The following is a 111,626-nucleotide window of genomic DNA, read 5'->3' as shown; positions in this document are numbered from 1 at the left end:
GACGCGCCTCCGGGGTTGCAGCTGGGGCTGGAGTACTGGCGTCTGCGTGGCGCGCAGGCGGATGGCCGCGCGCTGGCGATCCGGGAGCTGACCGCATTGGACCAGGCGTATCCAGGCAACACCGGGCTGCTGCAGACGCTGTCGCAGCTGCTGTTCGCGGCCGGTCGCGACGATGAAGCGCTCGACGCGCTGCGGCGCATGGGCGGCAACCCCGACGCCCGCGGGCTGGCTGCCGATGCCGAGTGGGCGTACCTGCAGGACCAGCCCGCCGACGAGCGCGGCGTGCGTCGCCTGCAGGCGTTCATCACCCGCAATCCCACCTTCAATGACATCGCCCTGGTGCGCGAGCGCTATGCCGAGCAGCACAGGCAGGTCAGTGATCCGGCCTGGCGGGCGGGTCTGCGTGGCCAGCAACTGCTTGAACGCGGGCGCGATGCCGAGGCCGAACGTGCCTTCCAGCAGGCGTTGCGGGCCTATCCGCGCGAAGCCGCCTTCCTGGGCGGATTGGGCATGGCGCAGATGCGGCAGGGCCGTCGCGCGTCGGCGATCAGCCTGTTCGAACGCGCGATCCAGGCCACGCCCGTCGGTGAGAGCAGCGACAAATGGCGCGACCTCATTGCCAGTACGCGCTACTGGCTGCTGCTGGACCAGGCCGATGCCGCACTCGGTGCCGGTCGGCTGGACGAGGCGGATGCGTTGTACGCGCAGGCGCAGCGGCAGCAGCCACGCGAGGTCAACGCACGGCTGGGACAGGTGGATGTTGCCGTGGCCCGTGGCGACGACGCCTCAGCCGAACGCCAGCTGCAGGCCGCGAGGCGGATGGCGCCGAACGATGCCAACGTGATCCGCAGGTTGGTGCAGCTGTATGGGAGGACCGATCCGCAGCGTCTGGAGACCTTCATCGATGCGTTGCCGGCCGCGCAGCGCCGGTTGTACGCCGAGGATCTGCGTCAGCTGCGGATCAGTCGCCTGCGCGAACGACGTGAGCAGGCCCTGGCGGCCGGCGATGCGGAGGCCGCCCTTGCGCTCGGGCATGAGCTGCGCATGGAGCTGCCCGCCGATGCGTGGCTCGCCCGTGCCCTGGCCGTTGAGCTGCAGGCCGCGGGTCAGCCTGCCGAGGCCGATGCGGTGGTCGCGGACATGGTGGCGCGCAATGACAGCGCTGAAGCACGCTACGCGCAGGCGCTGTATCTGTCCGGCACCGATCGGCTGCCGCAGGCACTGGCAGTGCTGGACGGGGTGCCGCGGTCGGAATGGGATGACGATATCCGCGCACTGTCCGTACGGCTGCGCCGGCAGCAGCTCATCGATCATCTCTGGTCGCTGCGCGCGCAGGGACGCGAGCCGGAAGCCATCGCCCTGCTGCAACAGCAACCGGCCAGTGCCGAGAACAACCTGCTGCTGGCCGACTGGGCGCGCCTGCGCGGCGACCACCCGCAGGCCCTGCAGTATTACCAGCGGGTACTTGCGGAGCAGCCGGACAACGTCGATGCACAGCTTGGCCAGGTGCAGGCCTGGATCGGTGCCGGCGATCTGGACAACGCGCGGCGGCAGATGCGGCAGTCGCCCCCGGTGGTCGCCGAAGATGCGCTCGGCCAGCAGCGCCAGCTGGCCGGCATCTGGACCGACCTGCACGAGGACGCCAAGGCATTGGCGATCCTGCGCGCGCTGCTGGCCCGCAGGGACGGTCCGGATCCACAGTCCTGGCGCGACGCGGCGCGTCTGGTGCGCCGCGAGGATCCGCAGCAGGCCCTGGACATGTACGCGCAGGCGATGGCCGACAACGGCCTGCTGGCCGCAACGCAGGCACAGCCGCGCGACAACCGCGCGCTGACCCTGGCCAGCCGCGAGACCGCGGGGGACGACTGGCTGCGGCGCAGCCTGCGCAGCGACGTGGAAACGCTGTACCAGCAGGAAAATCCCACGCTGACGGTGATGCAGGATACCGGTCGTCGCAGCGACGGAACGCCCGGCATTTCCCGCCTCGGGCGCGACACCCGCATCGCGCATCTGGATGCGCCGTTTGCAGGCGGGCTCGGCTGGGCGCGCATCGAACAGGTGCACTTCGACGCAGGGCGGTTCCGCACCGGCGCCGACGGCACGTACGACGAGGATTTCGGCAGCTGCGACCTGTCGCTGCTGCGTGCCGACGGCTCCCGGCTGCAGGCCCCGGGATGTACCCGCTTCGTGCATCAGCGGCGCAGTTCCGGCGCAGGTTTCGCGGCCGGCTGGCGCACGCTGGACGATCGCTGGAATGTCGACCTTGGCCATACGCCGTCCCACTATGTGATCGGCAACTGGCTGGGAGGCATCACCGCCAATGGCGATCTGGGCCGTCTCGGCTGGGGGGCGACGCTGTCGCGGCGGCCGATGACCAACTCCCTGCTGTCACAGGCCGGCGCCCATGACCCTCGCAGCGGCATTGCCTGGGGTGGGGTGACCGCCAATGGCATCACCTTCAGCCTCGGCTTCGATGAGGGCGGACGCAATGGTGTCTGGTCGAACTGGAGCTGGCACCGGTTGACCGGTCACAACGTCGCGGACAACACGCGTGCGCGTGCGATGGTCGGCTGGTACCACAAGCTGATCCAGCGTACGGACATGCGCCTGGACGTCGGTACCACGGCCATGTACTGGCGTTACCAGAAGGATCTGGGCGGCTACTCGCTGGGCCAGGGCGGCTACTACAGCCCGCAGCGCTATGCCTCGTTGAGCCTGCCGGCCAGCTTTGCCTGGCGCAATGATCTGTGGTCGCTGCGGGTGGACGGGTCGGTCAGTGTGTCCAGCGCGCGTACGGCGTCGATCAGCCGCTTCCCGGACCAGGCGCTGATCGAGCGTGTGGTGGCACAGCTGGAGCCGCAGTACGGTGCCCTCGCGCTGGACGAGGCCGGCCTGTACACCGGCGACAGCCGCAGCACCGGCACCGGCTATCGGCTCTACGCGGCCGTGGAGCGGCGGCTGGGCGATCACATCGTCCTGGGCGCGGCGGGAACCCTGCAGCGCAGCCGTGACTTCTCGCCGAACACATTCCAGCTCTATCTGCGCTATACCTTCAAGCCCTGGCAGGGCAACCTGCCGCTGCCCGTGTCGCCGCTGGTGCCCTATGGCGAGTTCCGCTGACCCGCAACGCCGCCGACTGCTGCAGGCGACGGCCGCCTTGCCGTTGCTGGCCATGGGCGCAGGGCGTGCGCTCGCAGCGCCGCGCTGGCCGGCCTGGCAGGTGCTGCTGGACAGCAGCCTCAGCAACGACGGACGCATGATCGACCGCAGCCAGGATGACCAGCGCAGTACGTCGGAAGGGCAGTCGTATGCGTTGTTCTTCGCGCTGGTCGACAACGATCAGGCGCTGTTTGATCGCGTTCTGGGCTGGACCCAGGACAACCTGGCCGGGGGCGATATGCGGCAGCGGTTGCCGGCCTGGCTGTGGGGCCGCGATGACAAGGGCGGCTGGCGCGTACTGGACGACAATCCGGCGTCCGACTCCGATCTGTGGCTGGCCTACGCCCTGCTCGAAGCGGGGCGGCTCTGGCACCGTCCTGCGTTGCAGGCCATCGCCGGGGGCATGCTGGGGCAGGTACGGGAAAAAGAAATCGTGCAGCTGCCCGGTCTCGGGCCGATGCTGCTGCCGGGACCGCAGGGATTCGTCGAAGGCGATGCGACCCGGGTCAATCCCAGCTATCTGCCGCTGCCGCTGCTGCGGCGCTTTGCCGCGGCCGATCGCAGCGGGCCCTGGGCGGAACTGGCGGACAACGCGACCACGCTGCTGGAGCAGACCAGCCCGCATGGCTATGCACCGGACTGGGCGGCGTGGCAGCAGGGACGCTTCGTGGTCGATCCGGTGAACGGAGCGGTGGGCGGCTACGACGCGATCCGCTGCTATACGTGGGCAGGCATGACGGCCCCGCGCGATCCGTTGTTCCGGCGGCAGCTGGCGGCGTTGTCCGGTCCGCTGCAGCGCCTGCGCAGCGGTGCGGCACTCTGGGAAAAGGTCGATACCCGCAGCGGGCAGGGGCAGGGCGAAGGCAACTATGGTTTCCGCGCCGCTGTACTGCCCTGTGTGCTGGCACAGCGCGAGCAGGGGCTGGCGAAGTCGCTGCTGGCCAGCCTGCCCAGCCCGGAACAGCAGCGTGCCGAGGCACCGGCCTACTATTCGCAGATGCTGGCCCTGTTCGGCCGGGGCTGGGCCGAGGGCCGCTGGCGTTTCGGCGTGGATGGCCAGCTGCGACCGGCATGGCGATGAGTGCAGCACCCGCCCGCCGTGACAGCGGGGCCCTGCCCTGATTACTCCAGCGCGAAGCGCAGCACGAACAGCACGGCCACCAGCCACACCGCCGGATGCACCTCGCGCCAGCGGCCAGTGCCGGCCTTCAGCGCGGCGTAGGCGATGAAGCCGAAAGCCAGTCCATTGGCGATGGAGTAGGTGAACGGCATCGCCAGCGCGCACAGGGCCGCCGGCACCGATTCGGTGAGGTCGCTCCAGTCCACTTCCACCAGCTCGCGCAGCATCAACCCGGCAACGAACAGCAGGGCCGGTGCGGTGGCGTAGCTTGGCACCATCGAGGCCAGCGGCGAGAACAGCAGGGCGGCCAGGAACAGCGCGGCGACCACCAGGGCGGTGAGGCCGGTACGGCCGCCCACCTGCACGCCCGAGGCACTTTCGGCGAATGCCGTGGTGCTGCTCGTGCCCAGCATGGAGCCGGCGACGATTGCCGTGCTGTCGGCCAGCAGTGCACGGCCGAAACGCTTCTGCGCACCCGGCAGCTTCAGCAGGCCGGCGCGGCCGACCACGCCGTACAGCGTGCCGGTGGCATCGAACACCTCCACCAGCACGAACACCAGCACCACCTGCAGCAGTACCGCGATGGGGGCACCGCCGTCGTGGTGCAGCAGGCCCGGCAGGTCCAGCTGCAGGAAGGTCGGCGCCAGGCTCGGCGGCAGGGACACCAGTCCCTGGTACTGCACGTCGCCCAGCGCCCAGCCGGCCCCAGTGACCGCCAGGATGCCGATCAGGATCGCACCACGGATGCGGCGCGCCTCCAGCACGGCGATCAGCAGGAAGCCGGCCAGTGCCAGCAGCGGTGGGGCGGTGTTGAGCGGACCCAGCGCCACCAGCGTGTCCTCGTTGCCGATGATCACCCCGGACTTCTGCAGGGCGATGATGGCCAGGAACAGGCCGATGCCGGCGACGATGGCCGAGCGCAGTGACGAAGGAATGCCGGATACCAGCCAGGCACGCACGCCGGTCAGCGACAGCACCAGGAACACCAGGCCGGAGATGAACACTGCCGCCAGCGCCTGCTGCCAGGGCAGGCCGGCGGCACCGACCACGGTGAAGGCGAAGAACGCGTTCAGGCCCATGCCCGGAGCCATGCCGACCGGGAAATTGGCTGCCAGCGCCATCACCGTGGAGCCCAGCGCGGCCGCCAGGCAGGTGGCGACGAATACCGCGCCCGCATCCATGCCGGTGGTGCCGAGGATTTCGGGGTTGACGAAGACGATGTAGGACATCGTCAGGAAGGTGGTGACACCGGCCAGCAGCTCGGTGCGCACGGTGGTGCCATGCTGCTGCAGCTGGAACAGGCGTTCGAACAGGGACATGGGGCTTCTCGTGAAGGTGTCGCCATGAAGCGGGCGACCCACAGAAGGAGAAAGGCCGCGCGAGCGCGGCCTTTCCTGTTGCGTTACTTCAGCGCCTTGAAGCGCAGGCGCTTCGGCGCAGCGTCATCGCCCATGCGGCGCTTCTTGTCTTCTTCGTACTCGCGGTAGTTGCCCTGGAAGAACTCCACGTGCGAGTCGCCTTCGAAAGCGATGATGTGCGTGGCGATGCGGTCCAGGAACCAGCGGTCGTGCGAGATCACGAAGGTGTTGCCCGGGAACTCCAGCAGCGCGTCTTCCAGTGCACGCAGCGTTTCGATGTCCAGGTCGTTGGACGGTTCGTCGAGCAGCAGCACGTTGCCACCCTGCAGCAGGGTCTTGGCCATGTGCAGGCGGCCACGCTCACCACCGGACAGCGAGCCGACCATCTTCTGCTGGTCCTGGCCCTTGAAGTTGAAGCGTCCGATGTAGGCGCGCGACTGGATCTCGATGCCGTTGATGTTGAGGATGTCCAGGCCACCGGCGATTTCCTGGAAGACGTTGTGGTTGCCTTCCAGCTTGTCGCGGCTCTGGTCCACGTAGGACAGCTGCACGGTCGGGCCGATCACGATCTCGCCCGAATCCGGCTTCTCCTGGCCGGTGATCATCTTGAACAGCGTCGACTTGCCGGCGCCGTTCGGGCCGATGATGCCGACGATCGCGCCCGGCGGAATCAGCATCGACAGGTTGTCGATCAGCAGGCGGTCGCCGAACTTCTTGGACACGTTCTTGAACTCCATCACCATGTTGCCCAGGCGCTCGCCCGGCGGGATGAAGATTTCGTTGGTCTCGTTGCGCTTCTGGTAATCCTGCGACTGCAGCTCTTCCAGGCGGGCCAGACGGGCCTTGCCCTTGGAACGGCCGCCCTTGGCGTTCTGGCGCGACCACTCCAGTTCCTTCTGGATTGCCTTCTGGCGGGCCTTTTCCTGGTTTTCTTCCTGCTTCAGGCGCTCATCCTTCTGCACCAGCCATTCGGTGTAGTTGCCCTTCCACGGAATGCCGCGGCCGCGGTCCAGTTCCAGGATCCACTCGGCGGCATTGTCCAGGAAGTAGCGATCGTGGGTAACGGCCACCACGGTGCCGGTGTAGCGCGCCAGGAACTGTTCCAGCCATTCCACCGACTCGGCGTCGAGGTGGTTGGTCGGTTCGTCCAGCAGCAGCATGTCCGGCTTCTGCAGCAGCAGGCGGCACAGCGCGACGCGGCGCTTTTCACCGCCGGACAGGTTGGCGATCTTGGCATCCCACGGCGGCAGGCGCAGCGCATCGGCAGCCACGTCCAGCTGGTTTTCCAGGGTGTGCGCGTCGCCGGCGGCCAGGATCGCCTCCAGGCGCTCCTGTTCCTTGGCCAGCGCGTCGAAGTCGGCGCCTTCCTCGGCGTAGGCGGCGTACACCGCCTCCAGCGCAGCCTGGGCCTGCAGCACTTCGCCCACGCCTTCCTCGACCGACTCGCGCACGGTCTTGTTCGGGTCCAGTTCCGGTTCCTGCGCCAGGTAGCCGACCTTGATGCCCGGCTGCGGGCGTGCCTCGCCCTCGAAATCGGTGTCCACGCCGGCCATGATCTTCAGCACGGTCGACTTGCCGGCGCCGTTCAGGCCCAGCAGGCCGATCTTCGCGCCGGGGAAGAAGGACAGCGAGATGTCCTTGATGATCTGCCGCTTGGGCGGGACCACCTTGGACACGCGGTTCATGGTGTAGATGTATTGCGAGGACATGAGGTCTCCGTAGGCGCGACCCTGCGCCCGACCGTCACGGGAGGTTTCCCGGTGCGGCAGCGGGCACAGACTTGAATGGAATACCGCCAATTATAGCCGGAACCGGTTACCCGCCGCGCCACGGGGAGCCGGCCGGGCTGGCCGCGGCCTGAATCGCCGTCACAGTCCTGAAGCGGGAAGCGTTTCCAGCCGGAAACGGTTCAGATCCGGTGCGCAATATGGGGTCACCACCCACCCAAGCAGAGGTCTGACATGCGCATCAATCGAGTAATGGCCGGAGCCGTGGCCTCTGTGCTGGCGCTCGGCGCGGTTGCCCCGGCATTTGCCGACGACGACCATCGCGGCCGCGGCCACGACCGCCGCGAGTGGCGGGAGGATCGCCGCGAGTGGCGACAGGACCGCCGTGACTGGGAGCGCGACCGCCGCGAGGCCCGGCGCGATTACCGGCAGGACCGCCGCGAGTGGCACCGTGACCATGACCGCTACTACCGCCCGGCACCGCCGCCGCGTGTGGTCTACCGCCCTGCCTACGGCCCCGGCTATGGCTGGAAGGTGGGCCACCGCTACCGCGACTACTATCGCGGCCCGATCTACGTGGTGAACGACTATCCGCGCTACCACCTGCGCCGCCCGCCGCATGGCCACCAGTGGATCCGCGATGACCGCGGCAACATGCTGCTGGTGGCCATCGCCACCGGCGTGATCGCCCTGTACGTGCTCTGCTGCCGCTGAGGATCGCGGTGGGGTACATATCCCTACCCAACGTAATGGTATCTGACCCCGCAACTTCACTCGGAACCATACGGGGCCGGATTCCTTCGAGGGATCCGGCCCCGTCCGTTTCGGCCCCAGCCGGCCGGTGCGGGGCTACAATCAGGGGCTGAGCCGTACACCCCCTTTCCCTGCCTGCTGGAGTACCCGATGTTCCCGCGTGACGTCCGCATCGAATCCTACGATCCCGAACTGGCCAAGGCCATCGCCGCTGAGACCCAGCGCCAGGAAGACCATGTCGAGCTGATCGCCAGCGAGAACTACACCAGCCCGGCAGTGATGGAAGCGCAGGGCAGCCAGCTGACCAACAAGTACGCCGAAGGCTATCCGGGCAAGCGCTACTACGGTGGTTGCGAATACGTGGACATCGCCGAGCAGCTGGCGATCGACCGCCTCAAGCAGCTGTTCGGCGCCGACTATGCCAACGTGCAGCCACACAGCGGCTCGCAGGCCAACCAGGCCGTGTACTTCGCGCTGCTGCAGCCGGGCGACACCATCCTCGGCATGAGCCTGGCCCACGGCGGCCACCTCACCCATGGCGCCAAGGTGAACGCTTCGGGCAAGCTGTTCAACGCCGTGCAGTACGGCGTGAACGACCAGGGCCTGATCGACTACGACGAAGTCGAGCGCCTGGCCCTGGAGCACAAGCCGAAGATGGTCGTGGCCGGCTTCTCGGCCTACTCGCAGGTGATCGACTGGGCACGCTTCCGCGCCATCGCCGACAAGGTCGGCGCCTACCTGTTCGTCGACATGGCCCACGTCGCCGGTCTGGTCGCTGCCGGCGTCTATCCGAGCCCGCTGGACCACGCCCACGTCGTCACCTCCACCACCCACAAGACCCTGCGCGGCCCGCGCGGCGGCATCATCGTCGCCAAGGGTGCCGATGAGGATCTGGTCAAGAAGCTGCAGTCGATCGTGTTCCCGGGTATCCAGGGCGGTCCGCTGATGCACGTCATCGCCGGCAAGGCGGTGGCCTTCAAGGAAGCGCTGGAACCGGCTTTCAAGACCTACCAGCAGCAGGTGGTGAAGAACGCCCAGGCGATGGCCAGCACGCTCATCGCGCGCGGCTACAAGATCGTCTCCGGCGGCACCCAGAACCACCTGATGCTGGTGGACATGATCGGCAAGGATGTGTCCGGCAAGGACGCGGAAGCGGCACTGGGCAAGGCGCACATCACCGTCAACAAGAACTCGGTGCCGAACGACCCGCGTTCGCCGTTCGTGACCTCCGGCCTGCGCCTGGGTACGCCGGCGGTGACCACCCGTGGCTACACCGAGCAGGACTGCGTGGATCTGGCCAACTGGATCGCCGATGTCCTCGATGCGCCGAACGATGACGCCGTGATCGCCCGCGTGCGCGATGCCGTCAGCGCGCAGTGCCGCAAGTACCCGGTCTACGGTTGATCGGCTGATGGGGTCGGATCCCGTCCCGCAGGGAAGGGCTCTGACCCCGGCGCAGGGAGAGCAACGCACATGGATGAGCGTATGGATGAACGTCTGCACAAGCGCCTGCACCTCGTGCAGGCCCTGCTGTTCGGGCTGCCAGGCGTGCTGCTGGGAGGCACCGTGGCCCTGGTGGGCGTGTACTCCGGCCTGACGCAGGAAACCCGCCTGCCGAGCCGGCTGCTGCTGGTGTGCTGGGGCACCGCCGGGACGCTGGGCATTGTTGCCTGGTTGTACATCGGCGCCGGTTTCCTGCTGCAGGGCCGGTCTGGCCTGCAGGCAGTGGGCCGGGTGTGGTGGGCGTTGCTGGCGCTGGGCGCGTTGGCTGCGGTGCCCGCCGTCGTGCTGGGGCTGGTGGTCGGCATGACCGAGCGCATGGACGGCTTCAGCCTGTTGCTGTTCGGCCCGCCGCTGCTGCTGCCGGCGGCGCATCTGGCCTGGTTGCGCTGGCGGCCTGCTCACCCTCCGGGCGCCTGACTTTTCAGGCAGGTCGCATGGTGGTGCAGGGATCGCCTGTCCAGCCTCACGCATCAGGGTGTTTCCGAGTATTGGGATGCATCTGGGACGGCTGCAGGGTTGCCCTTGACGAGGGGGCCGTACAGCACATGAAATTTGCCGGAAAGCCCCTTCTCAGGTACCTTTGCGACGCTGCCATGACCGTGGCATTTAGGTTGTCCCCTGAGCCAGGCGTTCCATGTATTGCCCCTTCTGCCAACATGCCGATACCCGGGTCATCGACTCGCGCGTCTCTGAAGACGGCGCGACGATCCGCCGTCGGCGTGAGTGCGAGGCCTGCAACGAGCGCTTCAGCACCCTGGAAACCGTCGAACTGAAGCTGCCGGCCATCGTCAAGAGCGATGGCACCCGCGAGGCCTTCGACCAGCGCAAGGTACGCGCCGGCTTTGATCGCGCGCTGCAGAAGCGTGCCGTGCCGGAAGACAAGATCGAAGCGGCGGTGCGTGCGGTGGTCCACCAGCTGCGCCTCAGTGGTGAGCGTGAAGTGCCTTCGATCAAGGTGGGCGAGTTCGTGATGAACGAGCTGCGCAAGCTCGATCACGTGGGGTACGTGCGATTCGCTTCGGTCTACCGCAGCTTCGAGGATGTGGCCGATTTCCGCGAGGAAATCGAAAAACTCGAACGCGAGCTGCCGGCCAGCACCGAACAGCTGCAGCTGTTGGGCGATGTGATCGCCCTGGCCAAGAAGAAGAAAGGCTGACCGCCTCTGCCTGGTTCGGTGCCGACCCTGGTTGGCACCGATGGCCGCATCCACTGGTGGGTGCCAACCTTGGTTGGCACCGACGGCATGGATCAGCACCGGCAGCGTTACCATGGCCAGATGACCACCCCATTCTCCGTCCTCGACCATCTGCACATGGCCAGCGCGCTGCGCCTGGCCGAGCGCGCCGCCTACACCACCCGCCCCAATCCGATGGTCGGCTGCGTGATCGCCCATGGTGAACGTGTGGTCGGGCAGGGCTGGCACCAGCGTGCCGGTGGCCCGCATGCCGAAGTGTTCGCGTTGCGCGAGGCCGGTGGCGAGGCGCGTGGTGCCACTGCCTACGTCACCCTTGAGCCCTGCGCGCATTACGGGCGCACACCCCCGTGCGCACTGGCACTGATCGAGGCAGGTGTATCGCGTGTGGTCGCTGCGCTGCGTGATCCCTTCCCGCAGGTCGATGGCGGCGGATTCGACCTGCTGCGCGGCGCCGGCATCGAGGTCGCCGAAGGGCTGATGGCGGCGCAGGCACGCGAGCTCAACAAGGGCTTTCTGTCACGCGTGGAGCGCAATCGCCCGTGGCTGCGGGTGAAGCTGGCCGCCAGCCTGGACGGGCGTACGGCGATGGCCGACGGCACGTCCAAATGGATCACCGGAGCAGCGGCGCGCGAAGACGTGCAGCACTGGCGTGCACGCGCCGGCGCGATCCTGACCGGTGCCGATACCGTCCTGGCTGATGATCCGATGCTGACCGTGCGCCTGCGGGACGTCGACGTGATGCCGCCGCTGCGCGTCGTGCTCGATTCGCGCCTGCGTTCGCTGGAATGCAGCCGCGTGCGCGAGGGTGGGGCACCCACGTTGTACCTGCACGATGCGGCGGTCAGCGCACCGGATGCCGCCGATGCCGAGTTCGCCTGCGTGCCCGGTGCCGACGGCCGTCTCGATCTTGGCGCGATGCTGACCCTGCTGGCCGGGCGCGGCATCAACGAAGTGCATACCGAAGCCGGCGCTACGCTGGCCGGTGCGCTGCTGCGCGGCGGCTGGGTGGATGAGCTGCTGCTGTACCAGGCGCCCACCCTGCTGGGTGACCGGGCCCGCCCGCTGCTGGCCGGGCTGGGCATCGAAGCGATGCAGCAGCAACGCCGGCTGCGCGTGGTCGAGCAATGCCAGGTGGGTGAGGACCTGCGCCTGCTGCTGCGGCCGTAGCATGGGCAGGTGGCGGACGAGACGGACGCGCGGTAGCGGGGGTGCTCAGTCGTGGAGCAGGCTTGGGGGAACATCCCCCGTGATACGCCGGTCCCATGCCTCGAACGGCAGCAACCTCAGCAGAATGGCTTGGTACAGCTGGTCTGAACGGGCCTCATGCACGTCGCCATGGCGATAGGAGGACCACCCCACCACATGGGTGCGATGCAATGCCGCCGGTGCGCTGCGAAGGTGGGCGGCGTAGGCGCTGAAGAACACATCGCTGTGCTGCGCCTGCCCGCCAGGCCCGGCCTGGCGCAGTGCCCGGTACAGCGCGAACGTGGGCGCCGGATCGGGCAACGCGCAGGCGAGCGTGAATTGACCGATCTCGGGACTGCCCAGCGGCAGGAACGCCTCGGCGTGGCAGGTGGCCGCCGACAGTCGCGCCAGCAGTGCATCGGTGACATCCTGCATCACCGCCGCCGAGGGCGGCACGATCTGCTGCTGCCGCAGCCAGGTGGGCAGATCATCGAGGCTGCGCTGCCAATCGATTCCGTTGCGAGGAACAGCGGCAGCGTCCCACAGGGCCAGTTGGTCGCGCGCAGCCGGATCGTGCTGAAGAACAACACGCGCCTGCAGCGTGTACTCCTGTTCCGGCGTGTGTGGCGCGGCAATGCACACGCCGGTGAACAGAAAGGACAGAGCGGCGAGCAGGCGCATGTATGGGGCCGGGAAGGGTGCTGCAGGATCGGCCCCGGCACCCTGTGAAGCAATGCAAGAAGTTGCAAACGGGGTCATGCAGCGCATGCCCCCGCTGCGATGCCATCATCACGCGATCAGGTGCATTCGAGTGACGCCGGGCATGGCCCGGCGCGACCGCTTAGCGGCTCAGGTGCATTCGTCGGTCCACATCATCTCGGCCAGCGGGCGCAGTGCCTTGCACTCCTGCGTCATCTCCTCGGCCGACTGCACCTGCGCTTTGGCCTTCAGCTCTTCGGCCATCGCGTCCACGCCGCTGATCTGGTCCGGTGCGATCTTCGCCACGCAGCTGCGGTGCTGCTGCAGCAGCAGGTCACAGCCGGGTATGCCGGTCACTTTCGGCGCGTGGGCTGCCTGCGCGTCCTGCATCCAGTCCTCGAACGGTGCCAGCGCACCGGCCACGGTGCCCACCAGATCATCGAAGTTGCCGCTGTACCAGTAGCCGTTGTCCTTGGCCGGGTACAGGGTGAAGGCGCCGCTGACCGGCACGCGTGCACCACTCTGCAGCGCCTGGGTGTAGGCATCGGTGAACTGCTTGCGCGAAGCCGGGCTGGCATGGTCGGCCAGGCTGGCGGCGAACAGCGGACGGACCTTGCCCAGGTCGGGCACCTGGCAGGTGTAGGTGATCCGCGCCAGCTTCTGGTCTTCAACGTATTCGTTGTCTTCGATCACGCTCTGGGTTGCGCGGCACTTCGAATCACGCAGCGCCTTGGCGTACAGCGCTTCGGTGGCCGCAGCGTCGACCTTGGCGCCGGTGCTGGCCAGTACCGTCTGCCAGGGTTCGGCCAATGCCTTGGCCAGCGCCCCCGGGTTCGGGGTCACGGCGTCCTGGCCCTCGAACGCCGGCTTCAGCGCGTCGTTGAGTGTGCGCGTGGCGGCCGCGTCGTCTTCCAGCAGCGTTCGGGCATAGAGATCGAACGTCAGTTCGGGGCTCAGCTGCGTCGAGGCGGCGCTGGCGAACAGCGGAGCGCACAACAGTGCAGTGGCCAGCAGGGAACGCAGGGGGGTCTTCATGACAGTGATTCCGGGTCCAGAGGCGCGCAAGCCTAGCGCATTTTCCGCCGTTGCCGCAGGCTAGGAAGCGGGCCCCTTGCGGCGGCCGTTCGATCGCACCACGAGGATCGGGCAATGCGCTTCAGGCGGGTGACCACGTCGTCATCGTCGCGGCTGCGTGTTGTCGAGGGTGCCTGACCACAGATCACGGTAGGTGTCATGGATGGCCCTGCAGTATTTCATTGAGTATTCCCGGCCGAGCATCTTCAGATGCTCGGCCATGTTTTTATGAAGCGCTGCGCCCTGCTGGTCTAAGTCGTCCGGATAGTGGCGTGCTGCGAATTTCATCTGTGCGTCCAGCATCAGATCACACGCTGGAATGCCGGTGAACACGGCGACGGAGTCAGCATCGATCCGTTCGTCCCACTCCTCGAAGGGGAGCAATCGCTCAAACAGCGCAGAGCCAAGATTGTTCAGGGTGCCGCCGATCCATGGGCCAGTGCTGCCGAGACGGTAGAACGAGGCTTCCGCCTGGTGGATGCGGTCGGGGGCATCACTGACAATCGCAGCGTATTGATCGAGGAAGGCCGCGAATCGCTCTTCATCCTTGTCCGGATGGAAATATCTGCGGTTCTCGCGGTAAAGGTCAAAGGCCGCCGATACGTCCGGGAGCAGGCATTGATAGCGCACCTTGTGATGTTCTGGCGTGTCGCGCTTCACGGCCTCGATTCCCGTGATCTCGCAACGGATGCGCTGGGTGCGTGCATGTATTGCCTCGGCTGCCGACGCGTTGAACACTTCGTCCAGACCTCCAAAGGCATGCAGCCCGTACGTGCTGGATGCGATGTGAGGGCAGTCAGCGTCCGCGGTCTCCAGGCTGCTCTTGAGGAGGTCCCTGGCGCGCTCATCATCGTGGGCAATGACCCGTATGTACGCATCAAACGTTGTTTCCAGTGACAGCGCGGCGGGTTCCGCTGCGCGCGTGGCAAACGGTACGGAAAGTAACAGGGCAAGGACGGCTTTCAGCATGGCATGGACGGGAACGCTTGAGGGCCCCCAGAGCATCGGGCGTGCCGGCCCGGCAATCCATGCAACCTGTCCGAAAAAAAACGGGCCCCTTGCGGGGCCCGTTCGATCGCACGACGAGGATCGGGCAATCAGAAGCTGGCGCGGACGCCGGCCGAGAACTGGGTGACATCGCGCTGGCCGGAGACTTCTCCCACCAGGCCCCAGGTCGGGGTGAAATTGATCTGGCCACCGACGGTGCCGACCCAGGTGCCCTTGAAGTCGTTGCCGCCATCCATGTAGCCGGCCTTGGCCCACGCTTCGGTCTTCGGCGAAGGCTTGCCACGCACGCCCATGGTGGCGCGGGCCAGGTTGGTGTGATCCTTCAGGTGTTCGCGGCCGAACAGATCCGATTTCAGGGTCAGCTCGGCGTTCTGGCGCACCCAGGCGATGTCGGCGGTGTAGTCCAGACGGTCCGTCCACGGCATGTGGTAGCCGATGCCCAGCTCAGGCTGGTCCAGTTCGAACTTGGCCGACGCACCGGTGAAGTGGTAGCTCTTGCTGGTACGCGACCAACTGCCGAACACGTGCACCTGCTCGGCCAGCGCGAACGAACCGCGCACGTAGCCGCCGTCAAGCTTCGGGTCGTTGAAATCGCTGTCGTCGGTCTTGACCTGGGTCCAGCCACCTTCGACGTAAGTGTAGCTCAGCCCTTCGGCGGCCGAGGCCAGCGGAGCGACGGCCAGCAGGCTGGCGATGATCAGGAGCTTGCGCATGGGAATTCCTGTGAATTGCAGTCCATTGGCGGGCGCGCCGGAGGCGCAGCCCGTGGCGACCTCATGTCGTCCGCGGCGAATTTTAATGAAAGTTTTACAAAATGCGAGAGACAGCCGTCACAGGCTGGGCAGGCTTGGGGTCAGATCCGTTTTCCGCCGGGAAACGGATCCGGCCCCGGGCATCCCCACCCCGTTCAGCCCGGGCTGGTACACTGTCCACGCCGGTTCGCCGGTATACAAACGTCTTCAGGGCGGGGTGCAACTCCCCACCGGCGGTAGGTGCGCAAGCACGAGCCCGCGAGCGCCCCGGCCCACGGCCGGGGGTCAGCAGATCCGGTTCAAGGCCGGAGCCGACGGTCATAGTCCGGATGAAAGAAGACGGTGCCACAGGGCTCATGCCCTGCGTGCGCCTGTTTGCCTTGCGGCGTTTTTCGCTCACATCCTGCGGAGAACGTTACTTGTTTACTGGAATCATCGAAGGCGTCGGCCGTCTGGCCGCACGCGAGTCCATCGGCGGCGATGTCCGCTTCACCTTCAATGTCGGCAACCTGCCGTTCGATCACGTGCAGATGGGCGAAAGCATCGCCATCAACGGTGTCTGCCTGACGGTCATCGCATTCGACGCCAACAGCTTCCAGGCCGATGCCTCCACCGAGACGCTGGGCCTGACCACGCTGGGCCAACTCGAGCAGGGCGCGGTCATCAACCTCGAGCGTGCCATGCGCCCGACCGATCGTCTGGGTGGGCATCTGGTCAGCGGCCACGTTGATGGCCTGGGCCAGGTGCTGTCCATCCACGATGACGCGCGCGCCCAGCGCTGGCGCTTCGCCGCGCCGGCCTCGCTGCTGCGCTACATCGCCAAGAAGGGCTCGATCTGCGTGGACGGCGTCAGCCTCACCGTCAACGAAGTGGACGAGGAAGGCTTCGAGGTCGCGCTGATCCCGCATACCGTGGCCAACACCGCCTTCTCCGCCTCCGGCGTGGGCAGTGCGGTGAACCTGGAAATCGACCTGGTCGCCCGTTATGTCGAACGTCTTGTTGGCGGGCACCTGCAGGGAGGCGCAGCATGAACTTCGCGCCGATCCCCGAGATCCTGGAAGACATCCGCCAGGGCCGCATGGTCGTCATCGTCGATGACGAGGACCGCGAGAACGAAGGCGACCTGATCATGGCTGCCGAGCTGGTCAAGGCCAGCGACATCAACTTCATGGTCACCCACGGCCGTGGCCTGGTGTGCCTGCCGTTGACCCGCACCCGCGCCGCCGACCTGGGCCTGGCGCCGATGGTGCAGGCCAACACCGCGCAGTTCCAGACCAATTTCACCGTCAGCATCGAAGCGGCCGAGGGCGTGACCACCGGCATCTCCGCCCATGACCGCGCGCATACCATCCGTACCGCGGTGAAACCCAACGCGCGGCCGTCGGACCTGCACCAGCCCGGCCACATCTTCCCGCTGATCGCCCAGCCGGGCGGCGTGCTGACCCGCGCCGGCCACACCGAAGCGGGCGTGGACCTGGCCATGCTGGCCGGGCTGGAACCGGCCGGCGTACTGGTGGAGATCCTCAACCCGGACGGCAGCATGGCGCGTCGCCCGGAACTGGAAGTGTTCGCCCGCGAGCACGGCCTGAAGATGGGCTCCATCGCCGACCTGATCGCCTACCGCCTGGCCACCGAGAAGACGGTCGAACGCGTCGATGAGCGCGACATCGATACCGAGTTCGGCCCGTTCAGGCTGGTGACCTACCGCGACCGCATCGCCCACGACCTGCACTTCGCCCTGGTCCGCGGCACTCCGGACGCTGGCACGCCTACCCTGGTGCGCGTGCAGGTGGAGAATCCGCTGGCCGACCTGCTGCACTGGCGTCGTGACGATTTCGGCGTGGCCGCCACCGACGCGCTGCGTGCGATCGCCGCCGAAGGTGCCGGCGTGATGGTGGTTCTGTCGGCGCCGCGCGATGGCGAGGCGCTGCTCGCCCGCCTGCGCCAGCAGCCCGCACCGGTGGTGCCGGGCAAGGACAAGGATGTGGGCCAGTGGCGCCGCAATGGCGCCGGTGCGCAGATCCTGTCCGATCTTGGGCTGGGCAAGCTGCGCGTGCTGGGCACGCCGCGCCGGCAGATCGGCTTGGCCGGCTATGGCCTGGAAGTGGTGGAGACGGTGGCCCTGTAACGGTCGCCCCGTGGGGTCGGAGGCCGCGGTGCGGGATCCGACCCCGGTAGCGCCGGGCCATGCCGGGCGGATGCCAGGCCCCCGCCAACCACGGCCGGGGCCCATCCACGCTAGAATTACCCCTTATCGAGTCCCCCAAGCCGCATATGAGCCACTACGAAGGCGATCTTCGCACTCCCGAGTCGGCGCGCTTTGCCATCCTGGCCAGCCGCTGGAACGCCCGCATCACCGATACGCTGGTGGCCGGCGCACGCCAGAGCCTGGCCGGCAACGGCATCACCGAAGCCAACATCGACGTGATCCGGGTGCCGGGCGCCTGGGAACTGCCGCTGGTCGCCGCACGCCTGGCCGCCGCCCATGAACACGCCGCCATCCTCACCCTGGGCTGTGTGATCCGCGGCGACACCCGTCATTACGAACACGTGGCCGACCGCTGCGCCGAAGGCCTGATGCGCGTGCAGCTGGATTTCGGCGTGCCGGTACTGAACGGCGTGCTGGCGGTGGAACGCGTAGAAGATGCCGAGGCCCGCGCCGGCGGCAGCCACGGCAACAAGGGCGAGGAAGTCGCACTCGCCGCATTGGAAATGGTCAATCTTCTGGAGCAGCTGCCATGAACAAGAACACCCAGGGCAAGCCCTCCGGTAAACCCGTCCGCCGCGATGGCATTGATCCGGTGCTGCGCTCGCGCGCGCGCCGTCGTGCCGTGCAGGCCGTCTACGCGTGGCAGATCTCCGGCGGCAACGCACAGTCGCTGATCGCCCAGTTCGCGCATGAGCAGGCCCGCGAGATCGCCGATCTGGCGTACTTCGAGGCGCTGATGCACGGCGTGCTCGACAACCGCACCGACATCGACGAAGCGCTGGGTCCGTATCTGGACCGTGGCATCGAGGAAGTCGATGCCATCGAACGTGCGGTGCTGCGCCTGGCCGCGTACGAGCTGCGCTACCGCCTGGACGTGCCGTACCGCGTGGTGATCAACGAGGCCATCGAATCGGCCAAGCGCTTCGGCTCCGAACACGGCCACACCTACGTCAACGGTGTGCTGGACCGCGCCGCCGTGGAATGGCGCAAGGTCGAATCGGGCCACTGACCCGATCGCTGTAGAGCCGTGCCCTGCCTGGCTCACCGCGCAGGGCAAGGCTGCGTCCGGTAGTGTGGCGCGTGATCGAACTGCAGCCGCGCATGGCCCGGCTGCTACATAAGAGCAGAACGCCCCATGTCCCTGGCCGAATTCGCCCTCATCGACCGTATCCGCGCCCGCACCGCCGAGCGCGATGACGTGCCGCTCGGCATCGGTGACGATGCCGCGCTGCTGCAGCCGCGCGCGAATGAACAACTGGTGGTGACCGCCGATACACTCAACAGTGGCGTGCACTTCCCGGTGGTGACGCCGGCCTTCGATATCGGCTGGAAGACGCTGGCGGTCAATCTGTCCGATCTTGCGTCGATGGGCGCGCGACCGGCCTGGTGCACCCTGGCGCTGTCATTGCCGGAAACGTCCGAAGACTGGATCGAGGCATTCGCCGATGGCTTCTTCGCATTGGCCGACCAGCATGACGTCGCGCTGATCGGGGGTGACACCACGCGCGGACCGCTGTCGTTGTCTGTCACCGCGATGGGCCAGGTGGGCCGTGGCCAGGCCCTGCGCCGCGACCGTGCACAGGCCGGCGATGACATCTGGGTCAGTGGCACGCTGGGGGATGCGGCAGGTGCGCTGCGCCTGTGGCAACAGGGTGCGTTGAACGTGGCCACGGCCACGTTGCTGGCCGACTATGAAAGCCTGCGCCAGCGCCTGCTGCGGCCGACGCCGCGTGTCACCCTCGGCCTGCGCCTGCGTGCCTTCGCGCATGCGGCAGTGGATGTGTCCGACGGACTGCTGGCCGATCTCGGCCACATCGCCCGCCGCAGTGACGTGGCAGCGCATGTCGATACCGATGCGTTGCCGATCTCGCACGCGCTGCGTGAGCTGCTCGGCCGCGATGGCGCGCGCGACTGCGCGTTGCGGGGCGGAGACGACTACGAGTTGTGCTTCACCGCGGCCGCCGACCAGCGCGACGCGCTGCATTACCTCGCCGAATCGCTGGACCTGCCGCTCACCCGCATCGGTCGCATCGCCGAAGGGCAGGGCGTGCACGTGGATGGCGAAGCGGCCGACGGTGGTTATCAGCACTTCGCCTGACGAATGAGAACGCCGGGCATGGCCCGGCGCTACCGTCCTGACACGGACGGCGTTCATGCACAGGGCGGCGCCTCATGCAGGCGGCAGCACCTTGCCCGGGTTGAGGATGCCATCCGGGTCCAGCGTGGCCTTGATCGCGCGCATGGTCGCCAGGGTGGCGGGAGTGAACGCCTGCGCCATGAAATCGCGCTTGGCCAGGCCAATGCCATGTTCACCGGACAGTGTGCCGCCCAGCGCCAGCGTCAGCGCGAAGATCTTCGGCAGCGCCGCATGCGCTCGCGCGCTCTCATCGGCATCGTCCGGGTGGTACAGGATGTTGACGTGCAGGTTGCCGTTGCCGGCATGGCCGAAGGTGACGATGGTCAGGCTGTACTCGCCTGCCAGCGCCTGTACCCCAGCAACCAGGTCGGGAATGCGCGATACCGGCACCACCACGTCTTCGTTGATCTTGCCGGGCGCAACGCTGCGCAGCGCGGGCGACAGCGCCTTGCGCGCCGCCCACAGCTGGTCGCGTGCGCGGCCCTCCATCGCGACGTCCAGTTCGATCATGCCGTCGCCTTCGGCAGCGCTGGCCAGCGCCTGCAGCAGGTAGGGCAGGGTGTCGTGGTCGCCATCGGCCTCGACCAGCAGCATCGCGCCGGCCTCCGGTACGTCGGCGCCATTGAGGCGCAGCAGTTCCAGGCTGCGCGCGTCCATGAACTCCAGGCGGGTCGGTACCACTGGCTGCGACATCAGCCGCGATACCGCGGCGGCGGCGGCATCGGCATCGCGGTACAGCACGCGCAGTCCGGCCTGCGCGACCGGCAGCGGCGTCAGCTTCAAGGTGGCTTCCACGATCAGCGCCAGGGTGCCCTCGCTGCCCACCAGCAGGTGGGTCAGGTCGTAGCCGGTGGCATCCTTGGTATAGGCGCCACCGCAACGGATCACCTCGCCGGTGCCGGTGACCGCGACCAGCCCCAGCACGTTGTCGCGGCTGGTGCCGTACTTCACCGCGCGTGGGCCACCGGCATTGCAGGCGAGGTTGCCGCCGACGCTGCAGATCTCCGCGCTGGACGGGTCCGGCGCCCAGAACAGCCCATGCGGTGTCAGCGCCTGCTGCAGGGCGCCGTTGAGCACGCCAGGTTGCACCACCGCGCAGCGATCACCGGCACGGATCTCGACGATGCGATCCATGCGGGTGAACGACAGCACGATGCTGCCCGGCAGGGGTACCGCCGCGCCGGTGGTCCCGGTGCCCGCGCCACGCGCGACCAGGGCCACGCCGTGCACACGGCAGGCGCGGACCAGCGCCTGCACCTGTTCGGTGTCGGCCGGCAGCGCGACGGCGGCGGGGCGTTGCCGGCGCCATGAGTTGTCCTGCGCATTCGCCTCCAGCGCGGTGTCATCCATGCGCCAGCCCTCCGTGCCCAGCAGGGCGGACAGTTCGGCAACCAGGGCAGCGGGCAGGGCAGGATTCATGTTGGATCTCGTGGAACAACCGGTACGGAGTGGATGGCCTTGCAGGCGGCCTCTGCGCCGGGCATCGGCACGGCAGCGTGGGTGATGATCGAGCGCATCAGCAGTCGTCCAGCCGGAACGCGTCGCGCAGCCAGTGCAGCTGTGGCGGTTCGCCGCTGGCCTCGACCACGTCGAAGCGGCAGGGTGCACCGGCCAGTGCAGGATGCGCCTGCAGGTACAACTGTGCGGCCTGTACCAGGCGCCGGCATTTGCGGGGGTCGACCGAGGCGGCAGCGCCGCCGAAGTCGCTGCGCGCGCGGTACCGCACCTCCACGAAAACCACGGTACCGGCGTCGTCCATCACCAGGTCCAGTTCACCGCTTCGATAACGGACATTGCGCGCGCGTGGCTGCAGCCCGGCCTGTTGCAGGTGCAGCTCGGCGGCGGTTTCCACCGCCGAGCCCCGCTGCGTGCGCTCAGCGACCACCGACGATCGGCATCGGCCGGCCGCCGCTGAAGGTCGACCACGCCGGCTGGCGCAGGATGTTGCCATTGCCATCGAGGAACAGCGTGCCGGTGGCGCCTTCCAGGCCGCCTTCGTTGGCCAGCTTGTCCAGATAGCTGCTGATCTTCCACGCGTCGGCGCCGAAGGCGAACAGGCGGCCGGCGGCACCGCGCGCGCTGGGCAGCGTGCTGGCGACCTGGCTGGCCGACGGCAGGCCGGAGACACTGCGCACGTTCCAGGCTTCATTCGGGTAGACGATGCCGTCCAGTGCCACGTCCTCCTCCACCTTGCCGCTGCCGATGGTCAGCTGGGACGTGCCGACGCGGGTGGCGCCGCCGACACCGGCCAGCGCCAGCTGCGGCGCGAGCAGCCGCGCCTGCGGGGCGCGCACGGCGAGAAACACAGCGTCGACCTGGCCGGCATTGCGCACCTGGGCGCCGACATCGCCCACCGCTTCAGCGACCGATACCGTGGCGGCCACCTGGCCACCGCGCTGGGTGAAACGCTGGGAGAAGGCCGCGGCGGCGCGGCGGCCGGTATCGTCGCTGCTGCTGATGACCAGGGCGCGATTGCGCTCACGGCCACGCAGGTATTCGGCGGCGACGATGCCGTCGTCTTCCGGGGCGAGCGAGAAGCCGGCGCTGCCGGCCGGCGGTGAATCCTTGCCACGGTTCAGCGCCAGCACCGGCACCTGCAGCGGCTGGCGGCCGTATACCGCGTCCACTTCATCGCGGCCCAGCGGGCCGACGACGAAGTCGGCACCGGAGGCCACTGCCTTGTCGTAAGCAGCCAATGCACCGGCCGGCGTGCCGGCGGTATCGAAGAAATTGATGTCCGGGCGGCGGCGCGATTCGCCGTAATAGGCGGCGAGCAGGCCATCGCGCACCGGCTGTGCCGCGGTGGCAAGGCGTCCACTGAGTGGCAGCAGCACGGCCAGCTTCGCCGGCGGGCGGTAGCCATCGCTCATTGCCGGCGGGCGCTTGCTGGTATCGAACTGGGCGGCACCGTCGCGGTCGAACGGACGCGGAAGCGGCAGGCCGCGGGCGATCAACGCACGGCCGGCGAAGTTGTACAGCGGATCGTTGGCCGGCAGCGCGGCGGCACGGCTGCGCAGGGTGGCATCGTCGAGGGTGCCAAGCAGGCCTGAAATGGCCGCCTGGTTCTCGTTGCGCGCGCTGCCGGTGAGGCCGGCCTGCGCGCGTGCGCGGTCGCTGGCGGCGCCGAAGGCATCGCCAGTGGCCTGCAGGGCCTGGGCACGGGCGAGCAGCCAGCGCGTGCGCAGGCCGGGTGCGACGTTGTCGCCATTGTCCTTGAGCAGGGCCAGCGCCTGTGCGGGTTGCTTGTCAGCCAGTGCCAGCTCGGCGCCGGTCAGCTGGTAACGCTGCAGGCTGGCACCGGACAGCTGGCGGGCGCTGAGCTGCCCCAACAGGCTGCGCGCGCGGGTGCTGTCGCCGGCCAGGTGCCACGCCCAGGCTGCATCGGCCAGGGCATTGCTGCGCGCGCTGCCGCGCAGGGTGGCCGCCAGGCCCTCCAGCTGCATCGCGGCGTCGCGCGGCTTGCCCTGTTCGATCAGCGCCAGCGCCTGGCTCTGGGCCGGCGATTCGGGCGCGCTGGTGAAGCTGGTGGTGGCACAGCCGGCCAGGAGCATCAGCGACAACGAAAGGGCGGAGATGCGTGCGGCGGGCTTGTTCATGATCGGGTCCATGCGATGAGGGCAGCGGCCTTGGCCAGGTACACGCTAGGATTCTACCCTTGCCCCGTGAGTACCGCTGAAATGAGTGTCCCCACCCTGTATGTCGTCGCCACGCCGATCGGCAACCTGGCCGATCTGAGTCCGCGCGCACAGGAGGTGCTGCGTTCGGTAGCGGCGATCTGTGCCGAAGACACGCGGCGCAGCGGCCAGCTGTTGTCCCATTTCGGCATCCAGCAGCCGCTGGTGGCGCTGCACGAGCACAACGAAGACGCCCTGGCGCAGCGACTGGTCTCGCGCCTGCAGGCGGGCGAATCGCTGGCGCTGGTCAGCGATGCCGGCACGCCGCTGGTCAGCGATCCCGGCTTCCGCCTGGTGCGGGCCGCGCGCGCGGCGGGCATCCGGGTCAGCCCGGTTCCGGGTGCCTGTGCCGCCATTGCCGCGCTCAGCGTGGCCGGCCTGCCCAGCGATCGCTTCAGTTTCGAGGGATTCCTGCCGGCCAAGGCCAGCGGGCGCCGCGACCGGCTGCAGGCGCTTGCCGGCGAAGTGCGCACGATGGTGTTCTACGAATCCTCGCACCGGATCGCCGAGTCCCTGGCGGACATGGCTGCGATCTTCGGTGGTGAGCGGCCTGCGGTGCTGGCGCGGGAGCTGACCAAGCTGTTCGAGACCGTGCTGGATGGCGATCTGGCGGCCTTGCGGGCAACGGTCGAAGCCGACGAGAACCAGCGCAAGGGTGAGTTCGTGGTGATGGTGCAGGGGGCCGGCGACGACGAGGAAGCGCAGCTGGCCCATGGCCGTCGCGTCTACGCCACATTGAGCGAGCACCTGCCGCCGTCGACCGCCGCCAAGCTGGCCGCCGAGCTGACCGGCGCACCGCGCAAGGCGTTGTACGGCCGGTAGCGCCGGGCCATGCCCGGCGTGCGCGTCGCGCGGCATCGAACAGCCACCGGGCAGGAACCACCCGCGTACGCTAGAATGCGCGCTGGCGGAGCCGGCCAGACAGTCGCGTCATCCCTTGCGGGGTGCCGAGGAAAGTCCGGGCTCCACAGGGCAAGGTGCCAGGTAACGCCTGGGCGGCGCAAGCCGACGGAAAGTGCAACAGAAAGATACCGCCTACGTCTTCTTCGGAAGGCCGGTAAGGGTGAAATGGTGCGGTAAGAGCGCACCGCGAGTCTGGCAACAGACCGGCACGGCAAACCCCACCTGGAGCAAGACCAAATAGGGATCCTTTGGCGCGGCCCGCGTTGGATCCGGGTAGGTTGCTTGAGCGTTGCGGTGACGTAACGCCTAGAGGAATGACTGTCCACGACAGAACCCGGCTTATCGGCCGGCTCCGCCTCCATTCACTTCTGCAGCGCCAGGCCATGCCCGGCGGCATCCTGGCCGCCGTTCAGAAGTCGATGCGGCTTCCGGCGACGAATACGCCCTGCGGCCCGAAGCGGCGTTCATGGATCTGCCCGTGGCCATCACCATCGATCAGCAGCACGGTGCTGGCACGGGTGCCGTAGTCGTCGCCGCGGATGAAGGCCGGGCTCAACCAGCGCTCGCGTTCCAGTCCGATGCCGGTGTCCGGCAGGTCACTGTCGGCAGGACGATGTTCGTCGGCGAGGGCATTCCACAACGGGGCCAGATCCCTTTCGCTTTGCGAAGCAGATCTGACCCCGTCTTCTTCCAGCCAGGCCGTCAGCGCGGCCATCAGCCGCTGTGTCTTCGGCCAGGGGGCATCCAGTGCACCGTTGGACATGCCATGCACGCCCGGCCCCAGGCGCTGCCGTTCGGCAGGGTGGTTGCCCAGATACTCCAGGCTGTCGCTATCGGCCAGCAGCAGGTTGAACGGGGCGTAGGCGCCGGCCACGGCCGCCAAGCGGTCGATATGCACTGCGGCCGGGTCGCGGCCACGGAGGAAGTCGGCCACCAGCGCGCCACGCGAGGGACCGGTCTGGGCGGCCAGCGGATCGCGCACATTGGTGACCACCGCCATCCGGCCGCCGGCACCGACGCCGGCCCAGCCTCCTCCGGAGCGGAGGTCGCGCCCGCCGATGACGGAGGTCTCATCCTGCCACCGGGTCAGCGCCGCAGTGGGGCGGGCGTGGAACTCATCACGGTTGCCGGTCATCACCAGCCGCCAGCGCGGGTGGTGCATCCAGCCAAGAGCAAGCAGGCACATGGCGTCATTGTGCCCGGTTTGCGCAGTCTGGCGCCGCTTTCAGCCCCTTCCCGATGAATGCGGGGGCGATGTTTCACGCCCCCTGCACAGGCCTGAACTTCCGTTCAATCTCAAAAATTGAGACGGATCAGCAACTTGTGGATAAGCCTTGAACAATTCTCTAAAGGTTGTTGCAAGCCATTGATGTGGCTGGCGATTTCCCTGCGGAAAAGTTGTTGACAACCCTTCGCTCGCTGCTAAGGTGGGCATCAGAGGGAAATCCGGGTGTTTTGTGGGTTTTCGTGGTTCAATGTTTCACCGGGCGAAGGACAAGGTGCAGGCGTCGTGTTTCAGGGCGAGACGGCCATCACAGTTGACGACAAGGGGCGCATGGCGGTTCCCACCGCTTACCGCGACCTCGTCGCGCGCGCCAGCAACAACCGTCTCGTGTTGACCTACAACCCGTTCGAAGCCGGCTGCCTGTGGCTGTATGCCGAGTCCGAATGGGAGCGGGTCCGCGACGATGTCATGTCCAAGCCCAATACCCAGCGCGTCGTGCGCCTGTTGCAGCAGAAGCTGGTCGGCTCGGCCGCCCACCTGGAGCTGGACGGCAACGGTCGTATCAGCATTCCCGCCAGCCACCGCGGTGCGGTGGGCATAGAAAAGAAGGCGGTATTGCTCGGTATGGGCGACAAGTTCGAATTGTGGAGCGAGCAGGCGCATCGTGCCCTGATCCAGCAGACGTTGTCTGACGAGGATCTGGGCGATGGGTTGCTCGACCTGAAGTTGTGAGCCGGGGTGCCCGGATGCGCCCAGAAGCGCAGGCCGGTCACCTTCCGGTGTCGCAGTCGCCGGCGGTGCACCTGCCGGTCCTGTACACCCAGGTCCTGGACGGCCTGAGGGTGATCGAAAACGGACGTTATCTGGATGGCACGTTCGGTCGTGGCGGTCACGCACGTGGCGTGCTCACCCAGTTGGGGCCGGAGGGACGCCTGCTGGTCATGGACAAGGATCCGGAAGCCATCGCTGTGGCCAAGCGCGACTTCGCGCCGGACCCGCGCGTGTCGATTTTCCGTGGCAGCTTCGCCCAGCTGCTGCAGTGGAACGAGACCGCTGAAGGCCTGGATGGCGTGCTGTTCGATCTCGGCGTGTCCTCGCCGCAGCTGGACGTGGCCGAACGTGGTTTCAGCTTCGGCAAGGACGGCCCGCTGGACATGCGCATGGATCCGGACAGCGGCGAAAGCGCCGCGCAGTGGATCAACCGCGTCGAAGAGCGCGAGATCGCCGACGTGCTGTGGACCTACGGCGAAGAGCGGCAGAGCCGGCGCATCGCCCGCGCCATCGTTGCCCGCCGCGAGAAGCAGCCGTTTTCCCGCACCGCCGAACTGGCCGAACTGATCGCGTCGGTGATGCCCCGTGGCAAGGACAAGATCCATCCGGCCACCCGCAGTTTCCAGGCCATCCGCATCCACATCAACCGCGAGCTGGCCGATCTGGAAGCCGGGCTCGACGCGGCGGTGGAACGGCTCAAGCCCGGCGGCCGGCTGGCGGTCATCAGCTTCCATTCGCTGGAAGACCGTATCGTCAAGCAGTACATGAACCGTCTGGCCAAGGCGCCGCCTGCCAACCGCCGCCTGCCTGAAGCGGTCGCGTTCGTGCCGACCCTGGACCTGATCGGCGGGGCCATCAAGGCCACGGACGACGAACTGGCCGCCAACCCGCGCGCGCGCAGCGCCGTGCTGCGCGTGGCCCAGAAGCGGGAGGCCGACGCATGAGCCGCCTGCTGCTGATCATTCTGCTGGCCTCCACCGTGGCCTCGGCGATCGGCGTGGTGTTCGTGCGCCACCGCCACCGGCAGACGTTCATCGAGCTGTCGCGCGCCGAGCGTGCGCGCGATGACCTGAACATCGAATTCGGCCGCCTGCAGCTGGAACAGGCCACCCTGGCCGAAGCCAACCGCGTCGACCGCATCGCCCGTGAAAAGCTGGGCATGAAGTTCCCCGAAGCCGCCGACGTAGTGGTGGTGCGCCCATGAGCAAGACCGGCCGCAACCGTCCACGCAACGCCTTCAACCTGCGCCAGCGCCTGCGCTGGGTGGCGCTGGCGCTCGGCCTGTGTTCGGTGTCGCTGGTCGGCCGCGCGGCCTACGTGCAGATCATCAACAGCGATTTCTACCAGCGCCAGGGCGAGGCCCGCTACCTGCGCGAGCTGCCGATCAAAACCTCGCGCGGCATGATCACCGACCGCAACGGCGAACCGCTGGCGGTCTCCACCCCGGTGGCCTCGATCTGGGTGAACCCGCAGGACCTGCTGCGCGCCCCTGACCGCATTCCCGAACTGGCGCAGGCCGTGGGCATGTCGGTGGACGAGCTGAGCAGCCGCCTGTCGCAGAAGTCGGACAAGGAATTCATGTACCTGCGTCGCCGGATCAATCCGGACGAGGCAGAAAAGGTGGTCGCGCTGAAGATTCCAGGCGTGGCCGCGCAGCGCGAGTTCCGCCGCTTCTACCCGCAGGGTGAGGCGATGGCGCACGTGCTGGGCTTCACCAACATCGACGACCGCGGCCAGGAAGGCCTGGAACTGGCGTTCGACGAATGGCTGCGCGGCAAGCCGGGCGCGAAGCGGGTGATCCGCAACCGCAAGGGCGAGACCGTCGAGAGCGACCTGCTGCGCGCCGCCGAACCGGGCAAGGACCTGACCCTCAGCATCGATCGCCGCATCCAGTACCTGGCCTTCAAGGAACTGCGCAATGCGCTGGTGGCCAACAAGGCGGCCGGCGGTTCGATGGTCATCATGGACGTGACCACCGGCGAGATCCTGGCCATGGTCAACCTGCCGACCTACAACCCGAACTCGCTGACCGGTGCGTTGCCCGATTCGCGCCGCAATCGCGCGGTGACCGATCTGGTCGAACCGGGCTCGACGATGAAGCCGTTGACCATCGCCACCGCGCTGCAGGCAGGCGTGGTGACCAAGGACACCATCGTCGACACCAATCCGGGTTACATGACCCTGGGCCGCTTCACCATCCGCGACGTGCCGCGCAACAACGGGGTACTGAACGTGACCGGCGTGATCACCCGCAGCTCCAACGTGGGTGCCGCCAAGGTCGCGGCGAAGATGCCCGACCAGACCTTCTATGACGGTGTGCGGCGCTTCGGCTACGGCTCGGTACCGCACAGCGGTTTCCCGGGTGAGTCGGGAGGTGTGGTGATGCGTCCGGGCCGTTGGTCGGGAACCACCAAGACCACCATGTCCTATGGCTATGGCCTGTCGGTCACGCCGTTGCAGATCGCCACCGCGTACTCGGCGCTGGCCAACGGTGGTCGCCTGATCGCACCGACCTTCGTCAAGGGCCAGCGCAACGAAGGCCAGCAGATCATCGACGAGAACGTCGCCAAGCAGGTGGTGGCGATGATGGAAACGGTGGTCACCCAGGGCGGCGCCAAGCAGGCGGCGGTCCTGGGCTACCACGTCGCCGGCAAGACCGGTACTGCGCGCAAGGCCGGCCCCGGCGGCTACGAGCGCGGTCACTACAACGCGCTGTTCGCCGGCGTGGTGCCCGCCACCAACCCGCGCTTCGCCACTGTCATCGTCATCAATGATCCGCAGGCCGGCAAGTTCTACGGCGGCCTGGTGTCGGCGCCGGTCTATCACAACGTGATGGAAGGCACTCTGCGCCTGATGGATGTGCCGCTGGACGACCTGCAGTCGTGGCTGGCCGCGCAGCAGTCCGGAAAGATGGGGCACTCGGCCTCGATCCTGCCGGCCCCGCCGGCCGAGACCGCGTTGCCGGTCGATGCCGCCGCCGAATTCGATGCCGCGCTGCCCAGCGCGCAGGTCCAGACGCCGCCCGTCACGGGAGGCACGCAATGAGCCCTTCGATGTTGCTTTCGCAGTTGCTTCCGGACGTGGCCCTCGCGGGCCATGATCCCGTTCTGACCGGCCTGGTGCTGGACAGCCGTGCCGTACGCCCCGGCAATGCCTTCGTGGCCATCGCCGGCTTCGGCGCACATGGCCTGGGCTTCGTCGATCAGGCGCGCGCGGCGGGCGCCGGCGCGATCCTGTTCGAGCCGCCGGCACCGGACGATCTGCCCGCACCGGCCGATGCCATTGCGGTACCGGGCCTGCGCGCACGCATGGGCGCAATGGCTGACCAGTTCCACGGTGCACCGTCGCGGGCAATGGCGATGGTGGGGGTCACCGGTACCAACGGCAAAACGTCCACCGTGCAGCTGCTGGCCCAGGCCTGGCATCTGCTGGGAACGCCCAGTGGCAGTATCGGCACGCTGGGTGCTGGACTTTACGGCGCGGTCGAGCCGACCGGCTTCACCACGCCGCTGGTGCTGCAGATGCATGCCCTGCTGGCGCAGCTGCGCGACCAGGGCGCGCGCGCGGTGGCGATGGAAGTCAGTTCACATGCGCTGGACCAGGGCCGCGTCGATGCCGTGCATTACGACGTGGCCGTGTTCACCAACCTCACCCGCGACCATCTCGATTACCACGGCGACATGGCCAGCTACGGCGCGGCCAAGGCCCGCCTGTTCCATCGTCCCGGCCTGAAGGCCGCGGTGATCAACCTCGACGACGCGTTCGGGCGCCAGCTGTTCGCCGACCTGCCGGCCGGCGTGCTGCCGATCGGCCTGAGTTCGCGCGGTACCGACGGCGCCGTCGTGCTCGCCGACGCACTGCAGCTTGATGGCCGTGGCATCGCCTTCGACCTGGTGATCGAAGGCCAGCGCGCGGCCGTCCGTTCGCCGCTGCTGGGCCGCTTCAACGTCGACAACCTGCTGGCCGTGGCCGGCACCCTGCACGCGCAGGGCCAGTCACTGCCGCGTATCGCCGAGGTGCTGTCGGCGCTGCAGCCGATCCGCGGCCGCATGAACCGCCTTGGCGGCGAGCAGGGCCTGCCGACCGTGGTCATCGACTACGCGCACACGCCGGATGCACTGGAACAGGCACTGGACAGCCTGCACGGGCATCTGCAGGGCACGCTGTTCTGTGTGTTCGGCTGTGGCGGCGAACGTGACACCGGCAAGCGCCCGCAGATGGCGGCCATCGCCGAGCGGCTGGCCAACCAGGTCATCGTCACCGATGACAACCCGCGCGGCGAGGACGGTGACCGCATCGTCGCCGACATCCTTGCGGGATTCACCGATGCCGGTGCGGTGACGGTGCAGCGCAACCGTGCGCGCGCGATCGGCCTGGCCGTGAAGCGCGCCGGTGCCGGCGACATCATCCTGATCGCCGGCAAGGGCCATGAGCCCTACCAGGAGATCAAGGGCGTACGCCACGACTTCGACGACACCGAAGTGGCGGCCGCTGCACTGGCTGCCAAGGCCGGTGTGCTGGCGGCGGAGGGTGCACGATGAAGCGCACCCTGCTGTCGCTGATCGCGCACTGGGCTGGCGGCGAGATCCACGGCGACGATGTCGCCATCGATGCCATCAGCAACGATACCCGCAGTCTCGGCCCGGGCAGCCTGTACGTGGCCCTGCGTGGCGAGCGTTTCGATGGCCATGACTTCGCCGCCGACGCGCAGGCCCGTGGCGCCAGCGCGCTGCTGGTCGAGCGCCTGCTGCCGGTCGAACTGCCGCAGGTGCTGGTCGCCGACAGCGAACTGGCGCTGGCGAAGATCGCCACGGGCATGCAGCGCGACCGCAGCACCGAGGTCTTCGCGATCACCGGCAGCAACGGCAAGACCAGCGTGAAGAGCCTGCTGCTGGCCATCCTGCAACAGGTGGCACAGCACACGCACAAGGTGGTCTACGCCAACCCGGGCAACCGCAACAACGAGATCGGCCTGCCACTGGCGGTGATCGATGCGCCGGAAGATGCCGACTACGCCGTCTACGAGATGGGCGCCGGCAAGCCGGGCGACATCGCCTACCTGACCGATATCGCCCGCCCGCGCTATGCGCTGGTCAACAACATCGCGCCTGCGCATCTCGAGCGGATGGGCAGTCTGCTCGGCGTGGCCACCACCAAGGGCGCCATCTACGCCGCACTGCCGGCCGACGGCGTGGCGGTGATCAATGTCGATGATGCCTACGGACGCTGGTTCGAGCAGCACTTCGTCGGCGTCCCGCCGCGCTGCCGCGTGCTGCGTTACGGCCTGGAACACACGGCCGACATCACCGCGCGTGACATCCGCGCCGGTGCGCAGGGCAGCCAGTTCACGCTGGTCTCGCCGATGGGCGAAGCACGCGTGGTGCTGGGCCTGCCGGGCCGCCACAACGTCAGCAATGCGCTTGCTGCCGCCAGCCTGGCGCTGGCCGCCGGCATCGACCTGGCATGGGTCGCCGCCGGCCTGGCCGGCGCACAGCCGGTGCCCGGACGCCAGATCGCCCACCAGCTGCGCAATGGTGCGGTGCTGGTGGACGACAGCTACAACGCCAATCCCGGTTCGCTGGCCGCCGCCATCGATGCGTTGGCGGCCGCCCCGGAAGAGGGCTGGCTGGTGCTGGGTGACATGCGTGAGCTTGGCCCGGATGCGCAGTCGCTGCACGCGCAGGCCGGCGTCCGCGCGCGCGCCGCAGGGCTGAAGCGCCTGTATGCGCTCGGTCCGCTCAGTGCCGCCGCCGCCGCCGCGTTCGGCGAAGGCGGCCGCCAATTCGCCACCCATGACGCGCTGTCGCAGGCGTTGAAGGACGAGCTGCACGCCGGCGTGCGCTGCCTGGTCAAGGGTTCCCGTGGCAGCGCCATGGACACGATCGTCAAAGCGCTGCTGGCGCAAGGAGAGGAATCCCCGCATGTTGTATGAACTGGCTCGATGGTTGCAGCAGTTGGAGAGCCTGTTCGGGCTGTTCAACTACCAGACGTTCCGCGCCATCCTTGCCGCGTTGACGGCCCTGTTCCTGTCGCTGTGGCTCGGCCCGGCGATGATCCGCAAGCTTGCCCAGTTCAAGGGCGGCCAGCCGATCCGCAAGGACGGCCCGCAGACCCATTTCTCCAAGGCCGGCACGCCGACCATGGGCGGTTCGCTGATCCTGCTCACCGTCACCCTGTCGGTGCTGATGTGGGCCGACCTGCGCAACCGCTACGTGTGGCTGGTGCTGGCGGTGATGCTGTGCTTCGGCGCGATCGGCTGGTATGACGACTGGATCAAGATCGTCCGCCGCGACCCGAACGGCCTGAAGTCGCGCTGGAAGTACCTGCTGCAGTCGATCTTCGGACTGGCCGCCGGCCTGTTCCTGTTCTATACCGCCGATGTGCCTGCCGCACTGACCTTCTACATTCCGATGTTCAAGTCGGTGGCGCTGCCGCTGGCCGGCATCGGCTTCGTGACCATCGCCTACTTCTGGATCGTCGGCTTCTCCAACGCGGTCAACCTGACCGATGGCCTGGACGGCCTGGCGATCATGCCGACCGTGCTGGTCGCCTGTGCGCTGGGCGTGTTCGCCTACGCCTCCGGCAACGTGGTGTTCGCCAACTACCTGCAGATCCCGCAGATTCCCGGTGCCGGTGAGCTGGTCATCATCTGCGCCGCCATCGCGGGCGCCGGTCTGGGCTTCCTGTGGTTCAACACCTATCCGGCGATGGTCTTCATGGGCGACATCGGCGCGCTGGCGCTGGGCGCGGTGCTGGGCACGATCGCGGTGATCACCCGCCAGGAACTGGTGCTGGTGATCATGGGCGGCGTATTCGTCATCGAGACCCTGTCGGTGATGATCCAGGTCGCCTCGTTCAAGCTGACCGGCAAGCGCGTGTTCCGCATGGCGCCGATCCACCACCATTTCGAACTGAAGGGCTGGCCGGAGCCGCGCGTGATCGTGCGCTTCTGGATCATCTCCGTCGTGCTCGTACTGATCGGCCTGGCCACGTTGAAGGTGCGCTGACGATGAACGACCTGTCCCGCCAGGCAACACGCCTCGAAGCCATCGAAGGCAGCTACGACAAGTGGCTGCTGGGTGCGATGCTCGCGCTCACCGGGCTGGGCGTGGTGATGGTGGCGTCGAGCTCGATCGCGTTGATGAGCAGCCCGTTCTACTACCTCAACCGCCACCTGGTGTTCCTGGCGATCGGCATCGTGCTGGCGGCCATTGCCGCGCGTACCGAGCTGAAGTCCATCGAGCAGTACAACCAGGTGCTGCTGCTGGGCTGCTTCGCACTGCTGCTGGTGGTGTTCATCCCCGGTCTGGGCAGCAGCGTCAATGGTGCCCGCCGCTGGATCAACCTGGGGGTCTCCAAGTTCCAGACCGTGGAAGCGGTGAAGGTGCTGTACATCGTCTGGCTGTCCAGCTACCTGGTGCGCTTCCGCGACGAGGTCAACGCGACCTGGCCGGCGATGCTCAAGCCGCTGGGCGTGGCCGGTGCGCTGGTGGTGCTGCTGCTGCTGCAGCCCGACTTCGGTTCGTCGACCCTGCTGCTGGCGATCACGGCCGGCATGCTGGTGCTGGGCGGAGTCAACATGCCGCGCATGTCGATGCCGGTGATCATCGGCCTGGTCGGCATGAGCGCGCTGGCGATCATCGAGCCGTACCGCATGCGCCGCATCACCTCGTTCCTGGACCCGTGGGCCGACCAGCAGGGCGACGGCTACCAGCTGTCCAACGCGCTGATGGCGGTGGGGCGCGGCGAGTGGACCGGCGTCGGCCTCGGCAATTCGGTACAGAAGCTGTACTACCTGCCCGAAGCACATACCGACTTCATCTTCTCGGTGACCGCCGAGGAATTCGGCTTCATGGGCACCTGCGTCATCATCGCCCTGTTCGCGCTGCTGGTCGGCCGCACCTTCTGGCTGGGCATGCGCTGCGTGGAAATGAAGCGCCACTTCTCCGGCTACATCGCCTTCGGCATCGGCCTGTGGATCAGCATGCAGACCTTCGTTTCGATCGGCGTGAACCTGGGCATCCTGCCGACCAAGGGCCTGACCCTGCCGCTGATCTCCTCGGGCGGTTCGTCGGTCCTGATGACGTGCGTGGCGATGGGCCTGCTGCTGCGCGTGTCCTACGAGCTGAAGCGTGCCGAGCGCCGCCAGGCCGTGCGCATCGGCGGCGGCGACGATGCTGCCACCGCACCGGCCGAAGAGCCGTCCGCCCCGTCCGCGGGGTCGCTGCCGATGGGCGCGGACGCGCCTGCCGGCGCGGGCCCTGCCGTGCGTGGCACCAGCCGCCTGCAGTCCCGCGTCGAACCGACGTTCGGGAGGCTCGGATGAGCGCTGCCGACCACAACGTTCGCCCGGTGATGATCCTGGCCGGTGGTACCGGCGGTCATATCTTCCCGGGGCTGGCCGTGGCCCGCGTGCTGCGCGAGCGTGGCGTGCCGGTCACCTGGATGGGCGCCGAAGGCGCGATGGAAACCCGGTTGGTGCCGCAGCACGACATTCCGATCGACACGCTGTCCATCACCGGCCTGCGTGGCAAGGGCAAGCTGGCACTGCTGGGCGCACCGTGGCGGCTGATGCGCGCGTTGCGTGCGGCCGGCATGATCATCCGCCGTCGCCAGCCGCGTGCGGTGATTGCCTTCGGCGGATTCGCCTCGGGACCCGGTGGCATGGCCACCCGCCTGCATGGGCTGCCACTGCTGGTGCACGAGCAGAACCGCGCACCCGGCATGACCAACCGCATCCTGTCGCGCTACTCGCGCCGCCTGCTGACCGGGTTCCCGGGCACCTTCGCCAAGGGTGAGGAAGCGGTGGGCAATCCAGTGCGCGCGGAGATCGCCGCGATCGCGCCGCCGGAACAGCGTTTCGCCGATCGCCACGGTCCGTTGCGCGTGCTGGTGGTGGGTGGCAGCCAGGGTGCGCGCGCACTCAACAGCGGCGTGCCGCAGGCCATCGCAGCGCTCGGTGCGGAAGTGCCGGTGCAGGTGCGCCATCAGAGCGGCGAGAAGCTGCACGCCGAAGCGGTCGAGGCCTATGCCAAGGCGGGCGTGCAGGCGCAGATCACGCCGTTCATCGCGGACATGGCCGAGGCATTCGCGTGGGCCGACCTGGTCGTGTGCCGTGCCGGGGCATCCACCCTGGCCGAGTTGTGCGCGGTTGGTGTCGGCAGCGTGCTGGTGCCATTCCCCGCCGCCGTCGACGATCACCAGACCCGCAACGCGGAGTATCTGGTCGAGCGCGGCGCGGCGGTTTTGCTGAAGCAGGACGGAACGCTGGCAGACGGCATTGCCGCACTGCTGCGCGATCTGTCCGAAAATCCCGGCCGCCGCATGCAGATGGCGCAAGCCGCGCGTGCCCTGGCCAAGGTCGATGCCGCCGAGCGCATCGCCGATATCATTCTCGAGGAAGCTGTATGAAGAAGGCATGCCAGCGCGCCTGCCCTGCGCGAGGCCGCGCATGATCCGTCGCCTGCACGACACCAACGACCTGGTGCGCGCCTTCCCGCGCGTGCACTTCGTCGGCATCGGCGGCACCGGCATGAGCGGCATCGCCGAAGTGATGCTGACGCTGGGTTATGAAGTGTCCGGTTCGGACAATGCCGACAATGCGGCCACCCGCCGCCTGGCCGGCCTGGGCGCACGCATCATGCGTGGCCATTCGGCGGCCAATGTGCTGGGCACCGACTGCGTGGTGGTGTCCAGCGCGATCCGCGAAGACAACCCGGAGCTGATGGAGGCGCGCAGCCAGCGCATTCCGATCATGCCGCGTGCGGCGATGCTGGCCGAGCTGATGCGCTTCCGGCGCGGCATCGCCGTGGCCGGCACCCATGGCAAGACCACCACCACCAGCCTGACGGCAGCGGTGCTGAGCGAGGGCGGCCTGGACCCGACCTTCGTGATCGGTGGCCAGCTGCTGGCCGCCGGCGCCAACGCCAAGCTGGGCGGTGGGCAGTGGCTGGTGGCCGAGGCCGATGAGAGCGATGGCAGCTTCCTGCGCCTGAATCCGCTGATGTCCATCATCACCAACATCGATGCGGACCACCTGGAGAACTACGGCAACGACTTCGCCCGGGTGCAGGCCGCATTCGCCGAATTCCTGCAGCGCCTTCCGTTCTACGGGCTGGCGGTGCTGTGCATCGACGATCCGGAAGTGGCTGCACTGGCCGCCAGGACGCCGCGCCACGTCATGAGCTACGGCATGAGCCCGCAGGCCGACGTGCGCGCCGAGAACGTGGTGCAGGAGGGCTCGCGCATGCGCTTCACCCTGCGCCTGCCGCAGGGCACCAGCCAGGAAGTGGTGCTGGCACTGCCGGGCCGGCACAACGTGCTCAACGCGCTGGCCGCCGCAGCGGTCGGTTGGCAGCTGGGCGTGGCACCGGATGCAATTGCCCGTGCGCTGGAGGCCTTCGCCGGCGTCGGCCGTCGCTTCAACGACCTGGGCGAAGTCACCACCGCCAGCGGTGCCAGGGTGCGGATCATCGATGATTACGGTCATCACCCCAGCGAACTGGAGGCGGTGTTCGCCGCTGCCCGCGGTGGCTGGGCCGACAAGCGCCTGGTGGTCGCGTTCCAGCCCCACCGCTACAGCCGCACCCGCGACCAGTTCGACAAGTTCGCTGCAGTGCTGTCCAGCGTCGACGCACTGGTACTGAGCGAGGTCTACCCGGCCGGCGAGGAGCCGATCGCAGGTGCCGATTCGCATGCGCTGGCACGCGCCATCCGCGCCCGCGGCCGCAGCGAGCCGGTGGTGGTGGGCAAGGCCGCCGAACTGGCAAGCGTGCTGCCGGACGTGCTGCAGGATGGTGACCTGCTGCTGATGATGGGGGCCGGCGATATCGGCGCCGTCGCCACCCACATCGCAGTGGAAGGCTTCAAGGCGGAGGGCGAGGCGTGAGCACGCTGACCTTCCCGCCGCTGCGCAGTACCGACCCGGCCGTGTTCGGCCGCGTCGCCGTGCTGCTCGGCGGCACCTCCAGCGAGCGCGAGGTGTCGCTGGACTCCGGCCGCAACGTGCTGGAGGCGCTGCAGTCGCGCGGCGTCGATGCGTTCGCCGTGGACGGCATTCCGGCGCTGGCCCGGGCATTGGCCGGCGGCGGCATCGATCGCGTGTTCAACATCCTGCACGGCCACAACGGTGGCGGAGAGGATGGCATCGTGCAGGGCCTGATGGACGCCTTCGGCGTGCCGTACACGGGCTCGGACGTGCTGGGTTCGGCATTGAGCATGGACAAGATCCGCACCAAGCAGGTGTGGCTGTCGCTGGGCCTGCCGACGCCGCAGTACCGGAAGGTCACTGCCGAGACCGTCCACGCACAGGCGCGCGAGCTGGGCCTGCCGGTGGTGGTCAAGCCGGCCAACGAAGGCTCCAGCGTGGGCATCAGCCGGGTGACCGACGAAGCAGGCCTGGACGAGGCGGTGGCATTGGCCGCGCGCTACGACGGCCAGCTGCTGATGGAGCAGATGGTGGTCGGCGACGAGCTGACCGTCGCCATCCTCGGCGATGTCGCACTGCCGTCGATCCGCATCGTGCCCAAGGGCCAGTGGTACGACTACAACGCCAAGTACATCGCAGAAGATACCCAGTACCTGTGCCCGGGCCTGGACGGCGAGGCCGAGGACGAGATCCGTCGCATCGCGCTGGCCGCGTTCCGCGCCGCCGGCTGCCGTGGCTGGGGGCGTGTGGACGTGATGCGTGACCGCGCCAGTGGCCGCTTCTTCCTGCTGGAAGTGAACACCGCGCCGGGCATGACCAGCCACTCGCTGGTGCCCAAGGCGGCCCGCCAGGCCGGCATCGGCTTCGAGGAGCTGGTGTGGCGCGTGCTCGAACAGACCCTGGAGGCTGGCCACGCATGAACGCGGTGCTGCGCATCTTCGTCTGGCTTCTGGCGCTGTCGGTGGTGGCACTGCCGGTGGTGGCCGTGGTCAATGGCTGGGTCGGCGCCGAGCGCTGGCCGCTGGCGAAGCTGCGCGTGCACGGTGAATTCAAGCGCGTGCCGGCCGAGCAGCTGCAGCAGGTGCTGTTGCCGTATGCGCGTGCCGGGTTCTTCGCGGTCAAGCTGCAGGATGCGCAGGACGCACTGGAGAAGCTGCCGTGGGTGGAAAGCGCGCAGGTCCGCAAGCAGTGGCCAGACGTGCTGGAAGTGACCCTGGTCGAGCACAAGCCTTTCGCCCGCTGGGGCGAGGGTCGCCTGCTGTCTGAGCAGGGCAAGCTGTTCCCCACGCCGAAGAAGCTGGCCGACCTGCAGCTGCCCGAGCTGGACGGCCCCGACAGCCAGACCGAGGAAGTGGTCAAGCTGTACAACGATTCACGCGCGCTGTTCGCGCCTGCCGGCGTCGACGTGCGCCGGCTGACCATGGACGCGCGCGGCAGCTGGTCGCTGGTGCTGAGCAATGGCACCGAAGTGGTCGTCGGACGCGATGACGCCCGTTCGCGCCTGCAGCGCTTCGTGCGCGTGCTGCCCCAACTGGCCAACCAGGCTGCGCCGATCGAGCGCGCCGATCTCCGCTACACCAATGGTTTCACGCTGAGCTGGGGCACCCCGGCCGCGCCGGCTGATGCGCCGGCGACCCCGGCAAGAAGGACGCAGGAAAGGACATGAATCGCAAGGGTGACAAATCGCTGATCGTCGGCCTGGATATCGGCACCTCCAAGGTGGTGGCGCTGGTGGGCGAGTATTCGCCGGGCAACCCGATCGAAGTGATCGGCATCGGATCGCACGAGTCGCGCGGCCTCAAGCGCGGCGTGGTGGTGGACATCGAATCGACCGTGCAGTCGATCCAGCGTGCGGTCGAAGAGGCCGAGCTGATGGCCGGCTGCGAGATCCGTTCGGTCTACGCCTCGATCTCCGGCAACCACGTGCAGTGCAAGAACTCGCCGGGCATCGTGCCGATCCGCGATGGCGAGGTGACCTGGGGCGACCTGGACCGCGTGCTCGACGCTGCCAAGGCGGTGGCGATTCCGGCCGACCAGAAGATCCTGCATGCGATCCCGCGCGAGTACGTGCTGGATGATTCGCAGGAAGGCATCCGCAACCCGGTCGGCATGACCGGTGTGCGCCTGGAAGTGCATGCACACCTGGTGGTGTGCGCGCAGTCCGCCGCCGCCAACATCAGCAAGTGCGTGCAGCGCTGCGGCCTGCAGGTGGATGATCTGGTGCTGTCCTCGCTGGCCTCCAGCGTGGCGGTGCTGACCGCCGACGAACGCGAGCTGGGCGTGGTGCTGGTCGACATGGGCGCAGGCACCACCGACATCGCGGTGTTCGTGCAGGGCGCGATCTGCCACACCGCATCGCTGCCGATTGCCGGCGACCACGTCACCAACGACATCGCGCACATGCTGCGCACGCCGACCCCGGAAGCCGAGCAGATCAAGGTGCGCTACGCCTGCGCCCTGGCCCAGCTGGCCACCGCCGAGGAGAGCATCCAGGTGCCGTCGGTGGGTGATCGCCCGCCGCGGCGCATGCCGCGCCATTCGCTGGCGCAGGCAGTGCAGGGCCGCTACGAGGAAATCTTCGAGATGGTGCAGGCCGAACTGCGTCGCTCCGGCTTCGAAGAGCTGGTGCGCGCGGGCATGGTGCTCACCGGCGGTGCATCGAAGATGGAAGGCGTGGTCGAGCTGGCTGAAGAGATGCTGCAGATGCCGGTGCGCGTGGGCATTCCGCAGCACGTCACCGGCCTGGGTGAAGTGGTCGGCAACCCGGTGCACGCCACCGGCGTGGGCCTGCTGCTGATGGGCAGCCAGATCGAGCATCCGCGCCGGCCATCGCTGCCGACCGGGCGCGCCGGCAGCATGTTCAAGAAACTCAAGACCTGGTTCCGCGGCGAGTTCTGACGCGGAACCCGTAACGCCGGGCATCGCCCGGATGCAACACCCGCAACACAACGCAACACCGGCAACACACAACCCACACAGCCGCAACGGCGGCATGCAGCAGGACGGCAGGACGCCCGAATGCCCATGCCATCGAAAGCGGATACAACGAGGACACGGACATGGCGCATTTTGAACTGATCGAAAAGATGGCACCCAATGCGGTGATCAAGGTGGTTGGCGTGGGCGGCGGCGGCGGCAATGCCGTGGCGCACATGGTCAACTCGGCGGTGGACGGCGTGGAGTTCATCACCGCCAACACCGACTCGCAGGCCATCAAGAATTGCGGTGCGAAGCTGCAGCTGCAGCTGGGCACCAACGTGACCAAGGGCCTGGGCGCAGGCGCGAACCCGGAAGTGGGCCGCCAGGCCGCCCTGGAAGACCGTGAGCGCATCATGGACGCCCTGCAGGGCGCCGACATGGTGTTCATCACCGCCGGCATGGGCGGCGGCACCGGCACCGGCGCGGCGCCGGTGGTGGCGCAGCTGGCCAAGGAAATGGGCATCCTGACCGTGGCCGTGGTCACCAAGCCGTTCCCGTTCGAAGGCCGTCGCCGCATGCAGGTTGCGCTGAAGGGCATCGAGGAACTGAGCCAGCACTGCGACTCGCTGATCACCATTCCGAACGAGAAGCTGATCACCGTGCTGGGCCGCAACGCGACCATGATCCAGGCCTTCCGTGCCGCCAATGACGTGCTGCAGGGGGCCGTGCAGGGCATCGCTGACCTGATCGTGCGTCCGGGCCTGATCAACGTCGACTTCGCCGACGTGCGCACCGTCATGTCCGAAATGGGCCTGGCGATGATGGGTACCGGCACCGCCCGTGGCGATGACCGCGCCCAGGCTGCCGCCGAAGCGGCGATCCAGAACCCGCTGCTGGACGATGTGAACCTGGCCGGTGCCAATGGCATCCTGGTCAACATCACCGCCGGCGCCGACTTCACCATGGCCGAGTTCGACGAGATCGGCCGCACCATCGATGGCTTCGCGTCCGAAGATGCCACCGTTGTGGTCGGTACCGTGCTGGATCCGGACATGCAGGACGAAGTGCGCGTGACGGTGGTGGCTACCGGCCTGAACCGCGTGTCGGCCAGCAAGAGCCAGCGCCCGGGCGAGCGTGCGCCGATCAAGCTGGTGCGCAATGCCACTACCGGCCAGCCGGAGTTCGGTGAGTTCGACACGGGTGGCGACGCGGTCTCCAAGGCCGTGGGCGGCATGGGCCTGGGCCTGCGTCGTGCCAGCAGCGATACCGCGGCAGCCTCCACCGCGTCGGCCCCGGCCTCTTCGGCCCCGGCGGCGGCGGAACTGCCGAACGATTACCTGGACATCCCGGCGTTCCTGCGCCGCCAGGCGGACTGAGCGGAGCTGCCCGGGGCTTGTCCTCCCCGGGTCGCGCCACCATGTCCTGAAGTGCGGGCGCCGGGCCAGGATAGGCCCGGCGGCCCTTCACGCGTGTCCCACCCGCGCGCCGGTGTGTCCTGCCGCCGTTTCAGCCGGGGTAGGGGAGTGCGCGTGTTAATCTAGTGTGTCACTTCCGGTCTGCCCCCATGATCCAGCAACGCACCCTCAAGAACACGATCCGCGCCACCGGCGTTGGCCTGCACAGCGGCGACAAGGTCTACATGACCCTGCGCCCGGCACCGGTCAACCACGGCATCGTGTTCCGCCGCGTGGATCTGGATCCGGTGGTGGAAGTGCCGGCCAAGGCGGAGCTGGTCACCGAAGTGACCCTGTGCACCGGCCTGACCTGCAACGACGCCAAGGTCCAGACCGTTGAGCACCTGATGTCGGCTCTGGCCGGCCTGGGTGTGGACAACATCATCGTTGAGCTGTCCTCGGCCGAGCTGCCGATCATGGACGGTTCGGCCGGCCCGTTCGTGTTCCTGCTGCAGTCGGCAGGCATCGTGGAACAGGATGCGCCCAAGCGCTTCATCCGCGTGCTCAAGACCGTGGAAGTGACCGAGGGTGACAAGGTGGCCCGCTTCACGCCCTACGAAGGGTACAAGCTGGGCTTCACCATCCAGTTCGACCACCCGATGATCCCGGCCAAGCAGTCACGCCAGGAAATCGAATTCTCCACGCTGGCGTACACCAAGGAAATCTCCCGCGCGCGTACCTTTGGCTTCATGCGCGACCTGGAGTACATGCGTGAACGCAATCTGGGCCTGGGCGGGTCGATGGACAACGCCATCGTGCTTGACGAGTTCCGCGTGCTCAACGAAGACGGGCTGCGCTATGCCGACGAATTCGTGCGCCACAAGATCCTGGATGCGATCGGCGACCTCTACCTCGCCGGTGGCCAGGTGCTGGGCGCCTACGAGGGCTTCAAGTCCGGTCACGCGCTCAACAACAAGCTGGTGCGCGCGCTGATGGCCGATGCCAGCGCGTGGGAGTGGGTCAGCTATGACTCGCCGGCGGTACCGGATCCAGTCGAGTACGCCACGCCGGCTTACGCCTGATCCAGCTAACGTTTTGAATTGTTAGGAAAAAACGCCGCCTCTCAGGGCGGCGTCCGCATTTCTGGAGGCTGTGACGGATACGACCCAGCAGGTAACGCGACTGTCGGTCTGACGTCACGGTTTCGTGAACCTGTTGGATCGGAAGCCTGAATTTAACGTTGTTTTAACAACAATCTAACGACAGGCCCACCGGGGACCGCTAGGATGCGACCCGGCCCCCGAAATGTTTCACGCTGCGGTGACACGCGCGACGGGGAGCGGAGCAGGAAGCTCTGTTGTCCTCAGGACCGCTTCTTCGGCTTCGAAGGAACATCCTGCAGGGCTGCCAAGGCGTCGCGTAGCCCTTTGTGCGTGGCGGCTGAAACTGCGTGGGGGCCATTCCGGTTGTCGATCGCTGGGGAGCGTGAGGGAGTGGTGGACGCAGTCTTGATGGTCACCCTGGTGGCCTTCAGCCCGATGGACCGGGCCGCGTCGAGAAGCTGGGCCTCGGCAAGCCGGAACTTGGCATGCCAGACCGGGGACTCGACGAGAAAAACGAGGTGTTCCCCGTCCACATTGGCCAGCCGGCAACGGCTGCGCAGAGGTGGCGGCAACTGGGGGCGCAACTGACGGTCCAGCGCGTCGAGCCACAAGGCACGCCGCAGCGGGTTCCCGCTTTTGTCCGCCATCACCGCATCCAGTGCCGGTTTCGGCACGGAAGCGGGGCGAACGCTGGATTTCGGCTCAGACATGAAAACTCACTGATGGCATTCAAAAAGATCGTAATCAAAACGCGTGAAGGTCAGGCCAAATCGGCGCTAACGCGTTTGCGGTTCTATTTCGAGGACCGCCCCCGTGCCCTGCTGGGCAGCGTGCTCGGGGTAGGCTGCATTATCGGCTTTGCAGGCGGAATCGGCGCCAACGCGTTCAACGATTCGCGGCTGCAGGCCAAGGTCGACCGCCAGGAGGCTGAACTGGCCAAGGTCCAGCGCGATGCGCAGACCCAGGTCAACGCGCTGGCGGCCCGCCTCGGCGAGCTGCAGGCGCAGGCCACCCGCCTCAACGCCCTGGGCGAACGGCTGACCCAGATGGGCAAGCTGGAAGATGGCGAGTTCGACTTCAACGAAACTCCCGGCCTGGGTGACGGCGATGCCGGCGGCCCGACCTCGGACATCCCGGTCAAGGATGTCAACGCCGACTTACAGGTGCTGGAGCAGCGTTTCGCTGCTTCAGGCCGCCAGCTGTCGGTGATGGAATCGTTGATGTTCGATCACCAGCTGCAGCAGAACGCCGTGCCTTCGCGCATGCCGATCCGCAACAGCTATGTCACGTCCGGCTTCGGCACCCGCGCCGATCCCTTCGGCCGCGGTGCCGCCACCCACAAGGGCATGGACTTCCACGCCCGGGTCGGCGATCCGGTCATGGCCGTGGCCGATGGCGTGGTCAGCTTCTCCGGCGTCAAGGGCGGCTACGGCAACGTCGTCGATGTCGACCATGGCAACGGCTACGTCACCCGCTACGCGCACAATTCGCGCCTGGTGGTGAAGGTCGGCGATCTGGTCCGTGCCGGCCAGGAAGTGGCCAAGGCCGGTTCCACCGGTCGCTCCACCGGCGCCCACGTGCACTTCGAGGTCTGGGAAAACGGCAACGTGGTCAACCCGCGCAAGTTCCTCGGCGACGGCGGCAACACGCCGGTCGGCCGTATCAGCCGCGGCTGATTCCAGCGCCGGGCATGGCCCGGCGCCACCCTCCTTGGGGTCAGATCCTTTCGCCACGGCGAAAGGGATCTGACCCCTTTGCTCACCCCCGGTTTGCCGGATCCGGGCCGATCACGCCGCACGGGACGCTTGAAACCCCTCCCGGCCGTCCCAAGCTACAATGGGTGTTGCCATCGACAGGGCGCCAAGCGCCCTGTTTCGTTTGCGGCGGACGGATTCCCCAGGGAAGGCCGGGCGTCGTGTCCATCCAACCCGGTTCCTTCAATGATCAACAGCCTGCTTACCCGCGTATTTGGCAGTCGTAACGAACGACAGCTGCGCCAGCTCAACCGCATCGTCGCCAAGATCAATGCGCTGGAGCCGGAGATCGAGAAGCTTTCCGACGAGCAGCTGCAGGCCAAGACGCCGGAGTTCAAGCAGCGCATCGCCGGCGGTGAGGCCCTGGACAAGGTCCTGCCGGAAGCATTCGCGGTCTGCCGCGAAGCCGGTCGCCGCGTGCTCGGCATGCGCCACTACGACGTGCAGCTGATCGGCGGCATGGTCCTGCACCTGGGCAAGATCGCCGAAATGCGTACCGGTGAAGGCAAGACCCTGGTGGCCACGCTGCCGGTGTACCTCAACGCGCTGGAAGGCAAGGGCGTGCACGTGGTCACCGTGAACGACTACCTGGCCCGCCGCGATGCCGCGCAGATGGGCAAGCTGTACAACTGGCTGGGCCTGAGCGTGGGCGTGGTGTATCCGGGCATGCCGCACAGCGACAAGCGCGAAGCCTATTCCGCCGACATCACCTACGGCACCAACAACGAATTCGGTTTCGACTACCTGCGCGACAACATGGCGCTGTCCAAGGCCGATCGCTACCAGCGCGGCCTGCACTACGCCATCGTCGACGAAGTCGACTCCATCCTGATCGACGAAGCACGCACCCCGCTGATCATCTCCGGCCCGGCCGACGATTCGCCGGAGCTGTACATCCGCGTCAACCGCATCGTGCCGAACCTGGTCAAGCAGGAAGTGGAAGACGGCGAGGGCGACTTCTGGGTCGACGAGAAGGGCAAGCAGGTGCACCTGTCCGAAGCGGGCATGGAGCACGCCGAACAGCTGCTGGTCGAGGCCGGCATCCTCAACGGCGACACCGAAGGCCTGTACGCGGCGCAGAACCTGACCGTGGTCCACCACCTCAACGCCGCCCTGCGCGCGCACGCCATCTACCAGCGTGACGTGGACTACATCGTGCGCGATGGTGAAGTGGTGATCGTGGACGAGTTCACCGGCCGTACCCTGGCCGGTCGCCGCTGGTCCGACGGCCTGCACCAGGCGGTGGAGGCGAAGGAAGGCGTGCCGGTGCAGCGTGAGAACCAGACGCTGGCCAGCATTACCTTCCAGAACCTGTTCCGCATGTACAAGAAGCTGTCCGGCATGACCGGTACGGCCGATACCGAAGCATTCGAGTTCCAGAGCATCTACGGCCTGGAAGTGGTGGTGATCCCGACCAACCGCCCGACCATCCGCAAGGACAGCCCGGACCAGGTGTTCCTCAACCGCAAGGGCAAGTTCAACGCGGTGCTGGCCGACATCGAGGAATGCGCCAAGCGCGGCCAGCCGGTGCTGGTGGGTACCACCTCGATCGAAACCTCGGAAATGCTGTCCGAGCACCTGCGCAAGGCGGGCGTGAAGCACGAAGTGCTCAACGCCAAGCAGCACGACCGCGAAGCGACCATCGTCGCCAATGCCGGTCGCCCCGGTGCGGTGACCATCGCTACCAACATGGCCGGTCGTGGTACCGACATCGTGCTCGGTGGTTCGCTGGAAGCCGAGCTGCATGCGCTGGGCGAGGATGCCACCGATGAACAGAAGGCGGCGATCAAGGCCGACTGGCAGCAGCGCCACGAAGCAGTGAAGGCGGCAGGCGGCCTGCACATCGTCGGCACCGAGCGCCATGAATCGCGTCGTATCGACAACCAGCTGCGTGGCCGTTCGGGCCGCCAGGGCGACCCGGGTTCGTCCCGCTTCTACCTGTCGCTGGAAGACAACCTGATGCGCATCTTCGCCTCCGACTGGGTGCAGAAGGCCATGCGCATGATGGGCATGAAGGAAGACGACGTCATCGAGGACCGCCTGGTCAGCCGCCAGATCGAGAAGGCGCAGCGCAAGGTCGAGGCCCACAACTTCGACATCCGCAAGAACCTGCTGGACTTCGACGACGTCAACAACGACCAGCGCAAGGTCATCTACGCCCAGCGCGATGAACTGCTGGACGCCGAATCGGTGAAGGAGAACGTCGATGGCATCCGCGACGACGTCGTCTTCGACATCGTTGCGCGTTTCGTGCCGCCGAACTCGGTGGACGAGCAGTGGGACCTGCGTGGCCTGGAAGCGACCCTGGAGTCGGAGTTCGGCCTGCAGATGTCGCTGACCGACCTGGTCAAGTCGCACGAGGAACTGGACGCCGAAACCATCGCCGCCAAGGTGCAGGAGCGCGTCAACCAGCACTTCGCCGAGAAGGAAGCCAGCGTCGGCGACGAGACCATGCGCGCGCTGGAAAAGCACGTGATGCTGACCGTGCTGGACCAGAGCTGGAAGGAGCACCTGGCACGCATGGACTACCTGCGCCAGGGCATCTACCTGCGGGGTTACGCGCAGAAGCAGCCGAAGCAGGAGTACAAGAAGGAAGCCTTCGAGCTGTTCTCGGACATGCTGGAGAACGTCAAGCGCGAAGTGGTGACCCTGCTCGCCCGCGTGCGCATCCGCAGCGACGAGGAAGTGCAGGCACTGGAAGCGGCCGAGCGCCAGCAGGTCGAAGCACGCCTGCGCCAGTCGCAGTTCCAGCACCAGGACGCCGGCGGCTACAGCGCCGACGAGGAAGCGGCGCAGGTGCAGGCCGCACAGCAGGGCGTGGCCCAGGTGCAGCGCGAAGAAGCCAAGATCGGCCGCAACGATCCGTGCCCGTGCGGCAGTGGCAAGAAGTACAAGCACTGCCACGGCCAGCTGAGCTGACCGGCCAGAGAGCCCCGCGGAAGCGGGGCTCTCCCGTTATGGGGCAGGAAAGTACGCGATCCGCGATTGCGCCGGTCCCCCTGTTGTAGGCATGCTCCCTGCATGCCTTCCCCCACCCGATCGATCCATGTCGTGGCGGCCGTCATCACCGACGCCCGTGGCCGCGTGCTGCTCAACCGTCGTACCGAGAACCGCGACATGGCCGGCCTGTGGGAGTTCCCCGGCGGCAAGCGCGAAGCGGGCGAAACCTCCGCGCAGGCCCTGGTGCGTGAACTGCGCGAGGAACTGGGCATCGAGGCCGAGGTCGGCGACTGGATCATGGACGTGCCGCAGCGGTACCCGGACAAGCACCTGACGCTGGAGGTGCGGCACGTCCGCAGCTGGAAGGGCACGCCGCGCGGTCGCGAAGGCCAGGCCATCACCTGGGTCGCGCAGGACAAGCTCGGACGCTACTCGATGCCGCCGGCCGACCTGCCGGTGGTGGCGGCACTGCGCGAGCCCGACTGCTACCTGGTCACCCCTGCACCGGGTGAGGACGATGCCGGTCAACGGCAGTGGCAGGAACGGCTGCAGCGCGCGGTCAGTGGCGGCCAGCAGCGCATCCAGCTGCGCCTGCCGCTGCAGCATCCTCGCCGTCAGGCCCTGATCGAGCAGGCGCTGAGCGCGCACCGGCGCGGGGTGCAGTGGCTGCTGAACCGCGATATCGAACTGGCGCGCGCGCTGGGTGTCGGCGTGCATCTGGGCAGCGAACAGCTGTTGTCCCTGCAGGCGCGACCGTTGCCGGATGGGCAGCTGGTGGGAGCCTCCTGCCACGATCTTGAGCAGCTGCAGGCCGCACAACGGCTGGGATGCGACTTCGCCGTGCTTGGGCCGGTGCAGGCGACCGCCAGCCATCCCGAGGCAACGCCGCTGGGCTGGGATGCGTTTGCCGCCCTGCGTGCACAGGTATCGCTGCCCATCTACGCGCTGGGTGGGATGGCACGCGGCCAGGTCGCTGAGGCGCGCCGCCATGGTGGGCAGGGCATCGCCGCCATCCGCAGCCTGTGGCCGGAGTAGAGCACGCTCGCGGGGTCAGATCCCCGCGCAGCCGGGCTCTGACCCCATTGCCGGGATCGGACCCCTAGCGATCACAATGTGATCCAGAAACAGCCGTACTGACGTCGCAGTCCCAGCACCGTCGCGGCGCGGGTGGCGCTGCCAGGCAGCGTCTGCTCAAGCCGCAGGCCTACGGGATGGCGCGATGCGGAGGGCTCGGTCGCGGATCCGGCCAGTGCAGGATCCTCGTCCTGGAGAACGGCCTGTGCCTGCTGCGGATAGACCGGCACGACGTCCACCAGTGGCCGCCGCGCCAGCGACTCCAGCTGGCCGAGGATGCGCTGCGCGCCCGCGTCGGACACCGCCCCCCAGAGATAGAGTGAGGACAAGCGGTTCACGTCGTTGCCGGTGATGCCGGTGCGCAGGGCCTGTACCAGCTCGCTCAGGCGGCGCGGGCAGCGCGCCCCCAGCGAGTCCTGCGGCAGGTGGTTGCCGGCAGGAGCGGGAGGTGGCAGCCGTGATCGCGCGCCGATGCTGTCGCAGGGCCGGTCGGTGTAGACGCTCTGGCCTTGTGCATCGGTGCAGCGGTTCAGGCGCGAGGCCTGGCCGTGGGCAACGCCGGGCGCAGCGGACAGCAGCAGCGGCAGCAGCAGGAGTGAAATGGATCTCATCGACGCAGGGTAGCGCCGAATGCACGCGCGCAGCGTGCTTTCAGCCCTGCAGCAGTTTCAACACGGCCGTCGTCGGCTTGGCCAGGTTCAGGGTGTAGAAGTGCAGGCCCGGCGCGCCGCCTTCGATCAGGCGCTGGCACAGCTTGGCCACCACTTCGGCGCCGAACGCACGCACCGATGCCGCGTCATCGCCGTAGGCCTGCATCTTGCGGCCGATCCAGCGCGGGATCTCGGCGCCGCATTGCTCGGAGAAGCGGCGCAGCTGGCTGAAGTTGGCGATCGGCATGATGCCGGGCGTGATCGGCACGTCCACGCCAAGCCGGCGCACTTCATCCACGAAGTGGAAGTAGGCGTCGGGGTTGAAGAAGTACTGGGTGATCGCCGCGTCGGCGCCGGCATCGATCTTGGCCTTGAAGTGCTTCAGGTCGGCCAGGGCATCGGAGGCCTGCGGATGTGTTTCGGGGTAGGCACCGACCTCGATGCGGAAGGCATTGCCATGTTCGGCACGGATGAAGGCGATCAGTTCGGCGGCGTAGCGCAGGTCGCCAGGAAAGCCCATGCCCGAGGGCAGGTCACCCCGCAGTGCGACCAGCCGGCGGCAGCCGATGGCGCGATACAGCTTGAGCAGCTCGCGGATTTCCTGGCGGGTGCCGCCGACACAGGAGAGATGAGGCGCCGCCTCGAAGCCGTGGTGCTGGTTGAGATGGCGCACGGTCTCGGAGGTGTAGCTCAGGGTCGAGCCACCGGCGCCGAACGTACAGGACACGTACTCGGGCGCGTAGTCCTTCAGCTTCGCCGCGGCACGGTCGAGCTGGCTGCGCTGTTCGTCGGTCTTGGGCGGATAGAACTCGAAGCTGATGGCGGTCATGGCACGGGCGATGGCGGCGGGTGCGAACCAGTATATCGCTTCATCAAGATGGATGTGCAACGAATGTGTGAAGCGCCTGCCGCGAAGGGGGAAGGGCGGGTACCCTGTGCCACTGAGTTCCTGATCACGCCGCACACCATGTCCATCGTCCTTACCGATTTCGCCCGTCCCCGCCTGTTCCCGCGCGTGCCGCGCGGCAACACCATCCAGGACTGCACTGCCGAGCAGTTCGAGGCCCACCTCAATGCGCATGCGCCACTGAAGGTGCTCGACGGCTACGCGCCGTTCTGCAAGCTGTTCGTCTACGAGAACTGGACGAGCACGCGCTGCCTGACCGTGCCGGTCACCGATGCCAACCGCCACCTGCTGCGCAGCGGCTACGAAGCGCGCAACCGCGATGAGCTGCCGGTGCTCGTGCGTTGGTTCGAAGGCGTCGAATCGCCGCGCGCGAACTACCTGGTGGTGATCCTGTACAGCGCCGAGCAGCTGGCCAAAGAGGGCTCACCGATTGATGCGGACTGGGGCATCGTCGGCTGCATCTACACTGCCGAACCGGAGGAGGTGCCGATGGCGCCGATCACGATGATGCGCAATGCGCTCGGTGTGGAGGAGGGCGGTTCCGGCGTGCCGCTGGACCGTGAGGCCTACCAGCGTTCGGTGGCGTTCTGGGAGAACAACGCCAACTGGCGGCCGTAAGCCCGGTCAGGTGCATCCGGCCGCGCTCAGCCGGAAAGCCATTCCCACCACGGGTAATGGTATTCGCGGTCGATTGCCTGCCAGTGCTGGCCGCAGTGTGCACAGGCGACCGTGTGGCAATCGCCCCACCCATCCTCGGCCTCCTGCAACGAGAGCAACTGCATGTGGCCTTGTTCAATCAGGCGCCGGGGATCGAAGAACGGGTAGGTGGGGTTGAGCGCGCACAGGCAACCCTCGCGCGCCTGCCAGTAGCGCAATCGCCGCAGCGCCGCCTTCAGGTGCGCCTGGTTGCTGACCAGCATGCCGCCGAGTTCGATGGGCTGGCAGCGTCGCTCGATCAGGTCGGCGTGCGATGCCAAGGCCTCCAGCGAGGAGGGGGTGAACAACCGCGCAACCGTGCGCGCGGCGTCAGTGATGCGGCTGGCGTCGCGCGACAGCAGATCCTGCAGCAGCACGTCGGCCTGTGCATCGTCGAGCCGGGGTATCGGCGCTGAGGACCACGGCCAGCGCATCAGCGGGCCTTGCCGATGGCGGCGTAATGGCCGGCCGTAAGGCGCAGCAGGTCGGCCGGCGCCAGTTCCACTTCCAGTCCACGACGCCCGGCGCTGACATGCAGGCTGGGCAATACCTGCGCACTGGCATCCAGGAACGTGCGCAGGCGCTTCTTCTGCCCGAGCGGGCTGATGCCACCGACCACGTAGCCGGTGGCGCGCTGGGCAGCATCGGCAGCGGCCATCTCACACTTCCGGCAGCCGGCTGCTTCCGCCAACGCCTTCAGGTCCAACTGGCCGGCCACCGGCACGATCGCCACCAGCAGCTCGTGGGTTTCGGTGCTGGCCAGCAGGGTCTTGAATACCTGTGCCGGGTCGAGGCCCAGCTTGTCGACGGCCTCGCCACCATACGATTCGGCGTGGGCATCGTGCACGTAGCTGCGCACGGTGTGGGCGATCTTCTCGCGCTTGAGCAGGGTGATGGCCGGAGTCATGGGCGCATCGTAGCGCGGCGCGACGCGGCTGCCTTGACCGAGGCTGTTGCCGTGATCTGGTAGTGCCGGACCATGCCCGGTGGCGTGGAGATCGTATTGCCTGCGTGTCGATGAGAAGGCGCCTTGTACCCGCCGGGCATGGCCCGGCGCTACCGGGATGCTCATGGGCCGGCGCTACCGGCGTGCCGAATGCAGAACGGGCGCCCGAAGGCGCCCGTTCTTTCTGCTTCCGTTATCCCGGGCGCGGCATCAGTAGCGGTAGTGGTCCGGCTTGAACGGGCCTTCCACCGGCACGCCGATGTAGTCGGCCTGTTCCTGGGTCAGGGTGGTCAGCTTCACGCCGATCTTCTCCAGGTGCAGGCGTGCCACTTCCTCGTCCAGCTTCTTCGGCAGCAGGTAGACCTTCTTCTCGTAGTTGTCCTTGTTCGCCCACAGGTCGATCTGTGCCAGGGTCTGGTTGGCGAAGCTGTTGGACATCACGAAGCTCGGGTGGCCGGTGGCGCAGCCCAGATTCACCAGGCGGCCCTCGGCCAGCAGGAAGATCGCATTGCCGTTCGGGAAGACATACTTGTCGACCTGCGGCTTGATGTTGACGTGCTTGATGCCCGGGTAGGACACCAGCGCATCGACCTGGATCTCGTTGTCGAAATGGCCGATGTTGCAGACGATGGCCTGGTCCTTCATCGCGCTCAGGTGCTCGATGCGGATGATGTCCTTGTTGCCGGTGGTGGTGACGTACAGGTCGGCGCGGCCCAGGGTCGATTCGATGGTGTTGACTTCATAGCCTTCCATCGCTGCCTGCAGGGCGCAGATCGGATCGATCTCGGTCACGACCACGCGTGCGCCGTAGGCACGCAGCGAGGCGGCGCAGCCCTTGCCGACGTCACCGTAACCGCAGACCACGGCCAGCTTGCCGGCCAACATCACGTCCATCGCGCGCTTCAGACCATCGGCCAGCGACTCGCGGCAGCCGTACAGGTTGTCGAACTTGCTCTTGGTGACCGAGTCGTTGACGTTGATCGCCGGAATCAGCAGGGTGCCGGCCTGGGCCAGCTGGTACAGGCGGTGCACGCCGGTGGTGGTCTCTTCGGAGACGCCCTTCCAGTCCTTCACCACGCGGCCCCAGTAACCCGGGCGCTCCTTGGCCACGCGCTTGAGCAGGTTCTTGATGACCTGTTCCTCATGCGAGGAGGAGGCGGTGTTGACCCAGTCACTGCCGTTTTCCAGCTCGTAGCCCTTGTGGATCAGCAGGGTGACGTCGCCACCGTCATCGACCACCAGCTCCGGACCGGTCAGGGTGCCGTCGGCCAGGGTGAAGGTCAGCGCGTCCAGGGTGCAGTCCCAGTACTCTTCCAGGGTCTCGCCCTTCCAGGCGAACACCGGGGTGCCGGTGGCGGCGATGGCCGCAGCCGCATGGTCCTGGGTCGAGAAGATGTTGCACGAGGCCCAGCGCACGTCGGCGCCGATGTCCTTCAGCGTTTCGATCAGCACCGCGGTCTGGATGGTCATGTGCAGCGAGCCGGTCACGCGCACGCCCTTCAGCGGCAGCTCGGCCTGGTACTTGCGGCGGATCGACATCAGGCCCGGCATTTCATGCTCGGCGATGTCCAGTTCCTTGCGGCCCCAGTCGGCCAGGGTGATGTCGCGGATCTTGTAATCGCCTTCGGTGGAGAAGGTCTTGGCAACAGCGTTCATGCAGTAGCTCCGGTTGTGGGCGAGCGGGTGCTCGCATCTAGCCGGGCGCCGTTGTTACAGAGCCACCTCACCGAGCCTGGCCGGCCTCATGGGGGTCCGGTCGCAGCGCCCCTCGGGAGGGGAGAACGGCCATTATATCGCGCGCCCGGTGTTTCATCGGCGTGACCCAACCATCGGCAGATGGGCGCCTGTGCACGGACTGTTAAGGTCGGGTTTTAACGCACCCTCAGGTGGAACGATGAGCATGCATGTACGCCGCAACCGGCGCTTGACCGGCCTGGTCCTGTCCATGGCCCTGCTGGCGGTGGCTCCGCTGGCCTGGGCGGCAGTGCCGCAGCCCGCGGCGGCCCAGGCCCAGGGCGCAAATGGCTACGAGCTGCCCTCGGCCGCGCTGCAGGCGGTGGTCGACGCCCCGCGTGCGCCCTCGCTGTACCTGTCGCCGCGCCGCGATGTGGCCGCGCTGATGCAGATGCCGTCGCTGCCGTCGATCCAGGTGGTGGCCCAGCCGGAACTGAAGCTGGCGGGCCTGCGCATCAACCCGCGCACGTTCTCCGACAGCCGTTTCAGCTTCGGCGAGAAGCTGTGGCTGATGAACGTGGCCGACGGCAGGGAGCGGCAGATCAGCGGCCTGCCGGGCACGCTGTCGATTGCCAGCCTGGCCTGGTCGCCGGACCAGAAGTGGCTGGCCTTCAATCAGGTCGACGCCGCCAGCGGCGCCAACGAATTGTGGCTGGTGGATGTGGCCGCCGGCAGCGCCCGTCGCCTGGTCGCCGGCCTGAACACGGTGATCGGCAGCGGCTACCAGTGGTTGCCGGACAGCCGCGGTCTGGTGGTGTTCACCCGCCCGGCCAACCTCGGCGCCGCCCCGGCCGCCGACGGCATTCCCACCGGCCCCGCCGTGCAGCAGACCAGCCAGGGCGGCGGCGTGGTGTCGATCCGTACCTATCAGGACCTGCTGAAGAACGAGGCCGACGCGCGCCAGTTCGACTACTACGCCACCACCCAGCCGATGGAAGTCAGCCTGGATGGCCGCACCCGCGCGATCGGCGCGGCGGGCATCTTCATGGGCTTCTCGGTATCGCCGGATGGCCGCTTCGTGCTGCGCCAGCCGGTGCAGCGGCCTTACTCCTATGTGGTGCCGGTCAGCAGCTTCCCGCGCCGCATTGAAGTGATGGACCGTGCCAGCGGCCAACTGGTGCACACCGTGGCCGTGCGCCCGCTGGTGGAAGGCCTGCCGACCGGCAACGACGCCGAAGTGACCGGCGTGCGCGACATCAGCTGGCGCGGCGATGCCGATGCCACACTGGTCTGGGCCGAAGCCCAGGACGGTGGTGATCCGAACCGCGACGCCAAGGTGCGCGACGCGGTGCTGATGCAGGCCGCCCCGTTCGACAGGCCGCCGGTGACGCTGGCCCAGCTCGGCAGCCGTCTGGCCGGCATCAGCTGGGGCCGTGGCGACCTGGCCCTGCTGACCGAGTCGTGGTGGAAGACCCGCAGGACCAAGACCTGGTTGATTGCCCCGGACAACGCCGGTACCGAGCCGCGCCTGCTGTGGGATCGTGATGCGCAGGACCGCTATTCCGATCCGGGCCGGCCCCAGCTGTCCAGCGACGATCGCGGCCGCTCGCTGCTGCAGACCAGCCCCGATGGTGGCAGCCTGTATCTGGTCGGTGCCGGTGCTTCGCCGGAAGGTGACCGTCCGTTCGTGGACCGCTTCGACATCGCCAGCGGAAAGGCCACCCGCCTGTTCCACTCGCAGGCGCCGAACTATTCGGTGCCGGTGGCATTGCTGGACAACCAGGGCAGCTCGCTGCTGCTGAGCCGTGAAAGCCCGGACGAGCCGACCAACTTCCATGTGCAGTCGCTCACCGATGCCAGCGCGGCACCGCGCGCGCTGACCCACTTCCCGCATCCGCTGCCGCAGCTCAAGGGCGTGCAGAAGGAGCAGATCCGCTACAAGCGTGCCGACGGCGTGGACCTCACGGCCACGCTGCTGCTGCCGCCGGGCTACGATCCCACGCGCGACGGCCCGCGCCCGCTGCTGATGTGGGCCTACCCGGGCGAGTTCAAGAGCGCCGCGGCCGCCAGCCAGGTCACCGATTCGCCGTACCGTTTCAACGCGATCAGCTACTGGGGCCCGCAGGCCTTCCTGGCCAAGGGCTATGTGGTGCTGGCAAGTCCTTCGATGCCGATCATCGGCGAGGGTGACAAGGAACCCAACGACACCTATATCGAACAGCTGGTGGCCAATGCCCAGGCTGCGGTGGACGAAGTGGTGCGCCGTGGCGTGACCGACCGCGACCATATCGCCATCGGTGGCCATTCCTACGGTGCGTTCATGACCGCGAACCTGCTTGCGCATACGCGCCTGTTCAAGGCCGGCATCGCCCGCAGTGGTGCCTACAACCGTACGCTGACGCCGTTCGGCTTCCAGGCCGAAGAGCGCAACTACTGGCAGGCGCAGGACGTGTATCAGAAGATGGCGCCGTTCAACTATGCGGACCGGATCAAGGATCCGATCCTGTTCATCCACGGCGTGGATGACAACAATTCCGGCACCTTCCCGATGCAGAGCGAGCGCATGTTCGCTGCGGTGAAGGGACTCGGAGGGACGGCGCGCCTGGTGATGCTGCCGAACGAATCGCATGCCTATCGTGCACGCGAATCGATCATGACCATGCTGGCCGAGAGCGAGCGCTGGCTGGAGCAGACCATCGGCCCGGCAGCCTCCGGCAAGGCGAAGAAGAAGCGCTGACACGTGCATGCCGGCGGCCCCTGTGAGGGGGCCGCCCCGGTCCGGCTGCAATCGACACCGGCAGCGCTGGCGTTGCATGCAGATGAAACCATTTCTGCATCGCAGCACAGCCCACGATCTGGGATAGGCTTGGATCCTGGATCCGTTGACCGAGGCCTGTGCGTCGCCGATGAACGAGTACCGCAGCAGCATCGAGTTCGCTTCTCCCGATCTTCCGCTCCGCGATGACGTGCGCCGGCTCGGCGCGCTGGTCGGCGACCTGCTGGTCGAGCAGGTTTCGGCAACCTTCCTCGACGATGTCGAGGATGTGCGCACGCGGGCCATCGCCCGCCGCGAAAACCAGGCGCCGCTGTCGGAGCTGGCCGAAGGCCTGGCCGGTCGTACGCCGCAGCAGGCCGAGACGATGGTGCGGGCGTTCAGCACCTACTTCCAGGTGGTCAACATCGCCGAGCGCGTGCACCGCATCCGCCGCCGCCGCGACTACCAGCGCGCCGGTACTGCCGCGCCGCAGCCGGATGGCCTGCAGGATGCGCTGCAGCACCTGAAGGCGCAGGGCGTGACGCTGGATGAGTTGGCGCAGTGGCTGCCGCGCATCGATATCGAACCGGTGTTCACTGCGCATCCCACCGAAGCCGTGCGCCGCGCACTGCTGGAGAAAGAGCAGCTGATGGTGGCCAGCCTGGTCGACAACCTCGACGGCCAGCGCACGCCGGGCGAGGCGGCAGCGGATGCTGCACGCTTCCGCATGGCGCTGACCGCTTCCTGGCAGACCACCGACTCCTCGCCGGTGCGGCCGACGGTCGATGACGAGCGCGAGCATGTCGGCTTCTATCTGGTGCAGGTGCTGTACCGGGTGATACCCGTGCTGTACGAATCCCTGCAGCAGGCGCTGCGTGATACCTATGGCGAAGAACTGGCGCTGCCGCGCCTGCTGCGTTTCGGCACATGGGTGGGCGGCGACATGGACGGCAACCCGAACGTGGACGCCCGCACCATCCGCAGCACGCTCGATGCCCAGCGACAGGCAGTGCTGGGGCGCTACCAGAAGGAACTGCTGCAGCTGGCCAGCCTGCTCAGCCAGTCCACCGAGCGGGTGGGGGTGAGCAATGCGCTGCAGGCGCGCGTGTCGCACTACCAGCAGCTGTTGCCGCAGGTGCAGTCGCGCCCGCGGCACGCCGACATGCCGTACCGGCTGCTCAACGACCGCATGCGTGCACGCCTGCAGGCCACCCTGGACGATGCAGAGGGGGCCTATGCAGGCCCGGACGAGCTGATCGACGATCTGCAGCTGATCCTCGACAGCCTGCGTGCCAACCGTGGCGAGCATGCCGGCGGATTCGCCGTGCAGCGACTGTTGTGGCGGGTGAAGACGTTCGGCTTCCATCTGGCGCGGCTGGACGTGCGGCAGGAGTCGAGCGTGCATGCGCGTGCGCTGGCGGCAGTGCTGGGCGGTGAAGCGGCCTGGGAAGGAATGGATACATTGGCCCGCGCCGGCCTGCTCGGCCCACACGCCAGCGGCGAGCAGCCGCTGCCGGTGGGCGACGACGAAGGCAACCAGCGATTGGATGCGGTGTTCGCGGCGCTGGCCGACGCGCGCGCGCGGCATGGCAGCGAGGCGCTGGGCAGCTACATCATCTCGATGGCACATGACCGCAGCGATGTGCTGGCCGTGCTGGCGCTGGCGCGCCGCGGCGGATTGGCTGACGAGGACGGCGCGGTGCCGCTGGACATCGCACCGCTGTTCGAGACGGTGGACGATCTCAAACGCGGTACTGCGACGCTGCGCGACCTGCTGGCCGATCCGGTCTATCGCGCTCATCTGCGGGCACGCGGTGATGTGCAGATGGTGATGCTGGGTTACTCCGACAGCAGCAAGGACGGCGGCATCGCCGCCTCGCGCTGGGGCCTGCAGCGTGCGCAGGTGGAACTGCTGGACGTGGCGGCGGAGGCCGGCATCCGCCTGACCTTCTTCCACGGCCGTGGTGGTTCGATCAGCCGGGGCGGCGGCAAGACCACGCACGCGGTGGACGCGTCGCCACGTGGCAGCATCGATGGTCGCCTGCGCGTGACCGAGCAGGGCGAGGTGATCCACCGCAAGTACGGCATCCGCGCGCTGGCGCTGCGATCGCTCGAGCAGGCCACCGGTGCGGTGCTGCGGGCCAGTCTGCGTCCGCGTGCCGCGGAACCCCGCGAGGAGGGCTGGCGGCCGGTGATGGACGTGGTCGCCACGGCCAGCAGCGAGGTCTATCGCGCCTTCGTCGGCCAGGCCGGTTTCATGGATTACTTCCGTACGGCGACGCCGATCGATGTGATCGAGCGGATGACGCTGGGTTCACGGCCGTCGCGTCGTCTCGGCCAGGATGCGGCACTGGGCAACCTGCGTGCGATCCCGTGGGTATTCGCCTGGAGCCAGGCCCGCGCGGTGATTCCCGGCTGGTATGGCGTGGGCAGCGGCCTGCAGGCGGCGGTGGATGCCGGCCATGAACCCGTCCTGCGCGACATGGCGCGCGACTGGCCGTTCTTCCGCACCTTCCTGGACGACATCGCAATGGTGCTGTCCAAGGGCGATATCACCATCGCCGAACAGTTCTCGCGTCTCTCCGGTGACCTGCACGGGCGCTTTTTCCCGCAGATCCAGCACGAACTGGCGCTGACCCGCCGCTGGCTGCTGGCACTGATGGACCAGCAGACCTTGCTGGAGCACGATGCGCGGCTGGCGCTGTCGATCCGCCTGCGCAATCCCTATGTCGATCCGATCAGCGTGCTGCAGGTGGACCTGCTGCAGCGCTGGCGCGCAAGCGGGCGGGAGGACGAAGAACTGCTGCGCGCGCTGGTGGCCTGCGTGAATGGTGTCTCGCAGGGCGTGCAGAACACCGGGTGATCCGCATCCGCCGGGCATGGCCCGGCGCTACCCGCCTCGGTGGGTGCGAGGCTTGCCCCGCACGCTCTCACTCTTCAGGTGAAGGCGGATTGGACGCCAGCAGTTCCAGGTGACGTTGCTCCATTTCCTGCCGCAGCTGGCGCCGGATCAGCGCGGCGGCCTGCCGGCGCTTTTCGTCCGAACTGGCGGGCTGCAGCGGGGGGACCGGCGTTGGCCGCCCCTCTTCGTCCACCGCCACCATGGTGAAGAAACAACTGTTGGCGTGGCGCACGCTGCGCTTGAGGATGTCCTCGGCCACCACCTTGATGCCGATCTCCATCGACGAGGTGCCGGTGTAGTTCACCGAGGCCAGGAATGTCACCAGTTCGCCCACCGCGATCGGCTGGCGGAACATCACCTGGTCCACCGACAGGGTGACCACGTAGCTGCCGGCGTAGCGGCTGGCGCAGGCGTAGGCAACCTGGTCGAGCAGGCGCAGGATGGCGCCGCCGTGGACCTTGCCGGAGAAGTTGGCCATCTCCGGCGACATCAGCACGGTCATGGACAGCTGGTGGGTTTTGAGTTCGGTCGACATGCAGCGATTGTATCGGCGTGGCGCAGCTCGTGTGGAGCCGAGCCCGCGCTCGGCTGCTCTCGGCGCAGGCAAAAGAAAGCCGAGCATGGGCTCGGCTCTACAGAAAGCAGAAGGGCCGCTTGCGCGGCCCTTCGTGTTTCTTACTTCAGCTTCGCATCGGCGCGCAGGGCGGCGGCACGATCGGTCTTCTCCCAGGAGAAGGCCGTGGCGTTGACCGTCTCGCCGGCACCGTTGAGGTAGCTGAACTCCTTCGGCTTGCGGCCGAAGTGGCCATAGGCCGCAGTCTGCTGGTACATCGGGTGGATCAGGTCCAGCATCTTGATGATGCCGTACGGGCGCAGGTCGAAGTGCTTGCGGATCAGCTTCTCGATCTTGTCGTCGCTGATCTTGCCGGTGCCGAAGGTGGTGACCGAGATCGAGGTCGGCTCGGCCACGCCGATGGCGTAGGAGACCTGCACTTCGCAGCGGTCGGCCAGGCCGGCGGCAACCACGTTCTTGGCGACGTAGCGGGCAGCGTAGGCGGCCGAGCGGTCAACCTTGGACGGATCCTTGCCGGAGAACGCGCCGCCACCGTGACGGGCCCAGCCGCCGTAGGTGTCGACGATGATCTTGCGGCCGGTCAGGCCGCAGTCGCCCACCGGGCCGCCGATCTCGAACTTGCCGGTCGGGTTGATGTGGAACTTGGTGCCCTTGTGCAGCCACTTGGCCGGCAGCACCGGCTTGATGATCTCTTCGCGGACGGCCTCGATCAGGTCCTTCTGCTTGATGCCCGGGGCGTGCTGGGTGGACAGCACCACCGCGTCGATGGCGGCCACTTCGCCATTCTCGTAGCGCAGGGTGACCTGGCTCTTGGCGTCCGGGCGCAGCCACGACAGCGGCGAGTTCTTCTTCTTGCGGATCTTGGCCTGCTGCTCGACCAGGCGGTGCGACAGGTGGATCGCGGCCGGCATGTAGCTGTCGGTCTCGTTGGTGGCGTAGCCGAACATCAGGCCCTGGTCGCCCGCGCCCATTTCTTCCGGCTTCTTGCGGTCCACGCCCTGGGCGATGTGCGGCGACTGCTTGCCGATCAGGTTCAGCACGCCGCAGGTGGCGCCGTCGAAGCCGACGTCGGAGCTGTCATAGCCGATGTCCAGGATGACCTTGCGGGTCAGCGCTTCGAGGTCGATCCAGGCGCTGGTGGTGATCTCACCGGCAACAATGGCCACACCGGTCTTGACCATGGTCTCGCAGGCCACGCGGGCGCGCTGGTCCTGGGTCAGGATCGCGTCCAGCACCGCGTCGGAGATCTGGTCGGCAATCTTGTCCGGATGGCCTTCGGAGACCGATTCGGAGGTGAACAGGTAGCTGGACATCAGGCTTAATATCCCTTGATTCGGATGGAAAGATGGGCGCGCATCATACACGGGGTGCGCCGCCTGTGCATTGTGAACCCGTACGGGTTGCCGGTGGTTAAGGTGACGTGCCCTCTGGCACAAGGCCTGGCGGGCGTCTGCAGGGCATGGTGCGCAGGCAGTGTTCCACTGGCGTGACCATTGCCGCAAGGCCGTGCTGCGGGGGGAAGAGGGCGTTTCCGGCGTTGCCGGAGCGGGACCGGCCGTCATCGTTCTGCCCCGAAACCGCCATCTGCCTGCCGCGTGCCAGGCGCAGGCTGTCGGCCAATCCGGCCGCCGGGTATCAGTGAGCACGCCATGCAGGAACTCGAACAGCGTCTGCAGCAACGCTTTCCGGAGTGGTTCCATGGCCGCCGCGGCCAGCTCGCGCGGCCCCTGCTGCGCAGTGTCGGTCGCTGGTCGCGGCTGGACCGGGTGGAGGACTTCCTGCGGCGCAACGCGGACGTGCGCGGATTCGGCTTCGTGGCCGCCGGACTGGAGTTCCTGGACGGCCAGTACCAGGTGGATCCGGCCGCCCTGGCCCGCATTCCGGCCACGGGCCGTCTGCTGATCGTGGCCAATCATCCGTCCGGCGCACTCGACGCGCTGGCGCTGCTGGACGCGGTCGGCCGCATCCGCCGCGATGTGCGGATCGTGGCCAACGATCTGCTGGGCGCCATCGGCCCCCTGCAGGACCTGCTGCTGCCGGTCCGCATCCTCGGAGGCAAGGTCCAGCGCGGCAGCCTGCAGGCGGTGGAGCAGGCGCTGGCCGCCGAGCAGTGCGTGATCGTGTTTCCGGCGGGCGAGGTGTCCCGGCTGTCGTTGCGTGGCATCCGTGATGGTCGCTGGCAGCGCGGGTTCGTCAGGTTCGCCCGGGCCGCCGGCGCCCCGGTGTTGCCGGTGAGGGTGGAGGCACGCAATTCGGCCCTGTTCTACGGCGCCTCGACCCTGTTCAAGCCAGCCGGCACAGCGCTGCTGGCGCGCGAGATGTTCGCGCGGCGTGGTCGGCCGTTGCGGTTGCGCATCGGTGAACCGATGCAGCTGGGACAGGGCGACCCGGGCGAGCAGCTGCTGGCGGTACGGCGCGCGGTGTATGCGCTGGGCCGCGACCTGCGCCCCGGCGAGACTGCCGGCGCCGGCCCCGAACCACTGGCCGCACCCGTGCCGCCGTCGCAGGTGGCGGCCGCCATCGCTGGCGCTGTCCGGCTCGGACAGACCGCCGACGGCAAGCAGATCCTGCTGGCCAGTTGCAGCGCCGACTCGCCGCTGCTGCTGGAACTGGGACGTCTGCGCGAGCTGACGTTCCGCCAGGTGGGCGAGGGTACCGGCCACAGCCGCGACCTGGACGCCTTCGATCCGCAGTACGAGCACATCGTGATCTGGGACGCTGCCGCGCAGCGCATCGCGGGCGCGTACCGCATCATGCGGGGCGCGCACGCGCTGGCCCGGCACGGACTGGCAGGGCTCTACAGCGCGTCGCTGTTCCGCTATTCCGACGATGCCATCACCCATATCGCCGAGGGGCTGGAGCTGGGCCGCAGCTTCGTGGTGCCCGATTACTGGGGCAGCCGCAGCCTGGACTACCTGTGGCAGGGAATCGGCGCCTACCTGCAATGCCGGCCAGGCATCCGTTACCTGTTCGGTGCGGTCTCGATCAGTGCGGCGTTGCCGCGCGATGCGCGCGAACAACTGGTGGCCTACTACCAGCGCTACTACGGCGGCATCGCCGGCCTGGCCGAGTCGAACCGGCCCTTCCAGTACTTCGCGGCACCGCCCAGTTTCGGCGAACTGGATGCGGGCGCAGCCTTCGATGTCCTGAAGGCCAACCTGGCCGCACTCGGGACTGGCGTGCCGACCCTGTACCGCCAGTACACCGACCTGTGCGAGCCCGGTGGCGCGCGCTTCCTTGCGTTCGGTGTCGACCCGGCGTTCAGCGACTCGATCGACGGTCTTATCGAGGTGGACCTGTGCGCGATCCGACCGCACAAGCGCAAGCGCTACCTGCGCGATGCCGGAGCGCAGGCATGAGCGCGCTGGCGACGTTGTCGCCACACCGTCGCGCCGTGTTCGTCTCCGACGTGCATCTGGGGTCGCGCCATTGCCATGCTGCCGAACTGGCCGTGTTTCTCTCCCACCTGCGCTGTGAACGGTTGTACCTGGTCGGTGACATCATCGACCTGTGGTGGATGGCGCATCACCGCGCCAACTGGCGGCAGTCGCACAGCGACGTCATCCAGGCGCTGCATGCACTGCGTCGCAACGGTACCGAGATCATCTACATCCCCGGCAATCACGATGCCTCGCTGCGCCATGTCTGCGGGTTGATGCTGCCGGCGATGCAGGTGCGCCGTCGCGCGATCCACGTGACCGCCGACGGGCGACGGTTGCTGGTCGCCCATGGCGACGACTACGACGGTGTCACCCATTTCGGCGGCCTGCAGGAAAAGTTCGGCGATTGGCTGTACTACCGCATCCTGACCGGCAACCAGGCGCTCAACGCCGTGCGCCGCAGGCTGGGCATGCGCTACTGGTCGCTGTCGGAATTCCTCAAGAAGCGCAGTGGAGCGGCCGAGCGCTACATCGAGCGCTTCGTGCAGGCCGGGCTGGACGACGTGCGCCGGCGCGGCCTGGACGGCATCATCTGCGGGCACATCCACCGTGCGGCGCTGGTCGAGCGCGACGGCCTGGTCTACGCCAACGACGGCGACTGGGTGGAGAGCCTGACCGCGCTGGCCGAAGATCATGACGGCGCGCTGCGCCTGCTCGATCACCATGGGCGGACGCTGGTGGAGCTGCCCGGCGCAGCCCGGCGCGCGGCAGCTGCCTGAGCCCAGCGGCACCGGCCACTGTCCGGGCTCTGCTGTCGCCCGGCAAAGCCGTTAGCATCGGGCCATGGATTCCTTGACCCAGATCGTTCTCGGCGGCGCCGTAGCCGCTGCCATCGCCCCGCCCGGACATCGCCGCGCGGCCCTGCTGGCCGGTGCCGCACTCGGCACCCTGCCGGATCTGGATGCCTTGTGGCTGGGCTTCACTGCCGAGGATCCCGTAGCGGTGATGGTCGACCACCGCAGCTTCAGCCATTCGCTGCTGGTGCTGCCCTGGGTGGCGGCGCTGATCTGGTGGCTGTTCAAGCGCTACGGCCGGGGGCGGGTGGCGCAGTCGCCGCTGCGCTGGTTCTGGGCCATCCAGCTGGCGCTGGTCACCCATCCACTGCTGGATGCGTTCACCGTCTACGGGACCCAGCTGTGGTGGCCACTGCGGCCACACCCGACCATGGGCTCGAGTGTTTTCATCATCGACCCGGCGTACACGGTATGGCTGCTGCTGGGCTGCGTGGTGGCGTGGTTCGGGCGCGCGCGGCCCTGGGCCGGCAAGGTACTCGGGGTTGCCCTCGTGCTCAGTACCGGCTACCTGGGATGGAGCCTGCTGGCCAAGGCACAGGTCGACCGTGCCGCCCAGCAGAGCCTTGCGGCCATGGGGCTGGACGATGCGCCACGATTCTCGGTGCCGATGCCGTTCAACACCCTGCTGTGGCGGGTGGTGGCGATGACCCCGAACGGTTACGTGGTCGGCGATCGCTCGCTGGTGGCCGACCGCGGCCCGATGCAGTTCGAAGGCCACCCGTCCAATGTGCAGGCCCTGCGTGAAGCGCAGTCGATTCCGGCGGTTCAACGCCTGCAGTGGTTCAACCGTGGCTTCATGCGTGCGCAGGTCGTGGACGGAATGCTGGTGCTGAGTGATCTGCGCATGGGCCTTGAGCCGGATTACACCTTCAACTTCGCGGTGGCACGGCAGGTCGATGGGCGCTGGCAGGCGATCGTGCCCGAGCAGCGGCGCACGGATTACAGCAGCCCAGCGGCGCGCGCCGATGTCGGCGTCAGGCTGGCCGCGATGTGGCAGCGGATCTGGCATGCGCCGGCAGCGACGGGCGCCACCGGCGGTGGTGCCCCGGTGCACGCGGGCGATTGATCGGCAGGCGGGGATGCTGTGCCGGCGTCAGGCCGGCGGTGCTGCGCGGTTGAGCTGGATCGAGCGATGCAGGACCTGGCGCGGCGCATTGGCGATGTCGAAGCCGACGAATGCCAGCAGGAACTGCAGACCTGAAATCAGCGAAACCATGACGATCATGAGCGTACCGACCGGCGTCGCAACCTCCGCCGATGCCGATGCGATCCAGTGGTACGCGCCGAACACGCCACCAAAGGCAAGCAGTCCCAGCCCGGCGATCAGCTCCAGCGAGGCGATGGTCAGGTCGCGCAGGAAATAGTTGTAGCCGACACGCTTGAGCGTGTTGCGCACGTGCTTGAAGGCGAACTCGCCCAGTACCCGGCTGATGCGCAGGTTGCTGGTCTCGTCGGCATAGCGCGCGTCCATCGCCACGTCCTGCACCACGGCACGCACCGTGTTGAGGCGGAACAGCATGTCGGTCTCGAAGAAGTAACGGTCGCTGATCGCATCCAGGGGCAGATGGCTGGCAACGCGGGCGTGGATGGCGGTGTAGCCGTTGGTCGGGTCGAACACCTGCCAGTAGCCGGACGACGCCTTGCTCATGAACGACAGCGCGAGGTTGCCGATCCGCCGCAGCAGCGGCATGCGACGGATGTGGCTGAGGTTCCAGAAGCGGTTGCCCTTGGTGTAGTCGGCGTTGCCCTCGGCGATGGGAGCGACGAAGTCCATCAGCAGTGTGGGATCCATCTGGCCGTCGCCATCGACCTTCACCAGGATGTCCATGCCCTCGGCGATGGCCGCGCGGTAGCCGGTCTTGATCGCACCACCGACGCCGCGGTTCTGCGCATGGAACAGCACCCTGACCCGGGGATCGCGCGTGCTGTCCTGGACCATCCGGCCGCTGCCATCCGGGCAGGCATCATCAACGCAGTAGATCGCGGTGACCGCATCGTCGATCGCTGCGAGCACGCCGAGCACGTGGCGGGTCACCCGGTAGCAGGGAATGATGACGGCGATCTTCGGTGGCGTGGCCGGGCGCGCGTAGGCGTTCATCTGCATCGTCCTCAGGGCTGCGGCGGTGCCGGCGGCGGCGCGGGCGCGGCCAGCATCGCGGCCGCGGGCACTTCCACCAGGTCGGCGTACATCGAACGGGGTTCGGCGACGTCGCTGACCATCACATGGTGATAGCGGTTGAACGTGGTGTTGAAGCGGTCTTCGGGCATGTCCGGGAAGCGCGCGCGGAAGTACGCCAGCTGCGGGAAATACAGCGTGTGGTTGACTGCCGGGATGCCGACGCCGGACAGCAGCGCACCGTAGCGTCCTTCCACCACCAGTGCTCCGTCCGCAGCCTGCCGTGCACCGCGCGCCTGCATGGACGCCAGCACGGCGCTGCGGTCCATGTCGAAGATCGGCCGGGCCGACTGCACCGGATTGAACAGTCCGTTGGTCAGCACGTTGCCCAGCGCGGCCACCGCCAGCACCAGCGCCACCGGATGCGCGGCGAACCGCGGGCGGCGCGCGGCGAAGGCCAGCACGCCCACGCACAGCAGTGGCCATGCATCGGCCGTGGCATGAAGCCGGCTGAAACTGCCCTGGCCGAAGGCGAACTTGAGCAGGCATCCCGCCAGCAGCAGGGCCGCGAGCAGCAGCAGGCGGCCGCGTCCCAGGCGCACCCCGCCGCGCACCAGCACGATCGCGCAGCCGATGTTCAGCAGCAGGCCCAGTGCCAGCAACGCACGGGTGGGCGGCACCATCGACAGCCCGGTCAGCTGGCCGATCCGCAGCGGCACCGGCAGGAAGATCCAGCAGGCGACCAGCGCGATGCCGGTGGCCAGCACCGCCAGCGACAGCCGGTGGCCGCGCGCCCAGCGCAGCACCTGCGTCCAGTCGGCGAGGACGGCGGTGAACAGCGGCAGCAGGCTGCTGAACACTGCGATCTCGCAGGCGTTGGACGGCTCGAACGCAGGCAGCGGATAGAACCCGCGCGTCATCAGGTTGGGGAACCCGTGGGTGAGCAGCGCGACCGGGCTGACGCCGCCGCCCGCGCTCTCGCGCTGGCCGGGATAGACGGTGTTGCGGACGATCTCGATCGCTTCGTGGAAATAGCCCAGGAACGCCAGCAGCGCCAGGCCGCCGGCGACCGCCGCATCGAGCAGGCGTGCCACTGTCAACGCATCGCGGCGGAAGGCCAGCACCAGCACGCCCATGGCCAGCAGCGCTGAAATGATGAAGGGCGGGTAGGCCACGGCCAGCAGCCAGACCACCAGTGCGTAGGCGCTGGCGAGGATGCGCAGCCAGCGGTTGTCGATCCGCAGCCAGGCCACGGCTACCCACGGGGCCAGCGCGAACGCGCCCCAGTTGGTCGTCCACCACACCTGCACGTAGGGCGAGAAGTACAGGGTCAGCGCGACCAGCACGGCCGCCAGTGGCGGAACCCGCAGCTGGCGCAGGAACAGCGCCCAGCCGCACAGGAACGCCATCGCCATGAACATGAAGAAGAACGAGTAGGCGTTGGCCGGTGGCAGGATGAAGAAGGCCCAGTGGTACGGCTTGAACAGCAGGCCCCAGTCCAGCAGCGGAAGCGCCTGGAACGAGCGCAGCGTCTCGTGGTACGGCGAAAACGCGTTGGTCGCGCCGAAGTCGTTGGCTACCGCGATCTGCACGTAAGGGGTGTAGACCATCCACTCGTCCATGCGGATGCCCCGCGCCTTGCCGAGCAGGGGCTCGATCGGCGCCAGCCCCAGGTACTGGCTGGCCATCGCATACGACGAGGGCGTCAGTGCAAATGCGACATACAGCAGGCACAGCACCGCCACGATGCCCAGGCACAGACGGGCCTGGCGGGAGTCGAGGCCATCCAGCAGGCCGCCTTCCCGGGCGGCGAGGGGCAGCGTGCTACCCGGAGTCGTTGCGCGTGCTGTCATCAGGAATCCCTTCAGGCGCGGAGCTCGGTGGTCCCGTTGCCGCGCACGCGGAAGGGGCCGGGTCCAGCGCGCGCCCGTCCTCGACGCTAGCCCGCGACGATTCTAGCGGGTTGCCAGCCATGCGGCGCGTGGCACTGCCGCAGCGCAGCGGTGCAGGCGCCGGTCAATACACCGTCGCGCGGCCCTGCACGAACGAGAAGAAGAACACGGCATTGGGATCGTTCTGCACCAACCGGAACTCGCGACGCATGCCCTCCACCGTATCCTCGTCCACGGTGCCGGCCTGCAGCAGCTGCTCGGCGGCCGACAGCAGCAGCTGCTCCCAGAACGCGATCATCGTCTTGCGCCGCGCCGGCTCGCGGTTGTCCAGGTGGATCGTCTTGATCTCGGTATGCACATCGCGGAAACCACCGGCCAGCAGCAGGTTGCCGAGCTTGGCGCCGACGAAGGGATCGCCGCCGTGGTCATACTGGAAATCGTTGAACGCCATCCAGTAACGCCAGATGTGAGGCGAATACGGATCGAGCAGGAACGATGCGTTCATCACTTCGGTGATGTAGACCGGCGATCCCGGTGCGAGTACGCGGCGCACTTCGCTGAGCACGCGGGCCGGCGAAGGTACATGCTCCAGCACCCAGCACAGGAATGCCGAATCGAAGCTGCGTGCCTCGAACGGCAGCTCGCCTGCATCGGCCTGCTGCAGGGTGTAACGATCGCTGCACCACGGCGTGCGCGCGAGGTTCTCGCGCGCGGTCGCCAGCTGCGTTTCGCTCAGGTCCACGCCGGTCACGTGCAGGTCGGGGAAGCGGCGCAGCAGGATCTCGGTCTGCGCGCCCACGCCGCTGCCGACTTCCAGCAGGCGTCGTGCGCTGCCGTAGTCGATCTGGCCGAAGATGCTCGATTCCAGCAGGCGGGCCTGGGTCATCAGGCGCTGCTGTTCGGTGCCGGAGAACCCGTGCAGGTAGGTGGGGGAGGAAATCGGCGGTGTCATGGTCGCGGGCTCGTGGTGCGTCGTGCAGGGTCGACTGCGGGGCGTGCGGGGTCAGGCAGCCGACGGCAGCGCCGGTTGCCCGGCGATCAGTCGGTCGAAGTACTCGGTGGTCAGCGTGATCTGGCTCTGCGGATCTTCGGCGCGGTTGACCACGGCGCGGAACGCCGCATTCTCGGGCCGGTCCTTGGCGTACCAGCCCAGGTGCTTGCGCGCGATGCGCACGCCCTGCGGCTCGCCGTAGAAGGCATGCAGGGCGTGCAGGTGGCCGAGCAGGATGTCGCGCACTTCGGCCAGTGACGGCGGGGCCAGTTCCTCGCCGGTGGCCAGGTAGTGCGCCACCTCGCGGAAGATCCATGGCCGGCCCTGCGCTGCGCGACCGATCATCACTGCGTCCACGCCGGTCTGCTGCAGGACGAAGGCGGCCTTGCGGGGCGAATCGATGTCTCCATTGGCGATCACCGGAATGCGCAGCGCGGCCTTGATCTCGCCGATCGTGGCGTACTCGGCCTGGCCGGTGTAGTGCTGGTCGCGGGTGCGGCCGTGCACGGCCAGTGCGGCGATGCCGCTGTCCTCGGCGATGCGGGCGATCAGCGGCCCATTCCGGTGGTCACAGTCCCAGCCGGTGCGGATCTTCAGCGTGACCGGCACATCGACCGCGTTGACCACGGCAGCAAGGATGCGCGCCACCAGCGATTCATCACGCATCAGCGCCGAACCAGCCCACGCATTGCAGACCTTCTTGGCCGGGCAGCCCATGTTGATGTCGATGATCTGCGCACCATGGTCGACGTTGTAACGCGCCGCCTCGGCCAGCTGCTGCGGCTCGGTGCCGGCGATCTGCACGCTGATCGGTGCCGGTTCACCCTCATGGTCCATGCGGTGGATCGACTTGCGCGTGTTCCAGAAGCGCGGGTCGCTGATGGTCATCTCGGAGGCGGCCAGGCCCGCGCCCAGCCGTTTGCACAGCAGGCGGAACGGCTTGTCGGTGACGCCGGCCATGGGCGCCAGCACGACGTTGGGAGCAATGGTGTAGGGGCCGATCTGCATGCGCCCATTGTAGGCCGCAGGCGGTCACATGGCCGGGTCAGCGGGACGCCGGTTCAGGCCCATCCGGACCGACCTCATGCCGTACGGGCATCAGCAGATGCTTGACGGTTGCTTCCGCCGCCCCCAGTGGCGGGTCATGGTGGGCGGCTGGGGGAGGGCTGCGCGGCCTGCAGAATGGCAGGCAGAAAAAGGCCCGGGCACCTGCGCGCCCGGGCCGGTTCATCCAGCTGCAGCGTGGACCTACCTGATTTCCACGTCGGCCGGGGTCAGCCGTGGCATCGCCGCTGCGGCGCCTTCCTTCTCGGTCGAGCGGCCCGCGAACTGGTTGGCGAAGCGCACATGGCGTGCGAACGGCGCCTCCGGCAGCTGGGCAAGGGAGGCGGCCAGCGCGCCGTTGAAGGCGTCGCCGGCACCGGTGGTATCGATCGCCTGCACCTGCTCGGCACCCACGCGGTAGTACGGCTGGGTGTCGCCGCGCAGGTTCTCATCGGCATGCGAAACGAACACACCCACCGAGCCCAGGGTCACCACCACGGTACCGTTGCCGACCAGCTTGCGGCACAGCGCATGCAGGCTGGCACCATCCAGCGCGGCCACGTCGTTGGCATCCACGCGCTCGCCGACATGGCGGCCCAGCAGGGCGGCGAACTCGGTCTCGTTCGGGGTGATCACATCGGCCAGCTTGAGCAGGCCGATGGTCGAGGGGGCGTCGGCCGGTGCGGTGTTGAGCACGGTGGTGACACCGGCCTCGCGGGCGGCAGCCAGGGCCGCTTCGATGGTCTGCACCGGCGACTCCAGCTGCACCAGCACCACCCGGGCACCGGTCAGCAGCGCCTGTTGCTGCTGCAGGAAATCGGTGCTCAGGGCGGCATTGGCGCCCGGGCCGATCACGATGGTGTTGCGACCCCGTGCATCGACATAGATGCCGGCGGTCCCGGTCGGTTCGCTGCTGGCTTCGGCAATCAGCGCGAAACCGTCCTGGCCGGCGAGGTCGCGGGCGGTGGCACCGCCGGCGTCATCGCCCAGGGCGCACACGAAGTGGGTGTCGGCGCCCGCGCGGCATGCGGCCACGGCCTGGTTGAAGCCCTTGCCACCGGGGCCGGTGCTGTAGCGGCCGGCAATGGTCGCGCCCGGTGCCGGCAGCGACTCGCACCGCCACACGTGATCGACATTGAAGGAACCGACGACAACGACACTGCTGCTCATAGGGAATCTTTTCTCGAACTAGGGTTCAACTGAAATGCGTCAGCACGCCGGCGATGGTCGCCGTCATGAAGGTGGCGATGGTACCGCCCAGTACCGCGCGCAGGCCGAACTTGGCCAGGTCGTGGCGACGTTCCGGGGCCAGGCCACCGATGCCGCCGATCTGGATCGCGATCGAGCTGAAGTTGGCGAAGCCGCACAGCGCATAGGTGGCGATCAGGCGGCCTTCGTTGGACAGGGTGACGCCGGCGACCTGGCCGTTCACGATCTGCGACAGCTCGGTATAGGCCACGAATTCATTGATCACGACCTTCTGTCCGATCAGCGACCCCACGGTGGTGGCGTCGGCCCACGGGGTGCCGATCACCCAGGCGATCGGTGCCAGCAGGTAGCCGAAGATGGTCGACAGGTTGGTCGGCTTGCCGATCTGTGCGGCCAGGCCGGTCACTTCGCCGAGCCAGGTCAGCGGGGCGTTCAGCAGGGCGATCAGGGCGATGAAGGCCAGCAGCATTGCGCCGATGTTCAGCGCCAGCTTCAGGCCGTCGCCGGCGCCGGCCGCCGCCGCGTCGATGATGTTGCTGGAGGTCTTCTCCACTTCCATCTTGACCGTGCCGCGGGTCAGCGGGGTGCCGGTTTCCGGGATCAGCAGCTTGGCCACCACCAGCGTGGCCGGTGCGGCCATGATGCTGGCCGCCAGCAGATGCTTGGCGTAGAACGCCTGCTGGGTCGGGTCGCCCCCGCCGAGCATGCCCACGTAGGCCGCCAGCACGCCGCCGGCGATATGGGCCATGCCACCGATCATCATGGTCAGCAGCTCGGACTGGGTCATCTTGGCGATGTACGGGCGCACGGTCAGCGGCGCCTCGGTCTGGCCGATGAAGACGCTGGCACAGACGCTGGTGGTTTCGGCACCGGACACGCGCATCACCTTGGTGATCGCCCACGCCATCACCCGGACGATCGCCTGCATGACGTTCAGGTGGTACATCACGCCCATCAGCGCGGAGAAGAAGATGATGGTGGGCAGCACCTGGAAGGCGAAGATGAAGCCGTAGTTCTGGACGTCCATCAGCGAGCCGAAGATGAACTTCGAGCCCTCGTTGACGAAGCTCAGGACCTTCACGAAGCCGTGGCCGAGTGCATCGAACACGTCGCGGCCGCCGGGGACCAGGATCACCAGCGCCGCAAAGGCGATCTGCAGGGTGATGCCGGTGGCGACGAGCTTCCAGTCCACCGCGCGCTTGTTGTTGGAAAACAACCAGGTGATGCCGATCAGCACCGCCAACCCGAACAGGCCGAAGCCGATCCTGCCCAAACCTTCGACCATGTGAGTGACTCCCCTGGGGCGTCGCGAAAAACGGGAAGCCTAGTGCAGGGCAGGGGCCGGGGCAAGGAAAAGCAGCGTGCGCGCGGCCATCGGCACCGATCGGGCCAGCAACGGCAAGGGGTTGCGGTCGGCACGACGGGTAGAATGGGGCTCGATTCCGGCCCGGATGCGGGCCCGCAGCAGGAGATTCGCATGCATTACCGCCGCCTGGGCTCCACCGGCCTGCCGATATCCGCCCTGTCCTTCGGCGCCTGGGTGACCTTCGGTGACCAGATTCCGCGCGACGAGGCCCGCAATCTGGTTGCCGCGGCCTGGGACCATGGCATCAACTTCTTCGACAATGCCGAGGGGTATGCCAATGGCCGCGCCGAGCAGGTGATGGGCGATGTGATCGCCGACCTGCGCCTGCCGCGCGATGGGTTCTGCGTGTCCAGCAAGGTGTTCTTCGGCAGTGCCAAGGACCCGCGACCGACCCAGCGCGGCCTGTCGCGCAAGCACGTCACCGATGCCTGCCATGCCGCGCTCAAGCGCCTGCGGGTGGACTATCTGGACCTTTACTACTGCCATCGCCCGGATCCCGACGCGCCGATCGCCGAGACCGTGCACGCGATGGATACCCTGATCCGGCAGGGCAAGGTGCTCTACTGGGGCACGTCCGAGTGGTCGGCGGCACAGATCCAGCAGGCGCTGGACATCGCCGCGCGGCACAACCTGCAGGGGCCTTCGATGGAGCAGCCGCAGTACAACCTGCTGCACCGCGAGCGGGTGGAAACCGAGTACGCCCCGCTGTACGCGGGGGCCGGCCTGGGCACCACCATCTTCTCGCCGTTGGCGTCCGGCCTGCTCAGTGGCAAGTACGACGGTGGCATTCCGGCCGACGCCCGGCTCGGCCGCGAGGGCATGGAGTGGCTGCAGGATCTGGTTCTGGGCGCCGATGCACAGGCACGCCTGGCCCAGGTCCGTCATTTCAGCGCGGTGGCACGCGAGCTTGGCCACGCCCCGGCCAGCGTGGCCATCGCCTGGTGCCTGCGCAATCCACAGGTGTCCAGCGTGATCCTGGGCGCCAGCCGGGTCGAGCAGCTGCTGCAGAACCTGCAGGCCGTGGAAGTGCTGGAGCAGATCGACGCTGCCGGCTGGGCCCGGATCGAAGCCGCCTTCGTCTGACCTGCAGCATTTTCCCGCCGGGAGTCGAGCCGTGCTCGACCCCTGGGGCCCCATTGCCCGCCATTCGATTCATGGGGTCTATCGAATTCTGGATTTCGATCATTAATCTCATCAATCAAATTGAGAATGGTTGTTGATTGTCAACTGAGAATCATTATCATTTAACTCGTCCCTCGCACGAGTCCAGATGCTCATGAACGCTCAACCTGTACTGCTGCGCCCTGAAACACTGACCCTCCGCGATCGTCCGGTCCGCGTCGTTCCGCCGGAAGAGGTCATCGACAGCGAAGCCCTGCTCAAGGGCCGTCGTGAAATCCTGATCCAGCACGGCGATCGCTTCTATCGCCTGCGGCACACCAGCAACGACAAGCTGATCCTGACCAAGTAACGCGGCCTGGTCGCCCGCCTCCCTCCCTCCTGCCGGGCGCCGCCCGCAGGGTGGGCGACCCGACCGCTCCTGCTCTCTCCCCCTCGGTCTACCGCGTACGCTCCGGCGTGCCGGTGGCCGGGGGTTCCCCTGCCTGACCGAACGAACCCGATGACCCGCCATACCGCCCTTTGCCTTGCTGTCTGGATGGCGCTGCCGCTGTCCGCCCACGCTGCCACCGCCGCCAGCGCCGCGCCCGATGCGCGCGAATTCGATCGCGTGCAGGTCACCGCCACGCGCACCGAGCGCGCGGTCAGCGACGTCGCCGCGACGGTGGACGTGATCGACCGCGAGCAGATGGACCGGCACCTGGTGCAGGACATCAAGGACCTGCTGCGCTACGAGCCCGGCCTGTCGGTCAGCCGCAGCGCCGCGCGCTTCGGCCTGGGCAGCATCCGTATCCGTGGCCTGGACGGCAACCGTGTGCGGGTGCAGACCGATGGCATCGCGATGCCGACCAGCTTCAACATTGGTTCGTTCTCCAACGCCAACCGCAACTTCACCGATCTGGACACGCTCAAGCGCGTGGAGATCGTGCGCGGCCCGGCCAGCTCGCTGTACGGTTCCGATGCGCTGGGCGGCGTGGTCGCCTTCGTCACCAAGGATCCGGCCGATTACCTGAAGGATGGCAAGGACAGCTACGTCGGCCTGAAGTTCGGCTACGACGGTGAATGGAAGGGCCTGCTCGGCGGTGTCACCACGGCGTTCGGCGGCGAACACTGGAGCGGCATGGTCAACATCAACCATCGCCAGGGCCAGGAAACCGACAACAAGGGCGACGTGCGCAGCAACGACAACACCCGCACCGCCCCCAACCCGCAGGACCGCGACGGTCGCAGCGGCCTGGCCAAGCTGGTCTATGCACCGAGCGAGGACCAGCGCTTCCGCCTGACCGTGGAAGGCAACGAAGACAAGACCGAGACCAACGTGCTGTCTTCGATCGACCGTACCACCACCACCGGCATGAAGGCGCGCGACACGCAGAACCGCACCCGCGTGTCGTTCGCGCATGAAATGGATGCGCTGGACAAAGCCTTTGCCGACAGCCTGCACTGGCAGCTGTATACCCAGCACAGCGAAACCACCCAGATCACCGATGAGGACCGTGCCAACCGCAGCCGTCGCCACCGCGAGTTCAATTTCGACCAGCGCGTGTACGGCCTGCAGGCGCAGTTCAACAAGGCCTTCAGCACCGCCAGCGTCGAGCACGCGCTGACCTATGGCTTCGAGGGTGCACGCACCGAGATCCGCCAGAAGCGCGATGGTTTCCAGGTACTGGCCAACGGCCAGACCAGCACCACCATCCTGCCCGATGCGTTCCCGGTACGCGATTTCCCGATCAGCAAGACCACCGAGCTGGGCCTGTATGCGCAGGATGAAATGCGCATGGCCGGCGGCAAGCTGTCGCTGGTGCCGGGCGTGCGCGTGGACCGCTACGAGCTGAAGCCGGAAGTGGACAACATCTTCGCCGAGGACAATCCCGGCGTGCCGGTGGCCAAGCTGACCAAGACCAGCGTCTCGCCCAAGCTCGGCATGGTCTATCGCTTCACCGACGAATGGTCGCTGTTTGCCGGTTACTCGCACGGCTTCCGCTCGCCGCCGTACAACGACGTCAATCTCGGCTTCACCAACTTCGCCTTCGGCTACACGGCCATTCCCAATCCGGACCTGAAGCCGGAAACCAGTGATGGCATGGAACTGGGCCTGCGCTTCCTGTCGCCGGCTGCCTACGTCAGCGTCAGCGGCTACTACAACGAGTACAAGGACTTCATCGAGTCGCAGTCGCTGGTCGGCACCAATGCGCAGGGCCTGATGGTGTTCCAGTCGCGCAACATCGCCGACGCCCGCATCTACGGCGCTGAACTGAAGGCCGGCGTCGACTTCGGCCAGATCAGCCCGACCCTGCAGGGATGGGCACTGCGCAGTTCCGTGGCCTGGTCGCGCGGCGACAACAAGACCGAGGACACCCCGCTGGATTCGGTCGACCCGCTGCGCGGCACCGTCGGCCTGATGTACGACACCGATGCCTGGGGTGTCGAACTGGCCGGCACGTTCGTCAAGCGCAAGGACCGCGTCGCCTCGGCCACGGTGTACCGCCCGGCCGGCTATGGCGTGGCCGACCTGATGGCACATTGGAACTTTGCCCCGGGTGCGACCTTCAACGTAGGCGTGTTCAACCTGGGCGACAAACGCTACATCGATTGGTCCAACGTGGGTTCGACGCTGTCGCCGACCAGCCGCGTGCTGGATCGCTACACCAGCCCCGGTCGTACCTTCTCCGCCAGCCTTGCCGTTTCCTGGTGACCTCATGAGCCGAGCCTTGTCCGCACGCAGGAATGACTCCATCGCCGCGCCACACCGCGTGGCATGGCCGACCCCGGCACAGCTGGCCACGCTTGGCACCGTGTTGTGTCTCTACCACGCCGACGGCAACGAGCTTGGCGGCTGGCGCCAGGCGGTGCGCGTGCATGCCTGCCAGGGCGTGGACAGCGAGGGCCTGCGCGAAAGCCTGTGCTTCCTTGACGGCCGTGGCCGCTGCGTGTGGCGCCTGTACCTGCTGCCGGACAGCGATTTCCTGGCCTGGGACCGGCTGGTGGCCGCGCTGCCGCCGGGCCCAAAGCACGACAGTGACGGCAGTGTCGGTGAACGCCTGTGGCGGCGCCTGGCCGGTCATCTCGGCGGCCAGCGTTGGCGCCTGTGTGCGCTGCGCCTGCATGCCGCCGATGATGGCCGCACCCTGGCGGCCAGCCTGTCGACGCTGTCGTCGCTGGGCGCGGCCACCGCACGCCGCATCGCGCGCCTGGAAGGCGCCGAGGGCGAGCTGGCCATCGACGACTGCTGCTGTGCCGACGCCGCGCGCCGGCCGGCACCACGGATTCCCGGCGACCTGCCGCTGATCCGCCTCTGATCTGTTTCTGATGGAACGCCCGACGGCCACGGATGGCCTCTCAACGAACCTGCAACCCCGAAGGAAGACCCCGATGAAATTCCAGACAGCCAGCGTCCTGCTGTTGCTCGCCGGCAGCGGCGTGGCCAGCGCGCAGCCCTCCGACATCGCCCGCGACCACGACAGCATCCTGGCCATGCAGGGCGAGTACACCGTGGATTTCGCCTTCGACGAAACCGTGCTGCTGAAGCCGGGCTACGAGCGCGCGCCGGCGATGCGCAGCGGCGGCAATGAAATGGTCGTCGTGGTCGAGGACACCCCGAAGCGCATCGTGCTGCAACACCTGCTGCTGGACGAGAAGAGCGGCCACATCACCAAGCACTGGCGCCAGGACTGGGTCTACGAGGCCCCGAACCGCTTCGAGTTCAGTGCCGATCAGACCTGGCGGGTACGCAGCATCCCGGCGGCGGTGAACCAGGGCGCCTGGACCCAGTGCGTGTATGAAGTGAGCGATGCACCGCGCTACTGCGGCACCGGCAAATGGACCTACACCAACAACGTGCCGAGCTGGACCAGCGACCTGAGCTGGCGCCCGCTGCCGCGTCGTGAGTACACCAAGCGCAGCGACTACAACGCGCTGGCGGTGGTCAATCGCCACACGCTCACCCCGAACGGCTGGACCCACGAGCAGTTCAACACCAAGGTGCAGCGCAACGCCGACGGCAGCCAGGTGGAGATCGCGCGCGAGTTCGGCTTCAACGACTACGTGAAGACCACCGAGATCGACTTCACCCCGGCGCGCGACTACTGGAAGGCCACCGCCGGCTACTGGGCCAAGGTGCGCCAGCGCTGGGACGGTTTCCTGACCCAGGCTCCGGGCGTGCACCTGAAGACCAAGCTGGATGGGATGGCGATGATCATTCCGCTGTTCACCCAGGCGCAGGACCTGCAGGACGGCAAGCAGGTGAAGGACGCGCAGATCGACGAAGTGTTCGCCAGGTACGTGGAAAAGGCCCAGTAGGGTCGAGCCATGCTCGAGGCCACAGCCGGACCCACGCATGGCGTGGATCTAGCGCAAGGAAGGGTGCCGGGCCTGCCCGGCACGCGCTCCGCTGCGCGCCTTCGTCAGGCCTCGCGCAGGGCCAGGGCGGGCGGGGTATGCAGGATGCGCCGGGTGCCCCACCAGCCCGCCAGCAGGCTCAGCCCGATGCCGACCACGCCGCCCAGCAGCAGGCCCGGCCACGGCGGCAGCAGCGGCAGCTCGAACACCTTCTGCGACACCACCAGCCCGATCACGGCCGTGGCGCCCACCGCCAGCAGCGCGGCGAGCGTGCCCAGTGCCCCGAACTCGACCAGTACCGCACCGCGCAGCTGGCGCCGGGTCGCGCCCAGCGTGCGCAGTACCGCGCTGTCGTAGCGGCGCTCGCCGGCCGTGGCCTGCAGGGCAGCCAGCAGGACCAGCACGCCGGCCAGCAGGCTGAACACCATCACCAGCTGCACCGCCTGCGCCACCCGTTCCATCACGTCGCGCACCTGCGAGATCACCGCATCCACGTCCAGCAGCGACAGGTTCGGCTGTGCACGCACCAGTTCGCCCAGCCCGGCTGCCTGGCCGGCCGGCAGGTGGAACGCCGACAGCAGGTTGTGCGGGGTGTCGCCCACGGCGTTCGGATTCAACAGCACGAAGAAGTTCGGCCGGAACGTGTTCCAGTCCGCCTTGCGCACGCTGGTCACGGTGAACTCGCGCTGCTGCTCGCCCACGGAAATGCCGATACGGTCGCCGGTCGAGACGCCGTAGCGTTTGGCCCAGCCGGTTTCCACCGAGGCTTCGGGCGCAGTGCTGTCCGCCTTCCAGAAGTGGCCCTCAAGCAGCGTATTGGCCGGCGGGAAGGTGCTGCGCCAGCTGAAGTTCAGTGGCCGGTTCTCGTCGTCGTCCTCGCGCGGGCCGTTTTCCCGCCCCTGGCCGTCCTGCGCCTGGTCCACGCGCACCGGCGGCTTGCCGTTGATCGCGATCAGGCGGCCGGTGGCCATCGGTTCGATGCTGGCATCGGCAGCACCCAGCGCGCGCAGTGCCGCCAGCACGCCGTCGCGCTGTTCGGGCTGGATGTTGATCAGGAAGTAGTTCGGCGTGTTCTCCGGCAGGCGCTCGCGCCACTGCTGCAGCAACCCCGGCCCGGTCACGGCCAGCAGCAGCAGCGCGCACAGCGACAGCGACAGGCCCACCAGCTGCATCACCGCCAGCATCCGGCGGCGGGTCAGGGCGGCCAGGCCCAGGCGCCAGTTGCCGTGCAGGCGGTGCTGCAGGCTGCGCAGCACCTGCAGCAGCACGAAGCCGCCCAGGCCCGCCGCTGCGGCAAGAGCGGCCAGGCCACCCAGCACCCACAGGGCCAGCTTCAGGTCGCCGGTCACCTGCACGGCCAGCACCAGGCTGGCCAGCAGGGCGGCGACGTAGGCCAGCAGCGAGGCGGGCGGCAGAGCAGCGAAGGAGCGGTTGAGTACGCGCATCGGCGGCACGCCGCGCAGGCGCAGCAGCGGCGGCAGGCCGAAGCCGAACAGCAGCAACAGACCGATGCCTGCACCGGTCAGCGCCGGTGTTGCCTGGGGCAGCGGCAGGCGCTGCGGTATCAGGCTGCCCAGCACCTGTACCAGGCTTTCCTGCGCGGCCATGCCCAAGCCGATGCCGAGCAGGCAGGCCGGAATGGCCAGCATCAGCAGCTGCAGTGCCAGGCCCAGCAGGATGTCGCGCTGGCGTGCTCCCAGGCAGCGCAGGATCGCCACCTGGTCGATGCGGCGCAGGGCGAAGCGGTTGGCGGCCAGCGCGGTGGCAACGCCGGCCAGCAGCACCGCCAGCAGCGCGCTCAGGCCGAGGAAGCGCCCGGCCAGATCGAAGGCCTGGCGCACGCCGCGCTGGGTGTCATCCACGCTGAGCAGGCGCATGCCCTTCACCTGTGGCTGCAGCCATTGCCGGAACGCAGCGATCCGGTCGGCCGGCCCGGCGAACATCAGCCGGTAGCTGATGCGGCTGCCGGGACCGAGCAGGCCGGTGCCGTCGACATCAGCGCGATTGACCAGCAACGTCGGCGACAGCGTGAGGAGGTCGCCGCCGGCATCCGGTTCGGCCTCGATGATGCCGGCGATGCGCAGCGTACCGGCGCCGAACTCGAGGTCATCGCCGGCCTTCAACCCCAGCGCCTGCAGCAGGCGGGGATCGGCATAGGCCTGGCCCTGCGGCGGCATGCCGGCATCGTCGATCAGCGCACCACCGGGCGTGCTGCGTACCCGCAGCGTCCCCCGCAGCGGATAGCCGGCCTGTACCGCCTTGATGCTGGCCATCTGGCTGGCATCGCCCTGGAACAGCACGGTGCCGAAACTGGCCATGCGGGTGGATGCCAGTCCCCGCTGCCTGGCCTCTTCGGCGAAGGCGGCCGGCGGGTCGTCACGCCCGGCGACGCCGAGGTCGCCGCCGAGCATCTCCGCAGCGCTGCTGGTCAGTGCCAGGTTGACCCGGTTCACCAGCGTGCCGACCGCGGTCATCACCGCCACGCCCAGCACCAGCGCGGCGAACACGGTCAGCAGGTCGCCGGCCAGGGCTTCGCGGCGCAGCGCGCGCCACGCATGCCGCAGCAGGTTCATGCGCGGGCCTCGTGCGCGACCGCCTGCAGGCGGCCGTTGTCGATGCGGTGGATGTGCTGGCAGCGCTGGGCCAGGCGCAGATCGTGGGTGACCAGCACCAGCGTGGTGCCGCTGCCGGCGTTGAGCTCGAACAGCAGGTCGCTGATGTGCTGGCCGGTGCTCTGGTCCAGCGAGCCGGTCGGCTCGTCGGCGAACAGGATGCGCGGCCGGGTGACGAAGGCACGCGCCAATGCCACGCGCTGCTGTTCGCCGCCGGACAGCTGGCGCGGGTAATGGCGGGCGCGATGGGCCAGCCCGACCTGGTCCAGCACGGCGTCCACCCGCGCGCGATCCTCGCGCCCGCCCAGCTCCAGTGGCAGGGCGACGTTCTCGGCGGCGGTCAGCGCCGGCAGCAGGTGGAAGCTCTGGAAGACGAAGCCGACCTCGCGAGCACGCAGCTGCGCGCGGGCTTCCTCATCCAGGCTGGACAGGTCGTGCCCGGCCAGAGCGATGCGACCGCGGCTGGGCAGGTCCAGCCCGACGAGCAGGCCGAGCAGGGTGGTCTTGCCGGAGCCGGAGGCGCCGACGATGGCCACGCTGGTGCCTTCATGGACCGTCAAAGTGATGTTGTCCAGTATGTGGACTTCACCCTCCGGGCCATGCACGGATTTGCCGACCTGGTCGACGGCGATGGCGACGGGCGCGCTGCGGGGGGACAGGCTGTCGATGAGGAGACTCCAATGCGCAAGACGGGATGGAGCCGGCGAGCCGGCATGATGATGGTGCTGTTGCTAGGGTTCCTGCTGTTGCCCGGGCTGGCCTGTGCCAAAGGTCCGGCCGGCACCGTCCTGGTGCTCGGCGACAGCCTCAGTGCTGCCCACAATATCCCTGCCGATGCCGGCTGGGTCAGCCTGCTGCAGCAGCGGGTCAGGCAGCAGTCGAAAACGCCGGCGCGGATCGTCAACGCCAGCATGAGCGGCGAGACCACCGCCGGCGCCCTGACCCGGCTGCCGGGCCTGCTGGCGAAGGAGAAGCCGGACGTGGTGGTGATCGCCCTGGGGGGCAACGACGCCCTGCGCGGGCTGACCCCGGCGCAGGTGCAGGGCAATCTGGAAAAGATGGTGCAGGCCAGCCAGAAGGCGGGCGCCAAGGTGCTGCTGCTGGGCATCGATGTGCCCCCGAATTACGGCCCGGCGTACCGCCAGCGGCTGGCGGCCGCCTACCGCGCGCTGGCCGACCGCTACGCTGTGCCGCTGCTGCCGTTCCTGCTGGAGGGGGTGGCCCTGCAGCCGGGGATGATGCAGGCCGACGGTCTGCACCCCACCGCCCAGGCCCAGCCGAAGGTGCTGGACAACGTCTGGCCCCTGCTCAAGCCGCTGCTCTGAGCAGCGGATCGGACCTCTTGACGGAACTTCACATTGCCTCCACCGTCGATCCGGCATGTTTCACAAAGCTGAAGTTAGAGGGAATCACATGCGTCAGACGAAGGAGACTTCCGGCTTGGTGCTGGTGGTCGAAGACAACCGCAACATCTCCGAGATGATCGGCGAATACCTGGAAGGTCGTGGCTTCGAAGTCGACTATGCACAGGATGGCCTGGACGGCTACCGGCTTGCGGCGGAGAACAGCTATGACGTGGTGGTGCTGGACCTGATGCTGCCGCGGCTGGATGGCATCGAAGTCTGCCGGCGGCTGCGCAACGATGCGCGCAAATCGACGCCGGTGCTGATGCTGACCGCGCGCGATACGCTGGACGACAAGCTCACCGGCCTGGGTTTCGGTGCCGATGACTACCTGACCAAGCCGTTCGCGATCCAGGAACTGGAAGCACGCCTGCGCGCGCTGATCCGCCGTGAACGCCGCCAGGTGGGTTCGGAAGTGCTCAAGGTCGCCGACCTGGTGCTCGATCCAGTCAGCATGCGCGCCACCCGCGCCGGCACCGAACTGCAGCTGTCGCCGATCGGCCTGCGCCTGTTGACGATTCTGATGCGCGAATCGCCGCGGGTGGTCACCCGCCAGGAAATCGAGCGCGAGATCTGGGGCAACGGGTTGCCGGATTCGGACACCCTGCGCAGCCATCTGTACAACCTGCGCAAGATCATCGACAAGCCGTTCGATCGCCCGCTGCTGCATACCGTGCAGAGCGCCGGCTATCGCATTGCCGACATCGCCCAGCCGATGGCCTGAGCAGGGACCGTGCCGGTGCAGCTGCAGGCCCGGTGCGGTAGCGGACGGGCAACAGGGCAGGGGATGACCGACTGGCAGTGTCGGCGGTCATCATCCCTGCACGACCACGGCGCGGTGCGCTGCCTATAATCGCAGCGCTCTGACCGGGACCCCGCAATGCCGCACGGCCTGCCGCGCAAGATCCGTATCGCCTTCATCCTGCAGGCAGTGCTGGCCAGCCTGGGCATCCTGCTGGGCGCATGGCTGGTGTCGCTGGTCATCAAGCACAGCCTGGTCGGTGCAGCGCTGCGCGAGGAAGCGGCGTATTACTGGACGTTGCACGACGCGTCCCCCGCACAGCCACCCCCCAATACACAGAACATACGCGGCTACCTGCTGGAAAGCGGCCAGTCCGCGTTGTCGCTGCCCGCCAACCTGCGCGACCTGGAGCCCGGTTTCCACGAACTACCGGCGGATGACCAGCTGGTCCTGGTCGATGTGCGGCCGGCTGGCCGCCTGTATCTGGTATTCCTGCGCTCACGCGCGGAAATGCTGGCGTTCTGGTTCGGCATCGTGCCGGTGTTGCTGACCCTGCTGGCGGTGTATGGCGCCAGCTGGATCACCTATCGCGCGTCCAAGCGTCTGGTATCGCCGGTGAACTGGCTGGCGCGGCGCGTGTCGCGCTGGGATCCCGGCCACCCCGAGGCGGCTGATCTGGAACCGAACAAACTGCCGGCGGACATGCAGGGCGAGACCCGGCAGCTCGCCGCGGCCCTGCATTCGCTGGCCAACCGGGTCAGCGCGCATGTCGCCCGCGAACGCAACTTCACCCGCGATGCCAGCCATGAACTGCGCACGCCGTTGACGGTGATCCGCGTGGCCAGCGACATGGCGCTGGGGGATGATTCCCTGCAGCCGCGCCTGCGCCGCAGCCTGCAGCGCATCCAGCGTGCCGGGCGTGACATGGAAGCGGTGATCGACGCCTTCCTGATCCTTGCCCGCGAGGCGGATGTCGAGCCGCAGGTCGAGTTGTTCGACGTCAACGACATCGTCCGTCACGAGGTGGACAACGCCAACGAACTGCTGGGTACGCGCCCGGTCGTGGTGCACCTGCACAGCGACGGACCGGTGAATCTGCATGCGCCGCCGCGGGTGCTGCAGGTGGTGGTCAGCAACCTGGTGCGCAACGCCTGCAGCTATACCGACGAAGGCCGCATCGACGTGCATGTGCGCGACGACCGGGTGGTGGTGCGCGACACCGGCATCGGCATGTCTGCCGAAGCGCTGTCGCGCGCGTTCGAGCCGTTCTACCGCGCCGAACCCAGTCGCCCGCAGGGCACCGGACTGGGCCTGTCGATCGTGCGCCGGCTGTGTGATCGCTTCGGCTGGAAGGTCAGCCTCTCCAGTGAACCCGGGCAGGGAACCGAAGCCACGGTGATTTTCCGCTAGAGGGCTTTTGCCGGGCGACGCCCGGCACCCACCGAGGCAACATCAACATCAAATGCGGGCATTCCGCGGAATGGCGGGGCGGTAGCGCCGGGCCATGCCCGGCGTGCGCAGTGCCTCAGTCGCAGGTGACCTTCGGTGCCAGGGCACGGGTCCAGATGGCATATCCGGCGGGCGTCATGTGCAGCATGTCCTCACGGAACAGCGCGCGATCAGGCTGGCCGTCCGCGCCCAGCATCGGTGTGTAGATGTCGGTGAAGCCGGTGTTGGGCAGCCTGGCCAGCGCCGCCTTGACCAGCGTGTTGGCCTCGTTGATCGCCGGCAGCAGGTGCGCCCGTGACGGGCTGGGCTTGATCGACACGTATTCCACCCGGGTCTTGGGCAGGTCGCGATGCACGCGCTGCACGAAGGCGACCACATCGTCGCGCACCTGCACGGCGCTGCGGCCGCTGTTGAGGTCGTTGTCGCCGGCGTACAGGAACACCTTGCACGGCGCGTACGGAATCACGATCTGCCCGGCATACCAGGTGCTGTCCCGGACTTCCGAGCCGCCGAAGCCCCGGTTGAACACCGGCTGGCCGGCGAAATCGGCCGCCAGGCTGTCCCACATCCGGAATGACGAACTGCCGATGAACTCGATGCCACCACGAGGGGGCGGGGCGACCTTGTCGGCGGCGGCGAAGGCGGCCATGTCGGCGGCCCAGGCCACGTTGGAGACCTGCTCGGGAACGCGGGGCGGCGGTGATGGAACGCGTGCCAGCGCCAACGGCGCAAGGGTCAGCAGGCCCAGCATCAGCAGAGCGGGACGGCGGTGGGACATCGTGCACTCCAGGCAGGAAGGAGGGAGCCATCATAGGAGGCGGGCGCGGCCCGCGCTTGTCCCCGGCAGGCCATTCGGCCCGGCCGCGCGGAGTATGGCCGGCGGCCTTGTGGCAAAATGGCGGCTATCTGCCCATCCCTGTGCACCCATGATTCCCTGCCGTGCGTCTGAGCGGTCGCTGCGCCGCGCCCCCGTTGCTGGATGCTCCACCCGTGGCTGACCAGTTCGGCCACATGCCGCGCGGCCCGCGCCGCATCTTCCAGGCCGCGCGCTGGTCCTGGCAGGGCCTGCGGGCCGCCTGGCTGCATGAGTCCTCGTTCCGGCTGGAGGTCTACCTGCTGGTCGTGCTGACCCCGGTGGCGATCTGGCTCGGCCAGACCCCGGTGGAGCGCGCGCTGCTGATCGGCTCGATGCTGCTGGTGCTGGCGATGGAACTGGCCAACTCCGCCATCGAGGCCGTGATCGAGCGCTACGGCAGCGAGATCCACGAGCTGGCCGGGCGCGCCAAGGACATGGGTTCGGCCGCCGTGTTCGTGCTGATGATGAACGTGCTGCTGTGCTGGGCCTTGGTCGTGGTCCCGCATGCATTGGCCGGCCGCTACGGCTGAACCCCCATTCCCCCACTGCCTTGAAGAGTTTCCATGTCCTTTGAGTTCCTCGCCGACCCCAACGCCTGGGTGACCCTGTTCACCCTGAGCGCGCTGGAAATCGTGCTCGGCATCGACAATCTGGTGTTCATCTCCATCGCGGTCAGCAAGCTGCCGGAAGAGCGCCGTCCCTTTGCGCGCAAGCTCGGCATCGCCGTGGCCTGCATCACCCGTATCGCACTGCTGGTGTCGCTGGCCTACCTGGCCCACATGTCCGCCAACCTGTTCACCGTGGCCGGCATGGGCATCTCCATCCGCGACCTGGTGCTGATCGTGGGTGGCCTGTTCCTGATCATCAAGGGTTACATGGAGATCAAGGAACTGATCACCGGTGGCGAAGACGAGAATCCGGCGACCAGCAAGGCGTCGGGCGTGTTCGGCATGGTCATCCTGCAGATCGCCATCATCGATATCGTGTTCTCGCTGGACTCGGTGATCACGGCCGTCGGCATCGCCGACCACATCCCGGTGATGGTCGCTGCCATCCTGCTGTCGGTGCTGGTCATGCTGCTGGCGGCCAATCCGCTGGGGCGCTTCATCGACGCCAACCCGACGGTGAAGATGCTGGCGCTGGCCTTCATCCTGCTGATCGGCGCGGTGCTGATCCTGGACGGCCTCGACGTGCATGTGCCCAAGCCGTACATCTACGCCGCGATGGGCTTCTCGGTGCTGGTGGAGTGGTTGAACCTGCTGATGCGCCGTCGCGCGCGCGAGCACCACGTGCCGGGCGCCGGCGACTGGTAAAGCGCATGACCCCGAACCCCCGGCCCGGCCGGGGGTTCTGCTTTGCGGGCCACCGCGTCCGCCGGGCATGGCCCGCCGCTACCGGGGTACGCCACGCCTCGGGCAACGCCGGGCATGGCCCGGTGCTACCGGGGTACGCCACGCCTCGGGTAGCGCCGGGCCATGCCCGGCGGGGGCTTTTGCCTGCAATGCCGGCGTACACCTTCACTTGTGAACCCGCATCAACAGTGTTTTCCCCGGGCGAGGCTTAATCCGGTGCGGCAAAGCGCGCAGGCTACGCGCTCCCGATTCCCGCCCCCAGGAAGTCCCCCATGAAGTCCAGAGCCGCCTTGCTGGCGCTTGCCGTCGGCGCCTTCGCCATCGGCACCACCGAGTTCGCCCCGATGGGCCTGCTACCGGTCATCGCCGACGGCGTTGGGGTTGGCATTCCCACCGCCGGCATGCTGATCACGGCCTACGCCATGGGCGTGATGCTGGGCGCGCCGGTGATGACGCTGCTGATGGGGCGGTTCGGCAAGCGCACCGCGCTGATGCTGCTGATGTCGATCTTCGTGGTCGGCAACCTGCTGTCGGCGCTGGCGCCGAACTATGGCCTGCTGCTGTTGTCGCGGCTGGTCACCAGCCTCAACCACGGTGCCTTCTTCGGTATCGGTGCGGTGGTCGCCGCCAGCCTGGTGCCGAAGGAAAAGCAGGCCGCCGCCGTGGCCACGATGTTCATGGGCCTGACCATCGCCAACATCGGCGGCGTGCCGCTGGCAACCTGGGTCGGCCAGCAGCTGGGCTGGCGCCTGTCCTTCGCCGGCACCGCAGTGCTGGGCGTGGTGGCAATCACCGCGCTGGGCCTCGCGCTGCCGGCTTCCGCGCCGGGTCCGCGCCCGGACGTGCGCCGCGAACTGAAGGCGATCCTGCAGCCGCAGGTGCTGCTGGCGATGGCCACCACCGTGCTGGGTGCCGGTGCCATGTTCACCCTGTACACCTATGTGGCACCGGTGCTGACCGAACTGACCGGCGCCTCCAATGCCTTCATCGCGATGTCACTGGCGCTGATCGGTATCGGTTTCACCATCGGCAATGGCATCGGCGGGCGCATGGCCGACTGGTCGCTGGATGGCGCTACGCGGATCCTGCTGGCGGCGCTGGCCGTGTTGATGTTCGTGCTGCCGCTGGCCTTCATGAATCCCGTGACCGCAGCGCTGGGTGTGCTGCTGTTCGGCGCGGCGACCTTCGCCATCGTGCCGCCGCTGCAGATCCGGGTGATGGAAGCGGCCACCGAGGCGCCGGGCCTGGCGTCGTCGATCAACGTGGGCGCGTTCAACCTCGGCAATGCCGTGGGTGCGGCGCTCGGCGGTGCGGTGATCAGCTCGGGCCTGGGCTACGCCGCGATTCCGGTGGCCGGTGGCCTGCTGGCGGCATCGGGCCTGCTGCTGGCGTGGCTGGGGCGTCCCCGCACTGCGGTGGCCGAAGCCTGCTGAGGGGTGTTGGATTCCGGCAGGGCTTGCAGCCCTGCACCCGCCGAATCAACGTCAACGGCAAAAGCAAAAGCAAAAGCCTGCATTACCCGCCCCGCCTTCGACAGATTCCCGCGATCTGTCGCAACGGCGTTGCGCTCTGGTAGGTGTCGACCTTGGTCGACACGAATGCCTGAAGAACCGGCTTTTGCTTTTGATTTTTTCTTTTGATCTTCCCGCGGTGCGCAGGACACCGTATGAGGCCGGGCGGGTGGGCGTGGCGGGGGGGTATCCGTGCCATGGATGGCGCGGCCAAGCCTCCCGGGACGGATTCACGGCGTCCTCCGCCATGCCCACCCGCCCGGACTCCTCAGGCGATCCATGAGCATGGCCACCGCGGAGGGGGCCGCGCCCGATGGCCGGTCTTTCACCCGAACCATGGCATGCTCGGCGCCAAGCCCACCCGGAACCTCCGCCATGCGCCTGTTCACCCGTGTCCTGCCCCTGATGCTGCTGGCCTCCCTGCTGTCCGGCTGCGGCTACAACGCGATCCAGCAGAAGGATGAAGCGGTCAAGGCCAGCTGGTCCGAAGTGCTCAACCAGTACAAGCGCCGCGCCGACCTCGTGCCCAACCTGGTACAGACCGTGAAGGGCTTCGCCAGCCAGGAAGAGCGCGTGCTGACCGAAGTCACCAATGCCCGCTCGCGTGTCGGCCAGATCAACGTCAATGCCGACGACGAAGCGTCGCTGAAGCAGTTCCAGCAGGCCCAGGGTGAACTGGGCAGCGCGCTGTCGCGCCTGCTGGTCGTCACCGAGAACTACCCGGTGCTGAAGTCCGACCAGAACTTCCGTGATCTGCAGGCCCAGCTGGAAGGCACCGAGAACCGCATCACCGTCGCCCGTGGCCGCTACATCCAGCAGGTGCAGGACTACAACACCTACATCCGCTCGTTCCCGCAGGTGATCACCGCCAAGCTGTTCGGCTACAAGACCAAGCCGAACTTCACCGTAGACAACGAAGCGCAGATCTCCAACGCACCGGCGGTGGATTTCGGCAACGCGCCGCAGCAGCCGGCACCGCAGCCGGGCCATTGAGCCATGCGCCTGGCCACTGCGCTGTTGGCCTTGCTGCTGTGGCTGCCGCTGGCGGCGCAGGCCCAGCAGCTGGCGCCGATTCCGGCGCTGGATTCGCCGGTGGTCGACACCACCGGCACGCTGGATGCCGCGCAGAAGCAGGCGCTGGTGCAGCAGGCATTGGATCTGCAGCAGCGCAAGGGCAGCCAGCTGCAGGTGCTGGTGGTGCCGACCACCCAGCCCGAAGACATCGCGCAGTACACGACGCGGGTCTTCGACCAGTGGCAGATCGGCCGCAAGGGTGTGGATGACGGTGTGCTGCTGGTGGTGGCCAAGGAGGACCGGCGCGTGCGCATCGAGCCGGGCTACGGCCTGGAGGGTGCGATTCCCGATGCGATCGCCAACCGCGTCATCCAGGAGTACCTGGTGCCACGCTTCCGCAGTGGCGACTACGCCGGCGGCATCACCGATGCCACCGCCGTACTGGTCGGGCTGATCGACGGCGAGTCGCTGCCGGCGCCGGTCAGTGGCCAGCGCGGGCGGGAGGCCGACGGCGGTGGCGATACCTGGATCCTGGCGTTGTTCATCGGCGTGTTCGCGGGCACGGTGCTGCGGGGCGTGTTCTCGCGGGTGCCGCGGCCGGTGCGCGGGCTGCTCGGAGGTACGGGTGCGGCGGTTGCTGCCTTCCTGTTCACCTCCACCCTGCTGGCCAGTGGCCTGGCCGGCGTTGTCGGGCTGGTGGTGGCGATGCTGTCCGGCCATCCCGGCCGCTTTGCCGGCGGCAGTGGCTGGGGCGGCGGCAGCTGGGGCGGCGGTGGTGGTTTCGGGGGCGGCGGCGGTTTCGGCGGCGGTGGCGGCTGGGGTGGCGGCGGTGGCCGTTCCGGCGGCGGTGGTGCTTCGGGAGGTTGGTGATGATCCGTCGTCTTTGCCGTCATCTGTTCTCGCCCTCGGTGCGACGGGCGTTTCCCCCCGCCACGCTGCAGGCGATCACCGCGGCCATCGCTGCCGGTGAGCAGCGCCACGGCGGCCAGGTGATGTTCGCTGTCGAAGCCGACCTGCCGCTGCACGCGGTCTGGCGCGGAATCACGCCGCGCCAGGCGGCGGAGCAGGCGTTCGCCCACCTGCGTACCTGGGATACCCGGCACAACAACGGCGTACTGATCTACCTGCTGCTGGCCGACCACGCCATCGAGATCGTCGCCGACCGGGGCCTGCACGACCGGGTCAGCGCGGCGCAGTGGCAGCGGGTGTGCACCCACCTGCGCGAAGGGCTGCGCGGCGCCAGTCCGGTGGATGCGCTGCGCGATGCGATCGACGAAGTGTCCAGCCTGGTGGAAGGGCACTTTCCGGCCTCGACGCGGTCGGAGGATGACGCGCTCCCGAATGCGCCGCAGATCCTGGGCTGAGCCCCGGTCCCGGGCCGGGTCGGGGCGCTAAAATACCCGTACTCCTGCCAGGCGTCTTCCATGATCTATTTCCACGACATCGACCCCATCGCCCTCTCGCTGGGGCCGATCAAGGTGCATTGGTACGGCATCATGTACCTGCTGGGTTTCACCGCCGCCTGGCTGCTCGGTCGTCGCCGGATCGCCGCCGGGCGCCTGCCCGGCGTCGATGCCAACGGATTCTCCGACCTGTTGTTCTACGCCATGCTGGGCGTCGTGCTGGGTGGGCGCATCGGTTACATGCTGTTCTACGCGCTGGGCGATTTCCTGCACAACCCGCTGCTGCTGTTCAAGGTATGGGACGGCGGCATGAGCTTCCACGGTGGCCTGCTGGGCGTGCTCGGCGCCTGCTGGTGGTGGTCGCGCAAGCACAGGCTGCACTTCTTCGACACCATGGACTTCATGGCGCCGCTGGTGCCGCTGGGCCTGGGTTTTGGCCGCATCGGCAACTTCATCGGCGCAGAGCTGTGGGGCAAGTACACCGATGGCAGCTGGGGCGTGGTGTTTCCGTCTGGCCTGCCGGCGCCGCTGAACCAGCTTGACCACGCGACCCTGCAGGCGCAGTTCGCGACCGGCGCGCTGAACCAGTACGCACGCCACCCCTCGCAGCTGTATGAAGCCTTCCTGGAGGGGCTGGTGATGTTCGTGGTGCTGTGGGCGGTGTCGGCCAAGCCACGCCATCGCTATCTGGTGGGGGGGCTGTTCGCGCTGATGTACGGTGTCTTCCGCTTCGCGGTGGAATTCGTGCGCATGCCCGACAACGGCATCTACGTAGCGTTCGACTGGCTCACCCGCGGCCAGATCCTCAGCCTGCCGCTGATCGCGCTGGGCCTGGTGCTGCTGGCGATGTCGCGCCGCGCACCGGTACTGCAGCCGCAGCCGCTGGCGGTGGAGGGCAAGGCATGAAGGCCTACCTGGACCTGCTCTCGCACGTGCTGGAGCACGGGACGGAGAAGAGCGACCGCACCGGTACCGGCACCCGCAGCGTGTTCGGCTGGCAGATGCGCTTCGACCTCAACGAAGGTTTCCCGCTGGTCACCACCAAGAAACTGCACCTGCGCTCGATCATCCACGAGCTGCTGTGGTTCCTGAAAGGCGATACCAACATCGGCTACCTGAAGGACAACCAGGTACGGATCTGGGACGAATGGGCCGACGGCAACGGTGATCTTGGCCCGGTGTACGGCAAGCAGTGGCGCAGCTGGGCGACTGCTGACGGTCGTGAGATCGACCAGATGCAGTGGCTGGTGGACGAGATCAGGCGCAATCCCGATTCGCGGCGGCTGGTGGTCAGCGCCTGGAACGTGGGCGAGCTCTCGCAGATGGCGCTGATGCCCTGCCACAACCTGTTCCAGTTCTACGTGGCCGATGGCAGGCTCAGCTGCCAGTTGTACCAGCGCAGCGGCGACATCTTCCTCGGCGTGCCGTTCAACATCGCCAGCTATGCGCTGCTGACCCATATGGTTGCGCAGGCGACCGGCCTGGGCGTCGGCGATTTCGTGCACACGCTGGGCGACGCGCACCTGTATTCGAACCATTTCGAGCAGGCCCGCGAGCAGCTTTCGCGCTCGCCGCGAGCGCTGCCGAAGCTGTGGTTGAACCCGGAGGTGACCGATCTGTTCGGCTTCCAGTTCGACGACATCCGCATCGACGGATACGATCCACATCCGGCGATCAAGGCGCCGGTGGCGGTGTGAGCGCGATGAAGCTTTCGATGGTCGTGGCGCTGGATCGCAACCGTGGCATCGGCCAGGGCAATGCCATGCCCTGGCACCTGCCGGATGACTTCAAGCACTTCAAGGCGCTCACCCTGGGCAAGCCGATCCTGATGGGGCGCAGGACGGCTGAGTCGATCGGCCGCGTGCTGCCGGGGCGGACCAACCTGGTGCTGACCCGCAGCGGCCAGGTGCCGTTCGAGGGCATGCGCGCGGTGGCCTCGCTGGACGAAGCGAAGGCGATCGCTGAAGGCGAGGGGGCCAGTGAGCTGTGTGTCATCGGAGGCGGCGAGATCTTCCGCCAGCTGCTGGACCAGGCCAGTGACCTGTACCTGACCTGGGTCGATGCCGAAGTGCCGGCCGACACCCATTTCCCGGAGGTCGACCCGCAGCTGTGGCGGGAAACAAGCAGTGAGCCGCATCCGGCCGACGAACGCCACGCCTACGCGTTCCGCTTCGTGCATTACGTGCGCCGCTGATCGCCGCACCTGTAGAGCCGAGCCATGCTCGGCTCCCTGAGGGCTCAGCCCTGCGGCGGTGTGCTGGTGCTGTTGCCGCCACCCGTACCGCCACCACCACCACCGCGCCGACGGCGGCGACGTGGGCCGCGGTTGCCCGGGTTGGCAGCGGTGTTTCCGCCGCCCTGTTCCTTGCCCTGTGCCGCAGCGGTAGACCGCTCGTGGGCCGGTCGCGCCGGCGGCCGGGCGTTCGGAACCGGGGCAGGAACATCACGGCCGGGCACCTGCACCACGCGCAGCTCATCGGTATCGAGCTGGATCGCGGTCAGCTTGCCGCCCCATACCGCGCCGGTATCGATGGCGTGCACGCCCTGGGTGATGGTCAGGCCCAGCGCCGACCAGTGGCCGCATACGACCTTCAGGTCGCGCTCGACACGGCCGGGCACTTCAAACCACGGATACAGTCCCTGTTCCTGCGTGCCGGGCGTGCCCTTGTCCTCGATGCCGATGCGCCCGCGCGGAGTGCAGTAGCGCATGCGGGTGAGCACGTTGATGATCGCCCGCGAACGGTCGTAGCCGGACAGGTTCGGTGCCCAGCTTGGCTTGTCGCCATACATGTTGCGGAACAGCTTGCGGTAGCCCGCACCGTGCAGTTGCACTTCGACTTCGGCTGCATGCTTTTCGGCCATCTGCGTGGTCCATTTCGGCGCAAGGCCGGCGTGCACCATCATCCAGCCCATCTCGCGGTCCACATGCACCAGCTTCTGCAGGCGCAGCCAGTCCAGAAGTTCGTCGCGGTCCTCGGCCTGCACGATGCGCAGCAGGTCCGGATTGACCTTGCGCTGCTCTTCCTCGGTGCGTGCACCGACCGCCAGCAGCGAAAGATCGTGATTGCCCAGCACGACCACGCTGTGCTCGCGCAGCGAATGCACCAGCCGCAGCGTTTCCAGGGATTGACCACCGCGGTTGACCAGGTCGCCGCAGAACCACAGGGTGTCCTGCGCGGGGTCGAAGCGGAGCTTCTCCAGCAGTCGCTGGGTCACGTCATAGCAGCCCTGCAGGTCGCCGATCGCCCACACACTCATCGTCCGGCCTCCGTGTCAGTGCAGGGTACGTGGGATGGCCAGCACGAACGGTGCGACCGGCGCGGCGAATTCGGTGCCGTCATCGGCGACCATGTCGTAGTGGCCCTGCATGGTCCCGTGATCGGTCGCCAGCATGACACCGGACGTGTAGTGGAAGTCTTCACCGGGACGCAGCCGCGGCTGCTCACCGATCACGCCTTCTCCATCGACGTGCTCGACGCGGCCGTTGGCATCGGTGATGCGCCAGTGGCGCGCGACCAGCCGCGCGGCCACCCGGCCCTGGTTGTGGATGCGGATCGTATAGGCGAACGCATAGCGGCCGTCTTCCGGCACGGACTGGTCATCGAGGAATCGCGGTGCGACCTCGACGGAAATGGCGTAAACGTCAGCGTCTTCCATACCGGCAGTGTAATCAGGAGGCATTGGCCAGGGCGATGAATTCGGCCACGTCCAGCTGTTCGGCACGGGCATCGGGGCGCACGCCGGCAGCGGCGAACTGGTCGGCCGACACCACGTTGTTCAGTGCGTTGCGCAGGGTCTTGCGGCGCTGGCCGAAGGCGGCCTTGACCACTTCGGCGAAGCGGGCGTGGTCACGGATGCCGACCGTGGCCGGATCATGCGGCACCAGCCGCACCACGGCCGAATCGACCTTCGGCGGTGGCCGGAACGCGCCCGGCGGCACCACGAACAGCGAGGTGACGGTGCAGTAGGCCTGCAGCATCACGCTGAGGCGGCCGTAGACCTTGCTGCCGGGGCCGGCTGCCATGCGGTCGACCACTTCCTTCTGCAGCATGAAGTGCATGTCGCGGACTACGGCGGCATGTTCCAGCGCATGGAACAGGATAGGTGAGGAGATGTTGTACGGCAGGTTGCCGACCAGACGGATCGGCTGTCCGGCCGCCAGTTCGGTGAAGTCCACGCGCAGCACGTCGCGGTGGACGATGGTCAGCTCGCCCAGCGGCTCGGCGGCGGCGGTCAGCGGCGCGATCAGGTCGCGGTCGAACTCGATCACCGTCAGTGCCGGATGCACGCGCAGCAGCGGCAGCGTGATCGCTCCCTGGCCGGGGCCGATCTCGACCAGGCGGTCACCGTCCTTGGGGTTGACCGCCATCACGATCTTGTCGATGTAGTGGCGATCGGCCAGGAAATGCTGGCCAAGCTGCTTCTTGGCCGGGGCGGTGAACACCGGGCCGGAGGGGGAATGCGGGGAATTCATGCGCTCAGTGTACGTTGCCGCGCAAGCTGCGCACACAGCGTCGTTGCCGCCTGCAGGCTGGATGGATCGGCAGTGCCGCGGCCGGCCAGGTCCAGCGCGGTACCGTGATCGACAGCGACGCGCGGGTAGGGCAGGCCCAGGGTCAGGTTCACGGCCTGCTCGAAGCCGGAGTACTTCAGCACCGGCAGGCCCTGGTCGTGGTACATGGCCAGGACCGTATCGAAACCTGCCAGCTTGCCTGGCAGGAACGCGGTGTCGGCCGGCAGCGGCCCGACCAGATCCATGCCTTCAGCGCGCAGGCGCTGCAGCAGCGGGATGACCAGATCCAGTTCCTCGCGGCCGAGGTGACCGTCTTCACCGGCGTGCGGGTTCAGGCCGAGCACGGCGATGCGCGGCGACGCCAGCCCGAACTCGCGGCGCAGCGCGGCGTGCACGGTGCGCAGGGTGTGCTCCAGGCCGGGTGCGGTGATCGCATCGGCGACCTCACGCAGCGGCAGGTGGGTGGTGGCCAGGGCCACGCGCACGATGTGATTGGCCAGCATCATCACCACCTTCACCCCGGCCTGGTCGGCCAGCAGTTCGGTGGTGCCGCTGTAGGCGATGCCGCCCTCATTGATGACCGCCTTGTGCACCGGGCCGGTGACTACGCCGTGCAGCTCGCCCGACAGGCAGGCCTGGCCGGCGCCGAGCAGGGCGCCGATGACCGCGCCGGCATTGGCCGGATCGGCGTGGCCGAAGCGGCTCGGGACGGCATTGGCCACGACGCGCAGGCGCAGGTCGCCCGGGAAGCGGGCTTCTGCCTCCTCGGGCAGCAGTTGCAGGGGCAGGTCCAGCGCGGCGGCGGCTGCGCGCAGGGTATCCGGGTCGGCGAAAGCCAGCAGCCGGCAATCATCGCGCGGCTGCTGGATGAGGCGGATGCACAGCTCCGGGCCGATCCCGGCGGGCTCGCCCGGTACCAGAGCGAGCTCGGGGCGCATCGGTCAGGACTGCGGCGGCGTCGCGGTGTTTTCCGCGCGGTCACCGCTGCGGAAGCTGACGTAGGCTTCGCCACGCAGCTCCTGCAGGAAACGGTTGTATTCGTCTTCCAGCTTGCGGCGGCCGATGGTTTCGCGGACCTGCGCACGCTGGTTGTCGTTGGTCACGTCGGTCTGGCGGGTCGCCACGCGCTGCACGATGTGCCAACCGGCGTCGGTGCGGAACGGCTGGCTGACACCGCCGTCCTGCACGCTCTGGACCTGCTGGCCGAAGGCCGGACCGAACGCATCGGCCGGGAACCAGCCCAGATCGCCGCCCTGGCCCTTGCTGTTGTTGTCCTCGGACGACTCCCTGGCCACCGTCTGGAAGTCGGCGCCGCCGGCAATGCGGGCACGCAGGGTGTCGATCTTGGCCTTGGCGGCCGCATCGGTCTGGTTGTCGTCCACGCGCACCAGGATGTGGCGGCCGTGGAACTCGGTGACGGTATGGGTGCCGGCGGCGGCGCTGGAATCGCGCACTTCCACCAGCTTCAGCAGCTGGAAGCCGCTCGGACCACGGATCGGGCCAACCACGTCACCGGCATTCATCTTTTCCATCAGCTGCGCGAACGCGGCCGGGATCTCGTCCATGCTGCGCCAGCCCAGGTCGCCGCCTTCCAGTGCATTGGGGCTGTCCGAGTAACGTACGGCGGCGGCATTGAAGTCCAGCTCACCCTTGTCCAGCAGGGCCTTCACGCCGTCGGCCTTCTTCTGGCCGGTGGCGATCTGCTCGGCATTGGCGCCGTCGGGCAGGGCGATCAGGATGTGCGCCAGGTGGTACTGGTTGCCGGCGGTGGCCTGCTGCTTCAACGCGGCATCGACTTCGCCCTCGCTGACGCTGATGCGGCTCTGCGCGAAGCTCTGGCGCAGGCGCTGCACGGTGATCTCGTCACGCACCGAGGCGCGGAAGTCGTTGAAATCGATGCCGTCACTTGCCAGGCGCTGGCGCAGCGCGTCCAGATTGGAACCATTCTGCTGGGCGATGGCATTCATCGCCTGGTTCAGCTCCTGGTCGCTGACGCGGATGCCGCTGCCCTGCGCACGGGCCACCTGCAGCTTGACCAGCACCAGGCGCTCGAGCACCTGCCGGCTGAGCACGTCATCCGGCGGCAGCTGGGCCTCGCGGCCGGCGTACTGCGCCTTGATGTTGGCGATGGCGCGCTGGAGTTCGCTCTGCAGGATCACGTCCTCATCGACGACAGCGGCGATGCGGTCCAGCGGCTGCGCCTCCTGGGCAAGTACCTGCAGGGGGGCGGACACGCTGGACACCGCCAGCAGCGAGGCGAGAAGAACGGGGAAGCGCTTGGTCATGGGATCAGATTCGGATCGTAGTCGTCCCGGGTCGTCCCGGTATTGCTGGGGGGCACGAGATAGAGGTCGTCGCGGTTGTAGCCGAGGATAGCACGGCGCAGGGTGCGGTCCGTGTCCTGGCCCAGGGAGCTGAGGCCCTTCAGCACGAACTCCAGCTGGATGGAATTGTTCAGCTCGCCCTCGCGGTTGCGCACGTAGCGGCGGGCCACCGCGCGCACGGCCAGGCAGCAGCTGTCCCACTGGACGCCACCGATGATTTCCAGCGGCTTCTTGTCTTCCAGCGAGTAGTAGTAGCGGCCGACCAGGCTCCAGCGGGGGTTCAGCGGGTACAGGAACGACAGGTCGGCCTGCTTCAGCAGGTCGGTGCCGTCCGGGTTGATGCGGTGGCGGTAGGTCAGGTTGACCACGCCATCGTTGGGCATCAGGTAACGGGCGCGGAAGCTGGCCAGGTCCTCACGCTTGTATTTGGGGTCCCACTGGTAGGTCGCGCTGAGGGTCCAGCGGTCGTTGACCATGTAGTTGGCATCGGCGATCCAGGCCGACTTGCCCTTTTCCACCGGCGGGCCACCCGGCACGGCGGTCACCCGCGATTCGTCGAAGTACTGGATCTGGCCGATGGCCGCCGAGAACCGCTCGCGGCCGGTGGTCTGGTCGATGAAGCGGGTGCCCAGCGCCATGGTCAGCTGGTTGGCGTCGTTCTGGCGGTCGGCGCCGGTATAGCGCGAGTCGCGGAACAGCTGGCCCCAGCTGAAGGTGAAGTCACGGGTATCGAAGATCGGAAGCTCGTCCTGGTTGCGGTAGGGCGTGCGCAGGTAGAACAGGCGCGGCTCCAGGGTATGCAGGAACGAGCGGCCGCCGATGGTGGTCTCGCGGTCGAAGAACAGGCCGGCATCGATGCTGCCGATCGGCAGGCTGCGGCTGGGCGAGGTGTTGCCGCGCAGCTGCTCGGGGGTCGCGGTGGCCGGATCAACGCCCTGCGAGACCAGCACGTTGCGGCGGATGCTGTCGGCCAGCTGCCGGTCCAGGTCGTAGGCGGTGTAGCGGTAGGCCAGGGTCGGGGTCACGTACCAGGCCGCACCGCTGAACGGCAGCGACACATAGGGTTTCAGGTCCAGGCGTGCGCCGCCGTACATCCGCTGGGTCTGGCCGGTACGGGTGTACTCAAGGTCCGGTCCGGCCTCGGGGCCGTACTTGAAGTTGATGTCTTCATGGGTGAAGCGCACGGCTTCGGCGTACACGCCGGTTTCCAGCCACGACAGGACTGGCTTGTCCCAGTTGAAGTACAGGCGCGGCTGGCGGTTGTAGGCCAGCGCGCTCTCGTTGAGCGTGTAGTCGGTCAGCTGCCAGCGGTCGGCCATGATTCCGGCCGTCCAGTTCTGGCCGGTGCCGTACAGGCCAACGGTGCTCTGCAGGTTCGAGGCGGTCACGCCCACCAGGCGGTTGGCGAAGTCCTCGACGTAGCGCTCGTCGCTGACCCAGGCCAGGTTGGCACGTGCCTGCCAGTGGCTGTCCACGTTGTGGTAGCCGCTGAACATGACACGGCCGCGATCACGGTCGCGCAGCTTGTCGTTGGGGATGTAGGCGGTCAGCAGTTCGCCGCGGCCGCCGTTGTAGAGGTAGCGGAACTCGTTGTCGAGCATCAGGCCGCGCCGGCTCATGTAGCGCGGCATCAGCGTGTCGTCGTAGTTCGGTGCCAGGTTCAGGTAGATCGGCTGGGTGTAGTCGAACCCGTTGCGCCCGGACATGCCCAGCTGCGGGAACAGCAGGCCGGTCTTGCGCCGGTCGTCGATCGGAAACTTGAAGTACGGCGCCCACAGCACCGGCACCTTGCCGATGCGCAGCACGGCATTGCGCGCCGTGCCGAAGCCCTCGTCGTTGTCCACTTCGATCTGCGGCGCCGACAGCTTCCACACCGGTTGCGACGGGTCGCAGGTGGTGTAGGTGGAGCGGTGCATCTGCCCGACCGCGCCCTGCAGGTCGACCGATTCGGCGTCGCCGTTGCCACGGCGGGACACCAGCTGGTACTGGATGTCGGTGATCTTGTGGGTGTCGCTTTCCTGGTTGCCCTCGGCGCGCTTGGCGACCATGCGGATCGACGCGTCCTGGTAGCGGACATTGCCATCGGCGATGTAGTTGCCGGACTCGGTGTCGAAGCTGAGCTTGTCGGTGCCGACGAACTGGTCGCCGCGACGCAGGGCGACGTTGCCCTCGTACTGCGGCACCGTGGTGGTACCCAGCAGCTGATCGCCCTCGATATCGGTCGGCTGCTGCTCGCGCGCGGCGCTGGCGGCGGCCTTGTCCTGGCCCGGAACCGGGGTCGGGGCGTCGGTGAACGCGGGAATGACGTCGGTTGCCGGGCACAGGCCCCAGTTGAGCGGCTTATCATCGGCCATCGCCGGCAGGCAGACGGCGATGCTCAGAGGCAGGGGAAGCAGGCGGAGGGCTCGGCGCACGCGGTTCGGATTCGGGCGAAAACGGACGGTAGCTTGCCCCATCCCTTGCATAGGGGCAATGAAGGCGGCCCGGTCGCACCGGTTCGGGTTCATCCAGCCGGGGGGGACGCCGCCGGCGACATCAGGGCCTGCACGTGGGCCACGCTGCATTCGGCCAGGGCCTGCAGGTCGTAGCCGCCCTCCAGCATCGACACCACCCGGCCGGCCGCATGGCGGCGCGCCAGCGCATGCAGTTCGCGGGTGATCCAGGCGAAATCCTCGGTCTCCAGCATCAGATCCGCCTGCGGGTCGCGCAGATGGGCGTCGAAGCCTGCCGAGATCAGCATCAGCTGCGGGCGGAAGTCGTCGATGGCCGGCAGCATCTCGTCGGCCCAGACATTGCGGAAGCGGAATCCGCCACTGCCCGGCGGCAGCAGGATGTTCATCAGATTGCCCGCGCCACGGTCACGGCGCAGGCCGGAGTTGGGGAACAGGCCGGCCTGGTGGGTGCTGTAATACGACACCCGTGCGTCGTGCTGGAAGATATCCTGGGTGCCGTTGCCATGGTGGACGTCGAAGTCGACCACCGCGATCCGCTCCAGCCCGTGGCGGTCGCGCGCGTAGGCTGCGGCGATGGCGATGTTGTTGAGCAGGCAGAAGCCCATGGCCGTGCTGCTGGTGGCATGGTGACCCGGCGGGCGCACCGCGCAGAACGCCAGCGGGTCCGCGCCCAGCATCACCGCATCCACTGCGGCCACACCGGCACCGGCAGCATGCACCGCCGCGCTGGCCGAGCCGGGCGAGGTCCAGGTGTCCATGTCCAGCTGGCGCAGGGGCACGGTCTGCGGTTGCAGCACGAAGTCGAGCAGGGCGCTGTCGTGGACCCGGCTCAACTCGCCGAACTTGGCGGGTGGGGCCTCGCGCCAGTCCAGCTGGCCGGGGAATGCGCCGCGCAGGGCGTCGAGCACGCCCTGCAGCCGTTGCGGGCATTCGGGATGGCCCGGACCGGGATCGTGCAGCAGGCAGGACGGATGGGTGAAGACCAGCATCGTACGGACTCAGCCCTGCCGGTGCTGGGGCTGCCAGAGCGCTTCGCCCTGCCCATCGGCGCGCGCCAGCACCCGGGCCAGCACGAACAGCAGGTCCGACAGCCGGTTGAGATACTGCAGCGCTTCGCTGCGTACGTTTTCATGGCGGGACAGCGTCACCGTCTCGCGCTCGGCGCGGCGGACGATGGTCCGTGCCAGGTGGCAGCGTGCGGCGGCTTCGCCACCGGCGGGCAGGATGAACTCCTTCAGCATCGGCAGCGTGGCGTTGTAGTGGTCCAGCTGCTGTTCCAGCGCCGAGACATCGGCGGCATGGATCGCGGCATGGCCGGGGATGCACAGCTCGGCGCCCAGGTCGAACAGCTGATGCTGCAGATGGACCACCAGCGCGCGCACGTCGTCCGGAAGCGGTGCGGCCAGCAGCAGGCCCAGCGCCGCGTTGGCTTCGTCGACGGTGCCGTAGGAGGCGACGCGGGCATCGTCCTTGGCTACGCGCTGGCCATCGCCCAGTCCGGTGCTGCCGTCGTCACCGGTGCGGGTGTAGATGCGCGAGAGGCGATGGCCCATGGCGCAGCTCAGTGCCGGATGTCGCGACGGGCCTGCTGGAGCTTGAGCACCTGCTCCACGGCCAGTTGCAGGGCGGCGGCCAGCGCCACGTAGATCGCCGTGGTCCGCAGGTAGGGGCCGAACCACTGTGCGTAGTTCTGCGCCCAGCCCGCCAGCGTCGGCTCGGCAACGTTGCGGGTGGTCCAGTAGAAGCCCCCCTGCGCAAGCAGGTGGCACAGCGCCACCGAGGCCACCAGCAGGAGCGCACCCTTGGCCAGCACCGGCCAGCGCGCGCCGCGGTAGTTGTGGCCCAGCAGCATGCCGCCGGCCCACAGCGAGAAGTACGCCGGCAGCAGCAGCCAGTAGCCGGGCGACACGCAGTAGTGCTGCCAGAAATCCAGCCCCGCGCTGCGGATCACGATCCAGTCGACCAGCACCGCGAACAGCATCAGCAGCGGAAAGGCCCAGCGCGTCCAGCGCGCCAGGTAGAAACCGCCGATGAAGAACACCGCCCAGGAGGCATCGGGGATCGCCGCGAAGTGGTTGACCCGGGTCGCCGCCAGCAACAGCACGAGCAAGGACAGGACGAAGGCGCGATTGGCGGTGTCGGACATGGCGGCGGGCCCGGAGCGGATTCAGCTTTCATTCTAGCCCGCCGCGCGGGTTGGCGCAGGCAGCGTCGCGTTCGGTGTACAGCCGGGGCGAGCGCGTATCATGAACGCCATGAGTGAACGACATGACGTGCTGATCGTCGGCGGCGGACTGGTGGGTGCCAGCCTCGCCATCGCCCTGGACCGCCTGGGCCGCGACGTGGGCCTGATCGAGGCCAGCCCTGCCGGCGGACTGCCGGCGGTGTTCGACCAGCGCAACCTCAGTTTCGCCGCCGCCACCGTCAACGCACTGACCGCGCTGGGGGTGATGCAGAAGCTGGCGATGGCGCCGGGACCGATCCGTCGCATCCATGTCAGCCGCGCCGGCGACTTCGGCCGGGTGCAGCTCGATGCGGCCGATTACAACCGGCCGTGGTTCGGCCAGGTGGTGGTCGCACGTGACTTCGGCCATGCGCTTGAGGCACGCCTGCAGGAACTGCCGCGGCTGCGGCGTTACCGGCCGATGCGTTTCCTCGGCCTGGGCGGGGTGGTGGAGGGCTGTCGCCAGGTGCATGTGGCCGACGACGCCGGCGAGCGCACGCTGCTGGCACGGCTGGTGGTCGGTGCCGATGGCACGGCCAGTGCGGTGCGGGAGGCGCTGGGCATCGAGGTCGACCGCCACGATTTCCAGCAGACCCTGTTCGTGGCCCGCGTGCGCAGCCAGCGCGCGCCCGACGGCACGGCCTGGGAGCGCTTCACCGATACCGGTCCGACGGCCCTGCTGCCGCGTGGCGACCGCCATTTCGGCACGGTGCACGGGGTAGCGCGCGAAGACGCCGACGCGGTGATGGCGCTGGACGATGCAGCGTGGCTGCAGCGCCTGCAGCATGCCATCGGCTGGCGTGCCGGGCGTCTGCTGGAGTCGGGTCCGCGCAGTGCCTACCCGCTGATCCAGGTGCTGGCGCGCGCCCTGGCAGGCGAGCGCGCGGTGCTGCTCGGCAATGCCGCACAGACCATCCATCCGTTGGGCGCGCAAGGCTTCAACCTGGGCCTGCGCGATGCGCTGACCCTGGCCGAACTGCTGGAAGACGATGCAGGCGATGCCGGCAGTGATGCGCTGCTGCGTGCGTATGTGGCCCGTCGGGAAGAGGATCGCCAGCAGACGGTGGCGTTCTCCGGAGGGCTGGCGCGACTGACCAGCAATCCTGCGCCGTTGATGCGCCCGTTGCGCAGTTTCGGCCTGGTGGCCGCGCAGCGCGGTTCGGTGCAGTCGATGCTGGTCGGCGGGGCGATGGGTTTCCGTGGCGTCGTGCCGCGACTGTGCCGCGGAGAAGCCGCATGAACCGCCGCGCGCGCCTGGACGTAGTCATCGTGGGAGGCGGCGTGGTCGGTGCCGCGTGTGCACTGGCGCTGGCCGATGCGGGGCTGGCGGTCGCCCTGGTGGAGGGCCGTGAGCCCGCGCCCTGGCAGGCATCGCAGCCGGACCTGCGCGTGTTCGCCTTCGCGGCTGACAACGTGCAGCTGCTGGACCGTCTCGGCGTGTGGCCTGCGATCGTACAGGCGCGGGCCTGGCCGTACCGCCGCATGCAGGTATGGGATGCCGCGGGAGGCGATGACCTGCTGTTCGATGCCGACCGCCTGGGGCGTCGCGAGCTGGGCTTCATCGTCGAGAACGGGCTGTTGCAGGATCGCCTGTGGGCGGCACTGCCGGCGGCCGGGGTGCAGCTGCATTGCCCGGCACGGGTGGAGGCGCTGGAGCAGGACGAGGAAGGGGTGCGACTGCGCCTGGATGACGGACGCAGGCTGGAAGCGGCCCTCGCCGTGGCCGCCGATGGTGCCGAGTCGACGCTGCGCGAGCTGGCGGGCATCGACGTGGTGCGCCACGACTATCAGCAGCGTGGCGTGGTGGCCTACGTCGACAGCGAGCTGCCCAACCAGGCCACGGCCTGGCAGCGTTTCCTGCCGACCGGTCCGCTGGCGCTGCTGCCGGTAGCCGAGCGCCGCAGCTCGATCGTGTGGACCTTGCCTGACGAAGAGGCGGTGCGCGTGCTGGCGCTGGAGGAGGAGGCATTCAATCGCGAACTGACCCGCGCCTTCGCCGCACGGCTGGGCGAACTGCGCCTGGTGTCGCCGCGCGCCGCGTTCCCGCTGCGCCGCCAGCTGGCCCGCCACTATGTGGCCGGCCGCGTGCTCGCACTCGGCGACGCCGCGCATGTGGTGCATCCCCTGGCCGGGCAGGGCGTGAACCTGGGGCTGCGGGATGTCGCTGCCCTGCGGCAATGGCTGGCGCCGTCAGCCGAGCGCCGTGGCCAGCCGCGCCTGTCGCCGCAGCGCCTGCAGCGCTGGGCCCGCGAGCGGCGCAGCGACAATCAGGTGGCCGCCTACAGTTTCGATGCGATCAACCGCCTGTTCTCCAACGACGAGATGCACCTGACCCTGGCCCGTGGCCGCGCGCTGGGCTGCGTCGGCAAGTGGCCGCCACTGGTTCAGGCGTTCTGGAAGCGTGCCGCCGGCGTGTAACGACCCCGTTCGCCGGCTGATCCGCCGGGCATGGCCCGGCGCTACCCGCAGCGGATCAATCAATCAGCGCGCCGGCCAGGTCGGCACGATCCAGCGCGGCAACGGGACGCCGATCGGCGGATCATCGGGCCGGTAGCGCCGGGCCATGCCCGGCGGGATCCGTGAACCGGATCAATCAATCAGCGCGCCGGCCAGGTCGGCGCTATCCAGCGCGGCAACGGGACGCCGTTCGGCGGATCATCAGGCCGGTAGCGCCGGGCCCTGCCCGGCGGGATCCGTGAACCGGATCAATCAATCAGCCAGCCGGCCAGGTCGGCACGATCCAGCTTGCCGCGGCGCTTGCTGTCCAGCGCGGTGAACTCATCGGCCAGTGCAGGATTGGCCTGGGCCTCCGCACGGCTGATGAAGCCATCACCGTCGGTATCCAGCGCGGCAAAGTGGATGCGGTATTGGCCGGTCACGCTGCTGGGTTCAACCGAGCGCACCGTGACCTGGGCCTCCCCTGCGGGCATCGGAATATCGACGCTGCCGGTGACCCGTCCGGCATTCAAGGGCTGCTGGCGGATGGCTCCGCCGGTCGGACCCAGCGGTTGGCTCTGCGCGGGTGTGGGCGGCAGTTGCTGCGCCAGTACGGGTGACGTGGCCAGCAGGGCAGCCAGCAGCACGGGCAAACGCGGACGGTACATGACGGACTCCTGGCAGGCGTTGACGGAAGCGTACCCGCGGCATCCTGTGCGGGCGATGACCCTGCCGCGCATCACCGCATCGGCGACGCCAGCACGGTGATCTCTTCGCGGTCGTGATAGAGCTGCTTGGCACGCACTTCCAGCGACGTGCCAGCCTGCTCCTGGAACAGGTCCAGGCACAGCCGGGTCTCGTCCCAGCGCTTCTTCATCGGCAGTTTCAGATTGAAGATGGCATGCCTGCACCAGCCTTCGCGGAACCAGGTGGCCATGCGTTCGGCAACGCGGCGCGGTTGCTCGACCATGTCGCACACCATCCAGTCCAGCGGCTGCTCCGGGTGCCAATGAAAGCCATCCGCGCGCAGGTGCTCGACCAGGCCGGTATCCAGTACGTGCTGGCGCAGGGGGCCGTTGTCGATGCTCAGCACCTGCATGTGCTGGCGGGTCAACACCCAGGTCCAGCCGCCCGGTGCCGCCCCCAGGTCGGCCGCGCGCATGCCGGGTTTCACCAGTGCCTCGCGTTCCTCCGGCGCCAGCAGCGTCAGCAGGGCTTCGTCCAGCTTCAGCGCCGAACGCGACGGGGCCTCCGGCAGCAGTTTCAGGCGCGGAATGCCCAGTGCCCACGGTGCGCTGTCGGCGGGGTCGGCCACGCAGATGAAGGCGTGGGTGCCGTCCACGAACACCACGTGCAGGCGTGGCAGCCGTGCATTGGGCTTGTCGCTGAGCTTGCCGGCCTTGCGCAGCGCCGGGCGCAACGCGTTGCCGAACGCACGGGCGAGCCCGGACAGCGGCTTGCCGGCATCCGAATCCGGATGTTCGACCCACAGATCACCAAAGCGTGGCGCATCGGCCAGCACCTCCAGCATCGGCGTGATGCGATCGGCCGGATCCAGCTGCGGCAGTTCAGCCAGCACCACCAGCTTCTGCCGCGCGAAGATCAGGCCGCGCCACGGCAACCGCGGTGCCAACGCGGCCGCTTCGTCGCACATGAACAACACATAGCCGTCATTGCGCTGGGTACGTGCGTAGCCGGCGAAGCCCGCCTCACCGGCGCGGAACTGCAGTTCGCCGGCCAGCTCCGGCTCGAAACCCTGCCGGCACAGGCACAGCAGGCCGATGCCGGTTTCAGTAACGGGCGCCATCGCTTTCCCCATAGGCGCGCAGCACGCTGCGTGCGGCGTCGCGGTTCAGGCCCTGCACCACCTCGATGCCGCGCTTGTTGAGCTCGCCCACCCAGTCGGCTGGCAGCGGGCCTTCGTCGAACGGGGTCAGTTCCTCTACATCGGCGGCACTGGCGCCGATCAGCAGGCGGTCGATGCCGGCCCACACCGTAGCGCCGTAACACTGGCAGCACGGCTGCGAGCTGGTGGCCAGGGTGACCGGCGAAAGCACGGCATTCAGGCGCGGCGTCTGCAGGCGCTGCTGGGCCAACATGTAGGCCATGTTCTCGGCATGTGCCAACGAGGTGGCATGCGGCATTACCCGGTTCACGCCGGCGGCGATCACCTTGTCGTCCGGGCCGAACACCACCGCGCCGAACGGGCCGCCACTGGCGTGTTCGACGTTCAGCCGCGACAGCTCGATCGCCAGCGCGACCTTGGCCTCATCGCCCGGATATCGACGATCCAGGTCGATCTGGTCGTGGATCCAGGCGGGAAGGGTCAGGTGGACTTGCGCGTACAGCATCGCGGGGGTGCCTCGTGTCGGATGGGGAAAAGTGCGGTTGCTTGGGAAACCGGCGCGCAGTGTAGCCGCACCGGCCTGTACCGGGTGTGGGCGCGTCAGCCGGGCGAGCCGGTGCGGATCACCACGTACTGCTTGCGGAACTCCAGCCCGGCCTGCGGCCAACTGGCGGCATACGCGCGCAGCAATGGCAGGGCAGGGGCGAAGTCGTGGCCATTGACCCGGCAATCGGCCTCGCACAGGCCATCGGCATCGCGCGAGGCGAACAGGCGGATGGCAAGGAACTGGCGTGCTTTCAGCAGCTCATCGAAGGCGTCCATGCTCCTGGTGAACAGGCAGCAGGGGCAGGAACCGTGGTCGTCCTCACTGCACGTGGCGACCTCCACCTCCTGCGCGCGGTAGTGGGCCAGCGGCCCCAGCACGACGGTGCGCCCGTGTTCCTTGCCGTCATCACCTGCTGGATAGGTCAGGCCCATCATCGGCAGGCCCTGCGCGTCGTCGGCGCCCACTGCGGTCTGCAGGGTGGCCAGGTCCACCCGCACCCAGGCCTGGAAGCCGGACAGCAGCGAGGCCTGCTCATCGGCGCCGTTGGCATGCTGGTACTCGAACAGGCCATCGGCGAACAGGGTGGGGTGCTGCGCCTCGATGACCGTGGAGGTCTGCCAGCCACCGTTGTCGCGCGCGTGTGCCGCCATCGCATGCGGGGTCAGGCGCAGGCCGCTGTCCAGCAGCAGCGTGCCGCCGTCGACGCGGCTGGCGATGCCAGCGTCCTGCAGGACCTGCTGCAGCAGCGGGAGGAGGGCGGTGGACGTCGTGGTCATGTCAGGCCTGTGGATGGATCGGGTGGAGCATCCAGGCCGGGCCTGGGGCTAGTGATCGAGTGCTTCGCGTTCTGCGCGATATCGCCGTGCGTCGGACTGCTGCTGCGGATCGTTGCCATGGTCACGCAGCCAGGTATCCAGTTCCCGGCGATAGTCCGCGCGGAAATCGGCGTTGCCCGGGCTGAAGTGCAGCTTGCGTGCGGCTACCTCCACCCGCTCGCGCGCGCTGGCACGGGCCTGGGCGATGCCGTGCGGTGATTCGGTGGTGAGGATGACGAAGTTGCGCGGAAAGCCCGGCGTGTACTTCACCACGAACGGCTGGTCCTGAGCCGGGATGCGGATCGCGTTCTCCAGCGGCCACAGCGAGGCGGTGTTGGTGTGGAACACCACCTCCACGTCGCGACCCTCGGCGGTGCGCAACACCGCTTCGTAGCGCCAGATGTACTGTTCGTTGAGCGTGGAATTGGTTTCCTCGGCCTTCACGATCACCGCTTCACCGCGCTCGCCCACCGCATTGAGGAAAGTGGCGTTGAGGAAGCTGCCGAGGAAGATGTTGAGCATCGCCAGCGGAAACACCACGATGGCGTAGACCGGTGAACGCCGCCACCACGAGACCAGCGCGGCCAGCCCCATTGCTGCAAAGAACGTCAGCAGCGGATGCTGCGAGATGAACCAGAGCAGGGCGGACAGGGCGGTGATCATCGTCGCGGGCGTGCGGGCGCCGTGCCGGCGCCCGCGCAGATCCTCAGGCCGACCAGGTATCGCGCAGCGTCACGCTGCGGTTGAACACCGGCTTGGCTTCGGTGTGGTCGCGACGGTCGGCAACGAAGTAGCCGGTGCGTTCGAACTGGAACGACTGCTCCGGCGCGGCGCTGGCCGCGGCCGGCTCGACATAGCCGGTGACGGTGCGGCGCGATTCCGGATTGAGGTAGTCGCGGTAGGTCCTGCCTTCCGACTCGTCGTCCGGGTTCGGCACCGAGAACAGCCGGTCGTACAGGCGGATCTCGGCCGGGACGCCGTGCACGGCGCTGACCCAGTGAATGGTGCCCTTGACCTTGCGGTTGGCCCCTTCCATGCCGGGGCGCGATTCCGGATCCAGCCAGCCGCGCAGCTCGGTGATGGTGCCGTCGGCATCCGTGATCACCTCATCGCAGCGGATGATGCCGGCACCACGAAGGCGCACTTCGCCGCCCGGCACCAGGCGCTTCCAGCCCTTCGGCGGTACTTCGGCGAAGTCCTCGCGGTCGATCCAGACCTCGCGGGCGAACGGCACCTGACGGCTGCCGAAGCTCTCGTCCTTCGGATGGTTGCTGAAGGTGAGCTGTTCTTCATGGCCTTCGGGCAGGTTGGTCAGCACCAGCTTGAGCGGGTCGACCACGGCCATGCGGCGCGGTGCGGCGCCATCGAGGTCTTCGCGCAGCGCGCCTTCCAGCACGCTGAAGTCGATCAGCGAGTTCTGCTTGCTGATGCCCACGCGTTCGGCGAACAGACGCATTGCCGCCGGGGTGTAGCCGCGGCGACGCAGTCCCTGCAGGGTCGGCATGCGCGGGTCCTCCCAGCCGTCCACCAGTTGCTCGGTGACCAGCGCCATCAGCTTGCGCTTGCTCATCACCGTGTAGTTGATGTTCAGGCGCGAGAATTCGATCTGGCGCGGCTTGGCGGCTTCGCGCGGCAGGCCGGCATCGACCAGCGGCTGGGTCAGTGCGTCGTCATGGGCGAAATCGACGTTGTCCACGCACCAGTCGTAGAGCGGGCGATGGTCCTCGAATTCCAGGGTGCACAGCGAGTGGGTGATGCCCTCGATCGAATCGCCCAGCGCATGCGCGAAGTCGTACATCGGGTAGATCGGCCACGCATTGCCCGTGTTCTGGTGCTCGACATGCTTGATGCGGTACAGCGCCGGATCGCGCAGGTTGATGTTGCCGCTGGCCATGTCGATCTTCGCGCGCAGGGTGCGCGCACCGTCCGGGAATTCACCGGCACGCATGCGCCGGAACAGGTCGAGGTTCTCCTCGACACTGCGGTCGCGCCACGGCGAGGGACGGCCCGGCTCGGTCAGGGTGCCACGGTAGGCACGCACTTCCTCGGCCGACAGGTCACACACATAGGCCTTGCCCTGCTCGATCAGCTTCTCGGCGGCGAGATAGTAGGCCTGGAAGTAATCGGAGGCGTGGCGCAGCTCGTTCCACTCGAACCCCAGCCAACGGACATCGTCCTGGATGGCGGCCACGTACTCCGGGTCTTCCTTGGCCGGATTGGTGTCGTCGAAGCGCAGGTTGCATACGCCGCTGAACTCGCCGGCAATGCCGAAGTTCAGGCAGATCGACTTGGCATGGCCGATGTGCAGGTAGCCGTTCGGCTCCGGCGGAAACCGGGTCTTGATCGCCTGGTGCTTTCCGCTGGCCAGGTCCTCGCGCACGATCTGGCGGATGAAATCGCGCTTTTCGTGGCTGTCGGCGGGGGTCTCGGGGCTGGCGGGGGTGTGCTCGGACATGAGGCTGGGCGAAAAAGGGCAGAAAGACCAACAGTCTAGCGCGTAAGGGGAAGGGCTGCCGGGGTTGCGCCCGCGCTACCGGGCGCAGGGGCCCGGCCGGCAAGCGCAGGGGGCGCCAGGGGTAGCGCCGAGCCATGCCCGGCGAGCGCAGCGGCGGCATTCAGCGCCCGGGCGTATGCTGGAGGCCTCTCCCGTGGAGCCGCCCCATGCACATCGTGTACAAGGCCGACAATCTGTTCGACGCCCACCTGGTGAAGCACGCATTGGAAGATGCCGGCATTCCTGCCTTCGTGTTCGGCGAGCAGCTGCTGGGGGGCATGGGCGAGCTGCCGCTGTTCGGTGTATTGAGGGTCGGCATCCCCGACGCCGCGCGGGCCGAGGCCGAAGGCATCGTCGCCGGACTGGACTTGGGCCACGCCGCCGACGCCCCCATTTCCGATGCAGACGACATTGCCGGCCTTCCGGCGTAGGAGCGCATCATGTTGGGAATCGGACAGGGCATCCTGGGCATCGGCGCCTTCAAGCAGCGCCTGCCGCGCCCGGAAGAAGCGCTGCCGGGGCGTGATCAGCCACTGCCGCTGCACAGCAACCAGCACTTCGTGAACAGTCACCCGCTGAAGGACCGCTTTGCCGGCCTGCAGCAGATCCGTTTCGCGCTTGGCTGCTTCTGGGGAGCCGAGCGCAAATTCTGGTCGGAGCCGGGCGTGTACAGCACGTCGGTCGGCTATGCCGGCGGCGTCACGCCGAATCCCACCTATGAAGAAGTCTGCTCCGGCCTGACCGGTCACACCGAGATGGTGCAGGTGGTGTTCGATCCGAAGGTGGTGAGCCTGGAACGGCTGCTGCAGCTGTTCTGGGAAAGCCATGACCCGACCCAGGGCATGCGCCAGGGCAACGACACCGGCACCCAGTACCGTTCGGCGATCCATGCCACCGACGAAACGCAGTACGCCGCTGCGCTGGCCAGCCGCGAGGCGTACCAGGCGCAGCTGGACGCGGCCGGCTATGGCCCGATCACCACCGAGATCGTGTTCCCGGCGCCGGAGTACTACTACGCCGAGGACTATCACCAGCAGTATCTGGCGAAGAACCCGAACGGTTACTGCGGCATCGGCGGCACCGGGGTGAGCTGCCCGATCGGGCTGGATGTGGAGGCGCCGCGCTGACGCGCGGTGGTCCGCCTGCGGCGGGCAGAAGCTACTGCAGAAGCCAAAGCCAAAGCCAAAGCGGCTCTGGGTTGTTGTGAGTTGGGCGGGATGGGTACAGAGGGCGGGACACGCCGTAAACCCGTCCTTGGGGGCTCGGCCACGGCATCCATGCCGTGGACGGTCCCGCCATCTGTACCCGTCCCGCCTCCGCTCATTTCCCGGTGACGGTGGGCAAGAGCGTTGGTTACTGACGAACTGAAAGAAAACAAAAAGGACGCGGCCTTCGCCGCGTCCTTTTTGTTTGATCCTGCGGTGTCTTTTGTAGAGCGGAGCCATGCTCCGCTCCGAGCAAGCGAAGCGCGCGACCCGCTGTTGCTCTTCCTTCTTCCTTCCGTGGCGGGCAGCCACAGGAAACTGTCAGAGGGCGGGGGGGGGGGGGGGGGGGGGGGGGGGGGGGGGGGGGGGGGGGGGCGCCCCCCCACCCGCCCCGGCGCCTCGCGGACGCCCCCCCCCCCCCCCCCCCCCCCCCCCCCCCCACCCCCCCAAG

At 67.8% G+C, this 111,626-nt stretch carries 100 protein-coding genes, 1 other RNA gene and 2 riboswitches (1 of these 103 running past the window's edge); of the genes, 59 read left to right on the top strand and 42 right to left on the bottom strand.

The window, feature by feature from the left end; genetic code table 11:
• Both bcsC and bcsZ read left to right on the top strand, forming a co-directional pair.
• A protein-coding gene (gene bcsC, locus ACVOKU_RS12520; RefSeq protein ID WP_481560068.1) for a cellulose synthase complex outer membrane protein BcsC crosses the window boundary here: on the top strand, positions 1-3,120 show its 3' portion. 462 nt of this gene lie to the left of the window's left edge; 3,120 of the gene's 3,582 nt are visible here — the last part of the coding sequence; its start codon lies off the left edge, out of view; its stop codon occupies positions 3,118-3,120.
• Complete coding sequence (gene bcsZ / locus ACVOKU_RS12515) at positions 3,104-4,240, top strand: cellulose synthase complex periplasmic endoglucanase BcsZ (RefSeq protein WP_481560067.1); 1,137 nt, start codon at positions 3,104-3,106, stop codon at positions 4,238-4,240. Before bcsC ends, bcsZ begins: the two co-directional genes overlap by 17 nt.
• Before the next feature lie 41 nt (positions 4,241-4,281).
• On the opposite strand, the gene ACVOKU_RS12510 is transcribed toward bcsZ, so the two are convergent.
• Both ACVOKU_RS12510 and ettA read right to left on the bottom strand, forming a co-directional pair.
• Positions 4,282-5,598, bottom strand: a complete 1,317-nt coding sequence (locus ACVOKU_RS12510) for an NCS2 family permease (RefSeq protein ID WP_053518892.1) — start codon at positions 5,596-5,598, stop codon at positions 4,282-4,284.
• Positions 5,599-5,681: 83 nt separating this feature from the next.
• Positions 5,682-7,346, bottom strand: a complete 1,665-nt coding sequence (ettA, locus tag ACVOKU_RS12505; RefSeq protein ID WP_005415249.1) for an energy-dependent translational throttle protein EttA — start codon at positions 7,344-7,346, stop codon at positions 5,682-5,684.
• 252 nt (positions 7,347-7,598) lie between these two features.
• Between ettA and ACVOKU_RS12500 the strand changes: the two genes are divergently transcribed.
• The 5 genes from ACVOKU_RS12500 (at position 7,599) to ribD (ending at position 11,982) form a co-directional block, all read left to right on the top strand.
• Complete coding sequence (locus ACVOKU_RS12500) at positions 7,599-8,078, top strand: RcnB family protein (RefSeq protein ID WP_481560066.1); 480 nt, start codon at positions 7,599-7,601, stop codon at positions 8,076-8,078.
• 189 nt (positions 8,079-8,267) lie between these two features.
• Complete coding sequence (gene glyA / locus ACVOKU_RS12495) at positions 8,268-9,521, top strand: serine hydroxymethyltransferase (protein WP_065175825.1); 1,254 nt, start codon at positions 8,268-8,270, stop codon at positions 9,519-9,521.
• Between the two features lie 81 nt (positions 9,522-9,602).
• Positions 9,603-10,037, top strand: a complete 435-nt coding sequence (locus ACVOKU_RS12490; RefSeq protein WP_481560065.1) for a hypothetical protein — start codon at positions 9,603-9,605, stop codon at positions 10,035-10,037.
• Between the two features lie 217 nt (positions 10,038-10,254).
• Positions 10,255-10,776 carry a transcriptional regulator NrdR gene (nrdR, locus tag ACVOKU_RS12485; RefSeq protein WP_053518899.1) on the top strand — a complete coding sequence of 174 codons (522 nt, stop codon included), beginning with the start codon at positions 10,255-10,257 and terminating at the stop codon, positions 10,774-10,776.
• Positions 10,777-10,896: 120 nt separating this feature from the next.
• Positions 10,897-11,982: a bifunctional diaminohydroxyphosphoribosylaminopyrimidine deaminase/5-amino-6-(5-phosphoribosylamino)uracil reductase RibD gene (gene ribD / locus ACVOKU_RS12480; RefSeq protein WP_481560064.1), complete on the top strand. Its 1,086-nt coding sequence runs from the start codon at positions 10,897-10,899 to the stop codon at positions 11,980-11,982.
• 45 nt (positions 11,983-12,027) lie between these two features.
• On the opposite strand, the gene ACVOKU_RS12475 is transcribed toward ribD, so the two are convergent.
• From ACVOKU_RS12475 to ACVOKU_RS12460, 4 genes are all read right to left on the bottom strand, one after another.
• A complete protein-coding gene (locus ACVOKU_RS12475) occupies positions 12,028-12,681 on the bottom strand; it encodes a hypothetical protein (RefSeq protein WP_481560063.1) in 654 nt (217 codons plus the stop codon).
• A gap of 168 nt (positions 12,682-12,849) precedes the next feature.
• Positions 12,850-13,734, bottom strand: a complete 885-nt coding sequence (locus ACVOKU_RS12470; protein ID WP_481560062.1) for a hypothetical protein — start codon at positions 13,732-13,734, stop codon at positions 12,850-12,852.
• Between the two features lie 141 nt (positions 13,735-13,875).
• Positions 13,876-14,742 (bottom strand): hypothetical protein, encoded by an 867-nt coding sequence (locus tag ACVOKU_RS12465; RefSeq protein WP_481560061.1) that lies wholly within the window; start codon positions 14,740-14,742, stop codon positions 13,876-13,878.
• A 128-nt stretch (positions 14,743-14,870) separates the two neighbouring features.
• Positions 14,871-15,494, bottom strand: coding sequence for a hypothetical protein (locus ACVOKU_RS12460; protein ID WP_074901821.1), 624 nt, complete (start codon positions 15,492-15,494; stop codon positions 14,871-14,873).
• 238 nt (positions 15,495-15,732) lie between these two features.
• Positions 15,733-15,878, top strand: a riboswitch (FMN riboswitch).
• Between the two features lie 74 nt (positions 15,879-15,952).
• On the opposite strand from ACVOKU_RS12460, the gene ACVOKU_RS12455 reads away from it, so the two are divergent.
• From ACVOKU_RS12455 to thiL, 5 genes are all read left to right on the top strand, one after another.
• Positions 15,953-16,564: a riboflavin synthase gene (locus ACVOKU_RS12455; protein WP_111186317.1), complete on the top strand. Its 612-nt coding sequence runs from the start codon at positions 15,953-15,955 to the stop codon at positions 16,562-16,564.
• On the top strand, positions 16,561-17,661 hold the full coding sequence (gene ribB / locus ACVOKU_RS12450) for a 3,4-dihydroxy-2-butanone-4-phosphate synthase (RefSeq protein ID WP_053516472.1): 1,101 nt from the start codon (positions 16,561-16,563) through the stop codon (positions 17,659-17,661). Before ACVOKU_RS12455 ends, ribB begins: the two co-directional genes overlap by 4 nt.
• Before the next feature lie 146 nt (positions 17,662-17,807).
• Entirely contained in the window at positions 17,808-18,275 is a 468-nt protein-coding gene (gene ribH, locus ACVOKU_RS12445; RefSeq protein WP_010481977.1) for a 6,7-dimethyl-8-ribityllumazine synthase, read from the top strand.
• Positions 18,272-18,751, top strand: coding sequence for a transcription antitermination factor NusB (nusB, locus tag ACVOKU_RS12440; RefSeq protein ID WP_053516471.1), 480 nt, complete (start codon positions 18,272-18,274; stop codon positions 18,749-18,751). Before ribH ends, nusB begins: the two co-directional genes overlap by 4 nt.
• Positions 18,752-18,877: 126 nt before the next feature.
• A complete protein-coding gene (thiL, locus tag ACVOKU_RS12435) occupies positions 18,878-19,840 on the top strand; it encodes a thiamine-phosphate kinase (RefSeq protein WP_481560060.1) in 963 nt (320 codons plus the stop codon).
• Positions 19,841-19,912: 72 nt separating this feature from the next.
• Here the strand turns inward: thiL and ACVOKU_RS12430 are convergent, their stop codons facing one another.
• From ACVOKU_RS12430 to ACVOKU_RS12420, 3 genes are all read right to left on the bottom strand, one after another.
• Positions 19,913-21,298: an FAD-binding oxidoreductase gene (locus ACVOKU_RS12430; protein ID WP_481560059.1), complete on the bottom strand. Its 1,386-nt coding sequence runs from the start codon at positions 21,296-21,298 to the stop codon at positions 19,913-19,915.
• Between the two features lie 97 nt (positions 21,299-21,395).
• Positions 21,396-21,764 carry a YraN family protein gene (locus ACVOKU_RS12425; RefSeq protein WP_481560058.1) on the bottom strand — a complete coding sequence of 123 codons (369 nt, stop codon included), beginning with the start codon at positions 21,762-21,764 and terminating at the stop codon, positions 21,396-21,398.
• Complete coding sequence (locus ACVOKU_RS12420; RefSeq protein ID WP_065175851.1) at positions 21,754-23,475, bottom strand: penicillin-binding protein activator; 1,722 nt, start codon at positions 23,473-23,475, stop codon at positions 21,754-21,756. Before ACVOKU_RS12420 ends, ACVOKU_RS12425 begins: the two co-directional genes overlap by 11 nt.
• 81 nt (positions 23,476-23,556) lie before the next feature.
• Between ACVOKU_RS12420 and rsmI the strand changes: the two genes are divergently transcribed.
• Together rsmI and rnpB are read left to right on the top strand one after the other, a co-directional pair.
• On the top strand, positions 23,557-24,375 hold the full coding sequence (rsmI, locus tag ACVOKU_RS12415) for a 16S rRNA (cytidine(1402)-2'-O)-methyltransferase (protein WP_065175817.1): 819 nt from the start codon (positions 23,557-23,559) through the stop codon (positions 24,373-24,375).
• Positions 24,376-24,462: 87 nt separating this feature from the next.
• An RNA gene (gene rnpB, locus ACVOKU_RS12410) (RNase P RNA component class A) lies at positions 24,463-24,814 on the top strand.
• A 51-nt stretch (positions 24,815-24,865) separates the two neighbouring features.
• On the opposite strand, the gene ACVOKU_RS12405 is transcribed toward rnpB, so the two are convergent.
• A complete protein-coding gene (locus ACVOKU_RS12405; RefSeq protein WP_481560057.1) occupies positions 24,866-25,642 on the bottom strand; it encodes an NRDE family protein in 777 nt (258 codons plus the stop codon).
• Positions 25,643-25,966: 324 nt separating this feature from the next.
• Between ACVOKU_RS12405 and mraZ the strand changes: the two genes are divergently transcribed.
• The 15 genes from mraZ to lpxC all read left to right on the top strand — a co-directional run bounded on the left by mraZ (position 25,967) and on the right by lpxC (position 42,774).
• Complete coding sequence (mraZ, locus tag ACVOKU_RS12400) at positions 25,967-26,413, top strand: division/cell wall cluster transcriptional repressor MraZ (RefSeq protein ID WP_004143635.1); 447 nt, start codon at positions 25,967-25,969, stop codon at positions 26,411-26,413.
• A gap of 14 nt (positions 26,414-26,427) precedes the next feature.
• Positions 26,428-27,396, top strand: coding sequence for a 16S rRNA (cytosine(1402)-N(4))-methyltransferase RsmH (gene rsmH, locus ACVOKU_RS12395; protein ID WP_481560056.1), 969 nt, complete (start codon positions 26,428-26,430; stop codon positions 27,394-27,396).
• Positions 27,393-27,656, top strand: a complete 264-nt coding sequence (gene ftsL / locus ACVOKU_RS12390) for a cell division protein FtsL (RefSeq protein WP_053516463.1) — start codon at positions 27,393-27,395, stop codon at positions 27,654-27,656. The genes rsmH and ftsL overlap by 4 nt, the downstream gene beginning before the upstream one ends.
• Complete coding sequence (locus ACVOKU_RS12385; protein ID WP_481560055.1) at positions 27,653-29,497, top strand: peptidoglycan D,D-transpeptidase FtsI family protein; 1,845 nt, start codon at positions 27,653-27,655, stop codon at positions 29,495-29,497. The genes ftsL and ACVOKU_RS12385 overlap by 4 nt, the downstream gene beginning before the upstream one ends.
• Positions 29,494-30,993, top strand: a complete 1,500-nt coding sequence (locus ACVOKU_RS12380; protein ID WP_481560054.1) for a UDP-N-acetylmuramoyl-L-alanyl-D-glutamate--2,6-diaminopimelate ligase — start codon at positions 29,494-29,496, stop codon at positions 30,991-30,993. The genes ACVOKU_RS12385 and ACVOKU_RS12380 overlap by 4 nt, the downstream gene beginning before the upstream one ends.
• Entirely contained in the window at positions 30,990-32,384 is a 1,395-nt protein-coding gene (locus ACVOKU_RS12375; RefSeq protein WP_481560053.1) for a UDP-N-acetylmuramoyl-tripeptide--D-alanyl-D-alanine ligase, read from the top strand. Before ACVOKU_RS12380 ends, ACVOKU_RS12375 begins: the two co-directional genes overlap by 4 nt.
• Positions 32,374-33,459 carry a phospho-N-acetylmuramoyl-pentapeptide-transferase gene (mraY, locus tag ACVOKU_RS12370; RefSeq protein WP_053516457.1) on the top strand — a complete coding sequence of 362 codons (1,086 nt, stop codon included), beginning with the start codon at positions 32,374-32,376 and terminating at the stop codon, positions 33,457-33,459. The genes ACVOKU_RS12375 and mraY overlap by 11 nt, the downstream gene beginning before the upstream one ends.
• A 2-nt stretch (positions 33,460-33,461) precedes the next feature.
• Positions 33,462-34,778, top strand: coding sequence for a putative lipid II flippase FtsW (gene ftsW, locus ACVOKU_RS12365; RefSeq protein WP_065175812.1), 1,317 nt, complete (start codon positions 33,462-33,464; stop codon positions 34,776-34,778).
• Positions 34,775-35,863: an undecaprenyldiphospho-muramoylpentapeptide beta-N-acetylglucosaminyltransferase gene (gene murG / locus ACVOKU_RS12360; protein ID WP_065175811.1), complete on the top strand. Its 1,089-nt coding sequence runs from the start codon at positions 34,775-34,777 to the stop codon at positions 35,861-35,863. The genes ftsW and murG overlap by 4 nt, the downstream gene beginning before the upstream one ends.
• Positions 35,864-35,903: 40 nt before the next feature.
• Positions 35,904-37,340 carry a UDP-N-acetylmuramate--L-alanine ligase gene (gene murC, locus ACVOKU_RS12355; protein ID WP_053516454.1) on the top strand — a complete coding sequence of 479 codons (1,437 nt, stop codon included), beginning with the start codon at positions 35,904-35,906 and terminating at the stop codon, positions 37,338-37,340.
• The gene (locus ACVOKU_RS12350; protein WP_481560052.1) at positions 37,337-38,299 is read left to right on the top strand and encodes a D-alanine--D-alanine ligase; all 963 of its coding nucleotides are present in this window, start codon (positions 37,337-37,339) and stop codon (positions 38,297-38,299) included. The genes murC and ACVOKU_RS12350 overlap by 4 nt, the downstream gene beginning before the upstream one ends.
• The gene (locus ACVOKU_RS12345; protein WP_053516451.1) at positions 38,296-39,045 is read left to right on the top strand and encodes a cell division protein FtsQ/DivIB; all 750 of its coding nucleotides are present in this window, start codon (positions 38,296-38,298) and stop codon (positions 39,043-39,045) included. The genes ACVOKU_RS12350 and ACVOKU_RS12345 overlap by 4 nt, the downstream gene beginning before the upstream one ends.
• Entirely contained in the window at positions 39,042-40,277 is a 1,236-nt protein-coding gene (gene ftsA / locus ACVOKU_RS12340; protein ID WP_005408083.1) for a cell division protein FtsA, read from the top strand. The genes ACVOKU_RS12345 and ftsA overlap by 4 nt, the downstream gene beginning before the upstream one ends.
• Before the next feature lie 161 nt (positions 40,278-40,438).
• On the top strand, positions 40,439-41,674 hold the full coding sequence (ftsZ, locus tag ACVOKU_RS12335) for a cell division protein FtsZ (RefSeq protein ID WP_053516450.1): 1,236 nt from the start codon (positions 40,439-40,441) through the stop codon (positions 41,672-41,674).
• Positions 41,675-41,862: 188 nt separating this feature from the next.
• A complete protein-coding gene (lpxC, locus tag ACVOKU_RS12330) occupies positions 41,863-42,774 on the top strand; it encodes a UDP-3-O-acyl-N-acetylglucosamine deacetylase (protein ID WP_053516449.1) in 912 nt (303 codons plus the stop codon).
• 281 nt (positions 42,775-43,055) lie between these two features.
• Here the strand turns inward: lpxC and ACVOKU_RS12325 are convergent, their stop codons facing one another.
• Positions 43,056-43,505: a DciA family protein gene (locus ACVOKU_RS12325; RefSeq protein WP_053516447.1), complete on the bottom strand. Its 450-nt coding sequence runs from the start codon at positions 43,503-43,505 to the stop codon at positions 43,056-43,058.
• Between the two features lie 12 nt (positions 43,506-43,517).
• Here ACVOKU_RS12325 and ACVOKU_RS12320 point away from each other — a divergent pair, with 12 nt between their 5' ends.
• From ACVOKU_RS12320 to ACVOKU_RS12310, 3 genes are all read left to right on the top strand, one after another.
• Positions 43,518-44,471, top strand: coding sequence for a M23 family metallopeptidase (locus tag ACVOKU_RS12320; protein WP_053516446.1), 954 nt, complete (start codon positions 43,518-43,520; stop codon positions 44,469-44,471).
• Positions 44,472-44,735: 264 nt separating this feature from the next.
• Positions 44,736-47,468, top strand: coding sequence for a preprotein translocase subunit SecA (gene secA, locus ACVOKU_RS12315; protein WP_053516445.1), 2,733 nt, complete (start codon positions 44,736-44,738; stop codon positions 47,466-47,468).
• 102 nt (positions 47,469-47,570) lie between these two features.
• Complete coding sequence (locus tag ACVOKU_RS12310; RefSeq protein WP_481560051.1) at positions 47,571-48,524, top strand: Nudix family hydrolase; 954 nt, start codon at positions 47,571-47,573, stop codon at positions 48,522-48,524.
• A 71-nt stretch (positions 48,525-48,595) separates the two neighbouring features.
• Here the strand turns inward: ACVOKU_RS12310 and ACVOKU_RS12305 are convergent, their stop codons facing one another.
• Both ACVOKU_RS12305 and metF read right to left on the bottom strand, forming a co-directional pair.
• Positions 48,596-49,174 carry a DUF4124 domain-containing protein gene (locus ACVOKU_RS12305; RefSeq protein ID WP_065175808.1) on the bottom strand — a complete coding sequence of 193 codons (579 nt, stop codon included), beginning with the start codon at positions 49,172-49,174 and terminating at the stop codon, positions 48,596-48,598.
• Between the two features lie 40 nt (positions 49,175-49,214).
• The gene (gene metF / locus ACVOKU_RS12300) at positions 49,215-50,042 is read right to left on the bottom strand and encodes a methylenetetrahydrofolate reductase [NAD(P)H] (protein ID WP_053516480.1); all 828 of its coding nucleotides are present in this window, start codon (positions 50,040-50,042) and stop codon (positions 49,215-49,217) included.
• Positions 50,043-50,180: 138 nt separating this feature from the next.
• Between metF and ACVOKU_RS12295 the strand changes: the two genes are divergently transcribed.
• Positions 50,181-50,738, top strand: coding sequence for a DUF3228 family protein (locus tag ACVOKU_RS12295; RefSeq protein WP_065182799.1), 558 nt, complete (start codon positions 50,181-50,183; stop codon positions 50,736-50,738).
• 26 nt (positions 50,739-50,764) lie between these two features.
• Here ACVOKU_RS12295 and ACVOKU_RS12290 read toward each other — a convergent pair whose 3' ends face one another.
• The 3 genes from ACVOKU_RS12290 to ahcY form a co-directional block, all read right to left on the bottom strand.
• The gene (locus ACVOKU_RS12290) at positions 50,765-51,250 is read right to left on the bottom strand and encodes a hypothetical protein (protein WP_053516441.1); all 486 of its coding nucleotides are present in this window, start codon (positions 51,248-51,250) and stop codon (positions 50,765-50,767) included.
• The gene (ybaK, locus tag ACVOKU_RS12285; protein ID WP_053516440.1) at positions 51,250-51,723 is read right to left on the bottom strand and encodes a Cys-tRNA(Pro) deacylase; all 474 of its coding nucleotides are present in this window, start codon (positions 51,721-51,723) and stop codon (positions 51,250-51,252) included. The genes ACVOKU_RS12290 and ybaK overlap by 1 nt, the downstream gene beginning before the upstream one ends.
• A gap of 249 nt (positions 51,724-51,972) precedes the next feature.
• Positions 51,973-53,418, bottom strand: coding sequence for an adenosylhomocysteinase (gene ahcY, locus ACVOKU_RS12280; RefSeq protein ID WP_053516439.1), 1,446 nt, complete (start codon positions 53,416-53,418; stop codon positions 51,973-51,975).
• Between the two features lie 36 nt (positions 53,419-53,454).
• Positions 53,455-53,538: riboswitch (S-adenosyl-L-homocysteine riboswitch) on the bottom strand.
• A gap of 118 nt (positions 53,539-53,656) precedes the next feature.
• Here ahcY and ACVOKU_RS12275 point away from each other — a divergent pair.
• Together ACVOKU_RS12275 and ppc are read left to right on the top strand one after the other, a co-directional pair.
• Positions 53,657-56,173, top strand: coding sequence for a S9 family peptidase (locus ACVOKU_RS12275; RefSeq protein ID WP_481560050.1), 2,517 nt, complete (start codon positions 53,657-53,659; stop codon positions 56,171-56,173).
• Positions 56,174-56,342: 169 nt separating this feature from the next.
• The gene (gene ppc / locus ACVOKU_RS12270) at positions 56,343-59,054 is read left to right on the top strand and encodes a phosphoenolpyruvate carboxylase (protein ID WP_481560086.1); all 2,712 of its coding nucleotides are present in this window, start codon (positions 56,343-56,345) and stop codon (positions 59,052-59,054) included.
• A gap of 67 nt (positions 59,055-59,121) precedes the next feature.
• Here ppc and ACVOKU_RS12265 read toward each other — a convergent pair whose 3' ends face one another.
• Positions 59,122-59,628 carry an acyl-CoA thioesterase gene (locus ACVOKU_RS12265; protein ID WP_053516435.1) on the bottom strand — a complete coding sequence of 169 codons (507 nt, stop codon included), beginning with the start codon at positions 59,626-59,628 and terminating at the stop codon, positions 59,122-59,124.
• A gap of 140 nt (positions 59,629-59,768) precedes the next feature.
• Positions 59,769-60,980: a methionine adenosyltransferase gene (metK, locus tag ACVOKU_RS12260; RefSeq protein WP_053516433.1), complete on the bottom strand. Its 1,212-nt coding sequence runs from the start codon at positions 60,978-60,980 to the stop codon at positions 59,769-59,771.
• 336 nt (positions 60,981-61,316) lie between these two features.
• On the opposite strand from metK, the gene olsF reads away from it, so the two are divergent.
• The 3 genes from olsF (at position 61,317) to ACVOKU_RS12245 (ending at position 64,967) form a co-directional block, all read left to right on the top strand.
• Positions 61,317-63,026 carry a bifunctional ornithine lipid synthase OlsF gene (gene olsF, locus ACVOKU_RS12255; protein WP_481560049.1) on the top strand — a complete coding sequence of 570 codons (1,710 nt, stop codon included), beginning with the start codon at positions 61,317-61,319 and terminating at the stop codon, positions 63,024-63,026.
• Positions 63,023-63,826 (top strand): UDP-2,3-diacylglucosamine diphosphatase, encoded by an 804-nt coding sequence (locus tag ACVOKU_RS12250; protein ID WP_481560048.1) that lies wholly within the window; start codon positions 63,023-63,025, stop codon positions 63,824-63,826. Before olsF ends, ACVOKU_RS12250 begins: the two co-directional genes overlap by 4 nt.
• Positions 63,827-63,890: 64 nt before the next feature.
• A complete protein-coding gene (locus tag ACVOKU_RS12245) occupies positions 63,891-64,967 on the top strand; it encodes a metal-dependent hydrolase (protein ID WP_481560047.1) in 1,077 nt (358 codons plus the stop codon).
• A gap of 27 nt (positions 64,968-64,994) precedes the next feature.
• Here ACVOKU_RS12245 and ACVOKU_RS12240 read toward each other — a convergent pair whose 3' ends face one another.
• The 6 genes from ACVOKU_RS12240 to ACVOKU_RS12215 all read right to left on the bottom strand — a co-directional run bounded on the left by ACVOKU_RS12240 (position 64,995) and on the right by ACVOKU_RS12215 (position 72,438).
• Positions 64,995-65,999, bottom strand: a complete 1,005-nt coding sequence (locus ACVOKU_RS12240) for a glycosyltransferase (protein ID WP_481560046.1) — start codon at positions 65,997-65,999, stop codon at positions 64,995-64,997.
• Between the two features lie 11 nt (positions 66,000-66,010).
• Positions 66,011-67,870: a DUF7657 domain-containing protein gene (locus ACVOKU_RS12235; protein ID WP_481560045.1), complete on the bottom strand. Its 1,860-nt coding sequence runs from the start codon at positions 67,868-67,870 to the stop codon at positions 66,011-66,013.
• A 163-nt stretch (positions 67,871-68,033) separates the two neighbouring features.
• Positions 68,034-68,861: a methyltransferase domain-containing protein gene (locus ACVOKU_RS12230; protein ID WP_053516428.1), complete on the bottom strand. Its 828-nt coding sequence runs from the start codon at positions 68,859-68,861 to the stop codon at positions 68,034-68,036.
• Between the two features lie 51 nt (positions 68,862-68,912).
• Positions 68,913-69,908, bottom strand: a complete 996-nt coding sequence (dusB, locus tag ACVOKU_RS12225) for a tRNA dihydrouridine synthase DusB (RefSeq protein ID WP_053516426.1) — start codon at positions 69,906-69,908, stop codon at positions 68,913-68,915.
• 240 nt (positions 69,909-70,148) lie between these two features.
• Entirely contained in the window at positions 70,149-71,114 is a 966-nt protein-coding gene (locus ACVOKU_RS12220; protein ID WP_053516425.1) for a ribokinase, read from the bottom strand.
• A gap of 25 nt (positions 71,115-71,139) precedes the next feature.
• Positions 71,140-72,438, bottom strand: coding sequence for a NupC/NupG family nucleoside CNT transporter (locus ACVOKU_RS12215; RefSeq protein WP_053516424.1), 1,299 nt, complete (start codon positions 72,436-72,438; stop codon positions 71,140-71,142).
• 192 nt (positions 72,439-72,630) lie between these two features.
• Between ACVOKU_RS12215 and ACVOKU_RS12210 the strand changes: the two genes are divergently transcribed.
• From ACVOKU_RS12210 to ACVOKU_RS12190, 5 genes are all read left to right on the top strand, one after another.
• On the top strand, positions 72,631-73,602 hold the full coding sequence (locus ACVOKU_RS12210; RefSeq protein WP_481560044.1) for a potassium channel beta subunit family protein: 972 nt from the start codon (positions 72,631-72,633) through the stop codon (positions 73,600-73,602).
• A 193-nt stretch (positions 73,603-73,795) separates the two neighbouring features.
• A complete protein-coding gene (gene hemP / locus ACVOKU_RS12205; protein ID WP_005412278.1) occupies positions 73,796-73,990 on the top strand; it encodes a hemin uptake protein HemP in 195 nt (64 codons plus the stop codon).
• A 150-nt stretch (positions 73,991-74,140) separates the two neighbouring features.
• The gene (locus ACVOKU_RS12200; protein WP_481560043.1) at positions 74,141-76,333 is read left to right on the top strand and encodes a TonB-dependent hemoglobin/transferrin/lactoferrin family receptor; all 2,193 of its coding nucleotides are present in this window, start codon (positions 74,141-74,143) and stop codon (positions 76,331-76,333) included.
• Positions 76,334-76,337: 4 nt separating this feature from the next.
• Positions 76,338-76,937 (top strand): Hemin transport protein, encoded by a 600-nt coding sequence (locus tag ACVOKU_RS12195; protein WP_481560042.1) that lies wholly within the window; start codon positions 76,338-76,340, stop codon positions 76,935-76,937.
• 73 nt (positions 76,938-77,010) lie between these two features.
• Positions 77,011-77,937, top strand: coding sequence for a DUF6607 family protein (locus ACVOKU_RS12190; protein ID WP_481560041.1), 927 nt, complete (start codon positions 77,011-77,013; stop codon positions 77,935-77,937).
• Positions 77,938-78,041: 104 nt separating this feature from the next.
• On the opposite strand, the gene ACVOKU_RS12185 is transcribed toward ACVOKU_RS12190, so the two are convergent.
• A complete protein-coding gene (locus ACVOKU_RS12185) occupies positions 78,042-80,549 on the bottom strand; it encodes an ABC transporter permease (RefSeq protein WP_481560040.1) in 2,508 nt (835 codons plus the stop codon).
• The gene (locus tag ACVOKU_RS12180; RefSeq protein WP_481560039.1) at positions 80,546-81,193 is read right to left on the bottom strand and encodes an ABC transporter ATP-binding protein; all 648 of its coding nucleotides are present in this window, start codon (positions 81,191-81,193) and stop codon (positions 80,546-80,548) included. Before ACVOKU_RS12180 ends, ACVOKU_RS12185 begins: the two co-directional genes overlap by 4 nt.
• A 75-nt stretch (positions 81,194-81,268) precedes the next feature.
• On the opposite strand from ACVOKU_RS12180, the gene ACVOKU_RS12175 reads away from it, so the two are divergent.
• From ACVOKU_RS12175 to ACVOKU_RS12165, 3 genes are all read left to right on the top strand, one after another.
• Positions 81,269-81,913 (top strand): arylesterase, encoded by a 645-nt coding sequence (locus ACVOKU_RS12175; RefSeq protein WP_053516417.1) that lies wholly within the window; start codon positions 81,269-81,271, stop codon positions 81,911-81,913.
• An 88-nt stretch (positions 81,914-82,001) separates the two neighbouring features.
• Positions 82,002-82,715, top strand: coding sequence for a response regulator transcription factor (locus ACVOKU_RS12170; protein ID WP_002811889.1), 714 nt, complete (start codon positions 82,002-82,004; stop codon positions 82,713-82,715).
• Positions 82,716-82,871: 156 nt separating this feature from the next.
• A complete protein-coding gene (locus ACVOKU_RS12165) occupies positions 82,872-84,143 on the top strand; it encodes a sensor histidine kinase (protein ID WP_053516416.1) in 1,272 nt (423 codons plus the stop codon).
• A gap of 115 nt (positions 84,144-84,258) precedes the next feature.
• On the opposite strand, the gene ACVOKU_RS12160 is transcribed toward ACVOKU_RS12165, so the two are convergent.
• Complete coding sequence (locus tag ACVOKU_RS12160) at positions 84,259-84,960, bottom strand: SGNH/GDSL hydrolase family protein (RefSeq protein WP_481560038.1); 702 nt, start codon at positions 84,958-84,960, stop codon at positions 84,259-84,261.
• Between the two features lie 212 nt (positions 84,961-85,172).
• Between ACVOKU_RS12160 and ACVOKU_RS12155 the strand changes: the two genes are divergently transcribed.
• From ACVOKU_RS12155 to ACVOKU_RS12115, 9 genes are all read left to right on the top strand, one after another.
• The gene (locus ACVOKU_RS12155; RefSeq protein ID WP_277381415.1) at positions 85,173-85,568 is read left to right on the top strand and encodes a diacylglycerol kinase; all 396 of its coding nucleotides are present in this window, start codon (positions 85,173-85,175) and stop codon (positions 85,566-85,568) included.
• A 33-nt stretch (positions 85,569-85,601) separates the two neighbouring features.
• On the top strand, positions 85,602-86,351 hold the full coding sequence (locus ACVOKU_RS12150) for a TerC family protein (RefSeq protein WP_106467106.1): 750 nt from the start codon (positions 85,602-85,604) through the stop codon (positions 86,349-86,351).
• A gap of 311 nt (positions 86,352-86,662) precedes the next feature.
• Entirely contained in the window at positions 86,663-87,823 is a 1,161-nt protein-coding gene (locus ACVOKU_RS12145) for an MFS transporter (RefSeq protein ID WP_481560037.1), read from the top strand.
• Positions 87,824-88,276: 453 nt separating this feature from the next.
• Positions 88,277-88,894, top strand: coding sequence for a LemA family protein (locus ACVOKU_RS12140; protein WP_180875721.1), 618 nt, complete (start codon positions 88,277-88,279; stop codon positions 88,892-88,894).
• A 3-nt stretch (positions 88,895-88,897) separates the two neighbouring features.
• Complete coding sequence (locus tag ACVOKU_RS12135; protein ID WP_481560036.1) at positions 88,898-89,785, top strand: TPM domain-containing protein; 888 nt, start codon at positions 88,898-88,900, stop codon at positions 89,783-89,785.
• Positions 89,785-90,279 carry a TPM domain-containing protein gene (locus ACVOKU_RS12130; RefSeq protein WP_065176223.1) on the top strand — a complete coding sequence of 165 codons (495 nt, stop codon included), beginning with the start codon at positions 89,785-89,787 and terminating at the stop codon, positions 90,277-90,279. The genes ACVOKU_RS12135 and ACVOKU_RS12130 overlap by 1 nt, the downstream gene beginning before the upstream one ends.
• A 60-nt stretch (positions 90,280-90,339) precedes the next feature.
• Positions 90,340-91,224 (top strand): prolipoprotein diacylglyceryl transferase, encoded by an 885-nt coding sequence (lgt, locus tag ACVOKU_RS12125; RefSeq protein WP_065182837.1) that lies wholly within the window; start codon positions 90,340-90,342, stop codon positions 91,222-91,224.
• On the top strand, positions 91,221-92,015 hold the full coding sequence (locus tag ACVOKU_RS12120; protein ID WP_253119360.1) for a thymidylate synthase: 795 nt from the start codon (positions 91,221-91,223) through the stop codon (positions 92,013-92,015). Before lgt ends, ACVOKU_RS12120 begins: the two co-directional genes overlap by 4 nt.
• A gap of 5 nt (positions 92,016-92,020) precedes the next feature.
• Positions 92,021-92,512: a dihydrofolate reductase gene (locus ACVOKU_RS12115; RefSeq protein WP_481560035.1), complete on the top strand. Its 492-nt coding sequence runs from the start codon at positions 92,021-92,023 to the stop codon at positions 92,510-92,512.
• 44 nt (positions 92,513-92,556) lie between these two features.
• Here ACVOKU_RS12115 and ACVOKU_RS12110 read toward each other — a convergent pair whose 3' ends face one another.
• The 9 genes from ACVOKU_RS12110 to ACVOKU_RS12070 all read right to left on the bottom strand — a co-directional run bounded on the left by ACVOKU_RS12110 (position 92,557) and on the right by ACVOKU_RS12070 (position 101,754).
• Entirely contained in the window at positions 92,557-93,576 is a 1,020-nt protein-coding gene (locus tag ACVOKU_RS12110) for a symmetrical bis(5'-nucleosyl)-tetraphosphatase (RefSeq protein ID WP_481560034.1), read from the bottom strand.
• 15 nt (positions 93,577-93,591) lie between these two features.
• The gene (apaG, locus tag ACVOKU_RS12105) at positions 93,592-93,975 is read right to left on the bottom strand and encodes a Co2+/Mg2+ efflux protein ApaG (RefSeq protein ID WP_053519676.1); all 384 of its coding nucleotides are present in this window, start codon (positions 93,973-93,975) and stop codon (positions 93,592-93,594) included.
• 13 nt (positions 93,976-93,988) lie between these two features.
• A complete protein-coding gene (gene rsmA / locus ACVOKU_RS12100) occupies positions 93,989-94,792 on the bottom strand; it encodes a 16S rRNA (adenine(1518)-N(6)/adenine(1519)-N(6))-dimethyltransferase RsmA (protein ID WP_065182841.1) in 804 nt (267 codons plus the stop codon).
• Positions 94,789-95,769, bottom strand: coding sequence for a 4-hydroxythreonine-4-phosphate dehydrogenase PdxA (gene pdxA / locus ACVOKU_RS12095; protein WP_481560033.1), 981 nt, complete (start codon positions 95,767-95,769; stop codon positions 94,789-94,791). Before pdxA ends, rsmA begins: the two co-directional genes overlap by 4 nt.
• A 3-nt stretch (positions 95,770-95,772) precedes the next feature.
• Positions 95,773-97,116 carry a peptidylprolyl isomerase gene (locus ACVOKU_RS12090; RefSeq protein ID WP_053519673.1) on the bottom strand — a complete coding sequence of 448 codons (1,344 nt, stop codon included), beginning with the start codon at positions 97,114-97,116 and terminating at the stop codon, positions 95,773-95,775.
• Positions 97,113-99,569 carry an LPS-assembly protein LptD gene (lptD, locus tag ACVOKU_RS12085; RefSeq protein ID WP_080375337.1) on the bottom strand — a complete coding sequence of 819 codons (2,457 nt, stop codon included), beginning with the start codon at positions 99,567-99,569 and terminating at the stop codon, positions 97,113-97,115. The genes ACVOKU_RS12090 and lptD overlap by 4 nt, the downstream gene beginning before the upstream one ends.
• 89 nt (positions 99,570-99,658) lie before the next feature.
• The gene (locus tag ACVOKU_RS12080) at positions 99,659-100,597 is read right to left on the bottom strand and encodes a histone deacetylase family protein (protein ID WP_065176230.1); all 939 of its coding nucleotides are present in this window, start codon (positions 100,595-100,597) and stop codon (positions 99,659-99,661) included.
• Between the two features lie 9 nt (positions 100,598-100,606).
• Positions 100,607-101,161, bottom strand: a complete 555-nt coding sequence (locus ACVOKU_RS12075; protein ID WP_065176231.1) for a cob(I)yrinic acid a,c-diamide adenosyltransferase — start codon at positions 101,159-101,161, stop codon at positions 100,607-100,609.
• An 8-nt stretch (positions 101,162-101,169) separates the two neighbouring features.
• Positions 101,170-101,754 carry a hypothetical protein gene (locus tag ACVOKU_RS12070; RefSeq protein WP_481560032.1) on the bottom strand — a complete coding sequence of 195 codons (585 nt, stop codon included), beginning with the start codon at positions 101,752-101,754 and terminating at the stop codon, positions 101,170-101,172.
• A 109-nt stretch (positions 101,755-101,863) separates the two neighbouring features.
• Here ACVOKU_RS12070 and ubiH point away from each other — a divergent pair, with 109 nt between their 5' ends.
• Both ubiH and ACVOKU_RS12060 read left to right on the top strand, forming a co-directional pair.
• Positions 101,864-103,072, top strand: a complete 1,209-nt coding sequence (gene ubiH, locus ACVOKU_RS12065; RefSeq protein WP_481560031.1) for a 2-octaprenyl-6-methoxyphenyl hydroxylase — start codon at positions 101,864-101,866, stop codon at positions 103,070-103,072.
• Complete coding sequence (locus ACVOKU_RS12060) at positions 103,069-104,250, top strand: UbiH/UbiF family hydroxylase (protein ID WP_481560030.1); 1,182 nt, start codon at positions 103,069-103,071, stop codon at positions 104,248-104,250. Before ubiH ends, ACVOKU_RS12060 begins: the two co-directional genes overlap by 4 nt.
• 287 nt (positions 104,251-104,537) lie before the next feature.
• On the opposite strand, the gene ACVOKU_RS12055 is transcribed toward ACVOKU_RS12060, so the two are convergent.
• From ACVOKU_RS12055 to ACVOKU_RS12030, 6 genes are all read right to left on the bottom strand, one after another.
• Positions 104,538-104,936 carry an EF-hand domain-containing protein gene (locus ACVOKU_RS12055; RefSeq protein ID WP_065182845.1) on the bottom strand — a complete coding sequence of 133 codons (399 nt, stop codon included), beginning with the start codon at positions 104,934-104,936 and terminating at the stop codon, positions 104,538-104,540.
• Positions 104,937-105,007: 71 nt separating this feature from the next.
• Complete coding sequence (rlmM, locus tag ACVOKU_RS12050; RefSeq protein WP_065176234.1) at positions 105,008-106,075, bottom strand: 23S rRNA (cytidine(2498)-2'-O)-methyltransferase RlmM; 1,068 nt, start codon at positions 106,073-106,075, stop codon at positions 105,008-105,010.
• Entirely contained in the window at positions 106,059-106,619 is a 561-nt protein-coding gene (locus tag ACVOKU_RS12045) for a nucleoside deaminase (protein WP_005415358.1), read from the bottom strand. The genes rlmM and ACVOKU_RS12045 overlap by 17 nt, the downstream gene beginning before the upstream one ends.
• 95 nt (positions 106,620-106,714) lie before the next feature.
• Positions 106,715-107,437, bottom strand: a complete 723-nt coding sequence (locus ACVOKU_RS12040; RefSeq protein ID WP_481560029.1) for a DUF6348 family protein — start codon at positions 107,435-107,437, stop codon at positions 106,715-106,717.
• 48 nt (positions 107,438-107,485) lie between these two features.
• Positions 107,486-108,139, bottom strand: coding sequence for a hypothetical protein (locus ACVOKU_RS12035; protein WP_065182847.1), 654 nt, complete (start codon positions 108,137-108,139; stop codon positions 107,486-107,488).
• 43 nt (positions 108,140-108,182) lie between these two features.
• Positions 108,183-109,931, bottom strand: coding sequence for a glutamine--tRNA ligase/YqeY domain fusion protein (locus ACVOKU_RS12030; protein WP_481560028.1), 1,749 nt, complete (start codon positions 109,929-109,931; stop codon positions 108,183-108,185).
• A 206-nt stretch (positions 109,932-110,137) separates the two neighbouring features.
• Here ACVOKU_RS12030 and ACVOKU_RS12025 point away from each other — a divergent pair, with 206 nt between their 5' ends.
• Together ACVOKU_RS12025 and msrA are read left to right on the top strand one after the other, a co-directional pair.
• Positions 110,138-110,401 (top strand): putative signal transducing protein, encoded by a 264-nt coding sequence (locus ACVOKU_RS12025; protein ID WP_053519109.1) that lies wholly within the window; start codon positions 110,138-110,140, stop codon positions 110,399-110,401.
• A gap of 30 nt (positions 110,402-110,431) precedes the next feature.
• Entirely contained in the window at positions 110,432-111,097 is a 666-nt protein-coding gene (gene msrA, locus ACVOKU_RS12020) for a peptide-methionine (S)-S-oxide reductase MsrA (protein ID WP_481560085.1), read from the top strand.
• The last annotated feature ends 529 nt before the right edge of the window (positions 111,098-111,626 follow it).

It is taken from the genome of Stenotrophomonas sp. STEN147, assembly GCF_056757995.1.
Note: the sequence above shows the minus strand (reverse complement) of the source record. Positions and strands in the feature narration are given on the sequence as shown.

Excerpts from the sequence above, each read along its gene's own strand:
- bcsZ (WP_481560067.1), top strand. The coding sequence starts at position 3,104 with ATGGCGAGTTCCGCTGACCCGCAACGCCGCCGACTGCTGCAGGCGACG.
- ACVOKU_RS12510 (WP_053518892.1), bottom strand. The coding sequence starts at position 5,598 with ATGTCCCTGTTCGAACGCCTGTTCCAGCTGCAGCAGCATGGCACCACC.
- ettA (WP_005415249.1), bottom strand. The coding sequence starts at position 7,346 with ATGTCCTCGCAATACATCTACACCATGAACCGCGTGTCCAAGGTGGTC.
- ACVOKU_RS12500 (WP_481560066.1), top strand. The coding sequence starts at position 7,599 with ATGCGCATCAATCGAGTAATGGCCGGAGCCGTGGCCTCTGTGCTGGCG.
- glyA (WP_065175825.1), top strand. The coding sequence starts at position 8,268 with ATGTTCCCGCGTGACGTCCGCATCGAATCCTACGATCCCGAACTGGCC.
- ACVOKU_RS12490 (WP_481560065.1), top strand. The coding sequence starts at position 9,603 with ATGGATGAACGTCTGCACAAGCGCCTGCACCTCGTGCAGGCCCTGCTG.
- nrdR (WP_053518899.1), top strand. The coding sequence starts at position 10,255 with ATGTATTGCCCCTTCTGCCAACATGCCGATACCCGGGTCATCGACTCG.
- ribD (WP_481560064.1), top strand. The coding sequence starts at position 10,897 with ATGACCACCCCATTCTCCGTCCTCGACCATCTGCACATGGCCAGCGCG.
- ACVOKU_RS12475 (WP_481560063.1), bottom strand. The coding sequence starts at position 12,681 with ATGCGCCTGCTCGCCGCTCTGTCCTTTCTGTTCACCGGCGTGTGCATT.
- ACVOKU_RS12470 (WP_481560062.1), bottom strand. The coding sequence starts at position 13,734 with ATGAAGACCCCCCTGCGTTCCCTGCTGGCCACTGCACTGTTGTGCGCT.
- ACVOKU_RS12465 (WP_481560061.1), bottom strand. The coding sequence starts at position 14,742 with ATGCTGAAAGCCGTCCTTGCCCTGTTACTTTCCGTACCGTTTGCCACG.
- ACVOKU_RS12460 (WP_074901821.1), bottom strand. The coding sequence starts at position 15,494 with ATGCGCAAGCTCCTGATCATCGCCAGCCTGCTGGCCGTCGCTCCGCTG.
- ribB (WP_053516472.1), top strand. The coding sequence starts at position 16,561 with ATGAACTTCGCGCCGATCCCCGAGATCCTGGAAGACATCCGCCAGGGC.
- ribH (WP_010481977.1), top strand. The coding sequence starts at position 17,808 with ATGAGCCACTACGAAGGCGATCTTCGCACTCCCGAGTCGGCGCGCTTT.
- nusB (WP_053516471.1), top strand. The coding sequence starts at position 18,272 with ATGAACAAGAACACCCAGGGCAAGCCCTCCGGTAAACCCGTCCGCCGC.
- thiL (WP_481560060.1), top strand. The coding sequence starts at position 18,878 with ATGTCCCTGGCCGAATTCGCCCTCATCGACCGTATCCGCGCCCGCACC.
- ACVOKU_RS12430 (WP_481560059.1), bottom strand. The coding sequence starts at position 21,298 with ATGAATCCTGCCCTGCCCGCTGCCCTGGTTGCCGAACTGTCCGCCCTG.
- ACVOKU_RS12420 (WP_065175851.1), bottom strand. The coding sequence starts at position 23,475 with ATGAACAAGCCCGCCGCACGCATCTCCGCCCTTTCGTTGTCGCTGATG.
- rsmI (WP_065175817.1), top strand. The coding sequence starts at position 23,557 with ATGAGTGTCCCCACCCTGTATGTCGTCGCCACGCCGATCGGCAACCTG.
- ACVOKU_RS12405 (WP_481560057.1), bottom strand. The coding sequence starts at position 25,642 with ATGTGCCTGCTTGCTCTTGGCTGGATGCACCACCCGCGCTGGCGGCTG.
- rsmH (WP_481560056.1), top strand. The coding sequence starts at position 26,428 with ATGCGCCCAGAAGCGCAGGCCGGTCACCTTCCGGTGTCGCAGTCGCCG.
- ftsL (WP_053516463.1), top strand. The coding sequence starts at position 27,393 with ATGAGCCGCCTGCTGCTGATCATTCTGCTGGCCTCCACCGTGGCCTCG.
- ACVOKU_RS12385 (WP_481560055.1), top strand. The coding sequence starts at position 27,653 with ATGAGCAAGACCGGCCGCAACCGTCCACGCAACGCCTTCAACCTGCGC.
- ACVOKU_RS12380 (WP_481560054.1), top strand. The coding sequence starts at position 29,494 with ATGAGCCCTTCGATGTTGCTTTCGCAGTTGCTTCCGGACGTGGCCCTC.
- ACVOKU_RS12375 (WP_481560053.1), top strand. The coding sequence starts at position 30,990 with ATGAAGCGCACCCTGCTGTCGCTGATCGCGCACTGGGCTGGCGGCGAG.
- mraY (WP_053516457.1), top strand. The coding sequence starts at position 32,374 with ATGTTGTATGAACTGGCTCGATGGTTGCAGCAGTTGGAGAGCCTGTTC.
- ftsW (WP_065175812.1), top strand. The coding sequence starts at position 33,462 with ATGAACGACCTGTCCCGCCAGGCAACACGCCTCGAAGCCATCGAAGGC.
- murG (WP_065175811.1), top strand. The coding sequence starts at position 34,775 with ATGAGCGCTGCCGACCACAACGTTCGCCCGGTGATGATCCTGGCCGGT.
- murC (WP_053516454.1), top strand. The coding sequence starts at position 35,904 with ATGATCCGTCGCCTGCACGACACCAACGACCTGGTGCGCGCCTTCCCG.
- ACVOKU_RS12345 (WP_053516451.1), top strand. The coding sequence starts at position 38,296 with ATGAACGCGGTGCTGCGCATCTTCGTCTGGCTTCTGGCGCTGTCGGTG.
- ftsA (WP_005408083.1), top strand. The coding sequence starts at position 39,042 with ATGAATCGCAAGGGTGACAAATCGCTGATCGTCGGCCTGGATATCGGC.
- ftsZ (WP_053516450.1), top strand. The coding sequence starts at position 40,439 with ATGGCGCATTTTGAACTGATCGAAAAGATGGCACCCAATGCGGTGATC.
- lpxC (WP_053516449.1), top strand. The coding sequence starts at position 41,863 with ATGATCCAGCAACGCACCCTCAAGAACACGATCCGCGCCACCGGCGTT.
- ACVOKU_RS12325 (WP_053516447.1), bottom strand. The coding sequence starts at position 43,505 with ATGTCTGAGCCGAAATCCAGCGTTCGCCCCGCTTCCGTGCCGAAACCG.
- ACVOKU_RS12320 (WP_053516446.1), top strand. The coding sequence starts at position 43,518 with ATGGCATTCAAAAAGATCGTAATCAAAACGCGTGAAGGTCAGGCCAAA.
- secA (WP_053516445.1), top strand. The coding sequence starts at position 44,736 with ATGATCAACAGCCTGCTTACCCGCGTATTTGGCAGTCGTAACGAACGA.
- ACVOKU_RS12310 (WP_481560051.1), top strand. The coding sequence starts at position 47,571 with ATGCCTTCCCCCACCCGATCGATCCATGTCGTGGCGGCCGTCATCACC.
- ACVOKU_RS12305 (WP_065175808.1), bottom strand. The coding sequence starts at position 49,174 with ATGAGATCCATTTCACTCCTGCTGCTGCCGCTGCTGCTGTCCGCTGCG.
- metF (WP_053516480.1), bottom strand. The coding sequence starts at position 50,042 with ATGACCGCCATCAGCTTCGAGTTCTATCCGCCCAAGACCGACGAACAG.
- ACVOKU_RS12295 (WP_065182799.1), top strand. The coding sequence starts at position 50,181 with ATGTCCATCGTCCTTACCGATTTCGCCCGTCCCCGCCTGTTCCCGCGC.
- ACVOKU_RS12290 (WP_053516441.1), bottom strand. The coding sequence starts at position 51,250 with ATGCGCTGGCCGTGGTCCTCAGCGCCGATACCCCGGCTCGACGATGCA.
- ybaK (WP_053516440.1), bottom strand. The coding sequence starts at position 51,723 with ATGACTCCGGCCATCACCCTGCTCAAGCGCGAGAAGATCGCCCACACC.
- ahcY (WP_053516439.1), bottom strand. The coding sequence starts at position 53,418 with ATGAACGCTGTTGCCAAGACCTTCTCCACCGAAGGCGATTACAAGATC.
- ACVOKU_RS12275 (WP_481560050.1), top strand. The coding sequence starts at position 53,657 with ATGAGCATGCATGTACGCCGCAACCGGCGCTTGACCGGCCTGGTCCTG.
- ppc (WP_481560086.1), top strand. The coding sequence starts at position 56,343 with ATGAACGAGTACCGCAGCAGCATCGAGTTCGCTTCTCCCGATCTTCCG.
- ACVOKU_RS12265 (WP_053516435.1), bottom strand. The coding sequence starts at position 59,628 with ATGTCGACCGAACTCAAAACCCACCAGCTGTCCATGACCGTGCTGATG.
- metK (WP_053516433.1), bottom strand. The coding sequence starts at position 60,980 with ATGTCCAGCTACCTGTTCACCTCCGAATCGGTCTCCGAAGGCCATCCG.
- olsF (WP_481560049.1), top strand. The coding sequence starts at position 61,317 with ATGCAGGAACTCGAACAGCGTCTGCAGCAACGCTTTCCGGAGTGGTTC.
- ACVOKU_RS12250 (WP_481560048.1), top strand. The coding sequence starts at position 63,023 with ATGAGCGCGCTGGCGACGTTGTCGCCACACCGTCGCGCCGTGTTCGTC.
- ACVOKU_RS12245 (WP_481560047.1), top strand. The coding sequence starts at position 63,891 with ATGGATTCCTTGACCCAGATCGTTCTCGGCGGCGCCGTAGCCGCTGCC.
- ACVOKU_RS12240 (WP_481560046.1), bottom strand. The coding sequence starts at position 65,999 with ATGAACGCCTACGCGCGCCCGGCCACGCCACCGAAGATCGCCGTCATC.
- ACVOKU_RS12235 (WP_481560045.1), bottom strand. The coding sequence starts at position 67,870 with ATGACAGCACGCGCAACGACTCCGGGTAGCACGCTGCCCCTCGCCGCC.
- ACVOKU_RS12230 (WP_053516428.1), bottom strand. The coding sequence starts at position 68,861 with ATGACACCGCCGATTTCCTCCCCCACCTACCTGCACGGGTTCTCCGGC.
- dusB (WP_053516426.1), bottom strand. The coding sequence starts at position 69,908 with ATGCAGATCGGCCCCTACACCATTGCTCCCAACGTCGTGCTGGCGCCC.
- ACVOKU_RS12220 (WP_053516425.1), bottom strand. The coding sequence starts at position 71,114 with ATGAGCAGCAGTGTCGTTGTCGTCGGTTCCTTCAATGTCGATCACGTG.
- ACVOKU_RS12215 (WP_053516424.1), bottom strand. The coding sequence starts at position 72,438 with ATGGTCGAAGGTTTGGGCAGGATCGGCTTCGGCCTGTTCGGGTTGGCG.
- ACVOKU_RS12210 (WP_481560044.1), top strand. The coding sequence starts at position 72,631 with ATGCATTACCGCCGCCTGGGCTCCACCGGCCTGCCGATATCCGCCCTG.
- hemP (WP_005412278.1), top strand. The coding sequence starts at position 73,796 with ATGAACGCTCAACCTGTACTGCTGCGCCCTGAAACACTGACCCTCCGC.
- ACVOKU_RS12200 (WP_481560043.1), top strand. The coding sequence starts at position 74,141 with ATGACCCGCCATACCGCCCTTTGCCTTGCTGTCTGGATGGCGCTGCCG.
- ACVOKU_RS12195 (WP_481560042.1), top strand. The coding sequence starts at position 76,338 with ATGAGCCGAGCCTTGTCCGCACGCAGGAATGACTCCATCGCCGCGCCA.
- ACVOKU_RS12190 (WP_481560041.1), top strand. The coding sequence starts at position 77,011 with ATGAAATTCCAGACAGCCAGCGTCCTGCTGTTGCTCGCCGGCAGCGGC.
- ACVOKU_RS12185 (WP_481560040.1), bottom strand. The coding sequence starts at position 80,549 with ATGAACCTGCTGCGGCATGCGTGGCGCGCGCTGCGCCGCGAAGCCCTG.
- ACVOKU_RS12175 (WP_053516417.1), top strand. The coding sequence starts at position 81,269 with ATGCGCAAGACGGGATGGAGCCGGCGAGCCGGCATGATGATGGTGCTG.
- ACVOKU_RS12170 (WP_002811889.1), top strand. The coding sequence starts at position 82,002 with ATGCGTCAGACGAAGGAGACTTCCGGCTTGGTGCTGGTGGTCGAAGAC.
- ACVOKU_RS12165 (WP_053516416.1), top strand. The coding sequence starts at position 82,872 with ATGCCGCACGGCCTGCCGCGCAAGATCCGTATCGCCTTCATCCTGCAG.
- ACVOKU_RS12160 (WP_481560038.1), bottom strand. The coding sequence starts at position 84,960 with ATGTCCCACCGCCGTCCCGCTCTGCTGATGCTGGGCCTGCTGACCCTT.
- ACVOKU_RS12150 (WP_106467106.1), top strand. The coding sequence starts at position 85,602 with ATGTCCTTTGAGTTCCTCGCCGACCCCAACGCCTGGGTGACCCTGTTC.
- ACVOKU_RS12145 (WP_481560037.1), top strand. The coding sequence starts at position 86,663 with ATGAAGTCCAGAGCCGCCTTGCTGGCGCTTGCCGTCGGCGCCTTCGCC.
- ACVOKU_RS12140 (WP_180875721.1), top strand. The coding sequence starts at position 88,277 with ATGCGCCTGTTCACCCGTGTCCTGCCCCTGATGCTGCTGGCCTCCCTG.
- ACVOKU_RS12135 (WP_481560036.1), top strand. The coding sequence starts at position 88,898 with ATGCGCCTGGCCACTGCGCTGTTGGCCTTGCTGCTGTGGCTGCCGCTG.
- ACVOKU_RS12130 (WP_065176223.1), top strand. The coding sequence starts at position 89,785 with ATGATCCGTCGTCTTTGCCGTCATCTGTTCTCGCCCTCGGTGCGACGG.
- lgt (WP_065182837.1), top strand. The coding sequence starts at position 90,340 with ATGATCTATTTCCACGACATCGACCCCATCGCCCTCTCGCTGGGGCCG.
- ACVOKU_RS12120 (WP_253119360.1), top strand. The coding sequence starts at position 91,221 with ATGAAGGCCTACCTGGACCTGCTCTCGCACGTGCTGGAGCACGGGACG.
- ACVOKU_RS12115 (WP_481560035.1), top strand. The coding sequence starts at position 92,021 with ATGAAGCTTTCGATGGTCGTGGCGCTGGATCGCAACCGTGGCATCGGC.
- ACVOKU_RS12110 (WP_481560034.1), bottom strand. The coding sequence starts at position 93,576 with ATGAGTGTGTGGGCGATCGGCGACCTGCAGGGCTGCTATGACGTGACC.
- apaG (WP_053519676.1), bottom strand. The coding sequence starts at position 93,975 with ATGGAAGACGCTGACGTTTACGCCATTTCCGTCGAGGTCGCACCGCGA.
- rsmA (WP_065182841.1), bottom strand. The coding sequence starts at position 94,792 with ATGAATTCCCCGCATTCCCCCTCCGGCCCGGTGTTCACCGCCCCGGCC.
- pdxA (WP_481560033.1), bottom strand. The coding sequence starts at position 95,769 with ATGCGCCCCGAGCTCGCTCTGGTACCGGGCGAGCCCGCCGGGATCGGC.
- ACVOKU_RS12090 (WP_053519673.1), bottom strand. The coding sequence starts at position 97,116 with ATGACCAAGCGCTTCCCCGTTCTTCTCGCCTCGCTGCTGGCGGTGTCC.
- ACVOKU_RS12080 (WP_065176230.1), bottom strand. The coding sequence starts at position 100,597 with ATGCTGGTCTTCACCCATCCGTCCTGCCTGCTGCACGATCCCGGTCCG.
- ACVOKU_RS12075 (WP_065176231.1), bottom strand. The coding sequence starts at position 101,161 with ATGGGCCATCGCCTCTCGCGCATCTACACCCGCACCGGTGACGACGGC.
- ACVOKU_RS12070 (WP_481560032.1), bottom strand. The coding sequence starts at position 101,754 with ATGTCCGACACCGCCAATCGCGCCTTCGTCCTGTCCTTGCTCGTGCTG.
- ubiH (WP_481560031.1), top strand. The coding sequence starts at position 101,864 with ATGAGTGAACGACATGACGTGCTGATCGTCGGCGGCGGACTGGTGGGT.
- ACVOKU_RS12060 (WP_481560030.1), top strand. The coding sequence starts at position 103,069 with ATGAACCGCCGCGCGCGCCTGGACGTAGTCATCGTGGGAGGCGGCGTG.
- ACVOKU_RS12055 (WP_065182845.1), bottom strand. The coding sequence starts at position 104,936 with ATGTACCGTCCGCGTTTGCCCGTGCTGCTGGCTGCCCTGCTGGCCACG.
- rlmM (WP_065176234.1), bottom strand. The coding sequence starts at position 106,075 with ATGGCGCCCGTTACTGAAACCGGCATCGGCCTGCTGTGCCTGTGCCGG.
- ACVOKU_RS12045 (WP_005415358.1), bottom strand. The coding sequence starts at position 106,619 with ATGCTGTACGCGCAAGTCCACCTGACCCTTCCCGCCTGGATCCACGAC.
- ACVOKU_RS12040 (WP_481560029.1), bottom strand. The coding sequence starts at position 107,437 with ATGACCACGACGTCCACCGCCCTCCTCCCGCTGCTGCAGCAGGTCCTG.
- ACVOKU_RS12035 (WP_065182847.1), bottom strand. The coding sequence starts at position 108,139 with ATGATCACCGCCCTGTCCGCCCTGCTCTGGTTCATCTCGCAGCATCCG.
- ACVOKU_RS12030 (WP_481560028.1), bottom strand. The coding sequence starts at position 109,931 with ATGTCCGAGCACACCCCCGCCAGCCCCGAGACCCCCGCCGACAGCCAC.
- ACVOKU_RS12025 (WP_053519109.1), top strand. The coding sequence starts at position 110,138 with ATGCACATCGTGTACAAGGCCGACAATCTGTTCGACGCCCACCTGGTG.